The sequence below is a fragment of the Neorhizobium populisoli genome (assembly GCF_019430945.1).
Classification (GTDB): Bacteria; Pseudomonadota; Alphaproteobacteria; order Rhizobiales; family Rhizobiaceae; genus Neorhizobium; species Neorhizobium populisoli.
In genome coordinates this window covers 1-113,830 of sequence record NZ_JAHYCB010000010.1, presented here as the reverse complement: position 1 = coordinate 113,830, position 113,830 = coordinate 1, and the positions used below count along the sequence as shown (strand labels likewise).

Annotated in this window: 113 protein-coding genes, 1 tRNA gene, 1 pseudogene and 1 riboswitch (1 of these 116 cut by a window edge); of the genes and pseudogenes, 51 read left to right on the top strand and 64 right to left on the bottom strand. The window is 60.2% G+C overall.

Annotated features, from left to right (window positions below):
- The 3 genes in view from fghA to KX729_RS25000 are tightly spaced (at most 58 nt apart) and all read left to right on the top strand, a layout consistent with a single transcriptional unit that may run on beyond the window.
- Positions 1–112: the 3' portion of an S-formylglutathione hydrolase gene (gene fghA, locus KX729_RS25010; RefSeq protein ID WP_219745208.1), read on the top strand. Its footprint begins 725 nt before the window's first position; the window shows 112 of its 837 coding nt (coding positions 726–837); the start codon falls outside the window, past its left edge; its stop codon occupies positions 110–112.
- 58 nt (positions 113–170) lie between these two features.
- Positions 171–1,019 carry a DUF1206 domain-containing protein gene (locus KX729_RS25005; protein WP_219745207.1) on the top strand — a complete coding sequence of 283 codons (849 nt, stop codon included), beginning with the start codon at positions 171–173 and terminating at the stop codon, positions 1,017–1,019.
- Positions 1,016–1,750 carry a phosphatase PAP2 family protein gene (locus KX729_RS25000; protein ID WP_219745206.1) on the top strand — a complete coding sequence of 245 codons (735 nt, stop codon included), beginning with the start codon at positions 1,016–1,018 and terminating at the stop codon, positions 1,748–1,750. The genes KX729_RS25005 and KX729_RS25000 overlap by 4 nt, the downstream gene beginning before the upstream one ends.
- Positions 1,751–1,774: 24 nt before the next feature.
- Here KX729_RS25000 and KX729_RS24995 read toward each other — a convergent pair whose 3' ends face one another.
- The 6 genes from KX729_RS24995 to crcB form a co-directional block, all read right to left on the bottom strand.
- Positions 1,775–2,260 (bottom strand): hypothetical protein, encoded by a 486-nt coding sequence (locus KX729_RS24995; RefSeq protein WP_219745205.1) that lies wholly within the window; start codon positions 2,258–2,260, stop codon positions 1,775–1,777.
- Between the two features lie 56 nt (positions 2,261–2,316).
- Complete coding sequence (locus KX729_RS24990; RefSeq protein WP_219745204.1) at positions 2,317–3,108, bottom strand: ATP12 family chaperone protein; 792 nt, start codon at positions 3,106–3,108, stop codon at positions 2,317–2,319.
- A gap of 11 nt (positions 3,109–3,119) precedes the next feature.
- A complete protein-coding gene (locus tag KX729_RS24985) occupies positions 3,120–3,773 on the bottom strand; it encodes an HAD-IA family hydrolase (protein WP_219745203.1) in 654 nt (217 codons plus the stop codon).
- Positions 3,770–3,964: a hypothetical protein gene (locus KX729_RS24980; protein ID WP_219745202.1), complete on the bottom strand. Its 195-nt coding sequence runs from the start codon at positions 3,962–3,964 to the stop codon at positions 3,770–3,772. The genes KX729_RS24985 and KX729_RS24980 overlap by 4 nt, the downstream gene beginning before the upstream one ends.
- 15 nt (positions 3,965–3,979) lie before the next feature.
- Positions 3,980–4,969: an RluA family pseudouridine synthase gene (locus tag KX729_RS24975; RefSeq protein WP_219745201.1), complete on the bottom strand. Its 990-nt coding sequence runs from the start codon at positions 4,967–4,969 to the stop codon at positions 3,980–3,982.
- Between the two features lie 135 nt (positions 4,970–5,104).
- Positions 5,105–5,482: a fluoride efflux transporter CrcB gene (crcB, locus tag KX729_RS24970; RefSeq protein ID WP_219745200.1), complete on the bottom strand. Its 378-nt coding sequence runs from the start codon at positions 5,480–5,482 to the stop codon at positions 5,105–5,107.
- A gap of 111 nt (positions 5,483–5,593) precedes the next feature.
- Between crcB and KX729_RS24965 the strand changes: the two genes are divergently transcribed.
- Entirely contained in the window at positions 5,594–5,884 is a 291-nt protein-coding gene (locus KX729_RS24965; protein WP_219745199.1) for a hypothetical protein, read from the top strand.
- A 4-nt stretch (positions 5,885–5,888) separates the two neighbouring features.
- Here the strand turns inward: KX729_RS24965 and KX729_RS24960 are convergent, their stop codons facing one another.
- Together KX729_RS24960 and KX729_RS24950 are read right to left on the bottom strand one after the other, a co-directional pair.
- The gene (locus tag KX729_RS24960) at positions 5,889–7,484 is read right to left on the bottom strand and encodes an EAL domain-containing protein (RefSeq protein WP_219745198.1); all 1,596 of its coding nucleotides are present in this window, start codon (positions 7,482–7,484) and stop codon (positions 5,889–5,891) included.
- Between the two features lie 189 nt (positions 7,485–7,673).
- Positions 7,674–8,159, bottom strand: a complete 486-nt coding sequence (locus tag KX729_RS24950; protein WP_219745196.1) for an Lrp/AsnC family transcriptional regulator — start codon at positions 8,157–8,159, stop codon at positions 7,674–7,676.
- 145 nt (positions 8,160–8,304) lie between these two features.
- On the opposite strand from KX729_RS24950, the gene KX729_RS24945 reads away from it, so the two are divergent.
- Entirely contained in the window at positions 8,305–8,721 is a 417-nt protein-coding gene (locus tag KX729_RS24945; RefSeq protein WP_219745195.1) for a DUF2000 domain-containing protein, read from the top strand.
- A gap of 49 nt (positions 8,722–8,770) precedes the next feature.
- Here KX729_RS24945 and KX729_RS24940 read toward each other — a convergent pair whose 3' ends face one another.
- On the bottom strand, positions 8,771–9,787 hold the full coding sequence (locus KX729_RS24940) for a copper chaperone PCu(A)C domain-containing protein (protein WP_219745194.1): 1,017 nt from the start codon (positions 9,785–9,787) through the stop codon (positions 8,771–8,773).
- A 78-nt stretch (positions 9,788–9,865) separates the two neighbouring features.
- The gene (locus KX729_RS24935) at positions 9,866–10,252 is read right to left on the bottom strand and encodes a hypothetical protein (protein ID WP_219745193.1); all 387 of its coding nucleotides are present in this window, start codon (positions 10,250–10,252) and stop codon (positions 9,866–9,868) included.
- A gap of 192 nt (positions 10,253–10,444) precedes the next feature.
- Positions 10,445–10,532, top strand: a riboswitch (glycine riboswitch).
- A gap of 179 nt (positions 10,533–10,711) precedes the next feature.
- On the opposite strand from KX729_RS24935, the gene gcvT reads away from it, so the two are divergent.
- The 5 genes from gcvT to KX729_RS24910 all read left to right on the top strand — a co-directional run bounded on the left by gcvT (position 10,712) and on the right by KX729_RS24910 (position 16,421).
- Positions 10,712–11,860 carry a glycine cleavage system aminomethyltransferase GcvT gene (gcvT, locus tag KX729_RS24930; protein ID WP_246617840.1) on the top strand — a complete coding sequence of 383 codons (1,149 nt, stop codon included), beginning with the start codon at positions 10,712–10,714 and terminating at the stop codon, positions 11,858–11,860.
- A 251-nt stretch (positions 11,861–12,111) separates the two neighbouring features.
- A complete protein-coding gene (gcvH, locus tag KX729_RS24925) occupies positions 12,112–12,474 on the top strand; it encodes a glycine cleavage system protein GcvH (protein ID WP_219745191.1) in 363 nt (120 codons plus the stop codon).
- Positions 12,471–15,335 (top strand): aminomethyl-transferring glycine dehydrogenase, encoded by a 2,865-nt coding sequence (gene gcvP / locus KX729_RS24920; RefSeq protein ID WP_219745190.1) that lies wholly within the window; start codon positions 12,471–12,473, stop codon positions 15,333–15,335. The genes gcvH and gcvP overlap by 4 nt, the downstream gene beginning before the upstream one ends.
- A 330-nt stretch (positions 15,336–15,665) precedes the next feature.
- Complete coding sequence (locus KX729_RS24915; protein WP_219745189.1) at positions 15,666–15,941, top strand: hypothetical protein; 276 nt, start codon at positions 15,666–15,668, stop codon at positions 15,939–15,941.
- Between the two features lie 153 nt (positions 15,942–16,094).
- Complete coding sequence (locus KX729_RS24910; protein ID WP_219745188.1) at positions 16,095–16,421, top strand: flagellar basal body rod protein FlgC; 327 nt, start codon at positions 16,095–16,097, stop codon at positions 16,419–16,421.
- An 8-nt stretch (positions 16,422–16,429) separates the two neighbouring features.
- Here KX729_RS24910 and KX729_RS24905 read toward each other — a convergent pair whose 3' ends face one another.
- Positions 16,430–17,086, bottom strand: a complete 657-nt coding sequence (locus tag KX729_RS24905) for a TetR/AcrR family transcriptional regulator (RefSeq protein ID WP_219745187.1) — start codon at positions 17,084–17,086, stop codon at positions 16,430–16,432.
- 99 nt (positions 17,087–17,185) lie between these two features.
- On the opposite strand from KX729_RS24905, the gene dctP reads away from it, so the two are divergent.
- The gene (gene dctP, locus KX729_RS24900; protein ID WP_219745186.1) at positions 17,186–18,283 is read left to right on the top strand and encodes a TRAP transporter substrate-binding protein DctP; all 1,098 of its coding nucleotides are present in this window, start codon (positions 17,186–17,188) and stop codon (positions 18,281–18,283) included.
- A gap of 98 nt (positions 18,284–18,381) precedes the next feature.
- On the opposite strand, the gene znuA is transcribed toward dctP, so the two are convergent.
- Positions 18,382–19,398, bottom strand: coding sequence for a zinc ABC transporter substrate-binding protein ZnuA (gene znuA / locus KX729_RS24895; RefSeq protein ID WP_219745185.1), 1,017 nt, complete (start codon positions 19,396–19,398; stop codon positions 18,382–18,384).
- 103 nt (positions 19,399–19,501) lie between these two features.
- Between znuA and KX729_RS24890 the strand changes: the two genes are divergently transcribed.
- The 3 genes from KX729_RS24890 to KX729_RS24880 are packed head-to-tail and all read left to right on the top strand — an operon-like array spanning position 19,502 to position 21,673.
- Positions 19,502–20,422: an ATP-binding cassette domain-containing protein gene (locus KX729_RS24890; protein ID WP_219745284.1), complete on the top strand. Its 921-nt coding sequence runs from the start codon at positions 19,502–19,504 to the stop codon at positions 20,420–20,422.
- Positions 20,415–21,239, top strand: coding sequence for a zinc ABC transporter permease subunit ZnuB (gene znuB / locus KX729_RS24885; RefSeq protein WP_219745184.1), 825 nt, complete (start codon positions 20,415–20,417; stop codon positions 21,237–21,239). The genes KX729_RS24890 and znuB overlap by 8 nt, the downstream gene beginning before the upstream one ends.
- Positions 21,239–21,673, top strand: a complete 435-nt coding sequence (locus tag KX729_RS24880) for a Fur family transcriptional regulator (RefSeq protein WP_219745183.1) — start codon at positions 21,239–21,241, stop codon at positions 21,671–21,673. The genes znuB and KX729_RS24880 overlap by 1 nt, the downstream gene beginning before the upstream one ends.
- Here the strand turns inward: KX729_RS24880 and KX729_RS24875 are convergent.
- The 3 genes from KX729_RS24875 to KX729_RS24865 all read right to left on the bottom strand — a co-directional run bounded on the left by KX729_RS24875 (position 21,670) and on the right by KX729_RS24865 (position 24,270).
- Positions 21,670–22,902: a GGDEF domain-containing protein gene (locus KX729_RS24875; protein WP_219745182.1), complete on the bottom strand. Its 1,233-nt coding sequence runs from the start codon at positions 22,900–22,902 to the stop codon at positions 21,670–21,672. The genes KX729_RS24880 and KX729_RS24875 overlap by 4 nt on opposite strands.
- 128 nt (positions 22,903–23,030) lie before the next feature.
- A complete protein-coding gene (locus tag KX729_RS24870; RefSeq protein WP_219745181.1) occupies positions 23,031–23,558 on the bottom strand; it encodes a gamma carbonic anhydrase family protein in 528 nt (175 codons plus the stop codon).
- Positions 23,559–23,583: 25 nt separating this feature from the next.
- Positions 23,584–24,270 (bottom strand): fumarylacetoacetate hydrolase family protein, encoded by a 687-nt coding sequence (locus KX729_RS24865; RefSeq protein ID WP_219745180.1) that lies wholly within the window; start codon positions 24,268–24,270, stop codon positions 23,584–23,586.
- Between the two features lie 141 nt (positions 24,271–24,411).
- Between KX729_RS24865 and dusA the strand changes: the two genes are divergently transcribed.
- Positions 24,412–25,443, top strand: coding sequence for a tRNA dihydrouridine(20/20a) synthase DusA (gene dusA / locus KX729_RS24860; RefSeq protein WP_219745179.1), 1,032 nt, complete (start codon positions 24,412–24,414; stop codon positions 25,441–25,443).
- Between the two features lie 50 nt (positions 25,444–25,493).
- Here the strand turns inward: dusA and KX729_RS24855 are convergent, their stop codons facing one another.
- From KX729_RS24855 to KX729_RS24810, 10 genes are all read right to left on the bottom strand, one after another.
- A complete protein-coding gene (locus KX729_RS24855) occupies positions 25,494–25,811 on the bottom strand; it encodes an RcnB family protein (RefSeq protein ID WP_219745178.1) in 318 nt (105 codons plus the stop codon).
- Between the two features lie 125 nt (positions 25,812–25,936).
- Positions 25,937–27,550 (bottom strand): glycoside hydrolase family 43 protein, encoded by a 1,614-nt coding sequence (locus KX729_RS24850; protein ID WP_219745177.1) that lies wholly within the window; start codon positions 27,548–27,550, stop codon positions 25,937–25,939.
- A 184-nt stretch (positions 27,551–27,734) separates the two neighbouring features.
- Positions 27,735–28,778, bottom strand: coding sequence for an L-glyceraldehyde 3-phosphate reductase (mgrA, locus tag KX729_RS24845; protein WP_219745176.1), 1,044 nt, complete (start codon positions 28,776–28,778; stop codon positions 27,735–27,737).
- 118 nt (positions 28,779–28,896) lie between these two features.
- A complete protein-coding gene (locus KX729_RS24840) occupies positions 28,897–30,033 on the bottom strand; it encodes a Gfo/Idh/MocA family protein (RefSeq protein ID WP_219745175.1) in 1,137 nt (378 codons plus the stop codon).
- A gap of 40 nt (positions 30,034–30,073) precedes the next feature.
- Positions 30,074–30,835: a sugar phosphate isomerase/epimerase family protein gene (locus tag KX729_RS24835; RefSeq protein WP_219745174.1), complete on the bottom strand. Its 762-nt coding sequence runs from the start codon at positions 30,833–30,835 to the stop codon at positions 30,074–30,076.
- A 23-nt stretch (positions 30,836–30,858) separates the two neighbouring features.
- A complete protein-coding gene (locus tag KX729_RS24830; protein WP_219745173.1) occupies positions 30,859–33,291 on the bottom strand; it encodes a beta-mannosidase in 2,433 nt (810 codons plus the stop codon).
- Positions 33,292–33,532: 241 nt separating this feature from the next.
- Entirely contained in the window at positions 33,533–34,642 is a 1,110-nt protein-coding gene (locus KX729_RS24825) for an ABC transporter ATP-binding protein (RefSeq protein ID WP_219745172.1), read from the bottom strand.
- A 6-nt stretch (positions 34,643–34,648) separates the two neighbouring features.
- Positions 34,649–35,566, bottom strand: coding sequence for a carbohydrate ABC transporter permease (locus KX729_RS24820; RefSeq protein ID WP_219745283.1), 918 nt, complete (start codon positions 35,564–35,566; stop codon positions 34,649–34,651).
- A gap of 10 nt (positions 35,567–35,576) precedes the next feature.
- Complete coding sequence (locus KX729_RS24815; protein ID WP_219745171.1) at positions 35,577–36,479, bottom strand: carbohydrate ABC transporter permease; 903 nt, start codon at positions 36,477–36,479, stop codon at positions 35,577–35,579.
- Between the two features lie 91 nt (positions 36,480–36,570).
- The gene (locus KX729_RS24810; protein ID WP_219745170.1) at positions 36,571–37,806 is read right to left on the bottom strand and encodes an ABC transporter substrate-binding protein; all 1,236 of its coding nucleotides are present in this window, start codon (positions 37,804–37,806) and stop codon (positions 36,571–36,573) included.
- Positions 37,807–38,214: 408 nt separating this feature from the next.
- On the opposite strand from KX729_RS24810, the gene KX729_RS24805 reads away from it, so the two are divergent.
- A complete protein-coding gene (locus KX729_RS24805) occupies positions 38,215–39,267 on the top strand; it encodes a LacI family transcriptional regulator (RefSeq protein WP_219745169.1) in 1,053 nt (350 codons plus the stop codon).
- A gap of 101 nt (positions 39,268–39,368) precedes the next feature.
- A complete protein-coding gene (locus KX729_RS24800) occupies positions 39,369–39,755 on the top strand; it encodes a DUF7674 family protein (protein ID WP_246617838.1) in 387 nt (128 codons plus the stop codon).
- 24 nt (positions 39,756–39,779) lie between these two features.
- Here KX729_RS24800 and KX729_RS24795 read toward each other — a convergent pair whose 3' ends face one another.
- The gene (locus KX729_RS24795; protein ID WP_219745167.1) at positions 39,780–40,631 is read right to left on the bottom strand and encodes an MBL fold metallo-hydrolase; all 852 of its coding nucleotides are present in this window, start codon (positions 40,629–40,631) and stop codon (positions 39,780–39,782) included.
- An 11-nt stretch (positions 40,632–40,642) separates the two neighbouring features.
- Complete coding sequence (gnd, locus tag KX729_RS24790) at positions 40,643–42,076, bottom strand: NADP-dependent phosphogluconate dehydrogenase (protein ID WP_219745166.1); 1,434 nt, start codon at positions 42,074–42,076, stop codon at positions 40,643–40,645.
- 294 nt (positions 42,077–42,370) lie between these two features.
- On the opposite strand from gnd, the gene KX729_RS24785 reads away from it, so the two are divergent.
- Positions 42,371–42,778: an SRPBCC family protein gene (locus tag KX729_RS24785; RefSeq protein WP_219745165.1), complete on the top strand. Its 408-nt coding sequence runs from the start codon at positions 42,371–42,373 to the stop codon at positions 42,776–42,778.
- Between the two features lie 9 nt (positions 42,779–42,787).
- The gene (locus KX729_RS24780; protein WP_219745164.1) at positions 42,788–43,144 is read left to right on the top strand and encodes a VOC family protein; all 357 of its coding nucleotides are present in this window, start codon (positions 42,788–42,790) and stop codon (positions 43,142–43,144) included.
- Between the two features lie 2 nt (positions 43,145–43,146).
- On the opposite strand, the gene KX729_RS24775 is transcribed toward KX729_RS24780, so the two are convergent.
- The 8 genes from KX729_RS24775 to KX729_RS24740 form a co-directional block, all read right to left on the bottom strand.
- Positions 43,147–43,860, bottom strand: coding sequence for a PAS domain-containing protein (locus tag KX729_RS24775; protein WP_219745163.1), 714 nt, complete (start codon positions 43,858–43,860; stop codon positions 43,147–43,149).
- Positions 43,861–44,047: 187 nt separating this feature from the next.
- Complete coding sequence (locus KX729_RS24770; protein WP_219745162.1) at positions 44,048–44,980, bottom strand: lipid A biosynthesis lauroyl acyltransferase; 933 nt, start codon at positions 44,978–44,980, stop codon at positions 44,048–44,050.
- A 16-nt stretch (positions 44,981–44,996) separates the two neighbouring features.
- Positions 44,997–46,025 (bottom strand): zinc-binding dehydrogenase, encoded by a 1,029-nt coding sequence (locus tag KX729_RS24765; protein WP_219745161.1) that lies wholly within the window; start codon positions 46,023–46,025, stop codon positions 44,997–44,999.
- Between the two features lie 60 nt (positions 46,026–46,085).
- Positions 46,086–47,372, bottom strand: a complete 1,287-nt coding sequence (locus KX729_RS24760; RefSeq protein ID WP_219745160.1) for a beta-ketoacyl-ACP synthase — start codon at positions 47,370–47,372, stop codon at positions 46,086–46,088.
- A gap of 12 nt (positions 47,373–47,384) precedes the next feature.
- Positions 47,385–48,584, bottom strand: coding sequence for a beta-ketoacyl-ACP synthase (locus KX729_RS24755; RefSeq protein ID WP_219745159.1), 1,200 nt, complete (start codon positions 48,582–48,584; stop codon positions 47,385–47,387).
- A 216-nt stretch (positions 48,585–48,800) separates the two neighbouring features.
- Positions 48,801–49,274 (bottom strand): 3-hydroxyacyl-ACP dehydratase FabZ family protein, encoded by a 474-nt coding sequence (locus KX729_RS24750; RefSeq protein ID WP_219745158.1) that lies wholly within the window; start codon positions 49,272–49,274, stop codon positions 48,801–48,803.
- Positions 49,275–49,305: 31 nt separating this feature from the next.
- Positions 49,306–49,590: an acyl carrier protein gene (locus KX729_RS24745; RefSeq protein WP_003495848.1), complete on the bottom strand. Its 285-nt coding sequence runs from the start codon at positions 49,588–49,590 to the stop codon at positions 49,306–49,308.
- A 132-nt stretch (positions 49,591–49,722) separates the two neighbouring features.
- A complete protein-coding gene (locus tag KX729_RS24740; protein WP_219745157.1) occupies positions 49,723–50,682 on the bottom strand; it encodes a nucleoside hydrolase in 960 nt (319 codons plus the stop codon).
- A gap of 196 nt (positions 50,683–50,878) precedes the next feature.
- Between KX729_RS24740 and KX729_RS24735 the strand changes: the two genes are divergently transcribed.
- Positions 50,879–51,664 (top strand): TSUP family transporter, encoded by a 786-nt coding sequence (locus KX729_RS24735; RefSeq protein WP_219745156.1) that lies wholly within the window; start codon positions 50,879–50,881, stop codon positions 51,662–51,664.
- Here KX729_RS24735 and cobU read toward each other — a convergent pair.
- Complete coding sequence (gene cobU / locus KX729_RS24730; RefSeq protein WP_219745155.1) at positions 51,661–52,182, bottom strand: bifunctional adenosylcobinamide kinase/adenosylcobinamide-phosphate guanylyltransferase; 522 nt, start codon at positions 52,180–52,182, stop codon at positions 51,661–51,663. The genes KX729_RS24735 and cobU overlap by 4 nt on opposite strands.
- Positions 52,183–52,495: 313 nt before the next feature.
- Between cobU and KX729_RS24725 the strand changes: the two genes are divergently transcribed.
- From KX729_RS24725 to KX729_RS24705, 5 genes are all read left to right on the top strand, one after another.
- Positions 52,496–52,639, top strand: coding sequence for a hypothetical protein (locus KX729_RS24725; RefSeq protein WP_219745154.1), 144 nt, complete (start codon positions 52,496–52,498; stop codon positions 52,637–52,639).
- A gap of 564 nt (positions 52,640–53,203) precedes the next feature.
- A complete protein-coding gene (locus KX729_RS24720) occupies positions 53,204–54,199 on the top strand; it encodes a glycine betaine ABC transporter substrate-binding protein (RefSeq protein ID WP_219745153.1) in 996 nt (331 codons plus the stop codon).
- 213 nt (positions 54,200–54,412) lie between these two features.
- Positions 54,413–55,465, top strand: coding sequence for a quaternary amine ABC transporter ATP-binding protein (locus KX729_RS24715; protein ID WP_219745152.1), 1,053 nt, complete (start codon positions 54,413–54,415; stop codon positions 55,463–55,465).
- A gap of 120 nt (positions 55,466–55,585) precedes the next feature.
- Positions 55,586–56,599, top strand: coding sequence for a betaine--homocysteine S-methyltransferase (bmt, locus tag KX729_RS24710; RefSeq protein WP_219745151.1), 1,014 nt, complete (start codon positions 55,586–55,588; stop codon positions 56,597–56,599).
- Between the two features lie 23 nt (positions 56,600–56,622).
- A complete protein-coding gene (locus tag KX729_RS24705; RefSeq protein ID WP_219745150.1) occupies positions 56,623–56,973 on the top strand; it encodes a hypothetical protein in 351 nt (116 codons plus the stop codon).
- 40 nt (positions 56,974–57,013) lie between these two features.
- Here the strand turns inward: KX729_RS24705 and KX729_RS24700 are convergent, their stop codons facing one another.
- The 4 genes from KX729_RS24700 to KX729_RS24685 form a co-directional block, all read right to left on the bottom strand.
- On the bottom strand, positions 57,014–59,092 hold the full coding sequence (locus KX729_RS24700) for a vWA domain-containing protein (RefSeq protein WP_219745282.1): 2,079 nt from the start codon (positions 59,090–59,092) through the stop codon (positions 57,014–57,016).
- The gene (locus tag KX729_RS24695; protein WP_219745149.1) at positions 59,089–59,616 is read right to left on the bottom strand and encodes an RNA polymerase sigma factor; all 528 of its coding nucleotides are present in this window, start codon (positions 59,614–59,616) and stop codon (positions 59,089–59,091) included. Before KX729_RS24695 ends, KX729_RS24700 begins: the two co-directional genes overlap by 4 nt.
- A 117-nt stretch (positions 59,617–59,733) precedes the next feature.
- Positions 59,734–60,408, bottom strand: coding sequence for a 4Fe-4S dicluster domain-containing protein (locus tag KX729_RS24690; RefSeq protein WP_219745148.1), 675 nt, complete (start codon positions 60,406–60,408; stop codon positions 59,734–59,736).
- 101 nt (positions 60,409–60,509) lie between these two features.
- Entirely contained in the window at positions 60,510–62,084 is a 1,575-nt protein-coding gene (locus KX729_RS24685) for a trimethylamine methyltransferase family protein (RefSeq protein ID WP_219745147.1), read from the bottom strand.
- Between the two features lie 271 nt (positions 62,085–62,355).
- On the opposite strand from KX729_RS24685, the gene KX729_RS24680 reads away from it, so the two are divergent.
- Positions 62,356–63,057 carry a cobalamin B12-binding domain-containing protein gene (locus KX729_RS24680; RefSeq protein ID WP_219745146.1) on the top strand — a complete coding sequence of 234 codons (702 nt, stop codon included), beginning with the start codon at positions 62,356–62,358 and terminating at the stop codon, positions 63,055–63,057.
- A gap of 87 nt (positions 63,058–63,144) precedes the next feature.
- Here the strand turns inward: KX729_RS24680 and KX729_RS24675 are convergent, their stop codons facing one another.
- Positions 63,145–63,264: an entericidin domain-containing protein gene (locus KX729_RS24675; RefSeq protein WP_376776065.1), complete on the bottom strand. Its 120-nt coding sequence runs from the start codon at positions 63,262–63,264 to the stop codon at positions 63,145–63,147.
- A gap of 71 nt (positions 63,265–63,335) precedes the next feature.
- Between KX729_RS24675 and KX729_RS24670 the strand changes: the two genes are divergently transcribed.
- From KX729_RS24670 to KX729_RS24655, 4 genes are all read left to right on the top strand, one after another.
- Positions 63,336–63,980: a DUF1638 domain-containing protein gene (locus KX729_RS24670; protein WP_246617835.1), complete on the top strand. Its 645-nt coding sequence runs from the start codon at positions 63,336–63,338 to the stop codon at positions 63,978–63,980.
- 52 nt (positions 63,981–64,032) lie between these two features.
- A complete protein-coding gene (locus KX729_RS24665) occupies positions 64,033–64,809 on the top strand; it encodes a formyl transferase (protein ID WP_219745143.1) in 777 nt (258 codons plus the stop codon).
- Positions 64,810–64,917: 108 nt separating this feature from the next.
- Complete coding sequence (locus KX729_RS24660; protein ID WP_219745142.1) at positions 64,918–65,220, top strand: virulence factor; 303 nt, start codon at positions 64,918–64,920, stop codon at positions 65,218–65,220.
- Positions 65,221–65,283: 63 nt separating this feature from the next.
- Positions 65,284–66,246 (top strand): methyltetrahydrofolate cobalamin methyltransferase, encoded by a 963-nt coding sequence (locus tag KX729_RS24655; RefSeq protein WP_219745141.1) that lies wholly within the window; start codon positions 65,284–65,286, stop codon positions 66,244–66,246.
- Positions 66,247–66,309: 63 nt separating this feature from the next.
- Here the strand turns inward: KX729_RS24655 and KX729_RS24650 are convergent, their stop codons facing one another.
- A complete protein-coding gene (locus KX729_RS24650) occupies positions 66,310–66,783 on the bottom strand; it encodes a hypothetical protein (protein ID WP_219745140.1) in 474 nt (157 codons plus the stop codon).
- Between the two features lie 66 nt (positions 66,784–66,849).
- On the opposite strand from KX729_RS24650, the gene KX729_RS24645 reads away from it, so the two are divergent.
- A complete protein-coding gene (locus tag KX729_RS24645) occupies positions 66,850–68,871 on the top strand; it encodes an ASKHA domain-containing protein (protein ID WP_219745139.1) in 2,022 nt (673 codons plus the stop codon).
- Between the two features lie 128 nt (positions 68,872–68,999).
- On the opposite strand, the gene KX729_RS24640 is transcribed toward KX729_RS24645, so the two are convergent.
- On the bottom strand, positions 69,000–69,938 hold the full coding sequence (locus KX729_RS24640) for a LysR family transcriptional regulator (RefSeq protein ID WP_376776058.1): 939 nt from the start codon (positions 69,936–69,938) through the stop codon (positions 69,000–69,002).
- Positions 69,939–70,107: 169 nt separating this feature from the next.
- On the opposite strand from KX729_RS24640, the gene KX729_RS24635 reads away from it, so the two are divergent.
- Both KX729_RS24635 and KX729_RS24630 read left to right on the top strand, forming a co-directional pair.
- The gene (locus KX729_RS24635; protein ID WP_219745137.1) at positions 70,108–70,317 is read left to right on the top strand and encodes a hypothetical protein; all 210 of its coding nucleotides are present in this window, start codon (positions 70,108–70,110) and stop codon (positions 70,315–70,317) included.
- Positions 70,318–70,566: 249 nt separating this feature from the next.
- Complete coding sequence (locus KX729_RS24630) at positions 70,567–71,586, top strand: GlxA family transcriptional regulator (protein WP_219745281.1); 1,020 nt, start codon at positions 70,567–70,569, stop codon at positions 71,584–71,586.
- 20 nt (positions 71,587–71,606) lie between these two features.
- On the opposite strand, the gene KX729_RS24625 is transcribed toward KX729_RS24630, so the two are convergent.
- From KX729_RS24625 to KX729_RS24610, 4 genes are all read right to left on the bottom strand, one after another.
- Positions 71,607–72,215 carry a GGDEF domain-containing protein gene (locus KX729_RS24625; RefSeq protein ID WP_219745136.1) on the bottom strand — a complete coding sequence of 203 codons (609 nt, stop codon included), beginning with the start codon at positions 72,213–72,215 and terminating at the stop codon, positions 71,607–71,609.
- A gap of 69 nt (positions 72,216–72,284) precedes the next feature.
- Positions 72,285–73,130 (bottom strand): response regulator, encoded by an 846-nt coding sequence (locus tag KX729_RS24620; protein WP_219745135.1) that lies wholly within the window; start codon positions 73,128–73,130, stop codon positions 72,285–72,287.
- A gap of 161 nt (positions 73,131–73,291) precedes the next feature.
- Positions 73,292–75,805: a GcvT family protein gene (locus KX729_RS24615; RefSeq protein ID WP_219745134.1), complete on the bottom strand. Its 2,514-nt coding sequence runs from the start codon at positions 75,803–75,805 to the stop codon at positions 73,292–73,294.
- Between the two features lie 140 nt (positions 75,806–75,945).
- Positions 75,946–78,405 (bottom strand): mechanosensitive ion channel family protein, encoded by a 2,460-nt coding sequence (locus KX729_RS24610; protein ID WP_246617834.1) that lies wholly within the window; start codon positions 78,403–78,405, stop codon positions 75,946–75,948.
- 164 nt (positions 78,406–78,569) lie between these two features.
- On the opposite strand from KX729_RS24610, the gene KX729_RS24605 reads away from it, so the two are divergent.
- The gene (locus KX729_RS24605; RefSeq protein WP_219745133.1) at positions 78,570–78,821 is read left to right on the top strand and encodes a GlsB/YeaQ/YmgE family stress response membrane protein; all 252 of its coding nucleotides are present in this window, start codon (positions 78,570–78,572) and stop codon (positions 78,819–78,821) included.
- Positions 78,822–78,829: 8 nt separating this feature from the next.
- Here the strand turns inward: KX729_RS24605 and KX729_RS24600 are convergent, their stop codons facing one another.
- From KX729_RS24600 to KX729_RS24575, 6 genes are all read right to left on the bottom strand, one after another.
- Positions 78,830–79,387, bottom strand: a complete 558-nt coding sequence (locus tag KX729_RS24600) for a DUF924 family protein (protein ID WP_219745132.1) — start codon at positions 79,385–79,387, stop codon at positions 78,830–78,832.
- A 12-nt stretch (positions 79,388–79,399) separates the two neighbouring features.
- Positions 79,400–79,894, bottom strand: coding sequence for a heme-degrading domain-containing protein (locus KX729_RS24595; RefSeq protein ID WP_219745131.1), 495 nt, complete (start codon positions 79,892–79,894; stop codon positions 79,400–79,402).
- Positions 79,895–79,955: 61 nt separating this feature from the next.
- Positions 79,956–80,507 (bottom strand): FMN reductase, encoded by a 552-nt coding sequence (gene msuE / locus KX729_RS24590; protein ID WP_219745130.1) that lies wholly within the window; start codon positions 80,505–80,507, stop codon positions 79,956–79,958.
- Between the two features lie 115 nt (positions 80,508–80,622).
- Positions 80,623–82,008: an FAD/NAD(P)-binding protein gene (locus tag KX729_RS24585; RefSeq protein ID WP_219745129.1), complete on the bottom strand. Its 1,386-nt coding sequence runs from the start codon at positions 82,006–82,008 to the stop codon at positions 80,623–80,625.
- A gap of 171 nt (positions 82,009–82,179) precedes the next feature.
- Entirely contained in the window at positions 82,180–82,482 is a 303-nt protein-coding gene (locus tag KX729_RS24580) for a hypothetical protein (RefSeq protein ID WP_219745128.1), read from the bottom strand.
- A gap of 64 nt (positions 82,483–82,546) precedes the next feature.
- Positions 82,547–82,909 (bottom strand): response regulator, encoded by a 363-nt coding sequence (locus KX729_RS24575; protein WP_219745127.1) that lies wholly within the window; start codon positions 82,907–82,909, stop codon positions 82,547–82,549.
- Positions 82,910–83,218: 309 nt separating this feature from the next.
- Between KX729_RS24575 and KX729_RS24570 the strand changes: the two genes are divergently transcribed.
- From KX729_RS24570 to KX729_RS24535, 8 genes are all read left to right on the top strand, one after another.
- On the top strand, positions 83,219–83,866 hold the full coding sequence (locus KX729_RS24570; protein WP_219745279.1) for a TerC family protein: 648 nt from the start codon (positions 83,219–83,221) through the stop codon (positions 83,864–83,866).
- Positions 83,867–84,023: 157 nt separating this feature from the next.
- A complete protein-coding gene (locus tag KX729_RS24565; protein WP_219745126.1) occupies positions 84,024–85,421 on the top strand; it encodes a cytochrome c in 1,398 nt (465 codons plus the stop codon).
- Positions 85,418–85,924 (top strand): (2Fe-2S)-binding protein, encoded by a 507-nt coding sequence (locus KX729_RS24560; RefSeq protein ID WP_219745125.1) that lies wholly within the window; start codon positions 85,418–85,420, stop codon positions 85,922–85,924. The genes KX729_RS24565 and KX729_RS24560 overlap by 4 nt, the downstream gene beginning before the upstream one ends.
- An 89-nt stretch (positions 85,925–86,013) precedes the next feature.
- Positions 86,014–88,227: a xanthine dehydrogenase family protein molybdopterin-binding subunit gene (locus KX729_RS24555; RefSeq protein WP_246617845.1), complete on the top strand. Its 2,214-nt coding sequence runs from the start codon at positions 86,014–86,016 to the stop codon at positions 88,225–88,227.
- Positions 88,228–88,625: 398 nt separating this feature from the next.
- A complete protein-coding gene (locus tag KX729_RS24550; protein ID WP_376776064.1) occupies positions 88,626–89,042 on the top strand; it encodes a cupin domain-containing protein in 417 nt (138 codons plus the stop codon).
- 168 nt (positions 89,043–89,210) lie between these two features.
- A complete protein-coding gene (locus tag KX729_RS24545) occupies positions 89,211–89,591 on the top strand; it encodes a hypothetical protein (RefSeq protein ID WP_219745122.1) in 381 nt (126 codons plus the stop codon).
- 95 nt (positions 89,592–89,686) lie between these two features.
- Positions 89,687–92,209, top strand: a complete 2,523-nt coding sequence (gene secD / locus KX729_RS24540) for a protein translocase subunit SecD (RefSeq protein ID WP_219745121.1) — start codon at positions 89,687–89,689, stop codon at positions 92,207–92,209.
- Positions 92,210–92,283: 74 nt separating this feature from the next.
- Positions 92,284–92,721 (top strand): YqaA family protein, encoded by a 438-nt coding sequence (locus tag KX729_RS24535; RefSeq protein WP_219745278.1) that lies wholly within the window; start codon positions 92,284–92,286, stop codon positions 92,719–92,721.
- Between the two features lies 1 nt (position 92,722).
- Here KX729_RS24535 and KX729_RS24530 read toward each other — a convergent pair whose 3' ends face one another.
- Positions 92,723–93,349, bottom strand: a complete 627-nt coding sequence (locus tag KX729_RS24530; RefSeq protein WP_246617833.1) for a TetR family transcriptional regulator — start codon at positions 93,347–93,349, stop codon at positions 92,723–92,725.
- 13 nt (positions 93,350–93,362) lie between these two features.
- Positions 93,363–94,028, bottom strand: coding sequence for a class I SAM-dependent methyltransferase (locus KX729_RS24525; RefSeq protein WP_219745120.1), 666 nt, complete (start codon positions 94,026–94,028; stop codon positions 93,363–93,365).
- A 292-nt stretch (positions 94,029–94,320) separates the two neighbouring features.
- Between KX729_RS24525 and KX729_RS24520 the strand changes: the two genes are divergently transcribed.
- Positions 94,321–95,718, top strand: coding sequence for an APC family permease (locus KX729_RS24520; RefSeq protein WP_246617832.1), 1,398 nt, complete (start codon positions 94,321–94,323; stop codon positions 95,716–95,718).
- A gap of 3 nt (positions 95,719–95,721) precedes the next feature.
- Here KX729_RS24520 and KX729_RS24515 read toward each other — a convergent pair whose 3' ends face one another.
- Both KX729_RS24515 and KX729_RS34915 read right to left on the bottom strand, forming a co-directional pair.
- Positions 95,722–96,405, bottom strand: a complete 684-nt coding sequence (locus tag KX729_RS24515) for an HAD-IA family hydrolase (RefSeq protein ID WP_376776057.1) — start codon at positions 96,403–96,405, stop codon at positions 95,722–95,724.
- A 111-nt stretch (positions 96,406–96,516) separates the two neighbouring features.
- On the bottom strand, positions 96,517–96,663 hold the full coding sequence (locus KX729_RS34915) for a glycine zipper domain-containing protein (RefSeq protein ID WP_512699456.1): 147 nt from the start codon (positions 96,661–96,663) through the stop codon (positions 96,517–96,519).
- A gap of 116 nt (positions 96,664–96,779) precedes the next feature.
- Between KX729_RS34915 and KX729_RS24510 the strand changes: the two genes are divergently transcribed.
- Positions 96,780–97,550: an SDR family NAD(P)-dependent oxidoreductase gene (locus KX729_RS24510; RefSeq protein ID WP_219745119.1), complete on the top strand. Its 771-nt coding sequence runs from the start codon at positions 96,780–96,782 to the stop codon at positions 97,548–97,550.
- A gap of 118 nt (positions 97,551–97,668) precedes the next feature.
- Here KX729_RS24510 and KX729_RS24505 read toward each other — a convergent pair whose 3' ends face one another.
- From KX729_RS24505 to KX729_RS24495, 3 genes are all read right to left on the bottom strand, one after another.
- Positions 97,669–100,854: an efflux RND transporter permease subunit gene (locus tag KX729_RS24505; protein WP_219745118.1), complete on the bottom strand. Its 3,186-nt coding sequence runs from the start codon at positions 100,852–100,854 to the stop codon at positions 97,669–97,671.
- Positions 100,855–100,979: 125 nt separating this feature from the next.
- Positions 100,980–102,161, bottom strand: coding sequence for an efflux RND transporter periplasmic adaptor subunit (locus KX729_RS24500; RefSeq protein ID WP_219745117.1), 1,182 nt, complete (start codon positions 102,159–102,161; stop codon positions 100,980–100,982).
- Positions 102,162–102,221: 60 nt separating this feature from the next.
- Positions 102,222–103,019, bottom strand: a complete 798-nt coding sequence (locus tag KX729_RS24495; RefSeq protein WP_219745116.1) for an alpha/beta hydrolase fold domain-containing protein — start codon at positions 103,017–103,019, stop codon at positions 102,222–102,224.
- 155 nt (positions 103,020–103,174) lie between these two features.
- On the opposite strand from KX729_RS24495, the gene KX729_RS24490 reads away from it, so the two are divergent.
- Positions 103,175–104,110 (top strand): LysR family transcriptional regulator, encoded by a 936-nt coding sequence (locus KX729_RS24490; RefSeq protein WP_219745115.1) that lies wholly within the window; start codon positions 103,175–103,177, stop codon positions 104,108–104,110.
- On the opposite strand, the gene KX729_RS24485 is transcribed toward KX729_RS24490, so the two are convergent.
- Complete coding sequence (locus tag KX729_RS24485; protein WP_219745114.1) at positions 104,107–104,967, bottom strand: NmrA family NAD(P)-binding protein; 861 nt, start codon at positions 104,965–104,967, stop codon at positions 104,107–104,109. The two genes, KX729_RS24490 and KX729_RS24485, sit on opposite strands and share 4 nt — an antisense overlap.
- A gap of 111 nt (positions 104,968–105,078) precedes the next feature.
- Here KX729_RS24485 and KX729_RS24480 point away from each other — a divergent pair, with 111 nt between their 5' ends.
- Complete coding sequence (locus KX729_RS24480; RefSeq protein ID WP_219745113.1) at positions 105,079–106,056, top strand: LysR family transcriptional regulator; 978 nt, start codon at positions 105,079–105,081, stop codon at positions 106,054–106,056.
- A 43-nt stretch (positions 106,057–106,099) separates the two neighbouring features.
- Positions 106,100–107,296 (top strand): MFS transporter, encoded by a 1,197-nt coding sequence (locus KX729_RS24475; protein WP_219745112.1) that lies wholly within the window; start codon positions 106,100–106,102, stop codon positions 107,294–107,296.
- Positions 107,297–107,329: 33 nt separating this feature from the next.
- Here the strand turns inward: KX729_RS24475 and KX729_RS24470 are convergent, their stop codons facing one another.
- Complete coding sequence (locus tag KX729_RS24470; RefSeq protein WP_219745111.1) at positions 107,330–108,745, bottom strand: aldehyde dehydrogenase family protein; 1,416 nt, start codon at positions 108,743–108,745, stop codon at positions 107,330–107,332.
- A gap of 100 nt (positions 108,746–108,845) precedes the next feature.
- Between KX729_RS24470 and KX729_RS24465 the strand changes: the two genes are divergently transcribed.
- Positions 108,846–109,745 (top strand): LysR family transcriptional regulator, encoded by a 900-nt coding sequence (locus KX729_RS24465; RefSeq protein WP_219745274.1) that lies wholly within the window; start codon positions 108,846–108,848, stop codon positions 109,743–109,745.
- Positions 109,746–109,753: 8 nt separating this feature from the next.
- Here KX729_RS24465 and KX729_RS24460 read toward each other — a convergent pair whose 3' ends face one another.
- Positions 109,754–110,680 carry a BA14K family protein gene (locus tag KX729_RS24460; RefSeq protein ID WP_219745110.1) on the bottom strand — a complete coding sequence of 309 codons (927 nt, stop codon included), beginning with the start codon at positions 110,678–110,680 and terminating at the stop codon, positions 109,754–109,756.
- 316 nt (positions 110,681–110,996) lie between these two features.
- Here KX729_RS24460 and KX729_RS24455 point away from each other — a divergent pair.
- The 3 genes from KX729_RS24455 (at position 110,997) to KX729_RS24445 (ending at position 113,448) form a co-directional block, all read left to right on the top strand.
- Positions 110,997–111,072, top strand: a tRNA-Lys gene (locus tag KX729_RS24455).
- A 361-nt stretch (positions 111,073–111,433) separates the two neighbouring features.
- Complete coding sequence (locus KX729_RS24450; protein ID WP_219745109.1) at positions 111,434–112,366, top strand: hypothetical protein; 933 nt, start codon at positions 111,434–111,436, stop codon at positions 112,364–112,366.
- Positions 112,363–113,448, top strand: a complete 1,086-nt coding sequence (locus KX729_RS24445; protein WP_219745108.1) for a GSCFA domain-containing protein — start codon at positions 112,363–112,365, stop codon at positions 113,446–113,448. The genes KX729_RS24450 and KX729_RS24445 overlap by 4 nt, the downstream gene beginning before the upstream one ends.
- A 272-nt stretch (positions 113,449–113,720) precedes the next feature.
- Here KX729_RS24445 and KX729_RS24440 read toward each other — a convergent pair.
- A pseudogene (locus KX729_RS24440) lies at positions 113,721–113,830 on the bottom strand (IS630 family transposase); the annotation flags it as partial.

The window sequence follows — 113,830 nt, the reverse complement described above, 5'->3', positions numbered from 1 at the left end:
GGATATCGGCCTGACGCTGCGGATGCACGAACGTTACGACCATTCCTATTATTTCATCTCCACCTTCATGGACGACCACCTGCGCTGGCATGCCGAACGGCTTGGCGCCTGAGGCGGGAACCGCAGGCTGCAAGGAACGTTCCTCCGGCGCTTTTGCCGACGGAGTGAAAATGAATACGGAACGGAACCTCGAATGGCTGGCGCGCAGCGGATACGCGGCGCGCGGCATCGTCTACATCCTGATCGCCGGCATGGCGCTGCTCTCGACATTCGGTGGCGGTGAACCGGACCAAAAATCAGCGCTGAAGCTCGTCCTGGAACAACCATTTGGCCAGGTCTGGCTCGGCCTGATCGGTATCGGTCTGATCGGCTTCATTCTTTGGCGTATCGCCCAATCCGTGCTCAACACCGATCATCACGAGAATAATGCGAAAGGTTATGCGGTGCGCGCCGGCCTGCTGGTCGGTGCAGTGACCTATACAGGTCTCGCGACTTATGCGATCGGCCAGGCATTCCAGCTCGGGTTCGGAAACGGCTCGTCGGATGGCCAGAAAAGCGCGACCGCCTGGCTGATGCAGCAGCCTTTCGGCCCTTATCTCGTAGCGGCAGTCGGCCTTTGCATTCTTGGTGCGGCAATCGCGCAGGTCGTAAAAGGCGTCAAGCGCACCTATCTCAAATACTTCGATGCCAATTGGGGCAAGGGAACGCTGCTAGACGCCATCTGCATCTACGGACTTTCCGCGCGCGGAGCGGTCTTCCTGATCGTCGGCGGCTTTTTCCTTTATGCCGCCTTTGCCGTCGATCCCGGCCAGACAGGCAGCACGGCGGAAGCGCTTGCCTGGGTAAGGCAATTGCCGTTCGGCGCCGTGCTTTATGCCGCTGTCGCACTCGGCTTGCTCGCCTTTGGCCTCTACAGCTTCATTGAAGCGAAATACCGTGTCATTAATCCGCCGAATGTCGGTGGAGAAGCCCGCGCGATCGGAGCGCGCGTATCGCAGGCCGCCCGGAGGCATATATGAATTTCCATCATCGCATCAAGCAGCAGGTCGTCGACCGGTTCGCGACTTTCGAGCCGATTGGCCTGATGATGTTTGCTCTCATGGCTGGCGGGCTTTTCGTATTCTTCAAGCTGACGAGCGAGGTTCTGGAAGGAGAGACCCGCACTTTCGACGAACGCATCCTGCTCGCGCTTCGCACCACGACGGACCTGCAACAACCCGTCGGACCCTACTGGCTCAATCACGCGGTCAACGACATCACCGCGCTTGGCGGCATGACAGTGCTGACCCTGATGACCGTCATGGCCACCATCTTCCTGATGTTGTCGCGGCAGAGGGCGATTGCGGCCTTCATGTTCCTGTCCATCCTCGGCGGCTGGCTGGTCAGTGCGCTTCTGAAGATCGGTATCGCCCGCCCTCGCCCCGATCTCGTGCCGCATCTGGTCGAGGTCCATGACCTGAGCTTTCCGAGCGGCCACGCCATGCTTTCCGCCGTCACCTACCTGACGCTCGGAGCGCTTCTTTCACGCGCCCAACCATACCGCTCGACAAGGCTTTTCCTGATCGGCGCGGCGATTTTCCTGACGCTGATCATCGGCATGAGCCGCATCTATCTCGGCGTGCATTTTCCAACCGATGTCCTGGGCGGCTGGTGCGCCGGCGCCACCTGGGCGCTCGGCTGCTGGATGATTGCACGGCGATACATCTGGTCGCCTGCGAAGGTGTCCGAACAGACCGTTATGCACCAATAGCCTTTGCGCAAGCCTGGATAAGGATCAGGGAAACAACGCACTGGCGATCGTCGGACGACCGTCGAGCAGACGGAACTCGCTGGAGATGCGGTCGGCCACCTTTTCCGCCAATCCTTTGTCAGCCTCTTCGCCGTTCAGCAGAAAAACCGACGTACGGAAGGTACCTTCCGCAATCGGCTCGCCGCTCGAGACCGAAATCGCCTTGACGGTGACCTTGGCCGCATGGCGGCTGCCGATCATCAGCGGGGTATGAGAGGTCTCTTCGATCCTGACCGACAGGATGGCCCGCGGCAGGAGCTTTTGACGCACCGTTGAGCGGATCGCCACGTCCATCAAAAGGTCAATCTGGATCACCAGCCCCTGGGGCACATCAGGACGCGCCGTGACGAAAGCGCCGCGCACGTCATAGAGCATCTTCTCGCCGGATTCCGATGCCGCCGGCATGCGAAACGCCATCAGCGGCAACGCCGCAAGCAGGATTATGGCAATGGAAACAACGCGGCGAAGCATGGACGAACCCAAAAATGGCACGTCTCCATGATCAACCCAACAGGGTTAGAGAAGCATTAAACCGCAGGTCTCAACGCGAGAAAAGTTTCCGTTGCGGCACGCAATTCATCCAGCCTTTTTGCCCGACGATGCTCGGCTTCGGCATCCGAACCCCAATGTTCGATCGTCCAGTCCTCATCGACATGTGCAAGCGCCCAGGCCTCGTCGGCCGTGACCTCGCCTTCTGCAAAGGCAAGCGCCAAAATGGCAGAGCCGGTCAGCGTCGTAATCGTATGGAGAACTGCCAGTTCGATCGGCGTATCGTATTTCTTGAGCGTCACCGCAAAGGCGGCAATCGCCTCCTTTGGCTGTTCCTGCGGCATGATGCCTTCGATCAGCACAAAACGCGCACCGAGCGTCATCGCCGCCCAATCGACGATCGGATCCCATTTCTCGTTCTGGCGTGCAACGAGGTTTTCCGGACCGTCAGCGCGGTAGCAGAGCGCATCGCTGGACGAGAAACGCAGGATATCTTCAAACACCGCCTGCGGATCGGCGGCGACGCCATCGATCGCCGTGTTGACGAGACGGGTGATCGGCATGGTGCGCGGGTCGATGACCTCGACCTGGTTTGCCCACTCATCGCGCATCAGTTCGGCAAGCCGGGCGGTCGGTGCGACGAGCGCCTTCTTGGCAGGCGTCTTCACCGGACGGCCGTCGAGATGGATCGCATGCCCTTCGTCGCCTTCCGTAACGGAAACTTCCGTATAGAAACGCTTCGGCAGGGGCTTCTGCATCTGGATCTGCGCCCGCCTTGTGGGGTCAGCATGGGTCAGCATCTCGGAAGGATCGGGAAAGAAATCATGCATGGTCTTAAACCTCAGCCGATATGGGCGAGCAGTTCGCGGGGATGGTAGACGATCGCATCGGCGCCGGCTTTTTTCAGCTCGTCCACCGAGGCATAACCCCAGGCGACGCCGATGGCCGTGGCGCCTGCCGCCTTTGCCATCTGCATATCGTAAATGGCATCGCCGATGACAAGGGTATCGGCAGGCTTCATGCCGGTCTCGTCGCAGCATTCGGTCACCATGGCCGGATGCGGTTTGGACGGGCAGTCATCCGCCGTGCGGCCGACCACGAAATATTTGTCGAAGCCATGCGTATCCATGACGAGCTTCAGGCCACGACGCGACTTGCCGGTGACCGCACCGATCCGCAGGTCCTCACGCGGGCCGATCTCGTCGATCACTTCGCGGATGCCGTCGAACAACGGCTCCTTGAAGTTCATGTCCTGACGCACAGTGACGAACAGCGACTTGTAATAGGCCGTCATGTCGACTTCTTCCTGACCCGCATGCGGCTTGCCCTGCATGCGGGCGATCGCGATGTCCAGCGTCAGACCGATGATCGCCTTGGTATCCTCGAATGTCGGCTCCGGCTTGCCAAAATGCAGGAAGGTACGGCGCATGGTTTCGTGAATGAGGCCGCCGCTATCAACCAGCGTGCCGTCGCAATCGAACAGAACAAGCTTCATTTGGCTTCCGATGCTTTCAAAGCGAGATATTGGCGCAGGACTTCCGTGTGCTCGCGCACTGCAACCGTGTTTTCTCGCACCGCGACCGTGTTGTCGTTGCCGACCTTCTTCATTTCGCGGCGACCCAGAACCGAGAAAGCCAGAAATGCTACCAGCGGCAGAAAGATGATTATGTAAGGCAACAGATCCATCAAATCCCCCCTATATCAATCGTCGTCCCGAGCGCCGTTTTCCATATCGAACCCGAGCAAGTTCCAGCTCTGCACCATGTGCGGCGGCATCGGTGCGGTAACCCTCAAGCGACCGCCGGAGGGGTGTGGGATATCGATATGCCGGGCATGCAGATGCAGCTTCTTCTGAATGCCGCCCGGGAAAGGCCAGTTCACGTCGTCGTCGAAATATTTGGGATCGCCGATGATCGGGTGCCCCATATGCAGCGCATGGACGCGCAGCTGGTGCGTGCGGCCGGTATAGGGCTCCATCTCCAGCCAGGCGAGCGTCTGCGCCGCTGTCTCCAGAACGCGGTAATAGGAGATAGCGTGATCGGCGCCCTCCTCCCCATGCTTGGCGATCCGCATGCGGTCGCCATCCGGCGTCTGTTCCTTGACCAGCCAGGTGGAAAGCTTGTCCTCGTGCTTGCGCGGTACGCCCTTCACCAGCGACCAGTAGGTCTTCTTGGTGTCGCGCTCGCGGAAGGCGGCCGTCAGCTTCTGCGCAGCACCACGGGTGCGGGCGATGACCAGCACGCCGGACGTATCGCGGTCGAGACGGTGCACGAGACGTGGCTTCTCGCCCTTGGGGCTGACCCAGGAATCGAGCATCTGGTCGATATGCCGGGCAACGCCCGAACCGCCCTGCACGGCAAGGCCCGCCGGCTTGTTCAGGACGATCACCTTGTCGTCCTCATGCAGCACCATGCGCGACAGGAGTTCGAAATCGCTGGAATGCTTGAGGTCCTTGCCGGCGATCGGCCCGGTCTTCTTGGCGTCCACGTCCATCGGCGGTACGCGCACGGTCTGCCCCGGTTGCACGCGGGCATCCGATTTCACCCGGCCGCCATCGACACGCACCTGGCCTGAGCGCAGCAGTTTTTGAAGTGGGCCGAAGCCAAGACCGGGATAATGGATCTTGAACCAGCGGTCGAGGCGCATGCCTGCCTCGTCCGCCTCGACGCGGATATGCTCGATGCCAGCCATCAAAGCTCTTTCTTATTGTTCTGCGCATCGACCCGAAAACCGAAATCGATTTTTGGAAGTTACGATGCGTATTCAAGTGCCGCAGCGTCCCGTACGCGCTTTATAGCACGCGGCACTGCAGGATTAGCCTGCCCTTTAGAGCATTGCCCGCCCGAGCGCCAGCCCGGCAAAGACTGCGGCGAAAGATGCAACGGCGCTGCCGATCACATAAGCCGCAGCAAGGCCGAAGGCACCACGCTCGTAGAGCACGATCGTATCGAGCGAAAACGACGACCAGGTGGTGAAACCGCCGAGAATGCCGGTGACGAGAAACACCCGCAATTCCATCGAAGCATTGAAGCGCCTTGCGATCATCTCTGTCAGCAGCCCGATCGCGAAAGAGCCGACAATATTCACCGTCAACGTCCCCCACGGGAAATTGGGGCCATACTGACGCAGGGTCCAGACACCGACGAGATAGCGGAGAACGGAGCCGATCGCTCCGCCTACAGCGACGAGAAGTACGTTGATCATGCGATCTTGTGTAATACGGCGGCAAAAAACGTCAAATCGATAAAATGCCGGCTTTTTGATTAAAGGGGGACGAAGCGCGTCCGCCCTATTGATTCTTATCAGGGAAAAATAGTGGCACGCGAAATGACGTTACTGGTTACCATATCGGCGAATACCGCCGCTCTCGCCATAGAGGCGTTGAGACCTGGTCGACGCGTATCGACCAAGGACCAGGTCGCCGACACCAAGGCTGACGCAGATCGCAACGCCCGTCGCGCGGAAAATGCCGGTGACCCCGGCGATGCGGAATTCATGTTACCGGCAACGACGGTTTCCCTCGACCTGCTGACGACCGGTCAGCAACCGCGTCAGCAAGCAACGCTCAATCAGGCGCAATCGGCGTATCGGTACTTCGAAGATTGAGATTTTAGGCCGCAACGACCAGGATGTTCGATGCCCCGCCGTTTTGGCGGGTTTTTGCTTTTCTGTAGAAATCCACGAAGCCCGACATCGGCAGCGCCTTGGAATAGAGCCAGCCCTGGCCATAATCGACGCCGTGTTCGCGCAGATAATCCGCCTGCTCCTGCGTTTCGACGCCTTCTGCAACAATCCTGAGGTCGAGCGTCTTTGCCATCTCGATGATATGCGGCGTGACCGAGCTGGTCGCGGTATTGCGGCCGATCGTATCGATGAAAGATTTGTCGATCTTCAGCGCGTCGGTCGGCAGGCCCTCCAGATATTGCAGACTGGAATAACCGGTGCCAAAATCGTCGATGGCGATCGTATGCCCCCAGGCGCGGGCGATCTTGAGCGTTTCGCGGGCCGCATCGATGTTCATGAAGCCACGCTCTGTCGCCTCGAGCCAGACCTGACGCGGGTCGATGCCATGCTTGCCCAGCCTCTCCTCCAGGACCGGCAGCACGCGGCCGGAAGTCACGTCGGCAGCGCAGAGATTGATTGCCAAATGCAGATCCGGATCGGCGTTCAGAAGCGGCCCGAATTCGGCCGCCACCATCTCGATCACCTGGTCGGTGATCGGCATGATGAGGCCGCTTTCCTCCGCCAGTGGAATGAAGAGGTCTGGCCGCGTCAAAGAACCGTCGGGCCGCCGCCAGCGCACCAGCGCTTCCGCACCGACGCAGGCGCCGCTCGTCAGATCGACGATGGGCTGGTAATGGACGATGAATTCGCGCTTCCTCACCGCGATCGATAGTTCACCGAGCGGAGACAGGCGCTTCTTCGATTGCCAGGCAACGAAAACAACGATGAAGATCGCCACGAAGGCGCCGGCCGGCACCAGTAGCAGCAGCTCCTCCTCAAGCTTTCCGGCAATGCTGGCGCGCGGCGCGATCGCCATCGCGACCAGGCCTTTATCGCGCGCGACAGCATAAAGCGATCTCTGGTTCATGCCGCGCTGCGGGGCTTCCGCCACGCTTTTCAGCAAAGCGGCATCCGGAGCGTTGAGCGTGACGAGCGTATCGCCCACCTCATTCGCCAGCACCAGCGCCACACCGTCTTCCATCATCGTGTCTACGAAACGCTGCGGATCGATGAGCATTCCGTAGACGCCGCGATAAAGCGCCATGACCCGGTTGCCCATGCTGATCGCCGGATGCGCGTCGATCTTGACCTGCAATCCGTCCGGCGTGACATAGTCCGGCACCGAACGCATAATCCTGGTTTCCTCAAGTCCCCAGGAGGAGCATTTCAAGAGACCGTTTTCGAAATAGCCGATTTCCGCAACGGAAGTGGTGTTGAAATCGATCACCCGCATTCGAGCGATGTGCTGCGGGGAACAGGGTGGCAAGGGTGGATAGGCAAGCGAGTCGAGCGCGATGCGGGCGTCCGCAAATGTCTTGCTGGCTCTGACGATCGTCTGCCTGGCGATCTGCTGCAGCACTTCCTGCTGCTTGTCGACCGCGATGACCCAGGAAACATAAACCATGGAGACGATAGGCACGATTGCGCCGACGAGGCCAAGTAATATGGCCGCCGCAATAACGCGGGAACGTCGCAATTCCATTGCCGAAACCTCTTCTGGTAGGTCTACCCCTATTCATTCCTGACATTTGTTAAGATTCATTGGCGAAAGCAGTTCGGGTTGTATCGATGACACCCGCTAAATTTAGGGTATCGCTACAGAAATTGCTGCAATTGCGAAAGAATCTGCATTTCACACTCAGGTTAGATGCAAACCTACGGTATGTCCGCATCAATCCTTGCCGGCCGCAAATTTTAGCGGAAATCCTTCAAAGGCCTTTATCTCCTTCAAGACGAAAGTCGTCTGCATTTCCTTGATGCGCGGCAACTGCCGCAACGTCGACATCGCGAAATCCGCATAAGCATCGAGATCCGACGAAACGACCTGCAGCAGAAAGTCCGCGTCACCCGCAATGCTGTAGCAAGCGATCACCTCCTCGATCCCGCTCACCTCCGCCGCAAACGCCTCCGCCTCCGCAGCGCTGTGGCTGTCGATCTTGACGCGGATGAAGGCAAGCACGCCGAGACCGATGGCGCGCCGGTCAAGAACTGCCCGGTAGCCCTGGATGACGCCAGTCTCCTCCAGATGCCGAACTCGCCGCCAGCTCGGCGATGTGGAGAGACCTACCTTGTCGGCGAGCGCCTGATTGGTCAGGCGTCCATCTTCCTGAAGCGCGTCGAGGATTCGCACATCCGCCTTCTCGATTTCATTGCCCATCAAATCAAACCTCGAAATCACCAAAAATCGGTAGAGCCTACCAAAAATGATGCAATTAAAGAAGGAAAAGGCAGGAACCACCCGAAGATCACGGATAACCTCAACATCCATCCTTACCCGTCAAACGCCTTTGCAAGATATACAGATGAACGACGACATCCGCATTGCCATCATCATCAATCCCTCCCTGTCGCTTGGCCTGATTGCCAATACGGTTGGCGTGATCTCGATCGGTCTTGGCGCCCGTGTGCCCTTGCTTGGCGCAACAAACCTGACGGATCGCGAAGGCAGGATAACCGACACCTGCTGCAACAGGCCGGTTCCGATCCTGCAGGCGGATGCCGATACGATTCGAGCCACGATGCTGAGGGCGGCGAGCCAGCCCGGCGAGCGTGCCGTCGTTGTCTTCCCCGCCTTCGGTCGCTCGATGCACGACCATAGCGAATACGAGAAGAGCCTTGCTGACCGCGACCTCTCCCGGGAAGTCATCGATGGGCTGGGAATCGTCGGCCCGTCGAAATGGGTAAAATCGCTGACCGGCAGCATGAAACTGCTGCGCTGAACCGGCAACAAAAAAGAGGCCGCTCGATGGAGCGGCCTCATTCAATCGATCACGGCTTTGCGCCACTCGGCCCGGCCGCCTCGATCGGCAGGGTAATATCGACCTTGCCCGCCTTCTCGAACGTCAGCGTCGCCTGCACCGCTCCACCAGCCTTGAACGGTTCCTTGACCTTCATGAACATCAGATGCAGGCCTCCCGGCGTCAGTTCGACGGTCTTTCCGGCCGGAATGGCAATGCCGCCATCCAGCCTGCGCATCCGCATGACCTCGCCCTGCATCGCCATTTCATGCATCTCGACCATGCCAGCCACCGGCGACGTGATCGAAACCAGCTTATCGTCAGCCTTGCCGTTGTTCTTGATGGTGAAATAACCACCGCCAACCGGCTGGCCGGGCAGCATCGCCTTGGTGAAAGCGCCTGTGACTTCCAGGTCGCCAGCCTTGACCACATCGTCATGCGCCGAGGAAGCACCGCCGCCCATGCTCATTCCCGCCATGTTCATGCCGCTCATGTCCATGCCGGCATGTTCGTCATGGCCGCCTGCGTTCTTGGCGGTCACTGTCAGTGTCGGTGCCGGGCTCTTCAGTGAATGAGGGTTGGTGCCCTCTGGAGCGATCTGGTCCCAGGCGACCTTGCCATCCGTGCCGCAAAGCTGGACGGCCGGGAAAGCCAGCGTCTTGCCGGCGGCAATGCCGGAGACCTTACCCTGGATATTGAACGTGTCGTAGTAGGCATCCGGCAGATTGCCACCTTTCCAGCGGATCTCGACCGGGCCGGACGTCGCCTTCTCACCGCAATTGTCATAGGTCTTGGCATAGGCGCCCTGGATGACCTCCAGTTCCCAGCCCGGCTTCGGCTGCGGCTTGGCGAACACGAAACCTTCCGGCAGCTTGATCTGAACTTCGGTGGTCGCCTTGCCATCGCAGCCATGCGGCACCTGCAGCGCGATGACCGATGTGCTCTCCTCGGTCACCGTGGAGTTGACGAACGTGGCATGCGCTGCGGCCTGCGAAACGCCGGCGGCGATGAAAGCGCCCGAAAGCGCAAATTTGAGAATGGTCTTCATGGAATGTCCCCTTCCGGTGACCGCCTTCAGAGGCTAGCCGACCGGGAATGCGATTGATCTGTCGAACGATAGGCGCGATCAGAAAACAAACGGCGGGGCGCGCGATTTCGGTCGCTCGGTGGCGGTCGATCCGGATAGCGCGAAGAATTGAGGAAGCGGGTTTTCGAGCAAAGCCCGCTCGCCGATCAGCCATGTTTCGTCATCCGGTGGCGGCAGGATGACGGAGGCTGACAGAAGGCAGACTTCGCAGAGTGGCTTCGCGAACGGCTGCTTGCCGTGATCGCCCAACGCGTGGCCGCCCTCGGAGCAGATATCCGCAAACGTGCCATCCGGCAGCCGGTAGGCTTCACTATAGGAATCGGATGGCGCCGCCTGTACTGGCTGATGAGCAAAACCCAGCGAAAACAGCACGACCGCGCAGAATATGCGCAGAAAATTCGATGCTGTCCTGAACCGTGCGGTCATGATCTTGCCCAATGGAATGAGCGGGGAATATCGCAATTCGGCGCAAAGCGCAAAAGGCGTTTTCAAGCAAGCTCGCAATGCCGTTGAAGGCCGGGATCACAGGCAATATCAGGCTTGCTGCGATGCGACAGAAATTATGTTCACCGCGACATTGGGGGCTTGCCAAATACCGGACGAGCCCGATAATGACGGCCATACCCGATGGGAGAAGCCGCTTTACTGCGGTGCCGAAGGAGCAACCGCCCCGGAAACTCTCAGGCAAAAGGACCAACGGGTAACCGACAGGACTCTGGAGAGAAGTCTTTCATGACGAAAGGCTCGCCGAAGGGATAACAATCTCAGGCGACAAGGACAGAGGGGGCTCATAAACCGGCGCATCGGCACCAAGAATCCGACGCGCCAGAAATTTGAGCCGGCATGCGATCCATTGATGTGGAAGCGCCAATCTGGAGGTGTCCTTTGGGCAATCAGACCGACGACCAGACCGCCCTTAAAATCACTCCGCTTCACGCCCTCCATCTGTCGCTCGGCGCCAAGATGGTGCCTTTCGCCGGCTATGACATGCCGGTGCAATATCCGGCCGGCGTCATGAAGGAACACCTCCACACCCGCGCCGCCGCCGGCCTGTTCGACGTGTCCCATATGGGCCAGGTCATCGTGAAGGCGAAGAGCGGCACCTATGAGGATGCGGCTCTGGCGCTCGAAAAACTGGTGCCCGTCGACATCCTAGGCCTCAAGCCCGGCCGCCAGCGTTATGGTTTCTTCACCGACGACAACGGCAATATCCTCGACGATCTGATGATTACCAATCGCGGTGACCATCTGTTCGTCGTCGTCAATGCTTCCTGTAAGGATCAGGACGTCGCTCATATGAAGGCGAACCTCACCGACTGCGATGTGGAACTGATCGAAGATCGTGCCCTCGTCGCGCTCCAGGGACCGCGCGCCGAAGAGGTGCTGGCAGCCCTCTGGCCCGACGTCACCGACATGAAGTTCATGGACGTCCGCGACGCGCTGCTGCACGATGCACCCTGCATCATTTCCCGCTCCGGTTATTCCGGTGAAGACGGTTTCGAGATTTCCATTCCCGCCGGTCAGGCCGAACTGATCTCCAAGGCGCTGCTCGAAGACTCGCATTGCGAACCGATCGGCCTCGGCGCCCGCGATTCGCTGCGCCTCGAAGCCGGCCTGTGTCTCTACGGAAACGACATCGACACGACGACTTCGCCGATCGAAGCCTCGCTCGAATGGGCCATCCAGAAAGCCCGCAAGGACGGCGGCGACCGCGAAGGCGGCTTCCCCGGCGCTTCCCGCATTCTCGGTGAACTCAAGAACGGCACCGCCCGCCGCCGCGTCGGCCTGAGGCCGGAAGGCAAGGCGCCAGTGCGCTCGCATGCCAAACTGTTTGCGGATGTGGAAGGCAAGACCGAACTCGGCGAAGTGACGTCCGGTACGTTCGGACCCACGGTCGAGGGGCCTGTTGCGATGGGGTATCTACCGACTGCCCATGCCGTCATCGGCAATCAGGTTTTTGCGGAAGTGCGAGGTAAATATCTGCCGATGACGGTCGCGAGGCTGCCTTTCATCACGCCGACTTACAAGCGGTAAGCCATGATGGTCGAGCACGCCGCCACCCCCCTCTGGCCTGTCGGCCATCTCCCCCTCAAGGGGGGAGATTACAGGTGGCACGACCTTCCCACCCCTCCGACGTTGCGCCCGGCCGCAGTGGCTATCTTTGATGGAAGCCATCGCGCCCAGTCATTCTCCCCCCTTGAGAGGGAGATATCCGGCAGGACAGAGGGGGGTACTTCACGTTCCAAAACAACAATTCAAATCACCTTCCCAGAGAGGACCTCCCCATGCTGAAATTCACCGCTGAACACGAATGGCTGAAACTCGAAGGCGACGTTGCAACCGTCGGCATTACCCAGCACGCCGCCGAACAGCTCGGCGACCTCGTTTTCGTCGAACTGCCGGAAGTCGACGCCGAACTCGCCAAGGAAGCCGGTGCCGCTACTGTCGAGTCCGTCAAGGCAGCCTCCGACGTCTATTGTCCGCTGGATGGCACTATCGTCGAAGTCAACCAAGCGATCGTCGATGATCCGTCGCTGGTCAATTCCGACCCGCAGGGCGCCGGCTGGTTCTTCAAGCTGAAACTGAAAAACGCTGCCGATGCCGACGCGCTGCTCGACGAAGCCGCCTACAAGGATCTGATCGCATGAGCGATTCCACCGATTTCCACTTCACCGACTACCAGCCCTACGACTTCGCCAACCGTCGCCATATCGGGCCCTCGCCGTCCGAAATGACCGAAATGCTGAAGGTGATCGGTTACCCGACGCTCGACCGGCTGATCGACGCCACCGTGCCCTCCTCGATCCGTCAGGGCGTGCCGCTCGCCTGGGGTCCGGCGCTCACCGAACGCGAGGCGCTCGACAAGCTGCGCGATACGGCGAACAGAAACAAGGCGCTCGTCTCCCTGATCGGCCAAGGCTATTACGGCACGATCACGCCGCCGGTCATCCAGCGCAATATCCTTGAAAACCCCGCCTGGTACACGGCCTATACGCCCTACCAGCCGGAAATCAGCCAAGGCCGCCTGGAAGCGCTCCTGAACTTCCAGACGATGATCTGCGACCTGACCGGTCTCGACGTTGCCAACGCCTCGCTGCTCGACGAAGCGACCGCCGCCGCGGAAGCCATGGCGCTCTGCCAGCGTCAGGCAAAATCGAAGGCGACTTCTTTCTTTGTTGACTCGGCCTGCCATCCGCAGACCATCGCGCTAATCGAAACCCGCGCTGCCCCACTTGGCTGGACTGTGATCGTCGGCGACCCGATGACCGATCTCGATCCGGTCGACGTTTTCGGCGCGATCTTTCAGTATCCGGGCACCCATGGCCATGTCCGCGATTTCTCCGGCATCATCGCCCGCCTGCACCAAACCGGCGCGGTCGCGGCCGTCGCCGCCGACATGCTGGCTTTGACGCTCCTGAAATCCCCCGGCGAAATGGGTGCCGACATCGCCATCGGCTCCTCACAGCGCTTCGGCGTGCCGGTCGGTTACGGTGGCCCGCATGCAGCCTATATGGCGGTCAAGGATGCGCACAAGCGCGCCATGCCCGGCCGCCTCGTCGGCGTGTCGATCGATGCGCGCGGCAACCGCGCCTATCGCCTGTCGCTGCAGACCCGCGAACAACATATCCGCCGCGAAAAGGCGACGTCGAACATCTGCACCGCGCAGGTCTTGCTCGCCGTCATGGCCTCGATGTACGGTGTCTTCCATGGTCCGGACGGCCTGAAGGCGATCGCCCAGCAAGTCCACAAGAAGGCCGTGCTGATGGCCAAGGGCCTTGAAAAGCTCGGCTACACGATCGAACCCGACACGTTCTTCGACACGATCACCGTCGAGGTCGGCCACATGCAGGGCCTCGTGATGCGCGCGGCCGTTGCCGAAGGCGTCAACCTGCGCAAGGTCGGCGAGACGAAGATCGGCATGTCGCTCGACGAACGCACCCGTCCGGCGACGCTGGAAGCCGTCTGGCGCGCTTTCGGCGGCAATTTCAAGGTCTCTGATTTCGAACCGGAATACCGCCTGCCGAACGCGCTGCTGCGCAAGTCGGCCTATATGGAACATCCGATCTTCCACATGAACCGCGCCGAAAGCGAGATGACCCGCTATATCCGCCGGCTCTCGGACCGCGACCTGGCGCTCGACCGCTCGATGATCCCGCTCGGTTCCTGCACGATGAAGCTCAACGCAACCGCGGAAATGCTGCCGATCACCTGGCCGGAATTTGCCGACATCCATCCCTTCGCCCCGGCCGATCAGGCTCTGGGCTACAAGGAAATGATCGACGATCTTTCGGCGAAACTTTGCCGGATCACCGGCTACGACGCCTTCTCCATGCAGCCGAATTCCGGCGCGCAGGGCGAATATGCGGGCCTGCTCACCATCCGCAACTACCATATTGCCAATGGCGACACGCATCGCGATATCTGCCTGATCCCGACCTCCGCGCACGGCACCAATCCGGCCTCCGCGCAGATGGTCGGCATGAAGGTCGTGGTCATCAAGGTCCGTGAAAACGGCGATATCGACCTCGAGGATTTCCGCGCCAAGGCCGAACAGCATGCCGCAAACCTCTCCTGCTGCATGATCACCTATCCTTCCACGCACGGCGTGTTCGAGGAAACGGTGAAGGAGATCTGCGACATCACCCACAGCCATGGCGGCCAGGTCTATCTTGACGGTGCCAACATGAACGCCATGGTCGGCCTCGCCCGTCCCGGCGACATCGGCTCCGACGTGTCACACCTCAACCTGCACAAGACCTTCTGCATCCCGCATGGCGGCGGCGGTCCCGGCATGGGCCCGATCGGCGTCAAGTCGCATCTGGCGGCTTACCTTCCGGGTCACCCGGAATTCGACGGGCGCGAAGGTGCGGTTTCGGCGGCGCCGTTCGGCTCCCCGTCGATCCTGCCGATCTCCTGGTCCTACTGCCTGATGATGGGCGGCGAAGGCCTTACCCAGGCGACCAAGGTGGCGATCCTCAACGCCAACTATATCGCCGCAAGGCTGAAGGGCGCATATGACGTGCTCTACAAGTCGGAAGCCGGCCGCGTGGCGCATGAATGCATCATCGACACCCGCCCGCTGAACGCCTCTGCCGGTGTCAGCGTCGATGATGTCGCAAAACGCCTGATCGACTGCGGTTTCCACGCTCCGACCATGAGCTGGCCGGTTGCCGGCACGCTGATGATCGAGCCGACGGAGTCGGAAACCAAGGCCGAGATCGACCGTTTCTGCGATGCGATGCTGGCGATCCGCGAGGAAGCCCGCGTCATCGAGGAAGGCCGGATGGACAAGGTCAACAACCCGCTGAAGAACGCCCCGCACACAGTCGAAGACCTGGTCGGCGAATGGGATCGCCCCTATTCGCGCGAACAGGCCTGCTTCCCGCCGGGCTCCTTCCGCGTCGACAAATACTGGTCGCCGGTCAACCGCATCGACAACGTCTACGGCGACCGCAACCTCATCTGCACCTGCCCTCCGCTGGAGGATTATGCAGAGGCAGCTGAATAGCGTCCGAACCTGGTTGGGGACTAGTCCCCAACCTCTTCACGGCGATGCTCGGCAGTGCGCCAAGCATCTCTCTACATCGAACGTGGTCAGATCCTTGCCAGAAGGGCGACGGTGACACCGATCAACGCGGGTTCGACGCCTTCCATTCCGGCAATTGAACTTTTTGCCTTTTTCAGCGTTAAGCCACTGAGACGAATTGTCTATAAGCAAGTCCTGCACAAGCTAGGGCTGCAATAGTACCGGAATATGATTGTCTGCCCCTCGATCAGGCCGCACCGCCACAGGCAAACGGGGGACCAGCAGACAAGACGTGCAGGATGAGGGATACGCATGTTTCAGCAACAGCAGCAGCATCAAGATGCCCCGTCGGCGGCGGTGGTTCTCGGATCGGACGATCTCGAACTGCTGCAACGATTTCTGGAAGCCTGGTGCGAGGAAAACGGCGTCGATGCCCATAGCGAAAAAGCTGCCGATGTCGCGTCCGCCTTGTTCAACTGGTACCAGTTTGAACTCGGCGACCGCAACCTCCTGAAAACCCATGTGCCGGAACCTCTGCCGGAATCCTCCGAACTGAAAAATCTGCTGCGCCGTCTCGCTACCGTCTGATCCCGCCACTCTCGATCCATACGCGAGAACTGCGACCGCGTCGTTTCGGTACATGCGCAAACAGAATAGCCTCTTCGCTTAACTCTACGGCTTCATCCTTCCTTGAGGCCTGCCGCTCTAACATCGCTCATCCGAATTTTAAGGAAAGCGGCGATGAGCATCTCGGCAGCAATGGGTATTTCTCTTTCCGGCATGCAGGCCGAAACCCGTCGCATCTCCACAGCCGCCCACAACATCGCCAATGCCGAAACCAACGGCTACAATCGCCTGACCACGCAGTTTTCCTCTCAAACGAACGGTGGCGTATCGGCCAACGTAACGCCGTCCAGTTCTGCAACTTCGCCTGATGGCTCGAATGTCGACCTTGGAAGCGAGATGCTAGATGTGATCGGTGCCTCGCAGGGCTTCAAGGCGAATGCGGCGGTATTCGAGACTGGTGCGGACATGTGGGACGTACTGATGACGATGGTACGGGACTAAATCCCCACTTACGACTGGCGATTTTCCACACAGGCCGCCTCGAGATACGCCTTGCATAAAAGGAAGGCTTCGTCGCCCAGCCTCTCAAGGACTTCCGGCCCTGAAACGAGCGCCCCAAAGCTTCCACGCGAAAGCCCGGCCAAGGCGGAAAGCAGCGTGAAAGCCACCCGATCCAGATCATCGAAACTGGCGTTGGAAGCGTGCCGCAACACCCGGATGACGGCCGCTTTCAGTCTTTGATAGACATCGGTCGACAGCCTGAACTGGTCGATTGCTCCGGCAACCCGATAGAGCGCCGTTGTCGCATCCGGGCGAGCGAGTTTAACCGACACATAGGCCTCGGCGATATCTCCGGCCAGGTTCGCAAGCGGCCGCTTGGGCCCGGACACGTCGATCCGCTCGATAGCAGCGACCATGTCTTCGAAATGACTGATCAGCACCGCGAAAAGCAGAGCCTGCTTGTTGGGAAAATATTGATAGAGCGTGCCGACCGAAACGCCTGCCCGCTCGGCGACCCGCGTGGTCGTCGGCCGGGTCAATCCCTCGCCGAGCAAAACCTGAATCACCGCCTCGTGAATAGCCTCGACAGTGGCGCCCGAGCGTGCCTGAATGGGCTTTTTCCTGGGTTTCAGGCGGTTTGGAACGGTCGGAACGGTGTCGTTCAAAATGCGAATTCCTAACTGAAGGATTGTTCAGATATATTTTTTGCCAGGATGGGGTCAAGCAAACGGGCACCCTGTCATGCCAGACGAAAGGGTCTCCAGATGATCGACGACACTCAAGGATCGGATAAAACGGGCATCAGCCGCCGGCTGTTTCTGGCCACTGCCGCAGGCGCGGCCGCATCGGCGTCATTGATATCGGCGGCGGGCGCTCAACAGGCGGTGGCGCCGCCGCGCATCCTGAAATTCAGCGATCACGAACCGCTTGGCGGAATGCGAACCCGTTTTCTCAAGGATGTCGTATTTCCGTCAATCGAAAAGGAGTCCAACGGGCGCCTGAAGATCGAGGATCATTGGAACGGCGAAGTGGCCGCAGCCTATGATGCGCTGGGCGCCGTTAGCACAAAAGGCGTTACCGACATGGCAACCGTCGTGCCGGAATATACGGCGAAGGAAATGCCGCTCCACCAGATCTTCAAGAGCTTCCCGACCGGCCCGTCAGGTGCCAGACAGGTGGACTTCTTCCGACGTATCTATTCGGACATTCCGGCATTCGCAGCGGAACTGGAAAAGAACAACCTCGTGCCCCTTTTCTTCGGGACCGGCTATCCCGTGGCATTCTTCAGCACCGCGCCCCTATCGAAACTGGACGAGATTGCAGGCGGCAAATGGCGATCCGCCAGTTTCTGGCATCTGGATTTCCTTCGTAATGCCGGAGCTACCCCTGTAACCATGCACTGGGGACCGGAAGTCTACGATGCGCTGAAAAACAAGACGCTGGACGGCCTGATGGTGAATGTCGACAGCGGCTATATGTTGAAAGTCCACGAAGCTGCCCCGAACGTTCTTGTCTCCAGGGACCTGTGGCTGGGGCACCTCTATCTTCTGACGATGAACAAGGGCGTTTGGGACAGTCTGGCGCAACAGGACAGAGACGCCATCCATCGCGCCGCGCACAATTCCTACCAGACCCTTGGCGCGGTGATGGACCGAAGCTTTGACGCACAATTGGATGACCTGAGAAAAGCCGATGCAAGCGTGCGAATTCTCGATCGTCATGAACCACTGCGTTTCGCGGCCGTCACAAAATACCGCGAGGTTCAGTCCGCGTGGGCCGCGGACCAGAAAAACAAGGGTGTCGAGAACGCCGGCCCCACCATATCCGCAGTTGCGGCGATCATGGATGAGTTCCTCGGCTAGGCAACCCCGAATAATAGCGCAGCGGGCGCCGCCTTCAAGCGCCCGCTGCTGGCAGAACCGCCGCTATGCGATCGGCGGCCATGCGTTCCGGAAAAAAGTCATGCCCCCTTGCCGAGGCAGGTCTGCAGCGAAGATGCGATGCCGCGCATCAGTTCGAAATAGAGATCCGGGCCGGCCTTGAGCGTTGCGGCTTCCGGGTCGAGCACGCCGGAACGGGCCTTGGTTCCCTCTGTGACGACGGAAACCAGTTTCGGCTCGAACTGCGGTTCGGCGAAGACGCAGGTGGCGCCGAGATCGGCGACCTTCTTGTGAATTTCGGAGATTCGCTCGGCACCCGGCATGGTTTCCGGGCTGACGGTGATCGAACCTGCCACCTTCACGCCGTAACGATGCTCGAAATACTGATAGGCATCGTGAAAGACGATGAATGGCTTGTCCTTGACGGGCGCCAGCATCGTCTTCAGCTCCGCGTCCAAAGCGTCGAGGCTTTTCATCAACGCGGCACCATTGGCCTGATATTTCGCAGCATTGGCCGGATCCGCCTGGACAAGGGCGCGCTCGATTTCGGACGCCATTGCCTTGGCGTTCATTGGATCGAGCCACAGATGCGTATCGAACCCTTCGTGGTCATGATCGTCGTCGTCATCATCGTCATGACCTGCATGTTGATCAGTAGCGGCATGGTCATGATCCGCATGGGCTTCGCCCTCACCGTGATGATGGTCGCCGTCGTCATGCGGCTCGAAGGCACCGCCTTCGCGAAACTTCAATTTCTCGAGGCCCGGCGCCTCTTCGAGCGTCACGACCGTTGCCTTGGAAGCAAGCGCTTCGAGCGGCTTTTCCAGGAAAGCCTCCATGCCGTGGCCGACCCAGAAGACCATGCCCGCGCCTTCCAGCGTCTTGGCGTTGGAGGGCTTCATCGTGAACGTATGCGGGGAAGCGGCGCCATCGACGATCAGCTTCGGCTCGGCCACGCCCTTCATGATCGCCGCCACCAGTGAATGAACCGGCTTGATCGACACCACCACATCCGGCGCGGCAAACGCCGTTTGAGCGCCCATCGTGGCGCTGATCGCGACGGTCGAGGCAAGGAGGATCGGGAGGGCGAATTTCATCGGATACTTCCTTGTTTCAATGTGTAATGTTATTACATCAATTGCGTTATGCTATAACGTGTGCCATGACGGCTGACAACAGGGTCTGAGAAAAAATATGCAGATGACGGAACGGGGCTCGAATGCCCGGAGCGACGACCGGCTGGTGACGCTGAAAGCTGCCGGCATACGTCGCGACGGTCGCTGGCTAGTGCGCGGCGTGGACTTCTCGATCGCCCGCGGCGAAGTCGTGACGCTGATCGGCCCGAACGGTGCCGGCAAGTCCACGACCGCCAAGATGGCGATCGGCGTCCTGAAGGCGGACGAGGGTTCTGTTACGCGCGCTGCGGGCTTGCGCGTCGGCTATGTGCCACAGAAGCTTGCGATCGACTGGACCATGCCGCTTTCCGTGCGCCGGCTGATGCGCCTGACAGGCCCCCTCACCGATACGGAACTTATGGCCGCGCTGACGGCGACCGGCATTCCCCACCTGATCGATTCCGAAGTCCGCCACCTTTCCGGCGGCGAATTCCAGCGCGCTCTGCTTGCCCGCGCCATCGCCCGCAAGCCGGACTTGATGGTGCTCGACGAACCGGTCCAGGGTGTCGATTTCGCGGGCGAAAGCGCGCTTTACGAGCTGATCCGCACGATCCGCAATTCCACCGGCTGCGGCATCCTGATGATTTCGCATGACCTGCATATGGTCATGGCCGGAACGGATACCGTCATCTGCCTCAACGGCCATATCTGCTGCCGCGGTACGCCGGAAACGGTGAGCCAGAGCCCGGATTACCTGAAGCTCTTCGGCAACACGCGCTCGCTCGCGGTCTACAGCCATAACCACGACCATACGCATCTGCCGGATGGCCGGGTCATGCATGGCGACGGCTCGATCACCGATCATTGCCACCCCGATGATGGGCACCATCACCCCGAAGAGCACCATCGGCATGATGGTCACGATCATACCCATCACGATCATAGCCATGATCACAGCCACCATCATGGCGACCATGCGCATGTGAATGGAGACAAGCGTGCTTGACGATTTCTTCATCCGCGCCATGATCGCCGGTATCGGCGTGGCCCTCACCGCCGGCCCGCTCGGCTGTTTTGTCGTCTGGCGGCGCATGGCCTATTTCGGCGATACGATGGCCCATTCGGCGCTGCTCGGCGTTGCCTTGTCGCTGTTCTTCCAGATCAACCTGCTGATCGCCGTCTTCGGCGTTGCGGTGCTCGTTTCGCTGCTTCTGCTGGGGCTGCAGCGACGCCAGTCGCTGTCTGCGGACGCGCTGCTCGGCATCCTCTCCCATTCGGCGCTGGCGATCGGCCTCGTGCTCGTCGCCTTCATGACCTGGGTACGGATCGATCTCATTGCCTTCCTGTTCGGTGATATTCTGGCGGTGACGCCGACGGATATCGCACTGATCTGGGTCGGCGGCGCACTGGTGGTCGCAGCCCTCGTTTTCCTCTGGCGGCCGCTGATCGCCTCGACGGTCAGCGAAGATCTGGCGGAGGCCGAGGGCATGAAACCGGCGCAGGCGCGGCTTTTCTTCATGCTCCTAATGGCGCTGGTGATCGCGATCGCCATGAAGATCGTCGGCATCATGCTGATCACCTCGCTGCTGATCATTCCGGCGGCCACCGCCCGGCGCTTTTCGGCAAGCCCGGAGATCATGGCGGTGCTCGCCTCCGTCATCGGCGCATTGGCCGTGATCGGCGGGCTTTTCGGCTCGCTGCACTATGATACGCCGTCCGGGCCTTCCATTGTGGTCGCGGCACTCCTACTTTTCATACTGAGCCTTCTGCCCGCAGCGGGAAAAAACACGGCTGAAAAGGCCGATAACAAGGGAGTGCGATGATGAACGCCCCGATATCGTCACCAGTGTCGTCACCGGCTCTGACCAAGAACCAGAACCTGGTCTTCGACGTCCTGACCCGGGCAGAGGCGCCGATGAGCGCCTATACCATCCTCGACAAGCTGCGCGACCACGGGTTCCGCGCCCCTCTGCAGGTCTACCGCGCGCTCGACAAGCTCACCGAATTCGGCATGGTCCACCGGCTGGAAAGCCTTAACGCCTTCGTTGCCTGCGCCCACCGCGAAAGCGAATGCTGCGGCGCCGGCCACGGTCATGGCACTGTCGCCTTCGCAATCTGCGAAAGCTGCGGCCATGTCTCGGAATTCCACGACCACCAGGTCGATCACCGGCTGAGTGATTGGGCGAAAAGCAAGGGCTTCAAGCCCGCCAAGACGACGATCGAAATCCGCGGGCTCTGTGAAGCCTGCGCGGCTTAGGCAGCGTTGTTGGTGGCCTGAAAAGTTCGGTTACGCCCTGCCCGTTTTGCTTCGTAAAGTGCGGCATCTGCCGCATCGATCAGCGCCTTCGGCTCCATATCCGAGGCCGGGCTGATACTTGCAAGACCGATGCTGACCGTCACCCAGCCGCCGCCATCCGGACGGCCATGTGTCAGCGCCAATTGCCGCACAGCCCGGTGAATGCGGGCTGCCACCGTCAGCGCCTGTATCTGATCCATGTTCCGCAACAGGACGGCGAACTCCTCGCCGCCAAGCCGTGCGGGGAGATCGGTCCCAGCCCGGGTCTGCGCCTCGATCGCCCGCGCCACCTGTTGCAGACAATCATCGCCGGCCGGGTGGCCGAAGGCATCGTTATAGCGCTTGAAAAAGTCGATATCGATGATCAGCAGCGACAGCTTTTCATTTGTAAGTCGTCCCGCCCTCCAGGCCTCGTCTAGCACCTGATCGAACATGCGCCGGTTGGCGATGCCGGTCAGCGGGTCGGTGTAGGAATAGGTGCTGAGCTGCTCGTTGAGATAGCCCATCTCCCGGCCACGCAGCCGCTCGCGCAGCATCAGGAGATAGGAATGCCGCATGGTCTTCTCGAGCCGATAGTTGGCGATCAGTGTGATCGCCGCCATGGCGCTCATATAGAAGACCGGCAGATGTTTTTCTTCGCTGCTGAGCAACGTCATGCCGGAAAGAAACACGGCTGACATGACGCAGCACGCGACCGATGTTGCCACCGCCACCGGAAAACGGATCTGCAGGACGATATTGCCGGCAATGACGATCAGCCCGAAGCTGAAGGCATTGTAATGCGCCATCTGCGAGGTGCTGTGCCAGAGCAGGATGTTGGAGGTCAATGTCACTAGCAGCACCGCGCTGGACATGATCGCGTCCCGCGCCCAGACTGGCGGCAGGCGGTGCAGCCAGGCGAGCGCAAAAAGGCAGGGCAAGGTCGTCACCACGACCCGCAGGAAAACCGCCTGGCCGAAAATCTCCGGCCGGCTGGCATGGTCGATGAACAGGAAAGCGTTGAAGACGACCAGCGCAAAGAGCGATGCGATGATCGTCTGCCGGTTTCGGCTTTCTGCCGTCTCTTCCTGAAAAAGCGCCTCAAGCCTCGGCGCAAACTTCAGCCGCAGATCTTTCCGGCCAAGCTCACGCGCAACCGCATCCAACAGAATGGATGTAGACTGGGCATCGTGATGGTTCTTATCGCTCATGGCAGTTCGATTTTGCGCCATACCTGCAGGCGTTCTTACATTCGAACCGGATGATATGAAATGACAAGTGAAGCAAAGCTTACAAACGTCATGAATGATTGCTTAGAGGAAAACTTGGGTTTGCACCGTTAAAGCCGGCGCAAATCACGCGCAAAACGTTTCCAGTTCTCCACATAACGTATCGCAGATTGCCGAAGTTTTTCAACCGCCTCTTCATCCAGTACCCGGATCGCCTTCGCCGGCGAACCGACGATCAGCGAATTGTCGGGAAATTCCTTGCCCTCCGTGACCAGCGCATTGGCGCCGACCAGGCAATTGTTGCCGATCTTGGCGCCGTTGAGGATCGTCGCTCCCATGCCGACAAGCGAGTTGTCGCCGATGATGCAGCCATGCACGATCGCATGATGGCCGATCGTGCAATCCTTGCCGATCTTCACCGGAAAGCGCGGATCCGTATGGATCATCACGCCTTCCTGGATATTGGTCCGTTCGCCGATCGTGATCGGCTCATTGTCACCGCGCAGTACGGTGCCGAACCAGATGCCGACATCCTCGGCAAGTTCCACCTTGCCGATGACATTCGCATCCGGCGCGATCCAGTAACGGTCCGCAGCCGGAAGTGTGGGTTCGAATTCGCCAAGCGCGTAGATCGGCATGGGTTCTCCTCCCTAATAGCTTTGTTTAGATGACGCTCAGCGAAAGCTTGCCGACGCCTTCGATGCCGACTTCGACCTTGTCTCCCTTGACCACCGGGCCGACGCCTGCCGGTGTTCCGGTCATGATCACGTCACCCGGTGCCAGCACGAAGAGCTTCGACAGTTCGGCGATGATTTCCGCCAGCTTCCAGATCATCTGGTTGAGATCGCCGCTCTGTTTACGCTGACCGTTCACCTCCAGCCAGATCGCACCCTGCTGCGGATGGCCGATCTTCGAAGCGGGAATAAGGGAAGAAACCGGCGCCGATTTCTCGAAAGCCTTGGCGGCTTCCCACGGACGGCTCATCTTCTTGGCCTTGTCCTGCAGGTCGCGGCGGGTGAAATCGACGCCGACGGCATAACCATAGACCTTGGAGAGCGCATCCTCGACCGAGATATCCGAGCCACCGCCGGACAACGCCATCACGAGTTCGGCCTCGTAATGAACGTCGGCGGACAGTGACGGATAGGGAAATGCCTCGCCGTTATATAGGTTGTCAGCATTCTTCTGGAAGAAGAAGGGCGGCTCGCGCGACGGGTCGTGGCCCATCTCGATCGCATGGTCGGCATAGTTGCGGCCGACGCAATAGACCCGGCGCACCGGGAACTGCTCGGTGACGCCGTCGACGTCGAGGAGAACGGGTTCGGGCGAAGGGATCACGGTGGCGCGCATGGCAAATCCTGAAGAATGAAAACGGGTTAAGGCATCTTTGTCCAACAATTCGCCGTACAATCCTAGCCCTTTTCGATCACCAGCCGACAACTGGCAAAGAATTTCCGTTTGCTGTATGAAGCCGCCAACAAAGGAATTCCCATGTACGCTGAAGCGCTGAAGCGCGGCGAAAAAATCTTCGCCGTCGCCCCGATGATCGATTGGACGGATCGCCACTGCCGCTACCTGCACCGGCATCTGTCGTCGCGCGCCCTGCTCTATACCGAGATGGTGGTGGCTGATGCGATCATCCATGGTCCGCGCGAACGACTGCTGTCTTTTTCGCCGGCGGAACATCCGGTCGCGCTTCAACTTGGTGGGTCGGATACCGGAAAACTGTCTGAAGCGATCCGCATTGCGGTCGATTACGGTTACGACGAAATCAACCTGAATGTCGGCTGCCCGTCGGATCGCGTTCAGTCCGGCACGTTCGGCGCCTGCCTGATGCGTGATGCGGCGCATGTTGCCGATCTGGTCGCCGCGATGAAGAAGGTCTCGAACGTACCCGTGACGGTGAAATGCCGCATCGGCGTCGATGACCAGGAACCGACCGATGTTCTGCCGGATTTCCTCGCCCGGATGATCGGTGCCGGCGCGGACGCGATCTGGATCCATGCCCGCAAGGCCTGGCTGCAGGGGCTTTCGCCAAAGGAAAACCGGGAAATTCCGCCGCTGGACTACGATCTCGTCTATCGGATGAAGCGCGAGAACCCCGATGTGTTTTTGGGCATCAATGGCGGTATCGCCGACCTCGATCAGGCGGCAAGTCACCTAGAGGTGATGGATGGGGTCATGCTCGGCCGCGCCGCGTATCACAATACGGGTTTGCTGGCCGGGGTCGATGAACTTGTCGCCGGCAATGGTAGCGCGAGACTGACTCGAACTGCCGACATCGACTGGCAAGTTCTTCGTGACACGATGATGGCCTATGCCGAAAACGTTATCGCATCCGGTGGCCGTCTGCACCATGTCACCCGCCATATGGTCGGGCTGTTCCAGGGATTTGCCGGCGCGCGTCGTTTTCGCCAGATTCTCTCGACCGATGCCACGCGTCCGGGTGCAGGTATCGAAGTCATCGGCGCGGCCTTTGCCGCGGTGGATATCGATGGCGGTGCGAAGAAACTGGCGGGGTAAATTCTCCCGCCAGTTTGCGATTTCGGGCCTTCCGCCGAGGCCCTCATATCTTAGCGAGCAATGATGCTCGAGATGATGCCAGTGGCAACGCCGACCAGCAGATAGTCGTTATCGACCTTGACCCAGTGATAGCCGCGCGGCGGAGCCGACAGGCGGTAGCGGCGGTAGTCGCGGACTTCAGCCATGCGACGGCGCTCGGCAGGCGACATGCGATGGCCGCGGACCCAGCGGGTCTTTTTGATAACGACCTTCTTTTCGACGACCGGCGCGCGATGGCGATCCGGGCCCTTATGCCAATCCTGCGCCTGGGCGGCGAGCGGGGAAGCGAGTACGGAAGCGGAAATCAGAAGAGCAAAGAACTTTTTCATATGGGTGTTTCCTCGTGTTGACCACGCCCGGAAACTAGGCTCGAAATGATGAACCGTATCTGAATCTTAAATTACATTTTCGTAATGGAATCATGGCGCTCCGTTAATTCTCTCATATTTCTAATTTACGGTTTCAGTGCCTCGTAGGCGAAGGAATCGAAGTCTGCAGGCTTAGCGCGACCCGAAGTGTCGAAAGCAAAAACACCCGCAAAAGCGCCGGTAAACGAGCCATGCTCGCCCCGTCCACCCTCGTCCGAAATCACGCTTGCATCCAGCGCCGGGCCAAGTTCCTGCGAGTCGTTCGACCCGCCGGCACGCCAATAGAATTGCAGGTCATTGCCGCGGATATCCATGGCGAGATGCACCGGACCATCCGGCAAGGCAACGCCGCTGCTCACTGGAAAGCTCATGCGGCCATGCGGGAAATCGCCCGGGCAGGAAAAGATCGTCACGACGCGGCCGAGCTTCTCATGTAGCGTCACGACGACGGCATGGAACTTGTGCCGATTGTAGTAATGCGTCAGGCCCGCGACCTGCTGGTAGGTCTCCGGCGAGAAATCGACGACCGTTTCGGCGCGGAAGGAATGATGCTCCTGCCGTCGCGCGACCAGCGCCTGCTCGAACCAGGAGCCGATGCTTTCGCGACCGAAAAGGCGCAGGTGACCCGGCCGCGCCGAGAGGCTGAAAATCCTCTCCGGTTGGGGCGTTCTTAGCCACTGAAACTCCATCGGCAACACGTCAGAATCAAAATGAGTTTCCAATCGCGCGGCCTTCTCGATGGGCTCGACATCGATCGGCGCCGGGACGTCCACATCCGGAACCATGCTGCCCTGGGCGAGATAGAGCCAGTCGTCTTCCCAGATGCATTTCTGCAGCGCCGTCTCGCGACCGAGTGTGCAGCGGCGGTTCGGCGGAAGCGGGCGGCCGCAGAGATGCGTGTGATAGGCCTGCCCATCCGGAGTCTCGACATATTGCCCGTGACCGGCCCGCTGCAGAGTGGCCTTGGGATGATCCTTGGAGGTGATCAGATGCAGCTGCGGATGCATCTCGTACGAACCGTCGATCGTCCGCGACCGCGCCATGGTCACCGCGTGGTCGTAACCCGTGCCGCCCTCGGCGGTCGTCAGGTAATACCAGCCGTTCCGCTTGAAGAGATGCGGCCCCTCGACCAGCCCGAGCGGGCTGCCGGCGAAAATGTTCTTGATCGGGCCTTTCAGCGCCTTCGTTTTCGCATCCCATTCCTGCATCAGGATGCCGTCGAAAGCCGGATGTTTCGGGGCGCCGCCGTAACTTTCGGTGCGGTGGTTCCACTGCATGTTCAGGAACCATTTGCGGCCGTTGTCATCGTGGAAAAGCGTCGGGTCGAAACCGGAGGAATTCACATAGATCGGATCGGACCATTCGCCCTCGATCGTCGGCGAAGTGACGATGTAATTATGCGCGTCCTTGAAATTGCCGTCGAAGCGCTTGACGTCCGTATAGACCAGCCAGAACAGGCCATCCGCATAGGAAAGGCATGGCGCCCAGATGCCGCAGCTGTCGGGATTGCCCCGCATTTCCAGCTGGCTCGCCCGCTCCAGCGGCCTCCGCACCAGCGTCCAGTTCACCAGATCGCGGGAGTGATGGATCTGCACGCCCGGATACCACTCGAAGGTGGAGGTGGCGATATAATAATCCTCGCCGACGCGGCAGATGGACGGATCCGGATTGAAACCCGGCAGGATAGGGTTGCGGATCATGGTTCCTCCCAGAAAGACAATTCAGGTTGCGGCAGCCCCTCATCCGGCTGCCGCCACCTTCTCCCCGCATGCGGGGAGAAGGCCGATGGAGCACCGCCTCGCCACATCCTCCTTCTCCCGTCAAAACGGGGAGAAGGTCCCGGCAGGGGGATGAGGGGCAGCTCCGGCCGTGCAGCTTATTTTCTCAACGCGACGGCCCAGCCCGCTCGGCCGACTTCGCCCAGAGGTTGATATCCGCATCCTTCGCATAGGTATCGATCTCGGCCAGCTCCGCCGCCGAAAACTCCAGATTGTCGATCGCCTTGACGCAATCCTCGACCTGTTCCGGACGGCTCGCGCCGATCAGCGCGGTCGTCACCCGACCACCGCGCAGAACCCACGCAAGTGCCATCTGCGCCAGCGTCTGGCCGCGCTTCTCGGCGATCGCATTGAGTGCCTTGAGGTTGCCGATATTGCGCTCGTTGAGGAAGGCGGGACGCAGCGACTTGCCCTGCGCGGCGCGGCTGTCGTCCGGGATGCCGCCGAGATATTTCGAGGTCAACATGCCCTGCGCCAGCGGCGAGAAGACGATCGAGCCGATGCCCAGGTCTTCCAGCGTGTCGAGCAGGCCATCTTCCTCGACCCAGCGGTTGATCATCGAATAGCTCGGCTGGTGGATCAGGATCGGCGTGCCGAGTTCCTTGAGGATCGCCATGGCTTCCTGGGTACGCTTCGAATTGTAGGACGAGATACCGACATAAAGCGCCCTGCCCGAACGGACGATATGGTCCAGCGCACCGCAGGTTTCCTCGAGTGGCGTATCCGGGTCGAAACGGTGCGAATAAAAGATATCGACATAATCGAGACCCATGCGCTTCAGGCTCTGGTCGCAGGACGAGATCAAATACTTGCGGCTGCCCCATTCGCCGTAAGGACCCGGCCACATATTGTAACCGGCCTTGGACGAGATGATCAGCTCGTCGCGATAACCCTTGAAATCCTCGCGCAGGATCTGGCCGAAAGCGGTCTCGGCGCTGCCCGGTAGCGGGCCGTAATTATTGGCGAGGTCGAAATGCGTAATGCCGAGATCGAAGGCCTTGCGGCAGATCGCCACCTTGCGCTGATGCGGCGTGTCGTCGCCGAAATTGTGCCAGAGGCCGAGCGAGATCGCCGGGAGCTTGAGGCCCGAACGGCCGCAGCGGTTATATTTCATGGTCTCGTAGCGGTTATCCGCCGGTTGCCAGCTCATAATGAAAATCCTCCGGATGAAAATGCGGTGCGCAGTTCTCGGGCGCGCGCCGCAGTCTTAGAGCAAATCCCGGACGCCAAGAAGCGCTTTCCGCTTCCGGCAGGCCGGAAACATCCCGTCAACGCAGCAGCGCCTGCGCCTCTGCGATACCGAGCGCCGCAGGCTGGGTGCAGGTCGTCGTAAGCTCGATGAAACGACCTTCCGCGCCGGATTTCAGGATCGAGGTCATCACATCGACGCCATGCAGGGTGCGATCGAGTGAGCAGCGCGCATCGCGCCCCTCGATCAATGCCATCGCCATGTCGGCAAGACCGGCGGTGCGATAATTGGCACGCGGACCCTGCGGATGTTCCTGGTTGTTGATGCCAAAGGGATGATCCCAGGCTTCGAGCGGCTTGATATCCTTGTTGCGGCCACTCGCCTCCACCGTACCGCCGAAGAAGTTCGGATCCGGTACGAAGATCGAGCCTTCGGTGCCGTAGAGCTCCATATTGGCATGGCGGTGCGACCAGACATCCCAGCTCGCCGACAGCGTGATCGTCGCCCCGCTGACGAATTCCAGCAGCGCATGGATATTGGTTGGCGTCTCGACCGGGATCGACTGTCCCTTGAACGGTCCCTCACTGGTGACATTGCGGGTCGGGTTCGCCATGGAAGTCAGCGCGCCGACACGCTTTACCGGGCCGATCAGGTTGATCAGGTTGGCGATATAATACGGCCCGAGATCAAGGATCGGCCCGCCGCCTTCCAGGAAGAAGAAGCCGGGGTTGGGATGCCACATTTCCATGCCCGGGCTCATCACATGGCAGGTGCCGGACGTGATACGCCCGACGCCGCCCTCGTCGATATATTTGCGGGCGAGCTGATGCGAGCCGCCGAGGAACGTGTCCGGCGCGCACCCGACCGACAGGCCTTTCTCCTTGGCCAGCGCCTGCAGCGCCTTGCCCTCTTCCAGCGTGATCGTCAGCGGCTTTTCCGAATAGACGTGCTTGCCTGCTTCGAGGATCGCCTTCGACACGGAAAAATGCGCCGCCGGGATCGTCAGGTTAACGACCACGTCGAGCTCGTCATTGGCAAGCAGATCGGCGATCGACTGCGCCTTGACACCAAACTCCTCGGCGCGCAGTTCTGCGGCCTTGTCATTGAGGTCAGCGCAGGCAAGCACTTTCAACCCTTTGAAGAGCGGTGCCAGCTTGAAATAGGCGGTGGAAATATTGCCGCATCCGATGATGCCGACGCCAAGTTCCTTTGGCATGAAAATTCTCCGAACTTTCTGAATCGATAGGTTTGGCTGATCAATAGGTCTGGAAAGAAGCGATCGAGCGCGTCAGCAGGCGGTCGACATCCTTCGGGTTGTCGTGTTCGAGCACGAAATATTTGGCCGGCGTCTTTCGCAGTGCCGCCATCAGGTCCTTCCACGGCAGCGTACCGTGACCGACATCGGCCCAGCCGTCCTCGTCCTTGTTCTCGCCGGCCGGCGCGATATCCTTGACGTGGACCGCCGTGATGCGCTTGGCATAGCTCTCGATCCATGCGAACGGATCGGCGCCACCACGGACGACCCAGGCGACGTCGATTTCCCAGGCAAGATCCGACCCGCCGGCCAGGATCTGCTCCTGCGGCGTCGAGCCATCCGGCAGAGCCTTGAACTCGAAATCGTGGTTGTGCCAGCCGAATGTGTAGCCGGCGTCCTGATACCGTTTGCCGGCTTCCTGCAGGCGCTTGCCAAAGGCGAACCAACCGGCGGCATCGGTCGGACGCTGGTCGGCAACGAGATGCGGGCAATAGATCGCGTCCAAGCCGAGCGTCTTGGCAATCGCCAGCGCCTGCTGCGGTTCCTTTTCAAGAAGGTCGATACCGAAATGGCCGGTCGGCATGGCAAGGCCATTTGCGTCAAGATCGGCACGCAGCGCATCGAGGCCGGCCTGATCAAGATTGGCATAGATGCCGCCGAAACCTTCGACCTGCGTATATCCCTTGGATGCCACGAGCTTCAACGTGTCGGAAAGCGGCGGAAAATTGCGCGCGCAATAAAGCTGGAAGCTGAGTTTCGTCATGATAGTCCTCCCTTGAAAAAACCTCAGCCCGCCGCCTGGCAGGAATAGAGGTCATAGATGCGGAATTGCGGGATTGCGTCCATAGGGACGGCGGGGGTGAAGCGGATGACGCGGCTTTCGCCGGCGGCAAGATCGAAGGCGTTATCGGAATATCGGCCGGGCGTGTTGCTCTCCACAAGGATGAAAAGCGCAAGGCCGTCGGCTTTCACGAGGATGTCGAACGAGCCGTCACCGGAAGATGACACGGAGTGCCCCAGTCCGGGGGATTCAAGCTCGAGCGCCTTATAGGTGCCGGACACATGATGCCCCTCGCCCGTCATGCCGTTTGAAGCCGTGAAATTCCACGCGAGGATCGTCTGCTCCGGCACATGGTCGGTCGGCAAAGACAGGATCGAAACTGCTGCATCCGTAGCCACACTCACCTCAACGCTCTGAAGCGGCTTGCGCTCGCCGTTCAGGCTCATCAGTGAAAGATTGAGCTTCAGGGTTACATCTTCAGACGCATCGTTGACCGCCGAGAAACGGATTTCCGAACCGTCTTCGGATGGGATCGCCGCCACGTTCACCGGCTGGAAGAACCGCTTGGCGAGATAATGCAGCACCTTCCAGCTGCCGCCATAGTCGAGGCTGGACCACGAGGCGACCGGCCATGTGTCGTTGAGCTGCCAGTAGAGCGTCCCCATGCAATGGGGTTTGAGCGAGCGCCAGAAATCGACCGCCGTCTTGATCGCCAGTCCCTGCTGCACCTGACTCAGATAGACGAAATTCGGAAAATCTTTCGGGAAGCGGAAATTGCGGAACATCGTGCCGGCAATCCGCTCATTGCCGCCGGCATTCTTCTGGTGATGCTCCATAACCGGGGAAGCGATGTTCATATCCTTCGGATCGACATAGGTCTCGATGACCGGCATCGAGGTATAGGACTGGAAGCCGAATTCCGAGCAGAAGCGCGGTTTGACGGCGCGGTAATTATCGAACGGCTTGTTCTCATGCCAGACGGACCAGTAATGCATGTCGCCGGAACCATCCGCATGCCAGGCATCGCCATAATCGAGATAACCGGATGCCGGGCTCGACGGCCACCAGATCGCCTGCGGCGCGGCTCGCTTCAGCGCCTGCTCAACGGTGCGGTTCAGGCGGTCGTAGGAAACGAGATATCGGTCGCGATTGCCGCGCGATTCCGGAAACCAGTTGAGCGCACCGACCAGTTCGTTATCGCCGCACCACAGCACGATCGACGGGTGCGAAACCAGCCGGCGAACTTGGTACTCCACCTCCGCCTCGACATTTTCGAGGAAATCCGGCGTCGAGGGATAGAGATTGCAGGAGAACTGGAAATCCTGCCAGACCATCAGACCGAGCCGGTCGCAGAGATCGTAGAACCAGTCCGGCTCATAAAATCCGCCGCCCCAGACGCGGAGCATGTTCATGTTGGCATCGGCCGCGGAACGCAGCAGATCCTCGGTTTTTTCCGGACTGGAAAGCGAGAACAGCGCGTCGGCCGGAATCCAGTTGGCGCCGCGGCAGAAGATTTCGCGGCCGTTGATGCGGAAGGCGAAACGGCTGCCAGCCTCGTCCGGATCGGTGAGCAGCTCGACCGTTCTTAGGCCGATCTGCCGGGTCACGGTCTCGGTCGGAATATCGATCGTGAGCGTATAAAGCGCCTGTTCGCCGCTGCCCGCCGGCCACCAGAGTTTCGGGTTTTCAACGTGGAAAACATGCGTAACGATCGTCTCGCCGGCCCGCACGCCGCAATCGAGCCGCACCCGTTCGCCGGCAAACGAGAAGTGGATCGGCAGCACGCCCGGTCCATCGGCAAAAAGCGTTACCGAGACTGTGAGATCGACCTCGCCGCCCTCATGCCTCTGCTGGGTGATGACATGCTCGATCCGCGCGGTCTCAAGCTTCTTCAGCGCTATCTCACCGTACAATCCCAGCGGCGCTAGCGCGATATTCCAGTCCCAGCCGAAATGGCATTGCGGCTTGCGCAGCATATTGCCGTTGGGGATCGGTGAATTGCCGGCATGGTAGGGGATGTAGAACGGCTGGCGAGCCTGGCGCGTGGCTCCCTCGGCGATCGAGGAATGGAAGAGAATACGGATCGTATTCTCGCCTATCTTCAGCGTTTTAGACACATCCGGACGGTAGCGGCGGAAGCAGTTATCCGCTTCAAGAACAACGGCATGGTTGACTAAAACAGTCGCGACCGTATCGAGATCTGTGATGTCGAGATACCAGCTGCCTTCGGTATCATCGAGCATGAACACTCGCTCGATCACCCAATCCTCGTTCGCCACCCATTGAACGGCGTCTTCGTTGCGGCCAAAATACGGGTCGGGAATGATGCCGGCCGACTTCAAAGCGGTATGCACGTCGCCGGGGAGAGACATCGTCGTGCGATGCGCTTCATGGGCAGATGAGAGCTGCCATTGGCCGGCGAGGTTGATGGTGGTCATTGGGGTGATCCGCCGACCTTAGGTGTATGGAAGGCCACCCCCCTCTGTCCTGCCGGACATCTCCCCCTCAAGGGGGGAGATTGGCTGGGAGCACGGCCGTAGCTTAAATTATAGTGTTGGAGATGAGCGAGACGTTGCCGCAAGTCGATCTCCCCCCTTGAGGGGGAGATGTCCGGCAGGACAGAGGGGGGTATCACACGCACCGCCATCCAATCCAAACAAGAACCCATTTGCCTCACAATCAGATCCGATCTTCCGTCTCGGCATCGAACAGCGACGCCAGCGTCATATCGAACGCAAGCCGAACCTTGGTCCCCGGCGCATAGCGCCGCGCGCCGCCGATACGAACCGACATCGTATGCCCGGCATATTTCAGCCAGAGCAGGTTGTCGGCGCCCATCGGCTCCTCGATCTCGACCACCGCCTCATGCACTTCGCCCGCGATATCACCATCCACCTGAATATGTTCCGGCCGCACGCCAAGGGTGACCTTGCGGCCGGCCGTCAGCGGCTGCGACGTCTCGTAACCTGCGAGCGAGAAGGTCACGCCATTGGTCTTGAAGACCGGCTTACCACCCTCGTCCGCCAGTTCACCCTTCAGGAAGTTCATCGACGGCGAGCCGATGAAACCGGCGACGAATTTGTTCCGCGGGCGATTATAGATGGTCTGCGGATCGTCGAGCTGCTGGATGACGCCGCTCTTCATGATGGCGATGCGGTCCGCCAGCGTCAGCGCCTCGATCTGGTCATGGGTAACATAGATCATCGTGTTCTTCAGCGACTGGTGCAGCCGCTTGATTTCGACGCGCAGTTCCGAACGCAGCTTGGCGTCGAGGTTCGACAGCGGCTCGTCGAACAGGAAGACGTCCACGTCCCGCACAAGCGCCCGGCCGATCGCCACGCGCTGGCGCTGGCCGCCGGAAAGCTCGGCCGGCTTGCGCTTCAGAAGCGGCTCGATCTGCAGGATGCCGGCGGCGCGGGCGACGCGGCGGTCGATCTCGTCCTTCGGCAGCTTGGCGACGCGCAGGCCGAAGGAGAGGTTCTTCTCCACCGTCATCTGCGGGTAAAGCGCGTAGGACTGGAACACCATGCCGATGCCGCGGTCCTTGGGCTCTTCCCAGGTGACGTTCTTGTCCTTGATGAAAATCTGACCCTCGGTCGGCTCCAGGAGTCCGGCGATGCAGTTCAGAAGCGTGGACTTGCCGCAGCCGGAAGAGCCGAGCAGAACCAGGAATTCACCGTCGCGGATATCCAGGTTGAGGTTCTCCAGCACCGTGACGGAACCGAAGGAAAGTGACAGCTCGCGGATCGAGACGCTGTTCGATTTATTGATGGAAACGTTTGCGTTCATCAGGTTTTACCCCTTCACTGCGCCGGCGGCGATGCCGCGGACGAAAAGCCGGCCGGAAATGAAATAGACGATCAGGGGAACGGCGCCCGTCAACAGCGTTGCTGCCATATTGACGTTGTATTCCTTCACACCCTGGACCGAGTTGACGATGTTGTTGAGCTGCACGGTCATCGGATAGGTATCCGGCCGGGTGAAGACCACGCCGAACAGAAAGTCGTTCCAGATACCGGTCGTCTGCAGGATCATCGAGACGACGAAGATCGGCAGCGACATGGGCAGCATGATGCGGAAATATATCTGCCAGAACCCAGCCCCGTCGATGCGCGCCGCCTTGAACAGCTCTTCCGGCAGCGAGACGAAATAGTTGCGGAACAGCAGCGTCTGGATCGGCATGCCGAAGATCGAATGCACTAGGATCAGGCCGTAGATGGTGCCATAGAGGCCCATTTCGCGCAGCACGATGACGATCGGATAGATCATCACCTGATAGGGAATGAAGGCGCCGACGATCAGGATCGTGAAGAACACTTCCGAACCCTTGAAGCGCCAGTTGGCGAGTGCGTAACCGTTCACCGAAGCGATCGCGATTGACACTATGACCGACGGAATGGTGATCCTCACCGAGTTCCAGAAACCACGCGAAAGACCGTCGCAGTTCAGGCCCGTGCAGGCCTCAGCCCAGGCCTTGACCCAAGGCTCGAAGGTAATTTCCATCGGCGGCGAGAAGATGTTGCCGAGCCGGATTTCCGGCATGCCCTTGAGCGAGGTCACGACCATCACGTAAAGCGGCAGCAGGTAATAGAGTGCTGCCAGTCCGAGCAGTCCGTAAACGATGATGTTGCGGGACGACAGGACCTTGCGGGGACGTTTGCCCTGCGGGCCGGCCTCAAGCCGGGACGTAGCAGACGTAACGGAAGGCGCCATGGTGAGAGTTTTATCCACGCTTGCGTCCTCCGAATTCGAGATAGGCCCAAGGAATGATGACGATGGCGATGGCGAGCAGCATCATCGAGGATGCAGCAAAGCCTTGGCCGAGGTTCTGGGCGAAGAACATATAGTCGTAGACGTATTTCGCAGGCACGTCGGAAGCGATGCCCGGGCCGCCGCTGGTCTGGGCGACGACGAGGTCGTAAACGCGCACGATGCCGCTGGTGATCAGTACGAGCGTGGTGACGAAGACCGGCCGCATCATCGGAATGACGATGAACAGATAGGTCTTCCACATGGGAATGCCGTCAACACGCGCCGCCTTCCAGATGTCCTCGTCGATGCCACGCAGGCCGGCGAGCATCAGGCACATCACGAGACCCGTGCCCTGCCACAGTGCCGCGAGCAGAATGCCGTAGATTACGATGTCGGAATTGTAGAGCGGATCGAACGTGAAGCTGGTCCAGCCAAGCGAGCGGACAACGGACTGCACGCCGAATTCAGGGTTCAACAGCCATTGCCAGACAAGGCCGGTGACGATGAAGGACAGCGCGAAAGGATAGAGGAAGATCGTGCGAAAGGTGTTTTCGAAGCGAATCTTCTGGTCCATCAGTGCGGCCAGCAGGAAGCCGATCGTCAGGCTGAAGATCAGCGACAGGCAGCCATAAGTCGCCAGATTCTGGATCGAGACGATCCAGCGCGGCGTATCCCACAGGCGCTCATACTGCTCGAAGCCGACGAAGTTCAGGCGCGGCAGAAGTTTGGAATTGGTGAAGGAATAGGTGACGGTCCAGATCGTTCCGCCGAGGAAAATCACCACGGCCGTCAGGATCATCGGGATGGAGGCAATCTTGGAATTCAGATTGCGGAACAGCTGGTTGGGTCGGCCGGGCTGAGAATGCGCCGCCATGGTCAACTCCTCTCTATCGCAGGATCGGCAAGCTGCAGACGGCTCCGCCCGTTAATTGGCAGGCGGAGCCGTCTTACAAACGCTTGCTCGATCAGTCAGCCTTGCCAAAGATTGCAGCGAAACGCTTCTGTGCGTCTTCCGGCGTCATCGACGCGTTGGCGAAGAACTGCGACATCAGGTCCTCCAGCTGTTTCTGGGTATCCTGAGTGATCAGCTGGTCGGTGCTGGTAACGACATTGCCCTTGGCGAGAATGTCGAGACCCTTCTTCATGCAGTCGTTGGCGGCCGTCAGATCGACGTCGCCACGCACCGGCAGCGAGCCCTTCTTCAGGTTGAAGGCGACCTGGGTCTTCGAGGCGAGCAGCGTCGACGCCAGAACTTCCTGCGCCTTGGTCTTGGCTGCATCCTTCAGGACCGGGAAGTAGATCGCATCGCCGGCGGTCGAGATGACCTCGTTGACGCCGAGACCCGGAAGGCAGGTATAGTCCACGCCGGCCTTTTTGCCGGCCAGCTGGAATTCGCCCTGCGCCCAGTCACCCATGATCTGGCCGCCGGCCTTGCCGGTGATGACCATGTTGGTGGCCTGGTTCCAGTCCTGCACATTGGTGCCCTTCGCCATCTTGCGGGCGTCATCGGCAGCCTTGAAGACCTTGGCCATTTCCGGACCGGCCGCAAGCTTGGCATCCTTGTCGCCATAAACCTTCTGGTAGATATCCTTGCCGCCGATCGCGACGACGAGCGTGCTGAACAGGCCTGTGGACTGCCAGGCCTGACCGCCAACGGCGAGCGGCTGGATGCCGGCCTTCTGAAGTGCCGGAGCGGCGGCGACGAACTCGTCCCAGTTCTTCGGAACGGCGACGCCGGCCTTCTTGAACGCATCGTTGGAAAGCCACAGCCACTGCCAGGAATGGATGTTCAGCGGCACGCAATAGACCTTGCCATTGAACGTGCAGGACTTGAGCAGGCTCGCCGGACGGACGATCTTGTCCCAGCCTTCAGCCTTGGCAAGATCGGTGAAGTCGCGCATCAGGCCGGCCTGCACCAGTTCCTCGGCCTGACGGCCGTGGTTGAACTGGGTAGCGCCCATCGGATCGCCGCCGGTAATGCGGCTGATCATGATCGGACGGGCAGTGCCGCCGGAACCGGCGATCGCGCCGTCGACCCACTTATTGCCGGTCGCATCGAATGCCGTCGCCAGCTCCTTGACAGCCGCAGCTTCACCGCCGGACGTCCACCAATGGGTGACTTCCAGATCGGTAGCATTGGCTGCGGTAAACGGTAGCGCGACGGTGACGGCCAAAGCGGCCGCGAAAGAACGAATATTCATGAGTCTCCTCCCTCACTGAAACGTTGCCGTAAAAACGTAGGGCAATCGCGAAAACGACGCAACCGGTTTCCAATGAAAAAATTCGACTGGCGAGAAAATACAATTACTGGAAGAAACTCATGAAACAGGCAGGTTTGCATAATGACAAGGTAGCAGCTTGAAAAGCCGTTATATCCGCGACTTTTTCTTTATATATGGAACCTGATACTCGCAAATGCAAAAACTATCTCGCATCTGCGTTGTACAACCTATGGATATCCGAATTTGGCCGTCTCGCCATTGCCTCTGGACAATTTACCTGTATCGTTACAGTTATGAAGTTTGGCAGGCGATCACGGGAGGGGTCGTGCCGTTTCAGGCAAGGTTCGTATTGCTATAGTAACCACCTGAATCGGACGGTAAGAGCGAATGGACGACAGCGGAAGACCACGGACGGGCGGAATGCAGGAGACGGTTCGCGAGCGTCCGACCTTGAAGACGATCGCCTATATGACGGGGCTCGGCATCACCACCGTGTCACGGGCTCTGAAGGATGCACCGGATATCGGTACCGATACCAAGGAACGCGTCCGGCTGGTCGCAAAGCAGCTCGGTTACCAGCCGAACCGCGCCGGCGTTCGCCTGAGAACCGGCAAGACCAACGTCATTGCGCTGGTGCTCAGTATCGACGAGGAGTTGATGGGCTTCACCAGCGCCATGGTGCACGGCATTTCGGAGGTTCTCGGCGGCACGCAATATCACCTCGTGGTGACGCCGCATTCCTTTCAGAAGGACCCGATGGTGCCGGTCCGTTATATCCTCGATACGGGCTCCGCCGATGGCGTGATCATCTCGCGCATCGAACCGGACGATTCGCGCGTCCGGCTGATGACGGAGCGCAATCTGCCCTTCGTCACCCATGGCCGCACCGACATGGACATCGTCCATCCCTATTACGACTACGATAACGAGGCCTATGCCTATCAGGCGGTCCAAAAGCTCGTCGAAAAAGGCCGCCGCCGCCTCGCCTTTCTGGCGCCGCAGAGCCGGTTCTCGTTCTATATCCACAGCCGCGTCGGCTTCGAAAAAGGCCTGGCGGATTTTGGCGCAACCGAAGTGCCGATGGGCCGCGTGACGAGCGAAACGGCGCTGGACGACGTCCGCCTTCATGCCGAACGGCTGATGCGCTCCGCTGAGCCGCCGGATGGGATCGTCTCGATCAGCGGCTCCTCCAGCATCGCGCTGATCGCCGGCCTCGAAGCCGCCGGCAAGCAGCTCGGAACAGATGTCGACATGGTCTCGAAACAGTCGGCGGAATTCCTCAACTGGATCAGGCCGGAAATCTATACGGTTAACGAGGATATCCGCGCGGCCGGTCGCGAGCTTGCGAAGGCCTTGATGGCAAGGATTGATGGCGTAGCGCCGGAACTCCTGCAGGGCGTAGCGCAGCCCGTCTGGTCGCGGCGGGGGCCGAAGATCTGAACGGCGTGCGATGATGGCCATTAATTGAGAGTGACCAGAAAAACCAGAAGCCATATCCAAGAAAGTTCGGAATGACTTTAAGATGCATCGAACGCAGCAATATGTTCGAACCATTGCTGGAAGCCGACCCAACATTTCAGGAGAAATGGAACAGCTTTCAGGAAGAATTTCGATCCGAACGCGAAATGCCGCTCTATCTAGCTCTATCGGATTTTGCTCGACATCTGATCAATCACCTCGAGACAGGCAACACCCATCGATTCAATGAAATCTTTAGTGTTGTCGAAAGCTGGCATTTGGACGGCGATGCCTATGTGCGTGAGGCAGCCATGGTCGGTCTCGTCGAAGATCTGCAGAATGCGAGCCTACACCAAGCTACCCATCCGGGTGAATTTATGCCTTGGCTTCAGCCCGAAACCCTTCGGGCGTGGAATAATATTCAGGCGTTCTGGCTAAAAGGGACGCCTTTAGCTGGCCCTCGCCGCTAAAGACTAATCTGAGTTGCATTCAGCTCAGAGCGGAATGACAAGACCGTCGCGGCCGACGAGCAATTCGCCGGAAAAGGTTTCCGCCAGCGCTATCCGCCAGTGGCTTTCGGTGAAAGCCGGATCATCGGCCGGGATCAGATGGTTCAATGCAAGCCGCTTCACGCCTGCCGCCGTAGCGATCCTTCCCGCGTCCGCTGCGAGCGTATGGGATGCGATGAGATGTTCACGCAGACGGGCGCCATTGCCAGTCCGCGCCACGATGCTCTCGATACCTTCCGGCAGCATAGCCTCGTGCACGAGAATATCCGCACAACGCGCGAAATCTGCCAGCGGCGGGAAATAGGCCGTATCGGACGAGAAAACGACGGAACGTCCCTCACCCTCGATCTTCAGCGCAAAACAGTCCGTCACCGGCGGGTGATCGACACGTAGCGCGGTGACCGTCAGGCCGCCATCGGCGAAGACATGCCCCGGTCCGTATTCGTAAACACTCACCAGACCCTCAAGGTCCGGACGCCCCTCATCCGCGATGCGGGTGGCGATATCGTAGGAAAGCGATGCCAGGAAGCCCTGCCACAGTGCTTTGGTGCCCTGCGGCCCATAGACGGCTACCCGCTTTGCAAGCCCCGTCGTCCAGGCCGTGTGGATCAGCGGCCCAAGTTCGAGAACATGGTCGGAATGCAGATGGGTGATGAAGATCAGGTCGAGCTCGGAGAGCTTCATGCCGGCTTCGACAAGCCCGCGCGAAACGCCGAGCCCGCAATCGACGACGATGCGTCGCCCGCCGAGATCGAGCAGCATCGATGTCGGCGATGGGCCGCCCGGCCGGATAGCCGGGCCGCCCTTTGTCCCTAAAAGAACGAGACGATCAGACAAATCCGCCCCTATCAGGCGAATTCGCCAAGACCGCTGCCCCATGGGCCGTGATGCTTGTCGACGCCGTCGAGGCGGTCGAAGCCGTGGGCGCCGAAGAAGTCGCGCTGCGCTTGGATCAGGTTTGCCGTGCCGCGACCACGACGATACGCGTCGAAGTAGGAGAGAGCCGAGCCGAGCGCCGGCGCCGGCAGGCCCGACAGAGCGGCGAAGGAAACGACGCGGCGCAGTGCCGAATCCGTATCCTTGACGATCTGCGAGAATGCCGGCGTAACGATCAGGTTCGCAACATGCGGATCCTTGGTGAAGGCCGAGGTGATCTCGTCGAGGAACTGCGAACGGATGATGCAGCCAGCGCGCCAGATCTTGGCGATCGTCGGCATCGGCAGGTTCCAGTTATATTCGGCGGAAGCCGCAGCCATGACGGCGAAGCCCTGCGCATAGGCACCGACCTTGGCGGCCAGCAGCGCGTTTTCGAGGTCGTCGATAAAGGCAGCCTTGTCGCCCGGCACGGAACCGACCTTCGGCAGGCCGAAGATCTTCTCGGCAGCTTCGCGCTCGCCGCGCAGAGACGACAGGATGCGGCCGGCAACGGCAGCTTCGATCGCGGTGGCGGCGACGCCCATGTTCTGGGCTTCGATGACCGACCACTTGCCGGTGCCCTTCTGGCCGGCCGAGTCGACGATCACGTCGACCATCGGCTTGCCGGAGATCGGGTCCTTGGCTGCCAGTACCGTCTGGCTGATTTCGATCAGATAGGAATTCAGGCGGCCGGTATTCCACTTGGCGAACACGTCGGCGATCTCGGTGGCGCTCATGCCGAGGCCGTCGCGTAGGATGCCGTAGATTTCGGCGATCATCTGCATGTCGGCATATTCGATGCCGTTATGGATGGTCTTGACGAAATGGCCGGCACCGTTTTCGCCGAGCCAGGCAACGCAGGGCTCGTCGTTGAACTTGGCGGAGATCGAGGTCAATACCTTCTCGACGCGCTTCCAGCTGTCTTCCGTGCCGCCGACCATGATCGAGGGGCCGTGGCGGGCGCCTTCTTCACCACCCGAAACACCCATGCCGATAAAGGTCAGTTCCGAATCCTTCAGGCTGTCGAAACGGCGCATCGTATCGCGGAAATTGGCATTGCCGGCATCGATCATGATGTCGCCGGCGGAAAGATAAGGCTCAAGCAGCTTCATCTGCTGATCGACCGGCTCACCGGCCTTGATCATGATGATGATCGGCCGCGGCGGACGAATGGCGGCGACGAACTCCTCAAGCGTCTCGCAAGGAATAAGCTGGCCCTGAAGTTCGCCGGCCTCGGCGTAGAACTTGCGCGTTGCTTCCGGCGTGCGGTTGAAAACGGCAATCTTGTTGCCCTTTTCAGCGATATTGAGGGAGAGGTTAGAGCCCATGACGCCGAGCCCGATAAGGCCGATTTCTGCCTGTTCCACGGATGTGCCTCCATTTGAAGATTCGCGGGATGTTGTCGCATTCATATAGGTCTTCGGCAAGCAGAACGCGACGCTAAACGATTAAATTTCCATGACGCTTTGCCTTTCTTCGAACGAAGCGCCGCCGATGTTCTATCGTCTGCGTCGACGCCGTGGCAGCGCCGATTTTCGATGCTAGATATGTCAGGATGGATACACTCGCCACCCCCGGACATCAGCAATGCCGCAGCCTGTTGTGCTTCGGTTCGCGATAAGGCGGCGGCCCCAGGCTGCTAAACCTCGATGGAGCCTACCATGACGATATTACCCGCTCGAATCATCCATATCGGCATCGATCGCCCTTGGCGAGAGGTCTATGCCTATGCCGCCGATCCGGAAAACCTGCAGCATTGGGCGTCCGGTCTGGCAAGCGGACTGGAACGCGACGGCGAGGATTGGGTCGGCGATGGCGGCCCCATTGGCAAGATCAGGGTGCGCTTTGTGCCTGAGAATCCGTTCGGTATTCTCGATCACACGGTCACGATGAAAAACGGCCTCGTGGTCGAAAATCCGATCCGCATCATGGCCAACGGAGATGGCGCGGAGATCACCTTTCTCCTGTTGAAGCGCCCCGATATGAGCGACGCAGCCTTCGAATCGGATGCTGCTCATGTTCTGAAGGACTTGACCACGCTCAAAAACCTTCTCGAAGCCGGAAAATAGGAGGACCCGATGGGAACCAAAGGTGCCGATCGCAAGATCGACTATATCGAGTTCAATGTCACGGACATAGAAAGCGCCAAGGCCTTTTATGGCGCAGCCTTCGGCTGGACTTTCACCGATTACGGTCCTGACTATTGCGAATTCCAGGACGGCAGGCTGACCGGCGGTTTCGCCCGCGCACCGAATGTCAGCCCCGGGGGCGGCGCGCTGGTTATCCTGTTCGCCGACGTTCTCGAAGATGTTCAGGCTCAGATCGAGAATTCAGCCGGAAAGATCGTCAAGCCGATATTCTCGTTTCCCGGCGGAAGACGTTTCCATTTCACCGATCCGGAAGGATACGAACTCGCCGTCTGGTCCGATAGATGACGTTAAGCTGCCGGCCGACGACGCCGGTCGGCAGTTTCCTGCATGACGAGCAGAACGCCGATCAACTGCGAAGATCCGGATACGCAGGGCGACATGCGGCAGCGAATGACGATCGTCTGGCCGTCGATCTGGTCTGCATAGGTCAGCGAAATGCTTTCCCCCGCAAAGCAGCGCTCCAGGTTCGGCCTGAAATCGTTCTGGAAACGATGGATGCCGACGAACTCCGCGAAATGACGGCCGATCAGCTGATCGCGCGGCATATCGAGGCGACGCGCATTCGTTTCGTTGGAATAGAAGATGCGATAGCCAGGAGCGATGACGATGATCCGGTCAGAGATCCGGTTGAGCAGCGCATCATCGAGAAAGCCATCGGCAGTGGCATCGGCGATGATTGCCGAATCGGATGCATCCTGTTCCGGACGGCGGTTGGCGGATACGCCCTGGTCGGGAACCAGATACCGTTCCACCAGCATCTGCAGGAGATGGGCGTTGCGGCGCACGCAGCCGCGGTCGTCGGCTTCCTCGTTCAACAGGTCGAGCGCGAATCGGAATTGCGCCTGGATGCTGGCCGCGTCCTTGCCCTGGCTGGAGAAGATGGCAAGCAGCAGCGGGTCGAGTTCGTGGTCGAGCGCACTCGTCGCGTCCGCATCGTTGCGGTCGATCGCCAGCCGCAGGTCGGCATATTTAGCCCAGAAAAGATCGATCAGCGCTTCCAAATTACGACCCTTTCCCTTCTGCGGGGATTTTTGGCCGGCCCTTTCCCCAAGGCCGACGTCAAGCGGATTAGACGCGATCGAGATTAATTGTTTTCTCAAAACCGCACCCAACATTTGGCCGATGACTTAACGCAGAAACTCCGGTTATGCAATCGCGAGATGTAGTCAGATTTGACACAACCAAAGACTACAGATACCGCTTGATATGCCACCTGTCGTGGTACCAGAGCCACTGTTCCGGATGCTCCCGAACCCAGCTTTCGACCTTGTCATTGAGCAACTGACCGACAGCCTGCAGGTCCAGTTTACCGTTCTCGTCGCGCGGCATTTCGATCTTCGGCTCGATTTCCAGCCGGTAGCGATTATCCGGCAGACGAATGCAGCGGGCTGGATAGACCTCCGCATCGAACTGGCGCACCAGCTTGGCCACAAGCGGATTGGTCTGCACAGGGCGGCCGAAGAAGTTCGTCTTCAGTCCCTTGCGGAATTTCTGGTCGACCAGGACGCCGATCCCACCGCCTTCATCCAGGCGACGAGCCAGGGAAAAGGACGAGCCGGCATGTGAGGGTACCAGCGCGCCCATGCGGCTTGCACGGAAATCGAAAATCTTCTTGGCGATATAGGGGTTGTTGGGCGGCCGGAACATCACCGTAACCTCCAGCCCGTACGCCTTGCCGGCCACCGGCAGCAGCTCGAAATTGCCGGTATGGGCGGTAAACACGATAAAGGGCCGCGGATTGTCGCGCAGATCGAGGAAGATCGGAGCGCCCGACACTTCCACCCTGCCCGGCTCCGTTCGCTCCGGATCGAAATCGAACAGCCGGTCGAGGAAGACATATTCGGCCGCAAGCCGGCCCATATGGCCCCAGCTTGCAATCGCAATCTCCTCCAGCTCCGCATCCGTCTTTTCCGGATAGGCGTTCCGGAGGTTGACGAGCATCAGGTTGTGACGCTTCTTGAGCTTGGGGCCGATGCGCCGCACCATCCGATCGGCAAACCGGATAGCCGGGTCAGCCGGAAAGATCTTCAGAAAATTGAGGAGCCCGAACGCGAGCTGCGCCACCAGCCATTGCTGGAAATTGCGCAGCGCGATCACGATCCGGGTGATGAACATCTTCAAAGGGCAGAACCTCTTGTCAGTCCATGCGAAGGACGATCTTGCCGAAGATCTGACGTCCTTCCATCCGCTCCAGCGCCCGGTCGATCTCGTCGAAGGTCACTTCCGTGTCGATCACCGGATGGACGATGCCCTGTGCCATCTTCTGCATCGCGTCCGCCATGTTTTCCATGCGGCAGCCGAAGGAGCCGAGCAGCTTCAATTGCTGCTGGAATAGCATCATCAGGTTCATATCGGTCGAAACGCCGGATGTCGAACCGCAAGTGACAAGCCGCCCGCCGCGCTTCATGCACAGCATCGAACCCGCCCAGGTGTCTTTGCCGACATGTTCGAAGACGACGTCAACGCCCTTCTTCTTGGTCAGCTTGCGCACCACGCCTTCGAAACGGTCCTTGCGGTAGTTGATGACGTGATCGGCGCCGAGTGCCTTGGCCTTCTCGATCTTGTCGTCGGAGCCGACGGTGGTGATGACGGTGCAGCCCATCTTCTTGGCAAGCTGGATGGCGGCCGAGCCGATGCCCGAACCGCCGGCATGCACGAGGATGGTCTCGCCCGGCTGCAGCTTGGCATTGTCGAACAGCATGTGCTCGACCGTGCCGAAGGTCACCGGAGCAAGCGCCGCGGCGACCGCATCGATACCCGGAGGTGCCGGCACCAGCTGGCGGGCCGGAATGTTCGCCTTCTCCTGCGCAAAACCATCCAGATGGAAGCCGTGGACGCCGGAAACGTGTTCGCAGAGGTTGTCGCGCTTTTCGCGGCACGGCTTGCAGAGACCGCAGGTGCGCGCGCCGTAGATCGAAACGAGCTGGCCCGGCAAGACATTCGACACGCCGGGACCGATCGCCTCCACTACGCCGGACGCTTCCGCGCCGATCGTCAGCGGCATCTTGCGCTTGGCGAATGCCATGCCGCGCCAGCCCCAGACGTCGATATGGTTCAGCGCAACCGCCTTGACGCGCAACGTCACCTCACCCGGGCCGGGTGCTTCCGGCTCGGGAATGTCCACGGCCTCGAGCCTGCGGTCATCGATCAGTTGCAGCGCGCGCATAATAGTCTTCCTTCGCCAGAACGGCGTTCCAGTCGTCTTTAATGTGTTTGGGCGCTGGCCTTACGCTGGTTCCAGCGTCATGACAAGGCTGGCGTTCTGACCGCCGAAGCCGAAGGAGTTGGAAAGCACGGCTTTCGGATGCGCATCCCGCTTCGTGTTCGGCACCACATCCAGCGCGATCGACGGATCGGGATTGGTGTAGTTGATGGTCGGCGGCAACGTGCCGGTCAACATCGTCTGGAACGAGAAGACGGCCTCGACGGCACCGGCGGCGGTCAGCGTATGGCCGATCATCGACTTGTTCGACGACACCGGAATGTCCTTCAGGCTGTCACCGAAGACGGCCAGCATCGAACCGTATTCCATCTTGTCGTTTTCCGGCGTCGATGTGCCATGCGCATTGATGTAGCCGATGCCGCTTTCGTCCATGCCGGCATCGCTGAGCGCTGCGCGGATCGACGCGATGGCCGGGCCGCCATCCGGCGAAGACCGGGTACGGTGGAAGTGGTCAGCCTTCTCGCCGCAGCCCTTCATGATGCCGAGTACCTTGGCGCCTCGGGCAATCGCCGATTCCAGCGATTCCAGCACGAGCGTCGCCGCACCTTCGGCGATGACGAAACCGTCGCGATCCTTGCTGAACGGCTTGGATGCCTTTTCCGGCGGATCGTTCTGGGTGGAAAGGGCCGAAAGAAGCGAGAAGCGGATCAAAGCTTCCGCGCTGACCGAACCGTCGGTCGCGGCAACCAGCGCCTTGTCCATGCGACCCTGGCGGATTGCCTCGACACCAAGCTGGATGGCGGTGACGCCGGATGCACAGGCGGTCGACAGCGTCACCGGAAGGCCGCGCGTGCCGAACATGTCGGCAAGGCGTTCCGAGATCGAGCCAAACTGAACCGCTTCAAGGAAGACCGGATCGGGACGCTCACGCATCGCCGCGAGGAACCGGTCATAGGCGTCACCCTCGGTCTTCGACGGCGGGGCACGGTCGGCCAGCGCGAAACGGTCGCTCCATTCCGGCTCGACCGGAGGGGCAGCAAGAAACAGAGGTCCGCCGAAATCACCGGAAAGGCCGGCCTGGGCCAGCGCTTCGATCGTCGTTTCGCGGGCAAAGGCGAAAGAGCGCTCGACGGAATTTTCCGCCGGAACGTCGATGAAATCCACCGTGCCGGCGATACGGGTCGACAGCTTTTCGGTCGGGAAACGGTTGATCTTGTGAATGCCGGACGTGCCGGAGGTCAAAGCCGTCCAGTTGTCCGTCACGCCTTGGCCGAGCGAGGTGATGACGCCCATGCCGGTGACCGCGATGATCGGGCGGCCGAGATGATCCTTGAAGCGATTGTCGCTCATATCATTGCTCCGTTACGCGGCCGAGAGGACCGCAAGGCCCTCGCCGCGCGTATAACCGACCGTGGTCACGACCGCGTGTTTAGCAGGCGCCGTCATGGGCTTCTCGCTATTGGCATCGAAAGCCGGAACCTTGGCGCCGCCATCGAGGCTGAGTGCCGCAAGCGCCAGCCCGAGCGGGAATTGCGCTTCCATGCCGTGCCCGGTGACGCCGCCATAGCCACGGACCGTAGCGCCGGCAAATTCCTGCTCGATAACAGCCTTCTCGCGAGCCGCGAGATCGATCAGGCCGCTCGTGCCGGAAAACACGACCATATCCGCTTTGGAAGCGCCGGCTGCATGTTCCGCCATGCGGGAAAGCCGTTTTTCCAGCCTGCCTTCATCGCGATTGCCGCGGTCGCCTTCGATCGCATCGATTACTGCGTAGATATGAGCACCGCGAGCTTCCGCATGTGCACGCGATTCCAGCACCAGGAAGGCGCCGACCGAACCCATGATCATACCGCCGCCATTGTCGGCAGAACGGGACCAGAGCGGGTTCCACTCACCCGTCGCATGTGCCCGGATGCCTTCCACCAGCAGAAGGATATCGGCCCGTTCTGCGACGAAAGCGCCGCCGACGAGGCTATGGGTCGACTGACCGGCCTTGATGCGGTGGAAAGCGGTCTCGACAGCCGAGATACCGGCCGCCTCTTCGCCCATGAACGTGCGCGACGAGCCCGTCACCTTGTGAACGATCGAGATATTGCCGGCCACGAGGTTGGAAAGCTGCGCCAGAAACAGCGTCGGGCGCAGCTCCGTCGTCAGTTTCTCGTTCAGCAGCATCTCGCGGTCGTTGCGCTTCAACGCCTCATCGACGATCAGCGAATCCACCTTGATGTCGCGCTCGCCGCCGCCGGCCGCTACGATCATGTCCATCGAAGCACAGGCTTCCGCATCCGTCTTCAAGCCCGCATCGTCGAGCGCCAGACCGGCGGAGAAAACGCCGAGCCGCTGCCAGTTCTCCATCTGGCGCGCATCCTTTTTGCCCACCTGAGCGGTCCAATCGATTTCCGGCATGGGGTGGATCGGGTAAGGCGCGAAACGTTCGGTCTCGATCTTAGGATCGCCAGCTTCCTCAGCAGTCAGAAGCGCCACATGCGGTTCCTTGCCGACGCCCTGGCAGGTGACGATCCCGATACCGGTGATCACGACATCATTGTCAGACTTCATCATGTCCTCTTCGAATGCCTCTCGGTCTGAGCGTCTCCGCGATATGGGACGGCGACGCCTGGCATTCCTTCGTCGTCCTCGGGCTTGTCCCAAGGATCTGACCACCCGAATAATTGACGTTTGCAGATCCTCGGGACAAGCCCGAGGATGACATCGAGCAAACGGCAACGTTAACAAGAATATCTTCGCCGCTTCCAACTGGAAGAGGCCGGTATTTTCTCAAGCTCCGGCGGCGATCGCGTCCATCAGGCCGACCTCTTCGGCGCGCTTGCGCACAATCGGGCCGAGCGGGATGTCGCTGAACGGCATGGTGCGGAGCTTCAGCTGCGCGTCGCAGACCTTCTTGCCGCCGCTTGTAATCTTGGCCGTGGTAACGGCGTAACCGGACCCTTCGTGCTCCAGGAACGCCTCGATGTCGAGAACCGCGTCCGGCTCCACGAACGTGCGCATCTTGGCGCCGTCGACCGTCATCAAGAACGGCATGGCAGCGAAATCCGTCGCGGCAAGCACCAGCATTCCGGACGCCTGCGCCATCGTTTCGATCAGCAACACGCCCGGCACCAGCGGCATTCCGGGGAAATGCCCCTCGAAAACCGGGCTCTTCGACGGAACGACGGAGCGCGCCTTCAGGGTCTTGGCGGCAAGATCGACCGCTTCGATGCGATCGATCATCTGGAAATATTCGAGCAGCATCAGGTTGCCGGCCCGGGAGGATCGAAACCGATCAGCCCTTGGCCGCCCTCAGCTCGTCGATCTTGGCGCAGAGGTTCTTGAGAACGAAGTATTCCTCGGTCGAAACCTTGCCTTCGTTGACTTCCTGCGTCCACTGTTCCAGCGGAATCTTGATGCCGAATTCCTTGTCGATCGCGAAGACGATATCCAGAAAGTCCAGGCTGTCGATGCCGAGGTCATCGATCGTGTGGCTTTCCGGCGTGATCGTCTCGCGGTCGATTTCGCTGGTTTCAGCGATGATGTCGGCAACTTTGTCGAATGTAGCAGTCACGCCCATATCCTCTAGAGAATTTCAAAATCAAAGTTCCACATAGGGAAAACGTACCCAAATGCCAATGGGCTCGTCTTCCCCTGTGCGCATTTGCACGGAAACTGTTGCCTAAACAGCAAATGCCTTCAGGCCAAACGGTCAGCGGCCTTCTACGATAGCCGCGCGGATTACATCAAGAACCTTTTCAGCCTGAACGCCCGTCAGCACGAACTGGCTCGGCTGGCCGTCCCAAGGGCTGCCGATGAATTTGCGGCCGGTCTCCGGCGCCTGGATCGTCTCGCCATCGGCAATACCACCGCAGACGACGCGAACCGGACCGCCGCGAACGGTGAAGAGATCGGGACGCACGAGGTAGACGCAGGCCGTGCTGTCATGCACCGCCATGCCGTCAAGCCCGGCGCGGCTGCGGTAGAACTCGATATAATATTGGGAAAGATCGGAAAGCAGTTTTACCGACTTGTCACCAGCAGCCACCATGCCGGCCAGATAATCGGCGCTCATGATCGTCTTCATCGTCACGTCGAGCCCGACGATCGTCACCTGCCATGGCGTGATGAAGATCAGGTCTGCGGCTTCCGGATCGCCATGGATATTGGCTTCGGCCGCCGGCGTCACGTTGCCGTTCACGTCGAACGCGCCGCCCATGACGATGACTTCCTTAACCAGCCCGACGAAATCGGGATCTGCCTTGACGGCCAGCGCAAGATTGGTCATTCGGCCGACCGCGATCAGCGTCACCTCGCCCGGATGTTCGCGCACGGTGTCGATGATAAACTGATAGGCCGGGCGCGGATCGAGCGGCCAGTCGATCGTCTCGGGGACGCCGATATTGCCGAGCCCGTCTGCGCCGTGCACCACGGAGGCGGCACGGTCGTCGGTGCGCAAGGGATCCATGGTCTTTTCCGCACCGCGGGCGATCGGCGCCGGGATTTCCCATTCCCGATGCAGGAACTGTGCATTGCGGGTCGTCAGATCGACGCCGACATTGCCGAACACGGTGGTGACGCCCAGAAGGTCTATGTCCGGGTGCCGATGCAGGAAGAGCAGCGCCATCGCATCGTCAACGCCCGGATCCGTATCGAAAATGACCTTGTGCATGTGCTCCACCCTCGTCTCTCTAAACTCTCAAAGGCGCGCACCATAACCGCAAAGCTCAAGGCCGCAATCCCCCGACAGCCATCAATATGGTTTGTCCGATAACGAGGGCAAGACAGTTGCGTACCGTTACATTCAATGTAACAAGCGCGCGTCGCTGACCACAGCACCTTTCTTCGCTTGACCTGAGTCTCCCTTCTTGAACGACCTCGCATTCCATCTCGTCCTCGTCCTGCTGTTTGCTTCCTTCTTTGCCGGTTTTGTCGATTCGATTGCCGGTGGCGGTGGCCTCATCACCATTCCGGTCATGCTGATTGCCGGCATTCCGCCCCTGGAAGCACTGGCGACGAACAAGTTGCAATCGCAGTTCGGTTCAGCCTCGGCGACGATCGCCTATGCGCGGCGTGGTCATGTCAATCTGAAAAGCCAATTGCCGATGGCGGGTATGTCGCTGATCGGCGGCGCAATCGGGGCGACGCTCGCCTCGCTCGTACCGGCCGCGTGGCTGGCCGCCGCAATCCCCTTTCTGCTGATCGCCATCGCTGTCTTTTTCGCGCTGAAGCCCAATCTCAACGACATCGACAGCCACGGGCGGATAACGCCCTTCGTGTTCGGACTGACAATCGTGCCAATCGTCGGTCTTTATGACGGCATTTTCGGCCCAGGCGCTGGCTCGTTCTATATGCTAGGCTTCGTACTGCTCGCCGGGTTCGGCATGCTGAAGGCGACGGCACATACCAAGCTGATCAATCTCGGCTCGAATTTCGGCTCGTTCCTCGTCTTCGCAGCAACCGGTGCTGTGCTCTGGAAGATCGGCTTGATGATGGGTGTCGGCCAGTTCCTCGGCGCACAGGTCGGTTCGCGGCTTGCCATGAAGAATGGAGCAAAGCTGATCAAGCCGCTCCTGGTGATCTCGTGTTTGGCACTGGCGCTGAAACTGATTGCCGACCCGAGCCATCCGGTCCGCGTCTGGCTCGGTTTTTAGCCTTTCATCCTCAGGGGCAGTCCGGCTGCAACGAAATAGACCTCGTCGGCAATGGCGGCGATCTTCTGATGCAGCCTGCCGGCATGATCGCGAAATTCCCGCGCCATCTTGTTGTCCGGCACGATACCCAAACCGACCTCGTTGGAAACAAGCATCACCCGGCCGGATACTTTTAGGAGTTGGTCGACGAGGGCATTCGCTTCCGAATCGACGACGCGTTCATCCATCATCAGGTTGGTGACCCAGAGCGTCAGGCAATCGACGAGAACCACCCTGTCCGGCCCTGCGACCTCGGCAAGGATTTCTGCAAGCCGCAGCGGCTCCTCATGCGTCTGCCAGCCCTCGCCGCGATCGACGCGATGCCTGGCAATCCGCTCGCGCATCTCGTCGTCGTAAGCACGCCCGGTGGCGATATAGTGCCGCTCCAGCCCCGTCTCCTGCGCCAGTCTTTCGGAAAAGCCTGACTTGCCCGAACGGGCGCCGCCGAGAACCAGCGTGATATGGCCGGATTGCGTCATGGGAAAATCATCACGGAGGAATGTTGGCGGGAGGCTAGCGAGGCCAGAAGGGACCGGACGATTCGTAGATAAGGAGGCGTCCGGCCCTGTTGGTGATGATCGATCTGGATTCGCATTACAGCATCGATGGTGCAGGCTTGGCAGCCAGGTGTCAATCGCCCATGCCGTGCGCGATCACGAAGGCTTTTTTCATCATATGTCGCAGTATCGCAATTGCGACATCGCTCGCCGGTCTGATCAATTGAACGGCAAAGCAATCAGGCGTATTTCCGTCGCAAACAAAAAACTTGCTCGCATTCAGGAACCCCCCATCATGCTTTACCTTTTCAAGACGGGCAGCGGCGTCGAAATCGCCTGGAACGGCAGGCTGAACAAGCAGCCGGTCGAAAGCCGCATCCGCCAGCTCGATACGCGCTTTTCGCTGTTCGGCTTCATCCGCACGCGCGGCCTCGGCTGACCTGACCGGCCGAATTTCGGAAACGACAATATCCGCAGTCGCAGATGAGCGCCTTGCCCGATTGCGACCGCGGATAATATAATCTGAATGAGAAGCGCCACGGGATCAACAAGACCCGCCATCGAGCAGCGAGGGCAACCGGTACGCACTACCTGATCCGGCGCCGAAGACGAGCTAACCGCCCGCAAGAACACAAATAACGTGACATTCTTACCGGATGGTTAGTGAACCGGAACCAACCTGCGAATTTCTATTTTTTATTGCATAACGACGCAATTGACGGGCCCTACCGGATCGAATGAGCGCCGGGATTGCATTTCTATCGCCCATCCGCCTGCAATACCTCACGTAACGGCAGCCGCGTTACCGGCAAACAGTGACCGCTCGCTGGCGATCCATCTCGAATTTATTGATTTGCGGCCCTGAAAGCCTCAGGATTCCATGATACTGACATAAGGATGCAGCAAAAGCATTCGGAGGCATTGCGGCAGAGGAAGCTCCGATGCCCGGCAACAGAATCATGTTGATGGGCAGTCCGCCGCCGGAGCCAGGGAACCGTCTGGAATGAAAAATTTTCTTGCCGCCTCAGCTTTTGTATTCAGCTCGTTGACGCTCGCTGGAGCGGCAAAGGCGGAATGCGGCACGGTTTCGATCGCCGAAATGAACTGGGCCTCGGCGGGGATCGTGGCAAATCTCGACAAGATCGTCCTCGAAAAGGGTTATGGCTGCAAGGTGGACCTGGTTGCGGGCGATACCCTGCCGACATTCAATTCCATGAACGAAAAGGGTCAGCCTGACGTCGCTCCGGAATTCTGGGTGAATTCCGTTCGCACCCAGCTCGACAAGGCCGTTTCCGATCGCCGGCTCCTGGTCGGCGCTGAAACGCTGGCCGACGGCGCGATCGAAGGTTGGTGGATCCCGAAATATGTTGCCGACGCCAACCCGCGAATCAAGACCGTTCAGCAGGCGCTTACCCGGCCGGATCTTTTTCCCGCACCGGACGCTTCCGCCAGAGGTGCGGTGTATAGCTGCCCGACGGGCTGGAGCTGCCAGGTTTCGACCGGCAATCTGTTCAACGCCCTTGATGGCAAGGCGAAGAATTTCGAACTGATCGATACAGGCTCCTCCACGGGCCTCGACGATTCGATCGCAGCGGCCTTTGCAAAGAAGAAGGGCTGGCTCGGTTATTACTGGGCACCGACCGCGATCCTCGGCCGTTATGAAATGGTGAAACTGTCCTTCGACGTGCCGTTCGACCGTGCCGATTGGGATGCCTGCACCGCCGTCTCGGATTGCCCAAATCCGAAAGTGAACTCCTATCCGATCTCGCAGGCTTTTACGCTGATGACCCGGCAGTTTGCCGATAAGGCGGAAGTTGCGATGGATTACATGAAGAAGCGCAAGTGGAACAACTCCACGGTCAACGAGCTTCTCGCCTGGCAGGCGGACAACAAGAAGAACAACCAGGAGGTCGCACGGTATTTCCTGCAGACGATGCCGGAGATCTGGACCAAATGGGTCTCCCCGGATGTCGCGGAAAAGATCAAGAAGTCGCTCTGAGGCGACGATAGAGCCGCATCCGGATCAATCATCCTTCCCTTTTCAGTGCAGTATGGCTTGACCATCACGTGCATTCGGTATGCCATGCCAAATGCCGGACTTATAAAAGAACCAACAAGGGGAAGCTCATGGCGCATTTCGAATGGCGGGCGGGAGCCCTGCCCTGTCCGTCTGTATCTTCCGATCTGACGCGCGAGCGCCCGGAGGTTCGGCATGGCTAGCCACGGCATCGAAATTAAAAACCTCTACAAGATTTTCGGCAGCCACGGGCGTGAGCATGTCGAGGCAGTCAAAGCCGGCATGACCAAGGCCGAACTGAACCAGAATCATGGCCATGTTCTCGGCCTCAAGAACATCAATATCTCCATGCCGGCCGGCGGTATCACCGTGGTCATGGGCCTCTCCGGTTCCGGCAAGTCTACCCTCATCCGCCATATCAACCGGCTGATCGAACCGACCGCCGGTGAGGTCATTTATGACGGCGCCGACATATGCAAGATGAGCGCCAACGACCTGCGGGAATTTCGCCGCCACAAGACGGCGATGGTCTTCCAAAAATTCGCGCTCCTGCCGCACCGCACTGTGATCGAGAACACCGTCTACGGTCTCGATGTGCAGGGGATTTCCCGCAGCGAGAGCCTGAAAAAGGGAAAATACTGGATCGAGCGTGTAGGCCTCGCCGGCTTCGAGAACCACTACCCGAACCAGCTTTCCGGTGGCATGCAGCAGCGCGTTGGCCTTGCCCGCGCGCTGACCAACGATGCCGATATCCTGTTAATGGACGAGGCCTATTCGGCGCTCGACCCGCTGATCCGCGTCGATATGCAGACCGTGCTTCTCGACCTCCAGGCGGAACTGAAAAAGACCGTCGTCTTCATCACCCACGATCTCGATGAAGCGCTAAGGCTCGGCGACAAGATCGCCATCCTGCGCGACGGCCAGGTGGTGCAGCAGGGAACCGGCCAGGAAATCGTCCTGTCACCGGCCGATGACTACATCACCGCCTTCGTCAAGGAAGTGAACCGCGGCCGCGTTATCCAGACACAAACGGTCATGCGTCCTTTCGACGGCAATCCGGACGGCGTCAGCCTTGCGCCGAATGCAACGCTCGAAATCGCGGCCAAGCTGATGACCGAAGCCGGGCAATCGCGCGCTATCGTTGTCGACGAGAACAATAATCCGATAGGCATGCTCGACCTGCAGACGATTATCGCTGCCATGGTGACCCCGGCAAGCCACGAAGCACAGCAGATCGCAGCGGAATAACCGAAACAGCAAGCGGCGGCGGAATAAGAGCCGCCGCTGTCGCGCCAAGGCCAATCGTTGCAACTTGAAATCATATAAAGCAATCTTTATATGCAAAAAATCTCTTGCAAGGAGCGCCCCATGACCAAAGCCAACGCACTGACCGAACTTCTCGCTGAAAAAGGCGTGCTGCTGGCTGATGGCGCGACCGGCACCAATCTCTTCGCCATGGGCCTCGAAGCCGGCGAAGCGCCGGAACTGTGGAACGAGGACGCGCCGGAAAAGATCGAGAAGCTGCATCAGGACTTCGTCGATGCCGGCGCCGATATCATTCTCACCAATTCTTTCGGCGGCACCCGTCAGAGGCTGAAGCTGCACAAGGCGGAAGGCCGCGTGCATGAGCTGAACAAGCGCGCCGCCGAGATTGCCCGCAAGGTGGCGAACAGTGCCGGCCGCAAGGTGATCGTCGCCGGCTCCGTCGGCCCGACCGGCGAGTTGCTGATCCCGCTCGGCGCCATGTCCTATGAGGACGCGGTAGCAGCCTTTGCAGAACAGATGGAAGGCCTGAAGGCCGGCGGCGCCGATGTCGCCTGGATCGAGACCATGTCTTCGGCAGATGAAATTCGCGCGGCAGCCGAAGCGGCCGTCAAGGTCGGCATGGCCTATACCTATACCGGCTCCTTCGACACTGCCGGCAAGACCATGATGGGCCTCGACCCCAAGGACATCCACGGCGTCGCCCGGGACATCGGCACGGGTCCGGTCGCGGTCGGTGCCAATTGCGGCGTAGGCGCCTCCGACATTCTTTCCAGCTTGCTCGATATGACCTCCGCCGCCCCGGATGCGATCACCATCGTCAAGGGCAATTGCGGCATTCCGGAATTCCGCGGCTCGGAAATCTTCTATTCCGGCACGCCGCCGCTGATGGCCGAATATACCCGCCTAGCCCGCGATGCCGGTGCAAAAATCATCGGTGGTTGCTGCGGCACGTCCTGCGAACATCTGGCCGCCATGCGCCAGGCCCTCGATAGTTATACACCGCGTCCTCGCCCGACGATCGAGGAAATCGTCGACAAGATCGGCCCGCTGCGCAATAAGACCGCCAGTGAATCGGGCGGCGAACCCGGCAGGGAAAGACGCCGCCGCCGGGGATGAAATCCCTTTCAAAGGAGGACGTCATGTCGAATATTTCTCCGATCGGCAGCCGCGAGACCGTGGCGGAAAGCCTTGCCGGTTTTTCGCCGGAAAATCAGGCCTGGCTCAAGCTGCTGATGGACAATCCGACCTCGGACGACCTGCTGCTGGAAGGCCTGCACCTTTATCTGGACCAGGCATCCGAATCGAAATTCCTGAATTCGCTGAAGCTCGGCAAATGCGGCGAATGGGTGGGCAATAACGCCCCCGCCCGTCTGCAGATCAGGCTTGCCGAAGCAGCAAAATCCAGCCAGCACCCGGCCTATCAGGCCTTCAAGGACGGGCTAACCCGCTCCGGCGGCATGGAGCGGGCTTATCCCAAGGCGAATATCTGATTATTGATACGGGCGCGAAAAAACCGCGCCCGGAATTGCATTATCGACGGTCCAGCGTCTCGGCGAGACGCACCAGATCGATGAAGCCGCCGCGATAACCGAACGCATCTTCGCCCCGCGCATTGCGCGCCATGTCGAGGATCGACCGGTAGGGATAGGCATCCAGCGCATTGGTGCCGCGCAGTTTCTGTCCGAAGGCCGCCACCGCTGTCGCAAACCGCACATCCTGTGGGGCGGAGCCGAAATCACGCACCGCATTCATCTCAGATACCGGCGTGGTGATCAGCTTGCTCGTGTCGCTATCCGGCTGCTTGTAGCGGATTTTCACGAAGGCCATCTCTTCCGAGACGGCATCCGGGGTCGGAGCCGACGTCGCCGCAGGTCCGTAGCGCAGCGGGTCGTTCATGACCGAGGCGCTGCCCTTCGGCGTCACTTCGTAGATCGCCGTCACCGAATGGCCGGAGCCGATATCGCCGGCATCCACCTTGTCGTTGTTGAAATCCTCGCGCTTCAGGGCGCGGGTCTCGTAGCCGATCAGGCGGTATTCGGAAATCTGCTGCGGATTGAACTCCACCTGGATCTTCACATCTTTGGCGATCGGGAACAGCGTCGAGCCCGCCTCGTCGACCAGGGCTTTCTGCGCCTCGGCCAGCGTGTCGATATAGGCCGCGGAGCCATTGCCGTTCTGCGCCAGCGTCTGCATCAAGCTGTCGTTCAGGTTGCCCTGCCCGAAGCCGAGCACGGACAAAAAGATACCATCCTTGCGGCGCTGCTCGATGACACGCTTCAGGTCCTCGTCGCTGGAGACGCCGACATTGAAATCGCCATCGGTCGCCAGCATCACCCGGTTGACCCCGCCCTGGATGAAAGCCTGACGGGCAAGCCGATAGGCCGCATCGATGCCCTCCGCACCCGCAGTCGAGCCGCCCGGCTGCAGGGTGTCGATCGCCGCCAGGATCTTGTCCCGTTCGCGCGCCGAGGTCGGCTCCAGAACCGTGCCGGCATTGCCGGCATAGGTGACGATGGACACCTTGTCCTCCGGCTTCAGCTTGCCGACCAGAAGACGGAATGCGCTCTTCAGAAGCGGCAGTTTGTCCGGCGCATTCATCGAGCCCGATACGTCGATCAGGAAGACCAGATTGGCCGGCGGCACCGCGGATGGCGCAGTATCATAGCCCTTGATCGCCACCTGCATCAGCCGCGTGCCGGTATTCCACGGCGTCGGCGTTACGGTCACGGTCGTGCGGAACGGCTCGGTTGCGGATTGCGGCCGCGGCCAGTCGTAAGGGAAATAGTTGACCATCTCCTCGACCCGCACGCTGTCGGGATCGGGCAGATGCCCTTCCATCAGTGAGCGGCGCGCAAAGGCATAAGACGCCGTATCGACATCCACCGAAAAGGTCGAAACCGGATCGGTCGCAACGCTCTTGAGCGGGTTCGTATCGGCATTGGCGAACCGGTCGCGGCTCTGCTCCATCGGCGGCAGGAGATCGGGCTTAGCCGGAGCGTAACGCGGTGCGGCGGCAGGCGGCGGCGCCCGTTCCGCCATCATCGGCGATACGGGCACAGGGCCTGGTACCAGAGAAGCCGAAGGTTCTGCCGCGCGTTTCGCTGTGCCACCGACGGCTTCCGGCTTGTTGAGCTGCCGCGCCACATTGTCAGCATTGTATTCAAGAGGCCCGGGAACGGGCTGAGCAGCGACCTGCTGCTCCTTTTCCTTCTTTGCTTCAGAAAGCCGTCCCTGCGGTTTGGGAGAAACAGGCTGAGCCTGCGTGCGCGGCGTATCTGCCAAAGGCGGCAAAGCCAACTGCCCCGAACTCGGCAGGTTGCCGCGCGTCAGTTCGAGTGTCAGGAAGGCGGCGGCGGGAATGATCAGCATTGTCGCCAGAGCCGAGCCGGCGAGATAACGGTGTTGGGCAATCATCTGTGTGCTCCATATCCGGTTGAGGATGGAGCTTGGACGCGACCACAAGGAACTTCCTTTGGCGCGACCCGCATTTTTCTCTTCCGCATCGAATGCCTGCATGGCCGCGGCCAGCGCACGGGCGCGTGCAGCACCGGAGGCAGGCGGCGGAGACGGGATGCGTCCCAATGTATCGAATTCGTCCGTCATGGTCAGACCGCCTCCCTCTTCAGAAGGTCCTTCAATTTCTTGCGCGCCTCATGCAGATGCCAGGAAACAGTGTTCTCGCTGCATTCGAGGATCTGAGCTGCTGCGGCATGGGAAAGCCCCTCGCCATGTACCAACAGAACCGCATCGCGTTGCTTGTCCGGCAAGCGGCGAACCGCCGCCCATAACCAGTCGCCGCGATCGTCTTCCTCCTGGGATATATGGCTGAAGAAGATCGGATCATTGGCGATCCGGTCCTCGTTTCGCCTGAGGCGGGAGAGCTTGCGCTGATGGTCGCGAACCACGTTCAGCGTCAGCGTGTAGAGCCAGGTGCGAAAGGCGGATTGGCCGCGAAACGTCCGGATCGACTTACCCAGCCGGATGCAGACTTCCTGCGTGGTGTCCTCCGCATCCGTCGGCGTGCCGCACCAGCGCCACGCCACCGAATGGATGAAATCGTAATGCGCCTCGACCAAAGCACCAAAGGCGCTTCGGTCGCCGTCACAAGCTCTCTGAACCAGTTCCGCGCTCAATGTCGTGTCCGCAATTCCGTCGACTGAAGCTTAGTCGTTCCGCACGGAAAAATCCTTGGGGTGATCTCAAGAAAAAAATTCAGGTTTTTTCACCGTCTCGAAAAAGCGCGGAATGCCTCAGAACAATGCCTGCATATGGAAACGCAATTGCTCCTGGCCATAACGATAGGATGCGCCGACCGGGCAGGCATTGCGGGCAAGACAACCGGTTTTCATACAGCCAACCTGCCCGATGCCGCTTTCGAGATGCGATCGACATGGCACGACTTCGAAGCCGGACAGGCTTATCGCACCTACCGGACAGGCCGTGAGACACGGCTTGTCGCGACAGTCGTCGCAAGCGTGCGGTTCGAGAACCCGTTCCGTCTCGATCGCAAAGGGAAAGCCCAACGCTCCCCGATAACCGTGCCAGAGACCGTATTGCGGATGGATGAGAATGCCGAGCGGCGACGGCTTCAGCCCCTCCGCCCTCATCGCCCATTGCTGGAACGGCTGCCACGGCGGATCGGATGGGAAATAGGCCGTTGCTTCGAGAGCCTGGGCAACCGGCCGGATCAGCGACTTCGACCAGCTATCGAGCGGATCGGCACCATCATGGGTCTCGCGCCATCGGTCGAAGGCCGGCCAGATGGAGCCCCCGACATTGCCGAGCAGCATGACGGAACGTGCCTGCACGCCGTCGGCCAACAACGGCCTTTCGCCGCAGGAAAAGTTCACGACGCCGCGCACCCGAATGCCGTGCGGCTCAAGCGCCTCGGAAACCAGCTCCCGAATCGCGAAAGGGCCGCTCATCGCGGCCCCTCGTATTTATAATGCGGGCGCCAGACCCCTTCCTGGATGAAGTCTGCCACCTGTCTTGCACCGCCTTGCTCCCTGGCGGCCTCGGGCTCTCTTCAGGTGAAAGCGTCCGGCATTGAATCCTTGCGATCCTTGATGAAGGCAAGCAGCGCCTCATCGATCGCCGGATCGAGTGCTGGCGCCTCATAGCTGTCGAGCCAGGCGCGGCACAGCGCGTTGGCACGCTGTTCGATGCGCTTCTCGCCTTCGATTTCCCACTGTTCGAACGAGTTGTTGTCCATCAGCGCCGAACGATAGAAAGCCGTCTGGAAATGCGCCTGCGTATGGGTGCAGCCAAGATAATGGCTGCCCGGGCCGACTTCGCGGATCGCCGACAGCGCCTGCCCTTCTTCCGACAGATCGACGCCTTCGGCCATCTTCTGCATCATGCCGAGCTGGTCCTGGTCGATCATGAATTTTTCATAGGACGACACGAGACCGCCCTCCAGCCAGCCAGCCGCATGCAGCACGAAATTCGTGCCGGCGAGCAATGTCATGTTCAGCGTATTGGCCGATTCATGCGCCGCCTGCGCATCCGGCACCTTGGAACCGCAAAGCGAACCGCCTGTTCGGAACGGCAGGCCGAGACGGCGGGCGAGTTGTGCCGCACCATAGGAGACCAGAGACGGTTCCGGCGTACCGAAGGTCGGCGCACCCGACTGCATGGAGATCGAGGCTGCGAACGTACCGAACAGAACCGGCGCGCCCTTGCGAATGAGCTGTGTCGTCGCCGCGCCGGCCAGAACTTCGGCCAGAATCTGCGTCAGCGTACCGGCAACCGTCACCGGGCTCATGGCGCCCGACAGGATGAACGGCGATACGACGGATGCCTGGTTATGCCGGGCATAGCCCTTCAGCGCGCCAAGCATCGTCCCGTCGAACACCATCGGCGAGTTGGCGTTGATGAGGTTCAGCGTGACGCAGTTATTTTCGACGAACTCGTCGCCGAACACCAGCTTCGCCATGGCGATCGTGTCTTCGGCGCGTTCCGGCGCGGTGACCGACCCCATGAACGGCTTGTCGGAATATTTGATATGGCTGTAGACCATATCGAGATGCCGCTTGTTGACCGGTACGTCGACCGGCTCGCACACCGTGCCGCCCGACGAATGCATCGACGGCGCCAGATAGGACAGTTTCACGAAATTGCGGAAATCCTCGATCGTCGCATAACGACGGTTGCCTTCCAGGTCGCGCACGAACGGAGGTCCGTAGACCGGCGCAAAAACGGTCGCCTTGCCGCCGATATGCACGCTGCGCTCCGGATTGCGCGCATGCCAGGTGAATTCCTTGGGCGCCGTTTTCAAAAGTTCGCGGCAGAGCCCCTTCGGAAAATGCACGCGGCTGCCGCGCACGTCGGCGCCGGCCTTGGCCCAGAGGTCGAGCGCCTCCTCGTCGTCGCGGAACTCGATGCCGATCTCCTCAAGGATTGTATCGGCATTGCGCTCGATCAGCTGCAGCCCTTCCTCGTCCAGCACTTCAAAGGCGTTGATCTTGCGGGTGATGTAGGGAAGAGAAGCGCCCGGACCTGCGCCGGAACGGGCTGCACGGCGGCCTGCCGCTCCCCGTTCGCCACGGCCGCGCCGTGCGCCGCCCGCTGCCGCATCCGTCTGCTGGGTCAAGTCGTCCATGATGTTCCTCACCTCGCGCAATTGCCGCGTCTGTTCTGATGCGCCATGCTAGGCCGAACGGCAAGTCGAGCCCTGCCTTTCTGCGTCACCATTTTGCGCAGGACAGACATTTCGCGACATCGCACTCCGTCGTTTTTCCGACGTGGTGCTGTCGCATACGAAAGAAATTGCCAGGCGATTTGAAGGTACAGATAGAGGAAAGACGGGGGAGCGTCTGATTTGCCTTCCCGTCGTAGAGAAACGCCCTCTCGAACCCAAAGGGAAGCATCCCATGTCCGACGACGAAATCATCCTTTCGGAACTTTCCGACGAGGAACTCGTGCAGCAGATGCACGACGACCTTTATGATGGATTGAAGGAGGAGATCGAGGAAGCCGTCAATATCCTGCTGGAGCGCGGCTGGACGCCTTACGACATCCTGACCCAGGCGCTGGTCGAAGGCATGCGCATCGTCGGCATCGACTTCCGTGACGGCATTCTTTTCGTACCGGAAGTGCTCTTGTCAGCCAACGCCATGAAGGCCGGCATGTTCATCCTGCGCCCGCTGCTCGCTGAAACCGGCGCGCCGAAGCTCGGCAAGGTGGTTATCGGCACCGTCAAGGGCGATATCCACGACATCGGCAAGAACCTCGTCGGCATGATGATGGAGGGTGCGGGCTTCGACGTCGTCGATCTCGGCATCAACAATCCGGTCGAAAATTATCTCGACGCGATCGAACGGGAAAAGCCGGATATCCTTGGCATGTCGGCGCTGCTCACCACCACCATGCCTTACATGAAGGTTGTGATCGATACGCTGAAGGAAAAGGGGATGCGCGAGGATTATATCGTTCTCGTCGGCGGTGCTCCGCTCAACGAGGAGTTCGGCAAGGCAGTGGGCGCCGATGCCTATTGCCGTGATGCGGCGGTCGCCGTGGAAACGGCCAAGGATTATATCCGCCGCAAGCACAACAGCCTCGCCGCCGGCGCCTGATCGCATCTGCCCGGAAATCGGAACGATTTTCGGAATCACGATGCGTCAGCAAATTCGCGCCGCCGGCTGGAGGCTGACGGCTACTGATCAATTGCGGGCAGCGCGATCGACCTTCTTGCCGGCCGCCTGGGTGGCGTTGACGGTATTGGCCGTATCCTGGCCCATGCCGCGGATCGTGTTACCGCAGGAAGCGAGCGAAACGGTCATCGCGAAAAGCGCGGCGATCACTGTGACTGTCTTTGCCGTCATGATAGATTACTCCGATGGATATGGATCGAATGGGTCAGGAAAGTCCGCATCCGGTGGAAACCGATTTTCCGGCTAAGGAACGTACAAATCACGAAAAAGTTCACGTGATTGCGTGTGGTGCGATTGCGCGTGAAATTCTCGCTGTCTGTCGCCAGTCCGGCCTCGACCATATCGACCTCCATTGCCTGCCGGCGATCTGGCACGCCTACCCGCAAAAGATCGTGCCGGGGCTTGAAAAAGCGGTCGGAGAAGCGCGTCGGGCAGGCTTTGAAAAGATCTTTTTCGCCTATGCGGATTGCGGTACCGGCGGCGATATCGACCGTCTGTGCGAGCGAGAAGGCATTGCCCGCATCGAAGGACCGCACTGTTATTCCTTCTTCTCCGGTAACGAGATTTTCGAGAAGACCGCAGACGACGATATCTTCTCTTTCTTCCTCACCGACTTTCTGGCTCGCCAGTTCGAGGCCTTCGTCATCGAGCCGCTCGGCCTCAACCGGCATCCACAGCTGAAAGAGATGTATTTCGGCAATTACCGGAAGCTCGTTTATCTCTCGCAGGAAGAAGACGAAGCGCTGCAGGAAAAAGCCAGGGCGGCGGCGGATTATCTCGGCCTTGAATACGAATATCGCCTCACCGGGTATGGCGATCTCACGCAAGCGTTACGCTCGGCTTAACCGTTTCTTCGGGCTTGGCGAGAAAAGTGCGGCTGCAGATCGGAGCAGCTTGATGCAGGAACAGATATCATCCCGGATCGTGGTGATGACAGCAGGCGGAACCAATCCGCAGGTCATGATCAATGCGCTCGCCAAACGTTTTCCCGACCTGCACGTCATCCAGGAAGAGCCGGAATCGAAAGGCAGGCTGCTGAAACGTCGTGCCAAACGCTTCGGCTGGTTCACTGCACTCGGCCAGCTCGCCACGATGATCGCCTCGCGCCTCGGCAAAAGCGTCGCGGCGAAACGCTCGGAAGAGATCATCCGCGAATACGGCCTATCCGCAGAACCGAATGGTGCGATCTCGGTTACCCACGTTCCGTCGCTCAACGATCCCGCCTGTCACGCCATGGTGACAAGTCTCAAGCCAGCCGCCGTCTTCACCGTTTCCTGCCGCATCCTGTCACCGGCGACGATCGCTGCGATCCCCTGCCCGATCATCAACTTCCATGCCGGCATCAATCCCATGTATCGCGGCCAGATGGGCGGTTACTGGTCGCTGGTCGAACGCGACGAAAAGAATTTTGGCGCGACCGTGCATCTGGTCGACAAGGGCACCGATACCGGCGGCACGCTCTACGAAAAACGCCTGACGCCATCACGCTCGGACAGTCTTGCCACCTATCCACTGCTGATGACCGCCGCATGTATCGATATCAGCGTCCAGGCGCTGCAAGACGCGATCAGCGGCACGCTCAAGCCCTATGCGCCAACAGGCCCTTCGGCACTGCGTTTTCCACCGCCGATCTGGACCTGGGCCTATCACGGCCTCACCAAGCGCATCTGGTAATCTCGCGCTTCCTGTGGCCACGTCGCTTTTTGCTCTGTGCGACGTCGTGGCAAGCGCAGTCCGCCGCCTCGCACCCGTGCATGCTGCCTATCAACCAAGGAGCAAGGCATGGCAGACCGCATCATCGTCTACTGGCGGGATATCCCGGCGCAGGTGATCATCAAGAAGGGTCGCCAGACTGCCAAGCGGGAACTGTCGCTCCGCTTCACGGAAGCGATCGACATGTGCGCGATGCGCACCGGCGCCGCCGAAACCGACGACTATCTCGCCGAATGGCGCAAAGCCGATCCGGTACCGGTTTCCGACGATCTCGAAGCGGAAGCCGACAAGGCCGCCGCCGAGTTCGAAGCTGCATACGACAAGGAACGCCTTGTGGCGCTGGTGAAAGCCGGCGGCCGCGAGGCAGCATAAACACAAGAACAATTTCGGCGCTCCGGGAGAGAGGGCGCCCAAGGGAATCAGGGAGCCAGCAGCATGACCCGCACCATCGTCGCATCCGCCACCCGCGAGGTCGTGATCGGCTTCGATCAGCCCTTCTGCGTCATCGGCGAGCGTATCAACCCGACCGGCCGCAAGAAGCTGGCGGCCGAGATGATCGAAGGCAATTTCGATACGGTCATCAGGGACGCGCTGGAACAGGTCGCCGCTGGCGCCACCATGCTGGACGTCAACGCTGGCGTCACCTCGGTCAACCCCAACGAGACGGAGCCGGGCCTACTCGTAAAGACGCTCGAAATCGTCCAGGGCCTTGTCGACGTGCCGCTGTCGATCGACTCGTCCGTTACCGCCGCGATCGAAGCAGCCTTGAAGGTCGCCAAGGGCCGGCCGCTGGTCAATTCCGTCACCGGCGAGGAAGAAAAGCTCGAAGCCATCCTGCCGCTCTGCAAGAAATACGACGTGCCTGTCGTGGCGATCTCCAACGACGAGACCGGCATTTCGATGGACCCGGACGTCCGTTTCGCCGTCGCCAAGAAGATCGTCGAACGCGCCGCCGATTACGGAATCAAGCCGCATGACATCGTCGTCGATCCGCTCGTCATGCCGATCGGCGCACTGGGCTCCGCCGGCCTGCAGGTGTTCGCGCTACTGCGGCGTCTGCGCGAAGAACTCAAGGTCAACACGACCTGCGGCCTCTCAAACATTTCCTTCGGCCTGCCGCATCGCCACGGCATCAACGCCGGCTTCATCCCCATGGTCATCGGCGCCGGCATGACCAGCGCCATCATGAACCCCTGCCGCCCGCAAGAAATGGAGGCCGTTCGCGCCGCCAACGTCCTGAACGGCACCGATCAGAACTGCGGCAACTGGATCATGACCTATCGCGACTATAAGCCGGCCGAAGGTGGCACAGCTGCGGCTTCCCCCGCACCGGCAGCCGCCGCCGGACGCCGTGGCGGACGGGCAGCGCGGGCTGGCACTGGGGCAAGAACGGAATAGATTGGCCTGAAAGCGAATTCGGAGAGAAAGCTTGAAGGAAAAGGCAGCGACAGGTCAGGCCCATCACTTCGGGACGCCATTGGGGAAAAGTGTCCGCACGTCGGATGCTCTGTATGCCTTGTCACCACAGTCTTCGATGAATGCTGCGTATTCCTTGAAGAACTTCGTCCGTTGCGACAAGAACTCGCGCGTATTCCTCGTAAGGCTGCTGTTTTCAGCAACAGACTTCTCGATCTCGTCGAGTTGTTTATCCAGTTCATCCACCGGCGCCTTGTTCAAACGCCTTTGCGTGTTCATGACGCCGTGGGATTCATCGACAGCCATCTTCAAACGTTCGACTTCCAGCCTAAAGCGAGCTCTCTCGACTACGGCATACGTACTGAAGCAGGTGGCTACCTCCTCAATGGTTAGAACGGGCGACCTGCTGTCCGCAAACTCAGATGGCACGCCGAACGGCAACAAATCTTTCGAAAGGGAGAATCGATCCGAACTGATATCGCCGGAAAGCAGGGCCAGTAGAAAAAGCGGGCCTAACAAAGTTTCACTCCAAAATTGCCGAAATACCCATCATTTGGGTAAAACGTTAGTACGAATGAAAGCCTCATGAAAGATCACCTCGTCCTCTTCATGCCGTCGGGCAAACGCGGCCGGTTTCCGGTCGGCACGTCGGTGCTGGATGCCGCGCGCCAGCTTGGCGTCTATGTCGAGAGCGTCTGCGGCGGGCGGGCGACTTGCGGGCGCTGTCAGGTTTCGGTGCAGGAAGGCAATTTCGCCAAGCACGGCATCACGTCCGCCGACGATCACCTGTCTCCGGTCGGCCCGAAGGAAGAGCGTTATGATCGCGTTCGCGGCCTGCCCGGCGGCCGACGCCTCTCCTGTTCGGCGCAGATCCTCGGCGACCTCGTCATCGACGTGCCGCAGGATACGGTGATCAACGCCCAGGTGGTGCGCAAGGCGGCTGACGAGCGGGTGTTCGACCGCAATGCGGCGATCCGCATGTGTTATGTCGAAGTCGAAGAGCCGGACATGGAAAAGCCACTCGGCGATCTCGACCGGCTGAAGGCGGCGCTGGCGCAGGACTGGCATCTCGACGAACTCGACGTCGATTTCCACCTCATTCCCAAGGTGCAGCAGATTCTGCGAAAAGGCGAATGGAAGGTGACGGCGGCAATCCACAAGGACCGCGAAGACGACCGCCCTCGCCTGATTGCACTTTATCCAGGTCTCAAAAACGAGGCCTATGGCATTGCCTGCGATATCGGCTCGACGACGATCGCCATGCACTTGTCCTCGCTGCTGTCCGGCCGCACTGTGGCCTCCGCTGGCACATCCAATCCACAGATCCGCTTCGGCGAAGACCTGATGAGCCGCGTCTCCTACGTGATGATGAACCCCGACGGCCGCGAGGCGATGACGGTCGCCGTGCGCGAGGCACTGAACGGCCTGATCGACAAGGTCTGCGCCGAGGGCGGCGTATCGCGCGCCGACATCCTCGACAGCGTCTTCGTCGGCAACCCGATCATGCACCACCTCTTCCTTGGCATCGATCCGACGGAACTTGGTGGCGCACCCTTCGCATTGGCCGTTTCCGGCGCCGTTCAGGTAAAGTCAGCCGAAATCGGCCTGCCGATGAGCGAAGGCACCCGCACCTATCTCCTCCCCTGCATCGCCGGCCATGTCGGCGCCGATGCCGCCGCCGCGACGCTGTCGGAAGGTCCGCATCGCCAAGACGAGATGATGCTGATGGTCGATATCGGCACCAATGCGGAAATCGTGCTCGGCAATTCCACCCGCGTCGTCGCCGCCTCCTCGCCGACCGGCCCAGCCTTCGAAGGCGCTGAAATCTCGTCCGGCCAGCGCGCCGCACCCGGCGCCATCGAACGCGTCCGCATCGATCCCGTCACGCTCGAACCGCGCTTCCGCATCATCGGCACCGAACAATGGTCGGACGAGCCCGGTTTTGCCGAAGCGGCAATGGCCACCGGCGTGACCGGCATCTGCGGCTCCGCCATCATCGAGGTCATTGCCGAAATGTATCTCGCTGGCATCATCTCCGAAGATGGCGTCGTGGACGGCTCGCTGATGGAACGCAGCCCGCGCATCCTCCAGAACGGCCGCACCTTCTCTTATCTTCTGCATGACGGCGAACCGCGCATCACCGTGACCCAGAATGACGTGCGCGCCATCCAGCTCGCCAAGGCCGCCCTTTATGCCGGCGTAAAATTGCTGATGGACAAGCAGGGTGTCGACCATGTCGATCGCATCGGCCTGGCCGGTGCCTTCGGCACGTTCATCGATCCGAAATATGCAATGGTCCTCGGCCTCATCCCCGATTGCGATCTCACCAAGGTCAAGGCGGTCGGCAACGCCGCCGGTACCGGCGCCCGCATGTGCCTACTCAATCGCGGCTATCGACGAGAAATCGAGGAAACGGTCACCCGGATCGAGAAGATCGAGACCGCATTGGAAACGAAATTCCAGGAACATTTCGTGGCCGCCATGGCGCTGCCGAACAAGGTCGATGCCTTCCCCAATCTTGCCACGGTCATAACCCTGCCGGAACGCAGGGCAATTGCCGACGCAACCGGCGACGGCGGCCGCCGGCGACGCAGAAGCCGCGATTGACATCGCGACTACACCATCGGCCTTGAAAGCTTGGCGCGATCTCCGTCATGCTCGGTTTCATACCGAGCATTGGTCCACAGCGAACGAGCACAATCCTCTGTCATCCGAGCAGCTTCGACGGCTCAAATTCAGGCCGCGGCGGCCACCATTGCCCCGAACGCTTCGCGAATGCTTTCGGCAACCGCCTTGGCGGGATGCGAAAGCTGCGGCGCGGTCAGAAGACGGATGTCGAAGTTGATCAGTTCCGGCAGGCCTTCCTTGGCACCGAGGATCTGCATGTCGCTGGTGACATAGGAGAGCGGGAACGGCGCAATCGCCAGGTCCGACAGTACGGCGGCGCGCTGCGCCATCGTGTGGGCGCTGGCATAAGCAATACGGTAGTTGCGCTTGTTCCGTTCGAGCTGGGCGATGGCGTCCTGACGCCAGACGCAACCGTCTTCCCAGACCGAGATCGGCAGGGGATCGCGCATATGGGCGGTGCCGCATTTGGCGCCGGCCCAGACCAGCCGTTCGGTATGGATCACCTCACCGACGGTCGGGAATGGCCGGGTCGCGCAGTTGATCAGCGCAAGGTCGAGCCGCTGCTCGTCCATCCGCTTCTTCAGCGCAAGGCTCATGTCGACGGTAACGTCGACCATGATGCTCGGAAAGCTCTCGCCGAAATGCTTCAGCACCTTCGGCAATAGACGTTCGGCAATATCGTCCGGCGCACCAAGACGCACGACGCCGGAAAGCTCCGGCATCACGAATCGTGACACCGCCTCGTTGGAGAGCGCCAGCATCCGCCGTGCATAGGAAAGCAGCATTTCCCCATGCTGAGTCAGCGACACCGAGCGCGCATCACGCAGGAAAAGCGTCGTCTTCAGCTGTTCTTCCAGTTTCTTGATCTGCATCGACACGGCGGACGGCGTGCGCAACACCGCATCGGCGGCGGTGGAGAAATTACCGGTCTCGGCAATCGCCACGAAGGTTCGAAGCACGTCATTGTCGAGCAGCGGAAGCGGCTGGCGAAACGGCACGGTCATTTCGATCTCCATCAAAAAAACTGAACTTAAAGACCATATCATTTCGTTTGATTGAAAGTCAAATCGGGAAGATACTCCAAATCATCGGAAGCAGGCGTCGATACACAACTGAATTTCATGAGACGCACAACATGCATCCGATTGATTGATGGATCGGTGAAGCAGATGCTCCCAACATCCACCGCCTTCCTACCACCCAAGGAGAACCGCAATGACCATGATCACTTATCAGGAGGGCGAACGCTCCCGGTTTCGGCCGTCTCCGTTCGTTTCGTTTATTCGCCCGGCAGTCGTGACAGTGCTCGCGCTTCGCGAAGCATGGCGCCGTCGCCAGACGGAAAAGATGCTGGAAGGTCTTCCGACCGAAATTCGCAAGGACATCGGATGGCCGACGACCAATGCCGCACCCAGCCGTCGATAATCTCTCCAAAGCATGGCCCGTTTGTGATATGAATGGGCCATGCTTCCTGACTACGAGCTAAGTCGTCGCAACCCGCAAACTGCCCGCTGATACCCCGTCATGTTCTTGCGACGCATGGATGTCGCAAAAATGTTATTGGCTTGTCGCCAAAAGCCCTTCTCCGCCATGTTTTTCCGTGCGAGTGTCGTTTTTAAAGAAATGGCAGGTCGCAATGTACGATCACGGCAAGGGGAAGACAGTATGGATTTGATGAGCAAAAATCCGGGCAAGAAGCGTTCTCTCGTATTCTTTCTCGTTCCGCATTTTACGATGCTGCCTTTTGCGGCAGCCGTAGAGACCCTGCGAATCGCCAACCGCATGCTGGGATATTCGGCCTATACATGGCGGCTCTGTTCCGCCGATGGAGAAAAAGTCTATTCCTCCAGCGGTATCGGTATCGAGGTGAATTCCTCGCTGGCCGACGAGCGCCGCCACCTCTCCGGCGAAAACCGGCCGAACATGGTGCTTGTCTGTTCCGGCATCTATGTCGAGGAATTCAACAACAAGTCCGTCAATGCCTGGCTGCGCGAGACCTATAACCGCGGCATCGCTGTCGGCAGTCTCTGCACCGGCGCGCATGTTCTGGCCCAGGCCGGCCTGTTGAACGGCAAGCGCTGCGCCATCCATTGGGAAAACCTTCCCGGTTTTGCCGAAGCCTTCCCGCAGGCGGAGGTCTATGCCGATCTCTACGAAGTCGACGCCAACCTTTATACCTGCGCCGGCGGCACGGCCTCGCTCGACATGATGCTGAACCTGATCGGCCAGGACTTTGGCGACAACCTCGTCAACCGCGTCTGCGAACAACAGCTGACAGACCGCGTCCGTAATCCGCACGACCGCCAGCGCCTGCCGCTGCGCGCCCGCCTTGGCGTGCAGAACGCCAAGGTTCTGTCGATCATCGAGCTGATGGAGAACAATCTGTCGGAACCGCTGTCGCTGGTCGAGATCGCTGACGATGCCGGTCTGTCGCGACGCCAGATCGAGCGCCTGTTCCGCCAGGAAATGGGCCGTTCACCGGCGCGCTATTATCTGGAAATCCGCCTCGACCGCGCCCGTCACCTTCTGGTGCAGTCCTCAATGCCGGTCGTCGAAGTGGCGGTCGCCTGCGGTTTCGTATCCGCGTCGCATTTTTCGAAATGTTACCGCGAAGTCTATAACCGTTCGCCGCAGCAGGAGCGTGCCGAACGCAAGCTCAACATGAACACGGCACGCAGCGGCGTCGTGGTCTGATAACAGCCAAGGCGGCCGGATCAGCCGGCCGCCTGCAGGACGATCGTATAGTCGGAAAAAATCTGGTTGCGGCCGTAGCTTTTCGCCATGAACAGAAACTGTTCGGCAGCGTTCAGATAGTTGTCGAACGTTTCGGGGCCGCAGACTTCCGCAAGCCCGATCGACACGCTCACCGAAAAATCGAGATCCCCGCCATTGATCCGCAAGGCGGCAATATCGAGACGCAGTTTTTCGCAGAAATCAGTCGCCGCCGCGCCATCGAGGCCGACGAGCAGGATGCCGAATTCCTCGTCATCCAGCCGGGCCAGCAGATGTCGGGTTCCCGTGGATGCAGCACTCAGCCGGTCGGCGATCGTCTTCAGGACGCGACTGACTGTTTCTTCGCAATGATTGTCGTTGAGACGGCGAAAGTGGTCGATATCGACGATCGCGACAGCAGACGGCAAGCTCTTTTCCAGGCACTCGGCGACCAGCGGCTCACCGAGCCGGTAGAATTCGCTGAGGCTGGCAAAGCCGGTCAGTGGATCGACTGTGAGATTGGCCGCCTGCATCTGCACGGGAGATGGTGCAGCCCACCGATAGGTCAAACGCTCCGTTTCGCGGAAGTGCTGGCTCTGGAGATAGGGCATGCGTGAATTCCTTCTGCACGACCCATAAGGATCGCGCATTTTTATGCAGTCACAGCCTCAAGCCGCCCGTCAGGCGACCTGTCGCGCCGGTTCCCTGGACTTGCCCTGCATCGACCAGATCTGGATCAGCGTATCCAGGTTCTGGTTGACGCGGCAGTAAAACTCTTCGTCGATGAACGGACGCAGCATGAAGTCGTTGCCGCCGGCCTTGAGGAAGCGGGCCGAAAGCAGCCGGTCCGACGAGGACGAAACGCCGATGATGCGCAGTTCGTGGCTGCCGCGCACCGAGCGGATGCGGCGGGTCAGTTCGAAACCGTCGATATCCGGCATGTTGTAGTCGGTGACGACCAAACCGATATCCGGGTTCTTCTTGAGGAGTTCGAGCGCCTTTGCGCCGTTATCGGCAACGCTGACGCGGAAATTGTAACGCTTCAGGCGGCTGGTAAGCAGCGCCCGAGCCGTCGCGCTGTCATCGACGATCAGCACATGGTGGCGATGATTGGTCAGGAAACGGCAGACCGATTCCGCCAGCATCTCGACCGCAAACACATTGTCCTTGAGAATATAGTCGACGATGTCCTTGGCGAGCAGCTTGTCGCGGGTTTCCTGGTGGAAGGTCCCGGTAAAGACGATGGTCGGGATCGACAGATCGACCAGATAGTTCAGCGCCTCGCCGTTTTCCGCACCCGGCAGGTTGATGTTGGAGATCGCCAGCGTTACCGGCTCGGACGACTGATCGTAAGCGAGCTGCAACTCTTCAAAATTGCGGCAGATTTCGACATTGATGCCGAAGAGCTCCTTCAGGCGGGTCCCGACCATCGAGGTGAAAACGTTGGAATCCTCGGCCAGTACAATGCGCGAGTTAGCCAGTGATTGCCCGGAATATTGCATGCCGGAAATACCGAGGAATGTCATGGTGCCCCTATCGATCAGAAATCGTACCCTCGGGAACATTCGTAGTGCAAACGATTTGCAGAACAGTTAATCCGACCCTTCCTCCGGTCCTGAAACGGCACGGGCGGCCATAAGACTGCCCGTTAACGTCAATGTTCTCTTACCTGTGACCGAATTTTTCACTAGGCGCGCAGCACGGCATTCTCCGCATCGAACGGACTTTCCGGAACGACGGTTGCATCATACTTGGTGCCGAGGATTTTGATCTTCAGCTTCGTGCCCTCTACAACGTAATCCGGTTTGACCATGGCAAGCGCCACCGACTGGCCGATACGCCAGCCGAAGCCACCGCTTGTGACGCGGCCGACCAGTTCGCCCGCCTCGTTGTAGATCGCCTCAGAGCCACGCGCGTCGACATCGCTATTGCCGCTGACGATCAGCGTCACGAAATTCCATTTCAGGCCCTTTTCCTTGTAGGCCAGCATGGCATCGCGACCAATGAACGGCTTTTCCGGACGGATGAAACGGTCGAGCGCCGATTCATAGGCATTGTATTCGATCGACAGTTCGCGGCCCATGTTTCGGTAGGATTTCTCCACCGCCATGGCGCTCATGGCGCGTATGCCGAACGGCTTGATGCCGAATTCAGCGCCGGCTTCCATCAGCTTGTCGAAGATATAGGTCTGCATCTCGATCGGGTGATGCAGTTCCCAGCCAAGCTCGCCGACGAAGTTAACGCGCAGGGCATGCGCGGTCGCGACGCCGACGGAAATTTGCTTGGCGGTCAACCACGGGAAGTCCTTGGTCTCGAGGCTGGTGCGGGTGAGCTTTTTCAGGAGGTCGCGCGACTTCGGGCCGGCAAGAACCAGCACGCCGTATTTCTGGGTGATCGGCTGCAGCGAAACGCTGCCGTCCTTCGGTGCCAGCCGCGCCAGGAGATCGTGGTCATGCGCTTCGAGACCGCCCGCCGAGACCATGTAGAAACGGCCCGGCGCCCATTCGTAGATCGTGAATTCCGCCTTCACGCCGCCGGCCGGTGTCGGGATGTGGCAGAGCGCGATACGGCCGCGTTTCTTGGGAATGGCATTGGCGAAGATCGAGTCGAGCCAGACGCGCGCGCCGGGGCCGGACACTTCGATCTTGGCGAAAGGTGACATATCGAGAACGCCGACATTTTCGTGGACGTTCTTCACCTCGTTGCCGACATGTTCGAAATAGTTCGAACGGCGGAACGACCACTTCTCGACGATGCGGCCGTCTTCCAGCGCCGGAGCGTGATTGTGGTTGGTGATGACATCGGCGCCGACGCCGAGCTGCTCCTTCGGGATATCGTAGCCCGCCGGCGCATACCAGTTGGCGCGCTCCCAGCCATAGACGGACCCGAACACGCCGCCGAGCCGCTTCAGGCGGTCGTAGATCGGCGTGGTTTTCAAGGGACGAGCGGCGGCGCGCTCTTCGTCCGGATAATGCATGGTGAAGACGTTCGAATAGGCTTCCTCGTTCTTGGCAATGAGGTAGCCTTCCGTCGCATAGGGGCCGAAGCGGCGCGGATCGACGCCCATCAGGTCGACGGTCGGCTCGCCATCGACGATCCATTCCGCCAGCTGCCAGCCGGCGCCACCGGCAGCGGTGATACCGAAGGAATGGCCTTCGTTCAGCCAGAAATTCTTCAGGCCTGGTGCCGGGCCGACGATCGGGTTGCCGTCCGGCGTGTAGGCGATCGCGCCGTTATAGACCTTCTTGATGCCGACCTCGCCGAAGGCCGGGACACGGACGATCGCCGCCTCGATATGCGGCATCAGGCGGTCGAGTTCTTCCTGGAAAAGCTCGTATTCGCTGCCGTCCGACGGGCCGTCGACGTAACAGACCGGCGCGCCGACTTCGTAAGGGCCGAGGATGAGGCCGCCCGCCTCCTCGCGCATATACCAGGCGCTGTCGGACTCGCGCAGCACGCCCATTTCCGGAAGGCCCTGTTTGCGACGCTCCTGGATCGCCGGATGCGGCTCGGTGACGATATACTGGTGTTCGACCGGGATGACCGGAATGTTGATGCCGACCATCTCGCCGGTCTTGCGGGCAAAATTGCCGGTACAGGAGATGACGTGTTCGGCGGTGATCTCGCCCTTGTCGGTCGTCACCTTCCAGAGACCGTCCGGCTGCTGTTCGATTGCGGTCACTGTGGTGTTGCGATAGATCGTGGCACCCTTGTCTCGCGCTCCCTTGGCGAGCGCCTGGGTGAGATCTGCCGGCTGGATATAGCCGTCATCCGGATGCTGAATGGCGCCGAGCAAGCCGTCTGTCTCGCAGAGCGGCCAGACTTCCTTTACCTGCTCCGGCGTCAGCATATTGACCTTGACGCCGATCGTCTCGGCAATGCCGGCATAATACATATATTCGTCCCAGCGATCCTTGGTGCGGGCGAGACGGATATTCGAGACCTTGGCGAAACCGACATTCATGCCGGTCTCTTCCTGCAGTTCCTCATAGAAGCGCACGGAGTATTTGTGCAGCTGGCCGACCGAATAAGAGAGGTTGAAGAGCGGCAAAAGGCCGGCCGCGTGCCAGGTCGAACCGGAGGTCAACTCCTTGCGCTCGATCAGCACGACGTCGCTCCAGCCTTTCTTGGCCAGATGATAAAGCGTCGAAACACCAACCACGCCGCCGCCGATCACCACCGCCCGTGCATGTGTCTTCATGGAATGAACCCCTCTTCGGCGCAGAGCCGTCATGTCGAAATCTGGTCAGGACTATGCAATTCCATCAGGCGCCTCAAACGCCTGATTACGACATGGCGACATTCATCCCGCGACGATCTTCAGCGGGGTCGAAATAGTGCTCAGGCGCCCCCCCGCATATCGCTCTCTTCCGGCAGAACCGGCTTGCCGCGATGGAAGACGATTTCCTGCTGCGGGAACGGGATCTGGATCCCCTCCTCCCGGAATCGCTTGAGGATGGCGATCCGCAGATTGTTGCGGATGCGCAGCCCCTCGCCCATGTCGGCGAGATGGAAACGCAGCTCGAAATCCAGTGACGACGGGCCGAATTTCAGGAATTCTACATGCGGATCGGGATTGCGCAGCACTTCCGGAATCTGGTCGACGAGTTCGAGCAGGATATCCATCACCTTCTGCGGATCCGCATCGTAGCTGACGGAAATCGGGACTTCCGAGCGACCGATCTTGTTGCGATGCGTCCAGTTGCCGACAGGCGAGTTGATGAGGTCGGAATTCGGGACGATGATCGCCTGTTTGCGGAACGTTTCGATCTCCGTCGCACGCACCGAAATGCGCTTGACGATGCCTTCGGTCGCGCCCGTCACCACGTGGTCGCCGACCTTGAACGGCCGTTCGACGAGCAGGATCAGGCCGGACACGAAGTTCGACACGATGTTCTGCATGCCGAAACCGATACCGACCGACAGCGCCGAGGCCACGAGTGCGAAGCTCGACAGGTCGATACCGGCCGCCGAAACGCCGAAAATCACCGCAAGGCCAACACCGAGATAACCGATGCCAGTCCTGACCGAGTTACGGACGCCGAGATCGACCTGGCTGCGCGCCATGACATTGCCGTCGATCCACTTCTGTACCCAGCGGGTGACGATGAAGCCGATGCCGAACAACAGGACGCCGCCAAGAATTCCGACGATCGAGATGGACACATTGCCGATGCGGATCTGCGTAAAGAAGCGGTAGATCCAGACTTCGATATCGGCAAGCTGAAAGCCCCAGGTCAGCAGGATCAATGGTATGCCGAGGAACAACGCGAAGGCATAAAGCGCGAGGCCCGCGACGAGACCTGTCTGGTCCAGCGCCACCTCGTTGAACTTGTGACGTTCGGCGAGACGCTTACCGGCGCTGGTATTCTGAAACGCGCCCTGCTTGGAAATCGCTTTACCCGACAGAAAGCCGAGATAGATCAGCACGGCAACCGCGCCGGTCAAAACGATCTGGGTCGCCGCGAAACGCGCCAGCCCGACATAGCCCGTCAATATCGACAGGATCAGCAGGCCACCCATCACCCTGAGCAGGATCGAGAAGAAGCGCGGCCAAGGTTGGCCTTCCGTCACATGTTCGTCGGCACTGATGCGCGGTTTGACGAAAGAAATGGCGATCAGGATCAGGCCGACGATGATCGATGCGATCAGGCTCTTGGCGATCGTCAGCACCAGAGGCGAGCTCAGCGCTTCGCTGATCGCCGCCAGCAGATAATCCAGTCCATTGACGACCGCCATGGTGAGAACCGCGATCGTCAGGAAGTTGGCGCCTTCGTTGGTGATCCGCACCAGCCGCCACTGCGGTTCGCCCGGAGCCAATATCCCGTAGGTCAGCTTCCAGACGAAGGAAACCAGCCATATGAAGCCGAAGAAGCTCGCCACGATCGGCGCAACATCCGGTCTCAGAACATTGAAGCCGTCGAGAAACAGGTAAGACGCGACCAGAAAGGCGGCGATCGACACCGTCTGGATGACCGTCGACCAGAAGGTGACCGAGAGGCGTTTGATATAGGTCGGCTCTTCATGCCCGTTCCGACGGATGAACCGGCCGAACAGCCGGTAACCGCCGGACAGGAACAGCAGACCGGCGCCGATCGACAGCGCGATCGCGCCGAGCAATTGCAGCGCCTTGAACCGCCAGACGAAGCCAATCCAGCTGCCGAGCGTCGAGCCGAAGTTTCCGACTTCATCGACAAAGGCATTGCCGGCATCGGCAAATAGCTCACCCGTCAATTCCGTATGGCGGAAGAGTGTCTGGGTGAACAACACGCGCCGGAGATTGGTGATGTAATTGGCAAGCTGTGTAGCGGTGTTGGAAAGGCTCGACGCATCATCGACGATGATGTTGAGCTGAGAACGTTCCGCGACGAGCCGGTTGCGCTCTTCCACGACCGCCGGAGCTTCGGCCGGCTGGCCTTCCTTCGGCGGTTCGCCAAGACTGGTCAGGCGTGCCTGAATCTGGTCGACGCGAGCCTTCATCGCGTCGGATGCAGACCGCATCTCACCAACGATCTCCTCGGCCTGAACCCGCAGTTCCGCCAGACGCGCATCGTCCTGCATATCGCCGTCAACGCGGCTGCGGAAAGAGGTCAGCGTTTGCCGGATGGCATCGATCCTCTTGCGCATGTCCGCGTTGATCGAATCGACCGTCTCCTGGGCGCTCGGCTGCGGCTGAGGTGCCTGCGCAAGAGAATGTGCTGGCCGAAGGAGGATAGCGAAAGTGGCGATCAGCAGGATCGCGGCAAGCGCACGGGCAAGGCGCGCAAAGGTCGAAAAGCCGGTCGTGGAGGTTCTGATCAAGTCTCTGCTCTTTGTCTTTCGATCGGATTCGCGGCGCAAAATAGAGCGACTTCTGGGCGAAGAAAAGGAAGCCGCGGAATGAGCATCAAGAATTGGAACAAATTGCGGAACCGGGAACATGTACGAGCGTTTCCATCGGCCAACGACAAAACAGGAGGTCGGGTATGGAAAGCGCAGGCATCGGCTGGTTTGCAGCCATCATCATCGGCGGCATTGCCGGCTGGCTCGCCGAGAAGTTCATGAAGAGCGACATGGGCGTCATCATGAACATCATCCTCGGCATCGTCGGGGCAATCATCGCCAACGCCATCCTCGGCGTGTTCGGCGTCGTTCTCGGCGGGTGGATCGGTTATCTTATCGCAGGCTTCATCGGCGCCTGCATCCTGATCGCCGTCGCCAGGATGTTCAGACGCTAATCGAAAGATCAAAAACCTGCGCCGGGCTTGGAGAGATATTCAAGCTCGGCCGCAGTCGATTGCCGCCCGAGAATCGGGTTTCTATGCGGGAAACGGCCGAACTGGCGAATCACCTCACGGTGACGCTCCGCATAGTTCAGATAGTCAGCATCTCCCAGAAGCGTGAACAACTCCACCGAACGATCCTGCTCGGCAAGCACTTCGGAATGTTCGAACGGCAGGTAGAAAAAGCATCGCTCATCCGTGCCGAGCGCCATGTCCGCGCCTGCTTCAATCGCCAGCTTGGCTTCCCTCAGGGCAATCCAGTCCGCTGCGAAAGACAGCGGCGTACCGCGATAGAGATTGCGGGAAAGCTGGTCGAGCACGAGGATCGCGGCCAGCCGGTCACGAGGCGAAGCTCGCCAGCCATCCAGTTCGCCGCGTGCCAGTGAAAGATGCGTCGCGGCGAAATGCTGGCGCATCGCCTCGTCCAGCGCATCATTCTTCTCGAACCAGTCCTTTCGCGTCAATTGTTCGAACCAGAAGGAATAGACTTCCTGCGGGGTCTTCGTATCCGTGCCGGGCATCATCAACCTCATTCAATCAAGACGAAGGGAAGAGATATTCTTGCCGAGCATCCGGGCAAACGCCTCGACGACCAGATTGTGGTCCTCACGCTGCGGCAGGCCGGATACGGTCACCGCACCGATACAGCCGACGCCTTCGACCCTGATCGGAAAACTGCCGCCATGCGGCGCATAGTCCGCAGGTGAAAGGCCCCAACGGTTTTCGACCGTATCCTGCAAATGCGCCAGCTTGCGGCCGATGCCATAGCTCGACTGGAAGAAGCGAAGCACGAGATTGCGCTTGCGGCGGACCCAGCCTTCATTATCGGCCGACGTCCCTGGCATGGCGCAATAAAAGGCCGGCATGGAATGCAGCTTGACGTCGATCGCCACGCCAAGACCCTTTTCTATCGCCATCGAGCGCAATAGCGAGCCGAGTTCCCAGGCGGTCGTCAGATCGAAACGGTCGAAAACCAGCGCTGCTTCCTGCTCGGCGATCTTCGCCATGTCCTTTTCTTCGGCCGTCATCAAATCCTCCTTGCGTGATGAAACGCAGGCATTGATGACGGCAAAGGTCTGGAAAGTAAAGTTACTCGGCGGCCGCTAACGCGCGGTCGGGAAAGAAGGCCGCGAGCTCCTCCACGGCAAAACCGATCCGTTGCTGCAGCGGCTCGGATACGACACGGTAATCGGCGAAATCCCGGTCCGAAGCATAAACGGCCGTCGGCAGTGTATGCGCCATGAAGAAGCCGAAAAGCGGCCGGAGCTGATGCTCGACCATCAATGCATGGCGATCCCCGCCGCCGGTTGCCGTGATCAGGATCGGCTTGGCGCGTAGCTGTTCCGGGTCGATGAGATCGATGAAATGCTTGAACAGCCCTGGATAGCTGCCCTTGTATGTTGGCGACCCGATGATCAGGACATCCGCCTCGACCACCGCAGCCAGCACCTTTGCTGCATTCGCATCGAGATCGGCCTGGCGCTGCGCATGTCCGAGCGAGGGGCCGACATCCGTGAGATCGTAGACCTCGCCCTCGAAGCCATACCGATCAACCGCGATGGCGGCGATATGCTGAACCAGAGCGAACGTCTTGGACGGGCGGTTATAGCTGCCAGCAAGACCGACGAGTTTGCGGGTCATGAAAATCACCTCTGCGCAATGACTGGCTCAGATTAGCCTGCGAGCGGCCGGATGAAAGCAAGGAACCTGCCATGGATCGCGCCAAGGGAGAAAATCCTCCTAAGAGAGCCGCCTATCACGCGATGCGAGCAACAGGCGGCGCAGATCGGGCGATATCCTTCGAAATGGTCTCGGCCAGCTTGCTTGCCTGAATGCGTATATCGGGCACTGCCGTGATTTCCCAGAACTGACCGGCCGTCAGCGCGCCGGACGCGTAAAGACCCGGATGCGGGACGCCGGCGGGGTCGAGGACACGAGATTGCGCATCGACCGAAATGCCGAGCCCGAGTTCATCCATGGCGATCATGCCGCGATCACGCATCGCCTGAAGCAGCGGCGAATGACCGATCCCGGCCCGTTCCATACCTGTGCAGTTGACGACCCAATCGGCATGAAGGGCCGCAACTTCCTGGGTACCGCGCTTTCTAAACTGGACGTCCGTGCCGTCATCGGCAGCCTTGATCGATTTCAGGAACCCGGCATGCACAGTGACGGTGCCATCTTTCAGCAACGTATCAAAACGTGAAAACACCTCCGGTGCGATCCGGTGGCGGTGGATATTCCACCAGGCCAGAGCATGCCGAAGGAAGCGAGAGCGCTGCTCTTTGCCAAGGCTCTGCCAAAGCGCTTGGGTTTGCGGTCGCAGGCCATCGACAACGCCGCGCCAGTCTGCACCGTTTTCGACCTGTCGGCGAAGGGCCTGGAGGATGGAACTCATGTCGCGGTTCTCGGGCATTTCGGTGGCCACGGGTGCAGACCGGCGTTTGGGGTGCGGATGCGGCACCAATCCCCGCCGTGACAGGACATGGATGCGACCGCGATGTCCTTGAGCACGCATCGAAAGCACCTGATCGATCATCGTCAGGCCGGAACCGAAGATACAAATCTCGTCCGTCCTTCCGACCCGCGAAAGCCATCCGAGCCGCCACGGATTATCGATGATGCGAGGCGTTGCGGCCGGCTCGACACAATTCTTCGGAAGCGGCAGGTCAGCACTGCCGACACCAAGCGCTAGAACGATATTACGAGCCTTCAGCTCGTCGGTATTGTCCAGACAGAAGACCAACCCGTCTTTTTCGCATTGAACACAGGACGTCGCCTTTGCCCTGATAAAATCCACACGCGCCCGGCGTTCACGCGGCCGCAGAAGCGAAGCCAACGTATCGCGCAGATAAAGCCCGTAATCGCCGCGCGAGGCAAAATCCTCGGCAAAGACGGCCTTGCCCTGCCCGCGCAGCCATTCGACGAAATCGTCGGGCCTGTCGGGAAACACGCTCATGCGTGCCGCCGGAACGTTCAGGCGATGCAGATAGAATTCCGTGCGATAAGCCGTGCCTCGCCCGAAGCCGGGATCGTCGCCGACCACCGCGATAGACGCGGTAGGGGGCAAGACGCGCAATAGATTGATGGTCAGGGCGATGGCGGAAAAACCGGAGCCGACGACAGCGACATCGTAGGTCATCAAGCACACACTCCTCGTCCGTTGTTGCTTTCAATGAAAGATGGGCGAAAGGGTCGTCTTGGAAAGCGGCCGGAAACTTTTGACAACATGCCGGCGGCCGCCTCAATCTCGATCAGATTACTAGAGATTAGACCGGTGTAAAGCCGTTTCTGGCAGGCACCGGTAATCCGCCTATCTGCAAGCTGGTTCCGGCCGCGGCATCGCCAGCGTTTCGGCGCTCGGATTGGTATTGGCCTGCGTGCCGGGTGCCAGGCAGCCATCTTCCTGGTCAACGGTTCCCGTCGTGCTGTTGGTTGTCGTCGGATCGACCACGCCCGGCAGCGGCGTGACTGTGGAGGTTCCGGAATTCGCATCCGGCGTTATCACGGTTACTCCGGGAGGCGGACTGGATGGCGCGGCGGGTGCGGTCTGGGCAGCGGCGCTGCCGGCAATCGCCAATGCGACGAAAGATGACGAAAGAAGTTTCATAAGCATGGCGGCATCTCCTCCGATCTGTGGACGAGATAACCGGAAGCTTGGATATTGGTTCCGCCTGTGCTCAAGGCATCAATTCGTGGATGGAGGCGAGCAGCCGGTCGTGCTGATAGGGTTTGGGCAGGAAAACCGTGTTGGCCGGCAGAAGCATCGGGTCGAGATTGACGACGCCCGACGTGATAATAATGCCGACGCCCGGCCGCATCGCCCTGATCCGCTGGGCGAGTTGGATCCCATCCATCGAACCCGCCATGTTGACGTCGGTAAAGACGACGTTGATATCCGGTGCGTTGCGAAACAGGACCAGAGCCTCGTCGGCATTGCCCGCTTCCATCACGGAATGCCCGACCTCTTCCAGCGCGTCGAGCGTGCTGAACCGGATCAGCGGTTCGTCCTCGACAATCAGCACGACGGCTTTTTGCGGCATGGAAGTCTCCCTGCAGATGGACGGCCGCAACCAGCATCACATGAGGATGGCCCCGCAGCCGTGGTCGGGCATATAGGAAAGGGCATGCCATGCGGCAAGCCTTGATCTGACAAGCCACGCCATAACACACATAACGCGCACCCCGTCCTTACCGCACCGCCAGGATTTCAATCACAAGAAACGCCGTCGGATGTATGACAAATGCACTTGCAAAGGGGCGAGAAATGTCCTGTACCAATCCGCACGAAAATGTGACTAGAGAATTCTAGCCTTCTGACCACCCATCCAGCCTTAGGTTCTCGCTTCATGATGGAACTCTTCACCGCAGCCGGCCTCGCGGCTCTTGTCCAGATCATTGCCATCAACCTCGTCCTGTCCGGTGACAATGCCATCGTCATCGGCCTTGCCGCGGCCGGCCTTCCCCCGGCGCTACGACAGAAGGCGATCCTGTTCGGCATTTCCGCCGCCACCATCCTGCGCCTCGTATTCGCGGTCGTTGCCGTCTACCTTCTGGCCGTACCGGGATTGAAACTGCTCGGTGGTGTCCTGCTGGCTTGGGTCTGCTGGAACATGTGGAGCGAACTGCGGCATGGCGGCGGCGATGGCGCCGATGCTGTGGCTGAGGCCGAGGCCAACACGCCGCAAAAGACCTTTCTTCAGGCCGCAACCCAGATCGTCGTCGCTGACGTCTCGATGTCGCTCGACAACGTTCTGGCCGTCGCAGGTGCCGCCGGTCAGAACTCGACCGTGCTGGTGATCGGTCTCGTCATCTCGATCGCACTGATGGGCGTCGCTGCAAATTTCGTCGCCAAGCTTCTCGCCCGTTATCGCTGGATCGCCTATCTCGGCCTTCTGATCATCGTCGTGGTCGCTGCCCAGATGCTCTACGAAGGCGGCGAGGAAGTGCTCCACCTGGCCCTCGGCACGGCACCTGTCGTGCATGCTTCCGGCGCCTGATCCCCTTCAGCATTAACAAACATCATTTGACCCTGCCCGTGCCGATTGCGTGGGCAGGTTTTTTCTATTCGTGCCGAAAATACTTGCGTTTGATCAAAAAAAGGAGGTGAATAATCATACGACCGTCATACGGTCGACCAAAGCGAGGTCCCTCTGCATGCGATTCCTTCGGGTTGTTTCGTTCTTGCTGACGGTGGTGGTCGTGGCTGCCGTCGGATTTCTGATTATCGGCTGGCGATCCGAACTGCCACCGGACGAAAAGGCGGCCACTGCGCAACATCCGCCGGACCTCGTCGCCAAGGGCGCCCAGCTTGCCGCGGTCGGCAACTGTATCGCTTGTCACACCAAGCCCGGCCAGGCAGCGTTCGCCGGCGGGCTTCCGGTCCCTACCCCCTTCGGAACGCTCTATTCCACCAACATCACCCCCGACCCGCAAACCGGCATAGGCAGCTGGAGCGAAGCCGCCTTCAACCGCGCCATGCGCGAAGGCGTCGATCGCGAAGGCGATCATCTCTATCCCGCCTTCCCTTACGACCATTTCACCTGGGTGACGGACGAGGACAACAAGGCGCTCTACGCCTTCCTGATGACCCGCACCCCGGTCAAGGCCACCGCCCCGAAGAACGAATTGATCTTCCCGCTGCAGTTCCGCCCGCTTCTGGTCGGATGGAACATGCTGTTCTTCCGCGAAGGCGTGATGCAGCCTGATTCGTCCCAGAGCGAAGCCTGGAACCGCGGGCGTTATCTGGCCGAAGGTCTGGGCCACTGTGGTGCCTGTCATACGCCCCGAAATTCACTCGGGGCCGAAGACAGAGGAAATCATTTCGCAGGCGGGGAAGCAGAAGGCTGGCAGGCCTATGCGATCAATGCCGCCTCCAGATCGCCCGTTCCGTGGACGACGGACAGCATCGCCTTCTACCTGCGCAATGGCTGGCATGAACTGCACGGCGTCTCGCGCGGCCCGATGGCCGAAGTCACCGGCAATCTCGGCCTCCTGCCCGACAGCGACATCCAGGCGATCGCCACCTATGTGGCTTCCGTGATGGGCGAACCGTCGGCGGACCGCAAGGCGAAGGGCGAAAAGCTCGCCCAGAGTTTTGGCAATGGCGGCGCTGGCCTGACCACCGCTGCGGTCAACATCGGCAAGCCGGCCGCTGATCTCGCCAGCCATCCGGGTGCTGCAATCTACACGGCAGCCTGTTCCACCTGTCATGAGAGCGGCAAGGCGCAACCCTTCGGCGGCCTGAATTTCAACCTCAGCACCGCCGTCAATGCACCTAACCCGCAAAACATCGTCAACGTCACCATGTTCGGCCTGCCGCCGGCCGATGGCCAGCCGAGCGCGGTCATGCCGGCCTTCGGCAATACGTTGAACGACCAGCAGGTCGCCGATCTCCTCGGCTATCTGCGTGCCCGCTTCTCCGATCAGCCGGTCTGGTCCGGCCTCACTGACCTTGTCGCAAAAACCCGCTCCGGCGAGCACCCAGTCACCGTGCTGGCCTCCGACGGCATTGAAAGAGCGCCGAAAAATGTCGGCGCCAAGGAGCAGAAATGACCATCACGCTCAACGTCAATGGAAAATCCCACCAGGTCGATGCGGAAGCGGATACGCCGCTCCTCTATGTCCTGCGTAACGATCTCGATCTTCACGCGGCGAAATACGGCTGCGGGCTCGGCCAATGCGGCGCCTGCACCGTGATGATCGACGGCAAGGCGGCACTCTCCTGCGTCACGCCGCTGCTCGTCGCCCAGGGCCGCGAAATCACCACCGTCGAAGGCCTCGGCACCGCCGAAAATCCCGGCCCGATCCAGAAGGCCTTTATCGAAAAGCAATCGGCGCAATGCGGCTACTGCATCGCCGGCATGATGATGAGCGGCGCGGCGCTCCTGAAGCACAATCCGAAGCCGAGCGACGACGATATCCGCGCAGCCCTTCGCACCAACCTCTGTCGCTGCGGCACCCATATGCGCATCATGGCCGCGATCAAGCGCGCCAGCGAACTGATGGGACAACAGGCAGCTCTTCCCGCTGCTGAATCGAACAGGAGTGCCGGCTGATGGACACGTTCGACAAACCAGACAATACCGACATCGAAAACAGCGCCTCCGAGCACAGTGGTCCTGAACTGACCCGCCGCGGCCTGCTCATGGGCACTGGCGCGCTCGTCGTCAGTTTCTCCACGGCCAATGCGTTTGCCCAGACCCCGGCACCGGCTCCCGCAGCGCCTGCAGCCGCTCCGGCCAAGCCGCCGGCATTGCCGGGCAGCCTAGACACCGACCGCTATCTCGACAGCTGGATCCGCATCGATGCCCAGAGCAAGATCACCGTCTTCACCGGCAAGGCCGAACTCGGCCAGGGCATCCGCACGCCGCTGATGCAGGTGGCGGCGGAAGAGCTTTACGTCGATCCCAAGGATATCGAGCTGATCACCGCCGATACGGGCCGCACGCCGGATGAAGGTTTTACCGCCGGCAGCCAGTCGATGCAGAATAGCGGTACGGCGATCCGCAATGCAGCGGCCCAGGTCCGCGACCTGCTGATCGCCCAGGCCGCCACCCAGTGGAACCTGCCGGCAGACCAGTTGAAGGTCGAAAAGAAGCGCGTCATCGCGCCGGACGGCCGCTCGATGGGTTATGGCGAGGTCGTGGTCGGCCAGTTCCTGCATGTGGAAGCGCAACCGAAATCGAAGCTGAAGACGCCCGACCAGTTCAGCGTCATCGGCCGAGACGTGCAGCGCGTCGACATTCCCGGCAAGGTCACCGGCGGCGTCGCCTATATCCAGGACCTCAAAATGGACGGCATGGTCCATGCCCGTGTCGTGCGCCCGCCGAGCTATAGCGCGACGCTGAAAAACCTCGACGACACGGCCATCCGCAAGATGCCGGGCGTTATCGAAGTGGTGCGCGACGGCAATTTCCTCGCGGTCGTCACCGAGAAGGAATACCAGGCAGTCAAGGCGATGCACGCCCTGCAGCTCGCCGCCCAATGGGACGAACCGGCCAAGCTGCTCGACAATGCCAATCTCTCCGCCGAGCTGATCGGCCTCGAGACGGAAGTCGGCACCGTCGCGGAAGCAGGCACCCCGGCCTTCCCGAACGGCCCGACCTACGAGGCGACCTTCAGCCGTCCCTATATCATGCACGGCTCGATCGGCCCTTCCTGCGGCATTGCCGTCATGAAGGCCGATGGTTCGCTGGATGTCTGGTCGCATACCCAGGGCGTCTTCCCGGATCGGGATGCGATTGCCCAGATGCTCGCGCTGCCGAAACCCAAGGTCCGCGTCATCCATATGGAAGGCTCGGGCTGCTATGGCCATAACGGCGCCGACGATGCGGCGGCGGATGCTGCGCTGATCGCCACCAAGGTTCCGGGCCGACCCGTCCGCGTCCAGTGGATGCGCGAGCAGGAACATACCTGGGAGCCATTCGGTCCCGGCATGGTCACCAAGATCAAGGCCTCGGTCGGAGCCGACGGCATGATCGACAACTGGACCTACGACCTGTGGAGCAATTCGCACGGCACCCGCCCGGGCGATGCGGGTTCGCTGCTCGCCGGCCGCCACAAGAGCAATCCTACACCGCTCAAGCTGCCGAAGATCAACATCAACCCGAACGGTAACGGCGACCGCAACGCCATTCCGCTCTACGCCATCCCGAACCAGAAAATCCTCTGGCATTATGTCAACCAGATGCCGATTCGCGTTTCGGCTCTGCGCGGCCTCGGCGCTCAGCCCAACGTCTTCTCGATCGAAAGCACGATGGACGAACTCGCCATGGCGGCGAAGACCGATCCGGTCGAATTCCGCCTGAAGCATATGAAGGATAAGCGCGGTTACGACGTGATCAAGCTCGCGGCCGAAAAATTCGGCTGGGGCAAGGGCACGCCGGCGCGCGATCACGGCGTCGGTTTCGCATTCGCCCGCTACAAGAACCACGCCGCCTATCTGGCGATCGCCGTGGAATTGAAGGTCGAGCCGGATACCGGCCGTGTCCGCGTCATCCGCTGCGTTTCGGCGATCGACAGCGGTCAGGCGGTCAATCCGGACGGTATCCGCAACCAGACGGAAGGCGGCATTCTGCAATCGCTGAGCTGGACGCTCTACGAGGCGGTGCAGTTCGACAAGACGCGTATCACAAGCGCCGACTGGTCGAGCTACCCGATCCTGCGCTTCGCCAGCGTACCGGACACAGTCGAGGTACATATCATCGACCGCCCTGGCACGCCGTTCCTCGGAACCGGCGAAGCGGCGCAGGGCCCGACCTCGGCGGCGATCGCCAATGCCATCCGCAACGCGACCGGCAAACGCATCACCGACCTGCCGCTCAGCCGCGAAAGGGTGAAGACCGCAATAGGGGCTTGAGCCTGTTCCGCTATGGGACGGCGCTCAGTTTTTCGTCACCAAGTCTTTGACTTTTGTGACGGTCCCGTTGAACATGCGCCCAAAGCAAAGGTACGTGAGCCCCAGCCGACATGATGTCGGTTAGGGGCTCGCGGACCCCCACTCGCAAGAGTTGGTGAGCCCCGTCATCGAGTAATTCCAGCAAAAGTGCGAAGCGGTTTTGCATCCGGAATTGCGTAAAACAAGGAATTAGAGCTGTTTCGCGATTCGAAGAAAAGCGAAGCTGCTCTAGGAATGGAAACAGATCCTTGAGCCATAGTCACGACGATCATTCTCATCCGCATGGTCACGACCATGGAGATCATGACCATGACGGTCACCATCAGCCGGTCGATTGGCGCGAGCACGGCGTCAAGGTCATTCCCGGCAATTCGCTGGATCCGAATACGGCACAGACGCCCGGCATGAACCGGGCTACTGCCATCAGCCATGCCCGCGCCGGAGCCGAGAAGATCTGGGCCGGCACGGTGACGATTCACGCCAATGCCAAGACTGGCGCGCATCACCACGGCGATCTCGAAAGCATCATCTACGTGGTCAAGGGCAAGGCGCGCATGCGCTGGGGCGATAATCTGGAATTCGTCGCGGAAGCCGGTCCGGGCGATTTCATCTTCGTGCCGCCTTACGTGCCGCATCAGGAAATCAACGCCAGCCGTGACGAGACGCTCGAATGCGTGCTTGTCCGTTCCGGCCAGGATCCGGTCGTCGTCAACCTCGATATCGAGCCGGTGGAAAAGCCGGAAAACGTTCTCTGGAAGGACCCGATCCACAAGTGATCCGCCGCAATCGGCGTTTACGCTGCCGATTAACTGGAGCCGTAACTGACGATTGACCGACCTGACGGTCTCCTTTAGAAGGCGGCATTCCTTTCCGAAGTGTAAAATTTCGGATTTTCAATGCTCCGGAGCTGGTGGCGGATGGCGGAATTTCCGCAGGCAAGGCGGATGAGACGCGAGCGCGACGAGGATGGCCTCGTATCGCGCTGGTCCGTGCTTGCGGCCGCACTCTTCCTCACCGCGATCTTCGGCCTGCTCTCCGGCGTCGTCCGCGACGTGCAGTTCCCGCGCGGCGTCCAGGCGGCGGATAGCGGCTCGGAAACACCGAAACTCACCAAGCGTGAACCGCTCAGGGCGCTCGCAGCCGCCGACCGCAAGGATTCAACCGGCACCCATGCCGCCCACGGCGGCGGCGCCCTCGTTCCGCATTTCACGGAAATCGAATTCCCGCTTCTGTCGTCGACCGTCGCGCCGGCTCTATCGGCAGCGCGCCCTGCCCTGACCTTTTGGCCGGCTTCGCTGCCCCGCGCTCCGCCGCAACAGGCCTGAGACGATCGCGCTTCGCAGCGCTCGCATATCCAAGACCTAAATTCCGCCCATGCCGATCGCCTCGCGCGCGCCACGGGCTCAGCAGGATTAGAAATATGAGAAACTCCCCGTGGCTGGTGACGACCTATCTCGTCATCATCTTCCTCGGCTTTCTGGTGGCGCTGCCGAACGTCGTTTCGCAGTCGACGCTCGACCGCCTCCCCACCTGGCTGCCGCATAGCCGCGTCTCGCTCGGCCTCGACCTGCGCGGCGGTTCGCATCTTGTGCTGGAAGTCGACCGTCCCGACCTGATCAACGAGCGCGTCCAGAGCCTGTTGCAGGAATCCCGCCGCGTCCTGCGCGACAAGAATATCGTCACCACGGCCATTCGCCGTAGCGGCGATACGGTCACGGTCGCGCTCCGCGATGCCGCCCAGCGTGATGCAGCGGTAACCGAACTCCGGACGTTGTCCAACCCGGTCAACAGCGGCACGACGATCGGCGGCAGTGATCTGAACATCACGACGCCGTCCGACAACACGATCTCGATCGCCCAGACAGAAGCCGGCATCAATTCCCATATTACCGGCGCCGTCGAACAGTCGCTGGAAATCATCCGCCAGCGTGTTGACCAGGTCGGCGTTGCCGAACCGACGATCCAGCGCATCGGCTCCGACCGCGTCCTCGTCCAGCTTCCGGGCGAACAGGACCCGACCCGTCTTCGCCAGCTTCTCGGCTCGACCGCCAAGATGAGCTTCCACCTGCTCGGCAACCAGGGCGAACCCGGCGTCACTATGCTGCCTGATGATCGTGGTGGTAACCAGTACCCGGTTCTCGACCGCGTCGAACTCTCCGGCGACCGCCTGACGGACGCCCGCGCCGCCTTCGACCAGCAGACCAACGAACCGGTCGTCAACTTCCGCTTCGATTCGGCCGGTGCTGCCCGCTTCGCGCAGATTACCCAGCAGAATGTCGGCCGCCCGTTTGCGATCGTCCTCGACAACAAGGTGCTGAGCGCCCCGGTCATCCGTACGCCGATCACCGGCGGTTCGGGCCAGATTTCCGGCGGCTTCTCGGTGTCCGAAGCCAATACGCTTTCCGCATTGCTGCGCGCCGGCGCCCTGCCGGCCAAACTCACCGTCATCGAAGAACGCACCGTCGGCGCCGACCTCGGTTCCGACGCGATCCAGATGGGCCTCTATTCCGGCCTCGTGGGCTTCGTCCTCGTCGCCGTCTTCATCCTGCTGCTTTACGGCACGTGGGGCATCCTGGCGAACGTCGCCCTGCTGATCCACACCGTCCTGACCTTCTCCGCTCTGACACTGGTCGGTGCGACCCTGACGCTGCCGGGTATTGCCGGTATCGTTCTCGGCATCGGTCTTGCCGTCGACGCGAACGTTCTGATCAACGAGCGTATCCGCGAAGAAACTCGCAAGGGTCGCGGCGTCTACGCCGCCATCGATGTCGGCTTCAACCGCGCCTATTCGACCATCGTCGACGGTAACGTCACCGCCCTGATCGCCGCCGCCATCCTCTTCTACTTCGGCTCCGGTCCGGTACGCGGCTTCGCCGTCACCATGGCGCTCGGCCTGATCATCTCGATGTTCACGTCGGTTGCCTTCGTGCGTGTCACGATGATCGCCATCACCCGCCGCTGGAAGCTGAAGTCGCTGAACATCAAGCCGTTGATCCCGTTCAACGTCTACGACAAGCACATCCACTTCATGAAGGCGCGTTTCTTCGGCGTCGCCGTCTCCGGCATCCTGTCGCTGGCGTCCGTGGTGCTGTTCTTCCATCCCGGCCTGAACTACGGCGTCGACTTCCGCGGCGGCATCCAGATGACGGTCAAAACGCAAGGGCCTGCCGATCTCGGCAAGTTCCGCGAGGGCCTGAACACGCTCGACCTCGGCGAAATCACCCTGCAGTCCTTCGGCGATCCGAACACCATCCTGGTCCGCGCCCAGCGTCAGGAAGGCGGCGAAGAGGCACAGACCGTTGCCGTCACCAAGCTCAAGGACGAGGTCACCAAGATCGATTCCACCGCCGTCGTCCAGGGTACCGACGTCATCGGTCCGAAGGTCTCCGGCGAACTTGCGATTGCCGGCTTCCTGTCGGTCTTCATCGCCAGCGTCGCGATGCTGATCTACATCTGGGTTCGGTTCGAATGGCCGTTCGCGGTGGGTGCCATCGTCACCCTTGTCCTCGACGTCACCAAGCTGGTGGGCTTCTTCGCCATTACCGGGCTCGACTTCAACCTGACTGCCATTGCGGCGGTGCTGACCATGGTCGGCTACTCGGTCAACGACAAGGTCGTCGTCTACGACCGCATGCGTGAAAACATGCGTCTCTATAAGTCGATGCCGCTGCGCGAGCTGATCGACAAGTCGATCAACGAAACGCTGGCCCGAAGCCTCTACACCAACGCCACCGCCTTCCTGTCGCTTCTGCCGATGGCGATCTGGGGCGGCAGCGCGGTGGAAAGCTTCGCGGTACCGATGGCCTTCGGTATCCTCGTCGCCGGCGCATCGTCCGTCTTCATCGCGGCCCCGATCCTTCTCTTCCTCGGCGACTGGCGCAAACGCCACGCCAAGAAGGTGGAAACGACTGCCGAAGACGTCGGCAACGCCACCAAGGCCTGATCGAGATTTCGGAAAAGCAGACAAGGGCGGATTTCGATCCGCCCTTTTTCATGTCCATTTGCAGCTGGAACCGCATGCTCGACCTTGCCGCCTATGCGGGGCTCTTCTCCGCCGCCTTCATCGCCGCGACGATCTTTCCGATGCAGTCGGAAGCAATCCTCGTCGGGCTGATCCTCAGCGACCGGTATTCGCTCACCGGGTTACTGCTCGTCGCATCGGTGGGCAATACGCTGGGGGCTGTCGTCAACTGGGCGCTCGGCCGCGGCATCGAACAGTTTCGCGAAAAAAGCTGGTTTCCCGTCAAGCCGGACAAGCTTGAAAAAGCGCAGGCCTGGTACCGGAAATATGGAAAATGGTCGCTGCTTTTGAGCTGGCTGCCGATCGGTGGCGACGCGGTAACGGTCGCGGCCGGCGTGCTGCGCGAACCGCTGTGGATCTTCCTCACCCTCGTCTTTATCGGCAAGTCGGTGCGTTACCTGGTACTGGCCGCCGCGACCCTCAGTATCGTCTAAATCAGGCTTTCGAGCCCTCTTCCCCGAAAGCGGCGAGCGTCACCCAGAAATCGGCAAAGAAGTGGTGAGCGAACTCCTCCAGCGAGGCACCGGGCGGCTGCTCGTTCCATCTCTCCCCACCGACCCGCAAAGCGCCCATGACGATCGCCGCGAGCAGGCGCATGCGCTGTTCCTCCGCTGCCCCTTTGGCGCGGGCCTTCAAACCTTCAGTCAGTTTGGCCTCAAGCTTGGCATATTTCAGATGATCGCGCGCACGAAGCGCCGGCGTGTTGCGAACGAGTTCCGTAAGGGCCAGTGATCGTTCATCCGTTGCGGAGACAAGAGCACTGACAAGTCCGTGCTGAACCGCCTTCACTGCAGGTTCTTCCGCCGGCCTTGATGCGATCGCCTCCATCAGATGATCGGCAAACCGATCCTGCCAGGCAAAAACGACTTCTTCCTTGGTCGGGAAATAGTCGAAGAAACTGCGCTTGGAGACATCGGCACGCTCGGCGATCTCATCGACCGTCGTCGCGTCGAAGCCGCGCTCGAGGAAAAGGCCCATCGCTGCCTGCTGGATACGCTCCCGCGTCTCCCGGCGCTTTCGCTCGCGCCGGCCTTCGGTATCGCTCTCGGTTGCTTTGTTCATGCGGTCGAAAGGCTCAATGGGCGGAATTGTCGTTGCCCGGCAGAACGACGGCTTCCGCTTCACTACGCTCCCGGGAACGCTCCCGCACCAGCTCCAGCGGCTTGCGGCGTGAAATGCGATAGACGGCAGCCGGCGGCAGGTTGCGAACCGTATGGCCGATATGGACGGCCTTGAGGCCAAGCCGATCGAGGATAGGCCGCGGCACCGGGCAACGCGGGCCGTAGGTGAACTGGTAGAAGGCGCCACCCTGCCGGATATAGGCGAAAGCGCCGCCAAGGATCGCGGTCACCTTGCGCGGCGACATGGACAGGAGCGGAAGGCCGCTGATGACGGCGCCGACTTCGTCGCCGTCGAAAAGATGAGCCTGGGCAAGTTTTGCCGCGTCCATCTGCAGAATTCGCGCTTCCGGAAACCGGCGCTGCAAACCAGGCACGAATTCGGGACCGTATTCGATCAGCGTCAGATCGGACGGCGCCACGCCGCGGGCCAGGAGCGCCCGGGTGAAGACGCCCGTGCCTGGCCCGAGCTCGATCACTGGACCGTCCATCGGCGAAATCTCTTTGGTGATCAGCCGCGCAAGCGATTCGCCGGACGGCGTCACCGATGCCACCCGCAAAGGATTGCTGATCCAGGAACGGAAGAAATGCACGAAGTCGGAGAAGGCGGCATCAGTTCTCATGGTAAGAGACTCACCGGTTTGAAAATTCGATCGAGTATCGCGCCGACCTTCACACGCTGCGTGGCAATTCCAAGGCATTCCCGATCTCCGCTTCAAAAAGATGGCGTTTTTACCGCGATCGCCATGTTCTAGGGCGTCGCAATCCCACACTTGGTGAATGTTTGCACCAAGTGCAAGATCATCCAGAAATCTAATTCGACGGAAATCCACAAAAAAGCGTGATCCCGAACGGGAACAACCGGCGTTTGTTCCCATTGATGCAAAGCGCAAAATCGCTGCAGGAGGAGATTTCATGCAAAAGCCGGAGATTGGCCAGGGTAAGGGACAGGGCCTCGCAGAGGGTGCAGCATCGGGAGAACAGGATACGGAACTCCACCGGGTCATGGGACCTGGATTGCTGCTGCTGTTTATCGTCGGAGATATTCTCGGTACGGGCATCTATGCCCTGACGGGGCAGGTTGCGGCGCAGGTCGGCGGGGTCGTCTGGCTACCGTTCCTGATCGCCTTCGTCGTCGCGCTGCTGACAGCCTTCAGCTATTTGGAACTTGTCACAAAATACCCGCGTGCCGCGGGTGCCGCACTCTACACACACAAAGCCTTCGGCATCCACTTCGTCACGTTCCTCGTCGCCTTTGCGGTCATGTCGTCCGGCATCACCTCGGCGGCCACCGCGTCGCGCGCCTTCGCATCGAACTTCTCCGCCTCCCTTGGCCTTGAGCTTGGCACCTGGGGCGTGCCTCTGATCGCGGTCGGTTTCATCGCGCTGGTTGCCGCCATCAACTTTCGAGGCGTCGGCGAAAGCGTCAAGATGAACGTGCTTTTGACCGTAGTCGAACTGACCGGCTTGCTGATCATCATCGGCATCGGCTTCTGGGCCATCGCCGGCGGCCAGGGTGACGTATCGCGTGCCTGGACCTTCGCGGCGCCGGAAGGCACGGGCGTCTTCTGGCCCGTCATCGCGGCGACCACCCTCGCCTTTTTCGCGATGGTCGGCTTCGAAGATTCGGTCAACATGGCGGAGGAATGCAAGAACCCAAGCCGCATGTTCCCGAAAGTGCTGCTCGCCGGCCTTGGGATCACCGGCGTGATCTACGTCCTGGTGGCGATCTCCGCTATCACGCTTGTACCCGCCAACGAGCTCGGCCAGGGGGAAACGCCGCTTCTCAAGGTCGTGCAGGCTGGCGCACCGGGCTTCCCGATCGGCGTATTCGCGGTCATCACCATGTTCGCCGTCGCCAATTCGGCGCTGATCAACATGATGATGGCAAGCCGGCTGATCTACGGCATGAGCCGCGAAGGCGTGTTGCCTGACGTGCTCGGCAAGGTGCATTCCGGCCGCCGCACGCCCTATATCGCGATCGGCTTCACCTCGCTTCTGGCAGTGGGCCTGATCCTGTTTGCAGGTGGCGTACCCGCACTTGGCGGCACCACGGCTCTGCTTCTGCTCTGCGTCTTCGCCATCGTCAACGTGGCCGTGCTGGTGCTGCGCAAGGACAAGGTCGAGCACAAGCATTTTCGCACGCCGACAATCCTGCCGGTGCTCGGTGCGATCTCCTGCACCTTCCTTGCCGGCCCATGGACCGGCCGCGATCCGGTGCAGTATCTGATCGCTGCCTGCCTTCTCGGCCTTGGCGTGGTTCTATGGTTCGCTACCATCAGCTTCATGCGGACGGCCAACCAGACCGCCTGAGCCTTACCCCTTGAGGCGGACGGAAAGCCGTCCGTCCTCATCGATATGCGGCATCACATCAAGATAGCCGGGTATTTTCGAATGCCCGGTTTCGATCGGATGCGAATGGGTGGTGGTGATGACCATCACATCGGCACCCGCATTCTCGCCGGCCTGAATGCCGGCCAGCACGTCTTCGAACACCAGCACCTCATGCGGGCTGACACCGAGCCTTTCCGAGCCCAGGATATAGCCCTGCGGATTGGGCTTGCCGACAGTGACGTCCTCTGCCGTCACCATGAAGCGCGGCAGCGGAATGCCGGCGGCCGCAAGCCTGACCTTGGCAAGCTCGATCGGCGAAGAAGTGACGATCGCCCAGCGCTCCGGCGGCAGCGCCGAGAGAAACTCGACCGCGCCCGGGATCGGCACGACCCCTTCGAGATCCTCGATCTCGCCGCGCAAGATCTTCTCCGCCTCGATCTTCGGATCGACGCCCGGCAGGTTCAGCGAGGTGATCGTATCGATGCCGCGCTTGCCATGCATGAAAGGCAGGAATTTTTCGACATCGAGCCCTTGAGTCTCGGCCCAGCGGCCCCAGACCCGTTCCGCCGAGGCGATCGAATTGAGGATCGTGCCGTCCATGTCGAACAGGAAACCGGCATAGGTCTTTTCAGGCAGGATGATTTCGGCAGCGGCAGGAACAGGCACGGGAAATTCCTTTATCGTCAGGCTCCGAGTCGGGGAGTTGGCTAAACAGCCGCCTTCGACTAACCGGTACCGCGCTGCAAGGCAATTCGGGAAAACATGGGATGACGCGCGCTAATTCTGTCGCGAGCGGATGAAGTGCGAAACTGCCGCGCCAATCGCAATTCCAAACGCAACACCTATGCCGATGTTGTCGAAGAAAGCGATTCCAAGCGCGGTTCCAAGACCGACGCCGACGGTTATGCCTGTCGTTATGGTCATTCCCGACCTTGTCAACCCCGAGTGGCAAGACTTGGGCAAACCTGCCTGTCATCTTCACTTGTCTTGCGTCAAAGGCGGGATAGAACTGGCTCACCAAGCCAACCAGGGAGGAAGTTTTGGCCGAATTATCCGTCCGCCATGCGGACCTCGCCGACAGGGGCGTGCTGATCACCGGGGGAGGCTCCGGCATCGGTGCGGCCCTCGTCGAAGGTTTTGCCGCACAGGGTGCCAAAGTGGCATTTCTCGATATCGCAGAAGAGCCGAGCCGCAAACTCGCCGAACGCCTGACCGCAACAACCCCTCATCCGGTTCTGTATATCAAGGCCGATCTGCGCAATGTCGCCGAGACGCAGGCGGCAGGGAACGACGCCGCCGAAAAGCTCGGCTCGCTTTCCGTCCTCGTCAACAATGCCGGCTGGGACGATCGGCATGAACTCGAAGCGGTGACAGAGGAATATTGGGACAATAGCCAGGCGGTAAACCTGAAGCAGATGTTCTTCGTCGCGCAGGCCGCTATCCCTCATATGCGCAAGGCGGGCGGCGGCGCGATCGTCAATTTCTCGTCGATCGCCTTCTTGCTCAACATGGGCGGCCTGCCATCCTATGCCGCCGCCAAGGCCGGCATTATCGGCCTGACGAAAAGCCTCGCAGGCAAGCTCGGCAGGGAGAATATCCGCGTCAATGCCATCTTGCCCGGCATGATCGTCACCGAACGACAGAAGGCGCTGTGGCTGAACGACGACAGCATCGCCGCCATGGTTGCCCGGCAGTCCCTGAAGCGGGTGCTTGTGGCGGAGGACCTGATCGGTCCCTGCCTTTTCCTCGCTTCAAACGCTTCCGCCGCCATGACGGCCCAGACGGTCGTCATCGACGGCGGTGCGCTCTAGGCGATTTCCAGGGGCGAGTAGGAGGGCGGGTTCGCCACCCGGATGGCCTAAATTGAAGAGATAAGGAATTGCCGCGCGGGTTCCCGGTGGAAAGAACCCGCGCGGCCTGGAGGCCAGCTTACTCCGCTGGAGAGAGAGCCGGAGCGGCGGCCTCCTCACCGTGCTGCCGCAGAGGACGGCCGCCGGTAAGCAAACGGGCCAGCATGTAGAAGACCGGTGTCATGAAGATGCCGAAGAATGTTACGCCGATCATCCCGGAGAACACTGCGATACCCATGGCGGTCCGCATTTCCGCGCCGGCGCCGGTCGAAAGCACCAGCGGCACGACACCCATGATGAAAGCCATGGAAGTCATCAGGATCGGACGCAGGCGCAGCCGGCTCGACTCCACCGCCGCCTGGAAGGGCGTTCTGCCTTCGAACTCCAGTTCTCGGGCGAATTCCACGATCAGGATCGCGTTCTTCGCCGAGAGGCCCACCAACACCACCAACCCGATCTGGGTGAAGATGTTGTTATCGCCTCCCGTCAGCCAGACCCCGGTCAGCGCAGCCAGCACGCCCATCGGCACGATCATGATGATCGCCAGCGGCAGGACAAGGCTTTCATACTGCGCAGCCAGAACCAGGTAGACAAGCAACAGGGCGAGCGGGAAGACAACGACGCTTGAATTGCCGGCGAGGATCTGCTGGTAGGTCAGGTCCGTCCACTCGAACTCTATGCCGGTCGGCAGCGTTTCGTCGAGGATCTTGGTGATCGCAGCCTCCGCCTGGCCGGACGAGAAGCCCGGAGCCGGAGCGCCGTTGACATCGGCGGCGAGGAAGCCGTTATACCGCGTCGTGCGTTCCGGACCGGTCTGGGCGTCCACCTTCAGGAGAGCCGAGAGCGGGATCATCTGGCCGGACTGCGAACGGACCTTCAGCTGGCCGATATCCTCCGGTTTTGCCCGGAACTTGGCATCCGCCTGCACCCGGACGCTGTAGGTGCGGCCGAAAGCGTTGAAGTCGTTCACATAGAGCGAGCCGAGATAGATCTGCAGCGTTTCGAACACGTCCGTCACCGAGACACCGAGCTGTTCGGCCTTGGCGCGGTCGAGGTCGGCATAAAGCTGCGGCACGTTGATCTGGAAGCTCGAGAAGATGCCGGCAAGTTCAGGCGTCTGGTAGGCCTTGGCGATCACCGCCTTGGCCGCTTCGTCGAGTGCCTGGTTGCCGAGACCTGCGCGGTCTTCGATCTGCAGTTTGAAACCGCCCGTCGTGCCGAGACCGTTGACCGGCGGCGGCGGGAACATGGCGATATAGGCGTCCTGGATGCCGGCGAACTTCTGGTTCAGCTGCATCGCGATGGCACCGCCGGACAGTTCCGGCGTGGTGCGCTTGTCGAAGTCGTCCAGCACGGCAAAGACGATGCCGGAGTTCGAACCGATCGTGAAGCCGTTGATCGACAAGCCCGGGAAAGCGATGGCGTGTTCGACGCCAGGCTGTTCCAGGGCGATCTCGCTCATCCGCTTGATCACGCTTTCGGTACGGTCCAGCGTCGCGCCGTCAGGCAACTGGGCGAAACCGATCAGGTACTGCTTGTCCTGCGCCGGCACGAAGCCGCTCGGCACCGCATGGAACATGCTGTAGGTGGCGCCGACGAGAGCGATGTAGATGATCATCACCAGGCTCTTGCGCGACAGGAGCCCGCCGACCGTGCGGCCGTAGCCGTTGGACGCCGCCCCGAAGGCGCGGTTGAAGCCACGGAAGAACCAGCCGAAGATCGCATCCATGAACCGGGTCAGCCAATCCTTCTTGGCATGATGGTCCTTGAGCAACAGTGCGGCAAGCGCCGGCGACAGCGTCAGGGAGTTGACCGCCGAGATAACCGTCGAGATGGCGATGGTCAGAGCGAACTGCCGGTAGAACTGGCCGGACAGGCCGCTGATGAAGGCAAGCGGCACGAACACCGCGACCAGCACCAGCGCGATCGCGATGATCGGGCCGGACACTTCCTTCATGGCCTTGTAGGTCGCATCGCGCGGACTGAGACCGTTCTCGATATTGCGCTCGACGTTTTCAACGACGACGATCGCGTCGTCGACCACGATACCGATCGCCAGCACGAGGCCGAACAGCGTCAGCGCGTTGATCGAGAAGCCGAAGGCATACATGACCGCGAACGTACCGATGATCGATACGGGAACGGCGATCAGCGGAATGATCGAGGCCCGCCAGGTCTGCAGGAAGAGGATGACGACGAGCACGACGAGCGCAATGGCTTCGAGCAGCGTGTCGATGACCTTCTCGATCGAGGCACGGACGAACTTGGTCGTGTCGTAGACGATCTCGTATTTCACGCCCTGCGGCATGGCGATCTGGAGCTGGTCCATCGTCGCCTTGACATTGTCGGCGATCTCGATCGCGTTCGAACCGGGAGCCTGGAGCACGGCGACGGCAACCGCTGGACGACCGTCGAGCAGCGAGCGCAGCGTATAATCGGCAGCGCCGAGTTCGATACGGGCGACATCGCGCAGACGGGTGATTTCGCCATTCTCACCGCTCTTGACGATGATGTTGCCGAATTCTTCCGGGGTACGCAGGCGGCCCTGGGCGTTGACGTTGAGCTGCAGGTCGACGCCCGGCTGGCTCGGCGAAGCGCCGATAATGCCGGCTGCGGCCTGGACGTTCTGGCTACGGATGGCGTTCGAAACGTCGCTTGCGGCAAGCCCGTGTTCGGCAGCCTTCTGCGGATCGATCCAGACGCGCATCGAATAGTCACCGGCGCCGAAGACCTGAACCTGGCCGACGCCCTGGATGCGGTTCAGCCGGTCCTTGACGTTCAGCGTCGCATAGTTGCGCAGATAAGTGATGTCGTAGCGGTCGACGTCGGAGACGAGGTTGACCACCATGATGAAGTCGGGTGAGCTCTTGACGGTCGTCAGACCCAGAGAGCGCACTTCCGCCGGCAGCCGCGGTTCGGCCTGCGAAACGCGGTTCTGCACCAGCTGCTGCGCCTTGTCCGGATCGGTGCCGAGCTTGAACGTCACGGTGACGTTCAACACGCCATCGGACGTCGCCTGGCTGGACATGTAGAGCATGTCCTCGACGCCGTTGATCTGCTCTTCGAGCGGCGTCGCCACCGTTTCGGCAATGACCGTCGGGTTGGCGCCCGGATAAACGGCGCGCACGACGATCGAAGGCGGAACAACGTTCGGATATTCGGAAATCGGCAGTGACCGCACGCCGATCAGGCCGGCGACCACGATGAGGATCGACAGAACGGCCGCGAAGACCGGCCTGTCGATAAAGAAGCGGGAAATATTCATGACGGAACCCTCTCTCCAGAGGTAAACAGCAAGCGGAAAGCCCCCGTCCCGCGGCTGACGAGCCGCAGGCGATAAGGCGAATGATCTGTTGGGGTCAGGTCTGACCGGTCGAGCCGGTCAGGACCTTAGTTGTTGGCGACCTTAGCTTCGTCCTGCGGCGCCACCACCGCGCCGGGACGAATACGCTGCAGGCCGTTGACGACGATACGGTCGCCCGGGTTCAAGCCCTTTTCGACAATCCGCAGACCGTCGACGGCGGAACCCAGCTCCACCTGCCGGTATCCGACCTTGTTCTCGCCATCGACCACGAAGACGAACTTCTTGTCCTGGTCGGTGCCGACAGCCTTTTCGCTGACCATCAGGTGATCTTCAGCCTTGGGCTGGCCCATGCGGACCCGCACGAACTGGCCGGGGATCAGCTTGGAGCCCGGATTGTCGAACACGGCGCGAACGCGGATCGTACCGCTTGCGGCATTCACCTCGTTGTCGATCAGCTGCAGCTTGCCGCGAACCGGTGTCTGGTTCGCAAGCGTGCTGACTTCGACCGGAACCTTGTCGATCGCCGGCACGCCGTTTTCGACAGGAAGGTCTGCAAGGATCTTGGCGACCAGTTCTTCACCGGCATCGAAGCTTGCATAGATCGGATCGCTGGACACCAGCGTCACCAGCGCGGCGGACGCAGAACCTGCGGCTACGAGGTTGCCGACGGTGATTTCCAGCCTGCCGACGCGGCCGGCGATCGGTGCGCGGATTTCCGTATAATCGAGGTTGAGCTGCGCCACCTTCAGCGCCGCCTTGGCGGACTGCAGATTGGCGAGTGCCTCGCTCTGGGTGCTCTGCCGCTGGGCAAGATCACTCTGCGAGATCGTTGCCTTGGCGGCGAGGTTCTTGCCGCGGTCGAGTTCGGTATTGGCAAGCTCGACGCGGGCCTCGGCCGAAGCCACCTGGCCTTCGGCCTGCGCAACGGCTGCCTTATACGGCTCCGCATCGATCGAGACGAGCAGGTCGCCCTGCTTGACCAGACCGCCTTCGCGGAAATGCACCTGCTGGATGATGCCGGCGACGCGCGGACGGATCTGCACGCGGTCGACGGCCTCGAGCCGGCCGGAAAATTCCTGCCAGGTGGTGACGTTGCGCGGGTTGATCGTGGCAACCGTCACCGGCACGGCCGGAGCCGGAGCGGCGGCCTGCGCCTGTGCGGCATTGGCGCCCTGCGGCAGTTCGAGATAGACAGCGGCGCCTGCAATCAACGCAGCGGTACCGAGTCCGGTGCCCCACAGGGCCCAGTTTCTGATCTTCGATATCATCGGTATTCTCCTTACGGCCTTGGGAAGAGGCCGAGCTTTCTTTCAAAAATATGCAACTTTTTACGCACTGAATTCCTGAACGAAGCCGGTGAACTCGCGACAGAGCGTCGCCATCCATTCACCGTCACCATCCTTGTAAATGCCCGTCCAGCCGCAGCTGGCCCGGAAAACCTTCTTTCGGACCAAGACGCCCGAAGCTTCAAGCCGCTCGGCGTAACCGATTGCCTCGTCGCGTAGCGGATCGTCTTCCGATGTCACGACCAGAGCCGGCGCGACACCCGAAAGTCGCGAACAGAGGCAGGGCGCCGCATAGGGATGCTGGAAGCCGCAATGGGAACCGAGATAATGGCTCCATCCCTGCGCCCAGCGCTCGCCCATGCCGATCTCGTCCGCCTTGCGGAAGGACTGGCTCGTCATCATCGGGTCGATCATCGGCGACAGAAGGATCTGTCCAGCCAATTCGCCCGGCATCTGATCCCGCGCCTTCAATGCGACGCCAGCCGCGACATTGCCGCCTGCCTCATCGCCGGCGATGAACAGCGGCGACTTGGCGCTGCCGAACTGCTTGCGGCGGCTCGACAGGCAATTCAGTGCCATGAAGGCGCATTCCATCGCCTTCGGGAACATATTGTGCGAAACGCTGGAATAATCAGCCTCCAGCACCACAGCTCCCGTTTCGGCCAAAGCCTTGCCGATCGGTCGCTCGTTGTCGGAGCGGCCTTCGTCGAGAAAAGCACCGCCACGCAGATAAAGAACCAGCGGCGGAGCCTTGCTCTTGGCCTTGCCCTCATAGATGCGCATGGGAACAGGCGGCTTGGCCGCCTTATCGAACGCGATATTTTCCCACTGCACGGACATTGAAAAATCCTCTGGCCGACCCCTACTGAAGGCGGGGTACTTGCCGTCAATTCTGAACCTGATATTATTATTCGGGACGAAACACACAAGTTTGCGGAATTCGGCAACACTGTTCCAAAATTCAGTACAATGTTGCAGTGCGGTGGAGAGGGCTAATGGATCAGCTTTCAGCGATGCGCGTTTTTGTGCGTGTGGTGGAAACCGGGAACTTCACCCGGGCCGCCGCAACGCTCAGCATGCCGAAGACGACGGTGACCAATCTGGTGCAGAGCCTCGAGGCGCATTTGCGCACGACGCTCCTCAACCGCACCACCCGCCGCGTCATGGTGACGACAGACGGGGCGCTTTATTACGAGCGGGCCCAACAGTTGATTTCGGAACTCGACGAACTTGACGGCAGCCTGTCGAACTCGCAGACCCAGCCGTCCGGCCGATTGCGCGTCGAGATGGCTGCCGCTTTTGCCGAGGCGCTCGTCATCCCCAACATGTGCGACTTTCACAACCGCTATCCGCAAATCAAGCTGGATATCGGCGTTGGTGACCGCTTGGTGGATTATATCGCTGAAAACGTCGATTGCGCGCTACGCGCCGGCACCCCGACCGACCAGTCGCTGATCGCCAGAAAAGTCGGCGAGATCGGCATGCAGACCTATGCCGCACCGCTCTACCTGCGCAATTTCGGCGCGCCGGCCCATCCGCAGGATCTGGAAAAGGACCATTTTTCCGTCGGTTATCTGAATGCGAAGGCCGGCCGCGTCATGTCGCTGGAATTTCGTAAAGGCGAAGAGACGATCGAAATCGATCCACGTTACGTCGTCTCGATCAACGATGCTCGCCTCTACGTCAACGCCGCAATAGCCGGCATGGGAATCGCGCAATCGCCGCGCTTCATGGTGCGCGACGCGCTGGACAAGGGCGAGCTCGTCGAAGTCCTTCCGGAATGGCATTGCGAGAGCCTGCCCCTCTACATCGTCTATCCGCAGACCCGCCACCTCTCCAACAAGGTGCGGGTCTTCGTCGACTGGATGGCCAAGCTCGTCCAGAACCTCAAGGTCGAAGACAATCGCGACCAGATCAGAAAGGTCGGCTAGGCCTTCGCGACCAGCGAGGCGATGACCTGACGGATGTCGGTCACCGCCTTGCGAGAATACGCGCCGCCATTCCGAAATGCGATCCAGCCCTCGTTGAACCCGTCAAGCATGCGGATACGCGGCATCGGATTTTGCATGCCTTGAGAGCGGAACAGCTCTTCCCACGTGTCGCGCGCGACGATCTCGACCTTCACCGCATGACCCAGCGTCTGTCCAAAAGCCTCCGCAATATCGTTCGGAGAAACGCGGCCCGGTCCCTCCAGCTCGACCAGCCGGCGACCGGTCCAGTTTTCGGCGAGGAGTTCGGCTGCGGTACGACCGACATCCTGTGCCGCGACCATCGTAACCTTGCGGTCCGCCGGCTGCAGGAAACTGTAGACTACGCCCTCTCGTGCCGAGGCTACATCCCAGGCCGCATTGTCCATGAACCACCCGGCCCGAACCGTTGTCACCGGCAGGTCAATACCTGCAAGCGCCTGTTCCATCAGGGTCTGTTGTGACAGGAGATTGTCTTCCGTGGCATCGCCGCCGATCGTCGAAAGATGCACGACCTTCAAAGGCTGTGCAGCCTTCAGGGCCGCAACAACGGCATCGACAACCTTACGAGCCTCAATGTACCCCGGCTGCGGGTCAAACACCGGCGGCGGCAGAATGAACACGCCGGCCATCCCGCGGAACGCCTCAGTCAAAGCAGCGGCATCCTCCATGTCCGCCACAGACACCTCGCAGCCGAGTGCGGCCCATTCCGCGCCTTTCTTCGGATCGCGCAAAACTGCACGAACCCCCTCGCCTTTCGTAAGCAATGCCCTTGCGGCCTCGCCGCCCACTTTGCCGGTAATTCCCGTGATCGCATACATGACGGTGTCCTTTCGTTTCACGATGTCGAAGGACTTTTACCGCGCGGCGCACCGTTGCCGTGAGCGCCGAAAAATCATATGACTGTTGACTAATAATCAACGGTGGATGACTTGGCCTTCGATGCGCGTGTGATTGCAAATGTGGGCGTATTGGCCGCGATCGTCGAAACCGGCAGTTTTGCCCGGGCCGGCGAGGCGCTCGGCCTGACGCGATCAGGCGTCAGCCGGGCCATGGCGCGGCTTGAAAACAGTGTCGGCGTCCGATTGCTGGATCGCACGACGCGGGTGGTCTCGTTGACGGACGAGGGGCGGCGGCTCTATTCAGAAGTGGCGCCGCTACTCAACGGCATCGAGGATGCGGTCACCCTCACCTCCGGCTCCTCGGTGGCGGTCCGCGGCAGGCTGCGGGTCAATGTCGACGCCTTCTTCTCCCGGCTTCTGTTCACACCGCATGTCGCGGAATTCCTATCGCTCCACCCTGACCTTTCGCTCGAACTCGTGGCCCGCGATCAGCTTGGCGATCTGGTCGGCGAAGGCTTCGATATCGCCATTCGTTTCGGCATGCCGCCCGCCTCTTCGCTGGTTGCCCGCAAACTGCTGGAGACGCACACGATTACCGTCGCCTCGCCCGCTTATATCAAGCGGCACGGCCACCCCGCCTCGCCCGCCGATCTTGCCCGGCATTCCTGCATTCTGGTACGGGATTCGCTGACCGGCCAGACGATCGAAGATTGGCAGTTCCGCCGCGGCGCCGAGGTGGCAAACGTCAGGATTTCCGGTCGTCTAACCGTCGCCGAATGGGGCACCATGCTTGGCGCCTGCCTGGAAGGCGTCGGCATTGCGAGGGTCAAGGCGATCGGTGTGCGGCACCTGATCGAGCAAGGCGCACTCCTGGAAATCCTGCCCGATTGGCAGGGCGAAGGCTTTCCACTCTACGCGCTTTATCCTTCGCGCCATCTGCCGCCCGCCAAGGTGCGTGCCTTCATCGATTTCGTGCAGGCAAGGCTCGCGCCGGAACAAGCCGATATTGTGGGCGAAGAAATCATGCCGCCCGTTGCGGAATTTATGCCAAGACTCGTACTCGGGTGATAAGGCTTCCAGAAGCATATGCTTGAGTAAGAACGGAATACGCATGACACGTTGGGGACATGTCGCAATCGCCGTGCTGGGCGGCATCGCAGCCGCATTGCATGTCGGCAAGGTACCACCTGCCATCCCCCTTTTGCGATCCGAACTCGGCATGGATCTGGTCGCCGCCGGCTGGCTGATGGGACTGTCCAGCGCGCTCGGCGCCCTTTGCGGTTTCGTCATCGGCCGCTTCACCGATTACCTCACCCACCGTCGTGCGATGATCCTCGGCCTGGCTCTTCTGGTCGCCGGCAGCCTGATCGGCGCCGCTACCCATTCCGAACCTATCATCTTCGGCAGCCGCGTCCTGGAAAGCATCGGCCTGATCATGGTCTCGGTCGCAGCACCCGGCCTCATCGCCTCGTCGATCGATCCCAAGGATACCGGGCTCGCCTTCGCGCTCTGGGGTGTGTGGATGCCCGTCGGCGTTGCCGTCATGATGTCGATCTCGCCCTTCCTTCTGCCGAGCTTCGGCTGGCAGGGCTCCTGGGTGTTCGCGGCACTTCTCAGCCTCATCCCGATGGTCGCGCTGGTCCTGATGAAGACCCCGAAACCGCATGGCACAGGCCAGGCTGCGGCTTCACTTCTCCAGGCGGTGACATTGATGGCCGCGCGGCCGGTCTCCTGGATCCTTTCCGGTATTTTCCTGGCCTATAGCGCAAGCTTCATGGCCGTCTTCGGCTTCCTGCCGACGCTGCTGATCGAAGAAATGGGTATCGGCCTTGCCGCCGCGTCGATCATGACTGCATTCGCTGTATTGATGAACGGCACCGGCAATATTCTCGGCGGCGTCTTCGCCCGGTGGGGCGCCCCACGCTGGGTTCTGATCGCCGGCCCGTGCGTCATGCTGGCGGTTACCGCCTATGTCGTCTTCGGCCACGGTTTTCCGCTCTGGTCCCGCTACGCCGCGTCGATCCTGTATGCGGTCTGCGGCGGCGTGTTGCCGGCAACGATCATGGGCTCGCTGCCGGTTTACGCCCCGCGCCGCGATCTGGTCGGTACGTTCAGCGGCTTCGTCATGCAAGGTTCGAACATCGGCCAAGTCTTCGGCCCGATGATGCTCGCCTCCATCGTCGCGGCCAATGGCTGGTCGGGCGCGCCATCCTATATCGCCGCCATGGGCGCTCTAGGCATCGTGCTGGCGCTATGCCTGCGGCAGACCGAGCGGCGGATCGCCGCCGCCCAACCCAAGGCAATCTAGCAGAGGGCGGCATACCGCCCTTCTTCTCGATCCTCAGATCAGAACCGCCCGCGGCTCCAGCATCGCCTCCAGCCCGAACACACCGTATTCGCGGCCGATGCCGGATTGTTTGAAGCCGCCGAAGGGTGCCAGCGGCTCATGCGGTGCGCCATTGATCACCACGCGGCCTGATTCCATCCGGTCTGCAATCCGCCGCGCGCGATCGATATCGGAACCATGCAGATAGGCCTGCAACCCGTAGTTCGTGTCATTGGCAATGCGGATGGCGTCTTCCTCATCCTTGTATGGAATGACCGCCAGCACCGGTCCGAAGATCTCCTCCCGGGCAATGCGCATATCGTTCGTAACGCCGGTAAAGATCGTCGGACGGATGAACCAGCCGCGATCCAGCCCTTCAGGACGCCCCTCGCCGCCCGTCAGCAATGTTGCTCCCTCTTCCATACCGAGCCGGATATAGGACTGGACGCGGTCGAACTGCCTCTGGCTGACCATCGGCCCGATCCGTACCTCGGGATCGCATGGATCGCCGACCTTGACCGCCTCGATGCCTGCCTTCAGCCGCGGCAGGATTTCCGCCAGCCGGCTTTCCGGAACGAGAACGCGCGTGCCGTTGACGCAAGCCTGGCCGCTATTGCCGAGCCCCATCATCAGCACGGTCGGGATGACGGTATCGAGATCGGCATCGTCGAGAATGATATTCGGCCCCTTGCCGCCGAGTTCCAACGTCACGCGCTTCAGGGTCTCGGCTCCGGCCTTCAGGATCTGTTTGCCGACAGCCGTCGAGCCCGTAAAGGTCACCTTGGCGATATCCGGATGAGCGCTGAACTCGGCCCCGACCACATCCCCGCGCCCGTTGACGATGTTGAAAACACCTTTGGGCAAACCGGCCTCATGCAGGCACTCGGTCAGGATCTGCGTCTGGATGGCGCTCATTTCGCTCGGCTTGATGACGATCGTCGAACCGGCAGCCAGAGCCGTCGCCAGCTTCCCGCAGATGAAACCGTAATTGCTGTTCCACGGCGTGATCGCCGCAACGACGCCATGCGGCTGCATCGTCACCTCAGCGCGACCGATCTTGCGCGTGAATTCGTAGGTCTTGAGAATTTCCGCCATGTTGAAAAAAGCCGATGCCGCGTGCGGCACCGAAAAACCGGTAAAATAACCCGGCGCCCCGTACTCCTCGGTCATCGCGGCCGTCAACTCTTCGGCGCGGGCGGAAACGGAAGCGCCAAGCCGCTCCAGCATCTCGATTCGCTCTGCCTTACTCGTACGCGAAAAAGCCGGAAACGCCCGTTTGGCAGCAGCAATCGCAGCCCGTGCATCTTCCCGATCACCCAGCCGGACCGTTCCAATCCTTTCTTCGGTGGATGGATTGAACAGGTCAGCAACATCCTCGCCGTGCGGTGTGACGAAGGCGCCATCGATATAGATCTCGGAAATGTTCCGCATCGCTTCTCTCCTTGAGTTCGATACGGCTTATCTGGCATCCCGACATTGATCTGATAAGCTGGTCAATACTGCGCAGCCTGATAAGGAATTAAGGACAATGATGCGAGGAACGCTTGCCGAGTTGGAGGCGGTGGTGGCGGTTGCCGGCCATGGCGGCTTCCGGGCTGCTGCCCGGGAACTGGGCATATCCTCATCCGCTCTCAGCCAGCAGATTGCCGCACTCGAAACTAGGCTCGGAATTCGCCTGTTCAACCGCACCACCCGCAGCGTCAGCTTGTCGGCAGCCGGTGAACAGTTCCTCGCAGAGGTCACGCCGGCGCTTGCGGCGATCCGTAACGCCATAGACCTTGCCGACGAGCACCGTGCCGAACCCAGCGGCACATTGCGCATCAACATGGCGATCGGTGCGGCGCGGATGGTGCTTGAACCCTACCTCTTGGAATATCTCGATCGCTATCCGCAGATGAACCTTGAAGTGGTAACGGAAGGCGCGCTGGTGGATATCAATGCACAGGGCTTTGACGCCGGCGTGCGCATTCTGGAAGCCGTGCCTTCGGATATGACCGCCATCCCGATCGGCGGCACGATCCGTCCTGCTATTGTCGGATCACCAGCCTATTTCAAAGGTCGCAGCCTGCCGCAGGTGCCGGCTGACCTGATGCACCATCGTTGCATCAAGGCCCGCATGGCAAGCGGCTCGATCTACCGTTGGGAATTTGGAAAACGTGGGCAGGCCTTCACACTGGACGTACCCGGAAACCTGATCCTCGACGACAGCGATCTGTTGCACCGTGCGGCCTTGAGGGGCGTCGGCATTGCCTATCTCAACCAATGGCAGGTCACGGACGATATCGCCGCTGGCAGGCTGATCCATGTGCTTGAAGACTGGACGCCGCCCTATCCCGGCCTTTGCCTTTATTATCCCGGCCGGCGCCATTTGCCGGCCAAGATGCGTGCCTTCATAGACCTGATCCGCGAAATCAACCGCCGACGGGCCTGAGAAAAACCTCAGCCGAAGGGCGACTGACAGGTCCGGCGCGGACCGCCGTCGAACGGCCGATAGCTGTTGTCGTCTGCCCGGTAGGACTGGTAGCGATTGGCGCACCATGCCTCATGCGAACCTCCCCCGTTCGAACCGGTAGGTGCTGCACTCTGTATCACCTGCGGATCGTCGTTGCGAGATTCGATTCCGGCTTCAATCGCCTGCCAGTCATCATCCGAAGGCATGGCCTCCGGCGGTAATGGCGCCAGCCTTTTCGGCCTGTCTTGACCCTGGATCCGCGGAGAGCTGGCGATTGGAGCAGAGGCAACATCGCGGACCATCGGCTCGCGCGCAGCCTGCGCTGGCGCAGCAGTATCAACCTGCGGCGCGCCGGGCGCCTGACATTGGCGACGCGGGCTGCCGTCAAAAGGCTGATAGGTATTGTCCTCGACACGATACGAACGGTAGCGGGCATAACAGAACTGAGCGTGGGCGGCATCGACATTAGCGCCCTGCGGCGTGACAGGCTGCGCTTCGGCCGGCGGCATTTGTCCGGCCGCTCCGATCGGCTGCGGCAAGGAACCCGGCATTGGAGCACCTGGAGCCGCCGGCTGGACGGATGCAGTAACGGTCTGATCGACTGCTCCATTCACTGCGGAGGGAGAAACCGCGGCCACCGGATGAGCGGACTGCCCCAAGGGAGCGGAAGGAGCAGCCGGCTTGGGCGCTTCCGCCGCAGCCACCACCGGTGCCGGGGCGTCCGGCAGCCGCTCATAGGCCTGCTTGGCAGTATCAACCTCTTTCGGCTTCGACGTCCAGAGATCCGGTGTCTCGATATTGGCAAACTTGTGCGGTTCCGGCTCGGCGATCACATTGGCGGTGATGATCACCCCACTCAGGAAGACAATTGCCAGCAGCACCAGACTGCCGAGAAGTAAAAGGATGGCTTTCATGGCCGCGCTCCCATTTTCGGTTTGCGGTCCAAATGCCGACTCAGGTGTCACGGTTCCCCGCCACATCATAAAAGCCTGAAAATCGCAATCACACATCGTAACACTGCGACATCGTGACAGGTTAACGCATTGAAACTTTTACCCTTACCCTCGCATTTGTGACAACGGGCCCTTTTCCGCCCACCGAAAATCCGCTCGATTTCATTTTTTTGCTCATCCGGCGAATTATTTTCAGCGAGCCGCTAGACAAGCCAAAAGAACCCCTTTATACGCCCCCTCACACCGCCGGCGAGCAAGCCTCACCGGACCGGAACTTGGGTGATTAGCTCAGTTGGTAGAGCAGCTGACTCTTAATCAGCGGGTCGTAGGTTCGAGCCCTACATCACCCACCATCAATTCAAAGAATTAGACGATTGTTCCGGACGCCAGTTTCCAATCTTTTGGAAACGGTATCCGATTCGTGTTCGGTTCACGTTCATTCAATCTTCGTGATTTATTCCCTCACCTTCGGACGGCAGGATCACGGATCATTGACCGATACCGCCGGTCTCGAAAACACGAGGCCGAAGCCACATACCTTGGCAAAAGAAATACGAATGGCAGGTCACATGGCCCGGCCAAGGCCATCTTCGTCACTCACTTCGCAGTGATACGCACCTTCTAGGTGATTTTTTCAGACCCGTGAGCGCGGATAACGATGGTCGCCTTGCGTCCTAACAAACCAGATTGCGTATTGGACGAATAGCCGAGATCGTGAACGGCGCTCATGCATGTACATTCGGCCGTTCTGCCACGATCAGGGTGTCTATATTTTTAAAGCACGTTGCGGCGCTCACTCTCGAAGAAGATCGCCATGTCTCGGCTGCTCATGATGTTCTGCGATGTTGGTTTTTTGGAAGCGCTACGGCGTGCCTTGCCCGCTATGAATTTAGTCGGTATCTTCCCGCCACTTTGAATTGGATAGAGGCATCCAGCGTGCAGGCAGACATTTTCATTACGGGGATGAGCAATACTGATGCCATCGCCTCAGCTCTGAAATCCTACAAGGGCCCATTGAAGGTCGATTTGGTGCGCTTGAATCCCAAGGTTGACAGTGAGGCTTTCGTTGGCGGGAAGGCCAACCTCGATTTCTTCCGCCCAAGGCTTAAAGTAAAGCTTGCTGTCCTCGCTCTGTGGGGTAACTGGTACAATTCCCTTGGGATTGCGGAACACTCAGAAAAATTCGATTTCATTTATCCAGGCTTCGATGAAGAAATCGACGAAAGCAGACGTATAATCCCATTTCAGCAGATGAAGAGAACCGTAAACAATAACGTCCGCTACCGGTTGGATGCTGCAAGTGCTTTGCGCCCGCTAGCGAGCGGTAAGGTTCTGATGATGGAGCCGCCCCCGCCCAACGAGGACGACCATATAAAGCAATTTCCTAGCGCTTTTCGCGAGGCTATCGCGGCCACTGGCCTGACCCCGGCCCCCATTAGACGCAAGCTCTGGAAGCTTCAAAGCCAAGTATATGCTGACATGTGTGATGAACTAAAGATGGAGTTCTTTCCTTTTTTGACGGAAGCGACATCTCCGGATGGCCTCCTCGCCTCTGAGTACCGCTTCCGCGACCCTACACATGCGAACGCCTTGTACGGCCAAAAGGTCATTGAAAAACTCGAACAAATCCACGGATCGCTGCAATGAAGCGCCATCCTTACGTAGACCTCCCAGACTATCAGTTCTGGAAGAAATCCTTCGGCTCAAGCTCCATCGGCGGACTTGATCCGGTCTCCTCTACGCGCTTCACGATTGGCTCCGAAGACAAGGTTGTCGCCGCCGGCAGCTGTTTCGCGCAGCATGTTGCGCGCCACATACAGATGCGCGGCTTCAATTTTCACCAAACGGAAAAGGCGCACTCGCTCTTCGTTCGACAGAAGTGGAACGATGCGCATGGCGGCACTTTCAACTACGACACCTTCAGCGCGCGTTACGGGAATATTTATACGGCCCGACAACTGCGTCAGTTAATTGATCGGGCGTTCGGTTCGTTCGTCCCTCTCTCAGGCGCATGGCAGCGCCATGATGGCGCGTTTGTCGATCCGTTCCGCCCACAGGTTGAGCCCGACGGGTTCATATCGGAGCGAGAAGTTGGTCTTGATCGCGACTACCATCTCGCGGCTGTGCGAAGAGCACTGACGGAAGCCGATGTCTTTGTTTTCACCATGGGCCTGACAGAGGCGTGGGCAGACAAACGCGATGGAGCGGTCTATCCCATCGCACCGGGCGTCGCCGGCGGCACGTTCGATCCGGAAATTCATGAATTTAAGAACTTCACGGTTTCCGAGACTATCGATGACATGACTTATTCCATCGGTCGCATCCGCTCCATAAACCCAGACGTCCGGATCTTGCTGACTGTGTCTCCGGTCCCGTTAAACGCCACCTACGAGCCTCGGCACGTTCTTCAATCGACCGTCTACTCCAAATCAGTGTTGCGGGTCGCGGCACAGCACCTCGTCGACGTCGATCCACTCATTGATTACTTCCCTTCTTTCGAGATCATAACCGCACCGCAGAATGGCGGGAAGTATTTCGGCGGCGACATGCGGTCAGTAGAAGAGGCAGGCGTTCAGCATGTCATGGACGTGTTTTTCGCTCATTACACGCGCGCCACCTCCCCGATCGCCGAAACCCAAGTCGTTGCTGAGAAGGCCGCCGAGAGGCAGAAGGAGATGGAGCGGTTATCCGATGTACTCTGCGACGAAGAGGCGATCGACAATGTATGACGATAACGGGGCTCAAGTCGAAAGACTTGCCCGGTATTCTCTCGCCAAAGGCAAGGATGGACGATTTACCCGGTTGCAAAGTTAATTTCCAGCGATGAATAGCCCGCAATGCCGCAGCTTTGGCATTGCCGGCGCAAAAGAGCAGAAACCCAAAGTCTATGGGTGCACGAGGCGACCCGATATCCATAGGGTCGCCTCCGACAATCAACGTGACGTCATTTCTTGCTAAGCCAATCTCATCGGATTTCCTCCGCTCTTAGAGCGGTTCCCTTTCATGCTGGATCGTATCCGCAGGAACTGAAGTAGTTTCGGGCTTCCTTTGGCTCGATGAGTTCTATGCTCTTTCCGATCCTGTCCCACAGTCCTGTTACGGTTCTCTCTG

Coding starts and splice junctions, on each gene's coding strand:
- KX729_RS25005 (WP_219745207.1), top strand. CDS start 171: ATGAATACGGAACGGAACCTCGAATGGCTGGCGCGCAGCGGATACGCG.
- KX729_RS25000 (WP_219745206.1), top strand. CDS start 1,016: ATGAATTTCCATCATCGCATCAAGCAGCAGGTCGTCGACCGGTTCGCG.
- KX729_RS24995 (WP_219745205.1), bottom strand. CDS start 2,260: ATGCTTCGCCGCGTTGTTTCCATTGCCATAATCCTGCTTGCGGCGTTG.
- KX729_RS24990 (WP_219745204.1), bottom strand. CDS start 3,108: ATGCATGATTTCTTTCCCGATCCTTCCGAGATGCTGACCCATGCTGAC.
- KX729_RS24985 (WP_219745203.1), bottom strand. CDS start 3,773: ATGAAGCTTGTTCTGTTCGATTGCGACGGCACGCTGGTTGATAGCGGC.
- KX729_RS24980 (WP_219745202.1), bottom strand. CDS start 3,964: ATGGATCTGTTGCCTTACATAATCATCTTTCTGCCGCTGGTAGCATTT.
- KX729_RS24975 (WP_219745201.1), bottom strand. CDS start 4,969: ATGGCTGGCATCGAGCATATCCGCGTCGAGGCGGACGAGGCAGGCATG.
- crcB (WP_219745200.1), bottom strand. CDS start 5,482: ATGATCAACGTACTTCTCGTCGCTGTAGGCGGAGCGATCGGCTCCGTT.
- KX729_RS24960 (WP_219745198.1), bottom strand. CDS start 7,484: ATGGAATTGCGACGTTCCCGCGTTATTGCGGCGGCCATATTACTTGGC.
- KX729_RS24950 (WP_219745196.1), bottom strand. CDS start 8,159: ATGGGCAATGAAATCGAGAAGGCGGATGTGCGAATCCTCGACGCGCTT.
- KX729_RS24945 (WP_219745195.1), top strand. CDS start 8,305: ATGAACGACGACATCCGCATTGCCATCATCATCAATCCCTCCCTGTCG.
- KX729_RS24940 (WP_219745194.1), bottom strand. CDS start 9,787: ATGAAGACCATTCTCAAATTTGCGCTTTCGGGCGCTTTCATCGCCGCC.
- KX729_RS24935 (WP_219745193.1), bottom strand. CDS start 10,252: ATGACCGCACGGTTCAGGACAGCATCGAATTTTCTGCGCATATTCTGC.
- gcvH (WP_219745191.1), top strand. CDS start 12,112: ATGCTGAAATTCACCGCTGAACACGAATGGCTGAAACTCGAAGGCGAC.
- gcvP (WP_219745190.1), top strand. CDS start 12,471: ATGAGCGATTCCACCGATTTCCACTTCACCGACTACCAGCCCTACGAC.
- KX729_RS24915 (WP_219745189.1), top strand. CDS start 15,666: ATGTTTCAGCAACAGCAGCAGCATCAAGATGCCCCGTCGGCGGCGGTG.
- KX729_RS24910 (WP_219745188.1), top strand. CDS start 16,095: ATGAGCATCTCGGCAGCAATGGGTATTTCTCTTTCCGGCATGCAGGCC.
- dctP (WP_219745186.1), top strand. CDS start 17,186: ATGATCGACGACACTCAAGGATCGGATAAAACGGGCATCAGCCGCCGG.
- znuA (WP_219745185.1), bottom strand. CDS start 19,398: ATGAAATTCGCCCTCCCGATCCTCCTTGCCTCGACCGTCGCGATCAGC.
- KX729_RS24890 (WP_219745284.1), top strand. CDS start 19,502: ATGACGGAACGGGGCTCGAATGCCCGGAGCGACGACCGGCTGGTGACG.
- KX729_RS24880 (WP_219745183.1), top strand. CDS start 21,239: ATGAACGCCCCGATATCGTCACCAGTGTCGTCACCGGCTCTGACCAAG.
- KX729_RS24875 (WP_219745182.1), bottom strand. CDS start 22,902: ATGAGCGATAAGAACCATCACGATGCCCAGTCTACATCCATTCTGTTG.
- KX729_RS24870 (WP_219745181.1), bottom strand. CDS start 23,558: ATGCCGATCTACGCGCTTGGCGAATTCGAACCCACACTTCCGGCTGCG.
- KX729_RS24865 (WP_219745180.1), bottom strand. CDS start 24,270: ATGCGCGCCACCGTGATCCCTTCGCCCGAACCCGTTCTCCTCGACGTC.
- dusA (WP_219745179.1), top strand. CDS start 24,412: ATGTACGCTGAAGCGCTGAAGCGCGGCGAAAAAATCTTCGCCGTCGCC.
- KX729_RS24855 (WP_219745178.1), bottom strand. CDS start 25,811: ATGAAAAAGTTCTTTGCTCTTCTGATTTCCGCTTCCGTACTCGCTTCC.
- KX729_RS24850 (WP_219745177.1), bottom strand. CDS start 27,550: ATGATCCGCAACCCTATCCTGCCGGGTTTCAATCCGGATCCGTCCATC.
- mgrA (WP_219745176.1), bottom strand. CDS start 28,778: ATGAGCTGGCAACCGGCGGATAACCGCTACGAGACCATGAAATATAAC.
- KX729_RS24840 (WP_219745175.1), bottom strand. CDS start 30,033: ATGCCAAAGGAACTTGGCGTCGGCATCATCGGATGCGGCAATATTTCC.
- KX729_RS24835 (WP_219745174.1), bottom strand. CDS start 30,835: ATGACGAAACTCAGCTTCCAGCTTTATTGCGCGCGCAATTTTCCGCCG.
- KX729_RS24830 (WP_219745173.1), bottom strand. CDS start 33,291: ATGACCACCATCAACCTCGCCGGCCAATGGCAGCTCTCATCTGCCCAT.
- KX729_RS24825 (WP_219745172.1), bottom strand. CDS start 34,642: ATGAACGCAAACGTTTCCATCAATAAATCGAACAGCGTCTCGATCCGC.
- KX729_RS24820 (WP_219745283.1), bottom strand. CDS start 35,566: ATGGCGCCTTCCGTTACGTCTGCTACGTCCCGGCTTGAGGCCGGCCCG.
- KX729_RS24815 (WP_219745171.1), bottom strand. CDS start 36,479: ATGGCGGCGCATTCTCAGCCCGGCCGACCCAACCAGCTGTTCCGCAAT.
- KX729_RS24810 (WP_219745170.1), bottom strand. CDS start 37,806: ATGAATATTCGTTCTTTCGCGGCCGCTTTGGCCGTCACCGTCGCGCTA.
- KX729_RS24805 (WP_219745169.1), top strand. CDS start 38,215: ATGGACGACAGCGGAAGACCACGGACGGGCGGAATGCAGGAGACGGTT.
- KX729_RS24800 (WP_246617838.1), top strand. CDS start 39,369: ATGTTCGAACCATTGCTGGAAGCCGACCCAACATTTCAGGAGAAATGG.
- KX729_RS24785 (WP_219745165.1), top strand. CDS start 42,371: ATGACGATATTACCCGCTCGAATCATCCATATCGGCATCGATCGCCCT.
- KX729_RS24780 (WP_219745164.1), top strand. CDS start 42,788: ATGGGAACCAAAGGTGCCGATCGCAAGATCGACTATATCGAGTTCAAT.
- KX729_RS24765 (WP_219745161.1), bottom strand. CDS start 46,025: ATGCGCGCGCTGCAACTGATCGATGACCGCAGGCTCGAGGCCGTGGAC.
- KX729_RS24760 (WP_219745160.1), bottom strand. CDS start 47,372: ATGAGCGACAATCGCTTCAAGGATCATCTCGGCCGCCCGATCATCGCG.
- KX729_RS24755 (WP_219745159.1), bottom strand. CDS start 48,584: ATGATGAAGTCTGACAATGATGTCGTGATCACCGGTATCGGGATCGTC.
- KX729_RS24750 (WP_219745158.1), bottom strand. CDS start 49,274: ATGCTGCTCGAATATTTCCAGATGATCGATCGCATCGAAGCGGTCGAT.
- KX729_RS24745 (WP_003495848.1), bottom strand. CDS start 49,590: ATGGGCGTGACTGCTACATTCGACAAAGTTGCCGACATCATCGCTGAA.
- KX729_RS24740 (WP_219745157.1), bottom strand. CDS start 50,682: ATGCACAAGGTCATTTTCGATACGGATCCGGGCGTTGACGATGCGATG.
- cobU (WP_219745155.1), bottom strand. CDS start 52,182: ATGACGCAATCCGGCCATATCACGCTGGTTCTCGGCGGCGCCCGTTCG.
- KX729_RS24725 (WP_219745154.1), top strand. CDS start 52,496: ATGCTTTACCTTTTCAAGACGGGCAGCGGCGTCGAAATCGCCTGGAAC.
- KX729_RS24720 (WP_219745153.1), top strand. CDS start 53,204: ATGAAAAATTTTCTTGCCGCCTCAGCTTTTGTATTCAGCTCGTTGACG.
- KX729_RS24715 (WP_219745152.1), top strand. CDS start 54,413: ATGGCTAGCCACGGCATCGAAATTAAAAACCTCTACAAGATTTTCGGC.
- bmt (WP_219745151.1), top strand. CDS start 55,586: ATGACCAAAGCCAACGCACTGACCGAACTTCTCGCTGAAAAAGGCGTG.
- KX729_RS24705 (WP_219745150.1), top strand. CDS start 56,623: ATGTCGAATATTTCTCCGATCGGCAGCCGCGAGACCGTGGCGGAAAGC.
- KX729_RS24690 (WP_219745148.1), bottom strand. CDS start 60,408: ATGAGCGGCCCTTTCGCGATTCGGGAGCTGGTTTCCGAGGCGCTTGAG.
- KX729_RS24685 (WP_219745147.1), bottom strand. CDS start 62,084: ATGGACGACTTGACCCAGCAGACGGATGCGGCAGCGGGCGGCGCACGG.
- KX729_RS24680 (WP_219745146.1), top strand. CDS start 62,356: ATGTCCGACGACGAAATCATCCTTTCGGAACTTTCCGACGAGGAACTC.
- KX729_RS24675 (WP_376776065.1), bottom strand. CDS start 63,264: ATGACCGTTTCGCTCGCTTCCTGCGGTAACACGATCCGCGGCATGGGC.
- KX729_RS24670 (WP_246617835.1), top strand. CDS start 63,336: ATGGGTCAGGAAAGTCCGCATCCGGTGGAAACCGATTTTCCGGCTAAG.
- KX729_RS24665 (WP_219745143.1), top strand. CDS start 64,033: ATGCAGGAACAGATATCATCCCGGATCGTGGTGATGACAGCAGGCGGA.
- KX729_RS24660 (WP_219745142.1), top strand. CDS start 64,918: ATGGCAGACCGCATCATCGTCTACTGGCGGGATATCCCGGCGCAGGTG.
- KX729_RS24655 (WP_219745141.1), top strand. CDS start 65,284: ATGACCCGCACCATCGTCGCATCCGCCACCCGCGAGGTCGTGATCGGC.
- KX729_RS24645 (WP_219745139.1), top strand. CDS start 66,850: ATGAAAGATCACCTCGTCCTCTTCATGCCGTCGGGCAAACGCGGCCGG.
- KX729_RS24640 (WP_376776058.1), bottom strand. CDS start 69,938: ATGATATGGTCTTTAAGTTCAGTTTTTTTGATGGAGATCGAAATGACC.
- KX729_RS24635 (WP_219745137.1), top strand. CDS start 70,108: ATGACCATGATCACTTATCAGGAGGGCGAACGCTCCCGGTTTCGGCCG.
- KX729_RS24630 (WP_219745281.1), top strand. CDS start 70,567: ATGAGCAAAAATCCGGGCAAGAAGCGTTCTCTCGTATTCTTTCTCGTT.
- KX729_RS24625 (WP_219745136.1), bottom strand. CDS start 72,215: ATGCCCTATCTCCAGAGCCAGCACTTCCGCGAAACGGAGCGTTTGACC.
- KX729_RS24620 (WP_219745135.1), bottom strand. CDS start 73,130: ATGACATTCCTCGGTATTTCCGGCATGCAATATTCCGGGCAATCACTG.
- KX729_RS24615 (WP_219745134.1), bottom strand. CDS start 75,805: ATGAAGACACATGCACGGGCGGTGGTGATCGGCGGCGGCGTGGTTGGT.
- KX729_RS24605 (WP_219745133.1), top strand. CDS start 78,570: ATGGAAAGCGCAGGCATCGGCTGGTTTGCAGCCATCATCATCGGCGGC.
- KX729_RS24600 (WP_219745132.1), bottom strand. CDS start 79,387: ATGCCCGGCACGGATACGAAGACCCCGCAGGAAGTCTATTCCTTCTGG.
- KX729_RS24595 (WP_219745131.1), bottom strand. CDS start 79,894: ATGACGGCCGAAGAAAAGGACATGGCGAAGATCGCCGAGCAGGAAGCA.
- msuE (WP_219745130.1), bottom strand. CDS start 80,507: ATGACCCGCAAACTCGTCGGTCTTGCTGGCAGCTATAACCGCCCGTCC.
- KX729_RS24585 (WP_219745129.1), bottom strand. CDS start 82,008: ATGACCTACGATGTCGCTGTCGTCGGCTCCGGTTTTTCCGCCATCGCC.
- KX729_RS24580 (WP_219745128.1), bottom strand. CDS start 82,482: ATGCTTATGAAACTTCTTTCGTCATCTTTCGTCGCATTGGCGATTGCC.
- KX729_RS24575 (WP_219745127.1), bottom strand. CDS start 82,909: ATGCCGCAAAAAGCCGTCGTGCTGATTGTCGAGGACGAACCGCTGATC.
- KX729_RS24570 (WP_219745279.1), top strand. CDS start 83,219: ATGGAACTCTTCACCGCAGCCGGCCTCGCGGCTCTTGTCCAGATCATT.
- KX729_RS24565 (WP_219745126.1), top strand. CDS start 84,024: ATGCGATTCCTTCGGGTTGTTTCGTTCTTGCTGACGGTGGTGGTCGTG.
- KX729_RS24560 (WP_219745125.1), top strand. CDS start 85,418: ATGACCATCACGCTCAACGTCAATGGAAAATCCCACCAGGTCGATGCG.
- KX729_RS24555 (WP_246617845.1), top strand. CDS start 86,014: ATGGGCACTGGCGCGCTCGTCGTCAGTTTCTCCACGGCCAATGCGTTT.
- KX729_RS24545 (WP_219745122.1), top strand. CDS start 89,211: ATGAGACGCGAGCGCGACGAGGATGGCCTCGTATCGCGCTGGTCCGTG.
- secD (WP_219745121.1), top strand. CDS start 89,687: ATGAGAAACTCCCCGTGGCTGGTGACGACCTATCTCGTCATCATCTTC.
- KX729_RS24535 (WP_219745278.1), top strand. CDS start 92,284: ATGCTCGACCTTGCCGCCTATGCGGGGCTCTTCTCCGCCGCCTTCATC.
- KX729_RS24530 (WP_246617833.1), bottom strand. CDS start 93,349: ATGAACAAAGCAACCGAGAGCGATACCGAAGGCCGGCGCGAGCGAAAG.
- KX729_RS24525 (WP_219745120.1), bottom strand. CDS start 94,028: ATGAGAACTGATGCCGCCTTCTCCGACTTCGTGCATTTCTTCCGTTCC.
- KX729_RS24520 (WP_246617832.1), top strand. CDS start 94,321: ATGCAAAAGCCGGAGATTGGCCAGGGTAAGGGACAGGGCCTCGCAGAG.
- KX729_RS34915 (WP_512699456.1), bottom strand. CDS start 96,663: ATGACCATAACGACAGGCATAACCGTCGGCGTCGGTCTTGGAACCGCG.
- KX729_RS24505 (WP_219745118.1), bottom strand. CDS start 100,854: ATGAATATTTCCCGCTTCTTTATCGACAGGCCGGTCTTCGCGGCCGTT.
- KX729_RS24500 (WP_219745117.1), bottom strand. CDS start 102,161: ATGATATCGAAGATCAGAAACTGGGCCCTGTGGGGCACCGGACTCGGT.
- KX729_RS24495 (WP_219745116.1), bottom strand. CDS start 103,019: ATGTCCGTGCAGTGGGAAAATATCGCGTTCGATAAGGCGGCCAAGCCG.
- KX729_RS24490 (WP_219745115.1), top strand. CDS start 103,175: ATGGATCAGCTTTCAGCGATGCGCGTTTTTGTGCGTGTGGTGGAAACC.
- KX729_RS24485 (WP_219745114.1), bottom strand. CDS start 104,967: ATGTATGCGATCACGGGAATTACCGGCAAAGTGGGCGGCGAGGCCGCA.
- KX729_RS24475 (WP_219745112.1), top strand. CDS start 106,100: ATGACACGTTGGGGACATGTCGCAATCGCCGTGCTGGGCGGCATCGCA.
- KX729_RS24470 (WP_219745111.1), bottom strand. CDS start 108,745: ATGCGGAACATTTCCGAGATCTATATCGATGGCGCCTTCGTCACACCG.
- KX729_RS24465 (WP_219745274.1), top strand. CDS start 108,846: ATGCGAGGAACGCTTGCCGAGTTGGAGGCGGTGGTGGCGGTTGCCGGC.
- KX729_RS24460 (WP_219745110.1), bottom strand. CDS start 110,680: ATGAAAGCCATCCTTTTACTTCTCGGCAGTCTGGTGCTGCTGGCAATT.
- KX729_RS24445 (WP_219745108.1), top strand. CDS start 112,363: ATGAAGCGCCATCCTTACGTAGACCTCCCAGACTATCAGTTCTGGAAG.